Origin of the sequence: Pseudomonas sp. QD4, from assembly GCF_049199125.1 — a bacterium.
Lineage (GTDB): Bacteria > Pseudomonadota > Gammaproteobacteria > Pseudomonadales > Pseudomonadaceae > Aquipseudomonas.
The window spans coordinates 168585-258723 of sequence record NZ_JBLZOM010000006.1 but is presented as its reverse complement, the minus strand read 5'-3'; the positions used below and the strand labels follow the sequence as shown (position 1 = coordinate 258723).

The 90139-nt window shown below is 63.6% G+C and carries 81 protein-coding genes and 1 pseudogene (1 of these 82 running past the window's edge); 33 read left to right on the top strand and 49 right to left on the bottom strand.

Annotated elements, in window-relative coordinates:
- Positions 1-183: 183 nt before the first annotated feature.
- Both ACOZJV_RS28600 and ACOZJV_RS28595 read left to right on the top strand, forming a co-directional pair.
- The gene (locus ACOZJV_RS28600; protein ID WP_421549002.1) at positions 184-540 is read left to right on the top strand and encodes a hypothetical protein; all 357 of its coding nucleotides are present in this window, start codon (positions 184-186) and stop codon (positions 538-540) included.
- Between the two features lie 71 nt (positions 541-611).
- Positions 612-1106: a GreA/GreB family elongation factor gene (locus tag ACOZJV_RS28595; RefSeq protein WP_078471749.1), complete on the top strand. Its 495-nt coding sequence runs from the start codon at positions 612-614 to the stop codon at positions 1104-1106.
- Positions 1107-1112: 6 nt separating this feature from the next.
- Here ACOZJV_RS28595 and gdhA read toward each other — a convergent pair whose 3' ends face one another.
- Positions 1113-2450, bottom strand: coding sequence for an NADP-specific glutamate dehydrogenase (gene gdhA / locus ACOZJV_RS28590; protein WP_078471748.1), 1338 nt, complete (start codon positions 2448-2450; stop codon positions 1113-1115).
- A gap of 312 nt (positions 2451-2762) precedes the next feature.
- Positions 2763-4427 (bottom strand): energy-dependent translational throttle protein EttA, encoded by a 1665-nt coding sequence (gene ettA, locus ACOZJV_RS28585; RefSeq protein ID WP_020296430.1) that lies wholly within the window; start codon positions 4425-4427, stop codon positions 2763-2765.
- Between the two features lie 282 nt (positions 4428-4709).
- On the opposite strand from ettA, the gene ACOZJV_RS28580 reads away from it, so the two are divergent.
- The 5 genes from ACOZJV_RS28580 (at position 4710) to ACOZJV_RS28560 (ending at position 13154) form a co-directional block, all read left to right on the top strand.
- Positions 4710-8558 carry an EAL domain-containing protein gene (locus ACOZJV_RS28580; protein WP_421549001.1) on the top strand — a complete coding sequence of 1283 codons (3849 nt, stop codon included), beginning with the start codon at positions 4710-4712 and terminating at the stop codon, positions 8556-8558.
- Positions 8559-8730: 172 nt separating this feature from the next.
- Positions 8731-9984: a serine hydroxymethyltransferase gene (glyA, locus tag ACOZJV_RS28575; RefSeq protein ID WP_201128075.1), complete on the top strand. Its 1254-nt coding sequence runs from the start codon at positions 8731-8733 to the stop codon at positions 9982-9984.
- 325 nt (positions 9985-10309) lie between these two features.
- The gene (locus ACOZJV_RS28570; RefSeq protein WP_421549000.1) at positions 10310-11623 is read left to right on the top strand and encodes a C4-dicarboxylate transporter DctA; all 1314 of its coding nucleotides are present in this window, start codon (positions 10310-10312) and stop codon (positions 11621-11623) included.
- A gap of 81 nt (positions 11624-11704) precedes the next feature.
- Positions 11705-12409, top strand: coding sequence for a FadR/GntR family transcriptional regulator (locus ACOZJV_RS28565; RefSeq protein WP_078471744.1), 705 nt, complete (start codon positions 11705-11707; stop codon positions 12407-12409).
- A gap of 46 nt (positions 12410-12455) precedes the next feature.
- Complete coding sequence (locus ACOZJV_RS28560) at positions 12456-13154, top strand: GntR family transcriptional regulator (RefSeq protein WP_421548999.1); 699 nt, start codon at positions 12456-12458, stop codon at positions 13152-13154.
- 69 nt (positions 13155-13223) lie between these two features.
- On the opposite strand, the gene yjiA is transcribed toward ACOZJV_RS28560, so the two are convergent.
- From yjiA to ACOZJV_RS28545, 3 genes are all read right to left on the bottom strand, one after another.
- The gene (gene yjiA, locus ACOZJV_RS28555; protein WP_201128082.1) at positions 13224-14195 is read right to left on the bottom strand and encodes a GTPase; all 972 of its coding nucleotides are present in this window, start codon (positions 14193-14195) and stop codon (positions 13224-13226) included.
- Between the two features lie 116 nt (positions 14196-14311).
- Positions 14312-14509, bottom strand: coding sequence for a YbdD/YjiX family protein (locus ACOZJV_RS28550; protein ID WP_007895266.1), 198 nt, complete (start codon positions 14507-14509; stop codon positions 14312-14314).
- A 16-nt stretch (positions 14510-14525) separates the two neighbouring features.
- The gene (locus tag ACOZJV_RS28545; protein WP_020296423.1) at positions 14526-16592 is read right to left on the bottom strand and encodes a carbon starvation CstA family protein; all 2067 of its coding nucleotides are present in this window, start codon (positions 16590-16592) and stop codon (positions 14526-14528) included.
- Positions 16593-16810: 218 nt separating this feature from the next.
- Here ACOZJV_RS28545 and ACOZJV_RS28540 point away from each other — a divergent pair, with 218 nt between their 5' ends.
- Positions 16811-17272 (top strand): methyltransferase family protein, encoded by a 462-nt coding sequence (locus ACOZJV_RS28540; RefSeq protein WP_421548998.1) that lies wholly within the window; start codon positions 16811-16813, stop codon positions 17270-17272.
- A gap of 47 nt (positions 17273-17319) precedes the next feature.
- A complete protein-coding gene (locus ACOZJV_RS28535) occupies positions 17320-17688 on the top strand; it encodes a PilZ domain-containing protein (RefSeq protein ID WP_078471740.1) in 369 nt (122 codons plus the stop codon).
- A gap of 21 nt (positions 17689-17709) precedes the next feature.
- Here ACOZJV_RS28535 and ACOZJV_RS28530 read toward each other — a convergent pair whose 3' ends face one another.
- The 4 genes from ACOZJV_RS28530 to katB all read right to left on the bottom strand — a co-directional run bounded on the left by ACOZJV_RS28530 (position 17710) and on the right by katB (position 21998).
- Complete coding sequence (locus ACOZJV_RS28530; protein WP_421548997.1) at positions 17710-18441, bottom strand: hypothetical protein; 732 nt, start codon at positions 18439-18441, stop codon at positions 17710-17712.
- Positions 18442-18471: 30 nt separating this feature from the next.
- Positions 18472-19839 carry a DNA repair protein RadA gene (radA, locus tag ACOZJV_RS28525; RefSeq protein ID WP_078471738.1) on the bottom strand — a complete coding sequence of 456 codons (1368 nt, stop codon included), beginning with the start codon at positions 19837-19839 and terminating at the stop codon, positions 18472-18474.
- Positions 19840-19885: 46 nt separating this feature from the next.
- The gene (locus ACOZJV_RS28520; protein ID WP_201128088.1) at positions 19886-20440 is read right to left on the bottom strand and encodes an ankyrin repeat domain-containing protein; all 555 of its coding nucleotides are present in this window, start codon (positions 20438-20440) and stop codon (positions 19886-19888) included.
- A 70-nt stretch (positions 20441-20510) separates the two neighbouring features.
- Positions 20511-21998 (bottom strand): catalase KatB, encoded by a 1488-nt coding sequence (gene katB / locus ACOZJV_RS28515; RefSeq protein ID WP_421549034.1) that lies wholly within the window; start codon positions 21996-21998, stop codon positions 20511-20513.
- A 339-nt stretch (positions 21999-22337) separates the two neighbouring features.
- On the opposite strand from katB, the gene mscL reads away from it, so the two are divergent.
- The gene (gene mscL / locus ACOZJV_RS28510; protein WP_078471735.1) at positions 22338-22751 is read left to right on the top strand and encodes a large-conductance mechanosensitive channel protein MscL; all 414 of its coding nucleotides are present in this window, start codon (positions 22338-22340) and stop codon (positions 22749-22751) included.
- Positions 22752-22799: 48 nt separating this feature from the next.
- Here the strand turns inward: mscL and ACOZJV_RS28505 are convergent, their stop codons facing one another.
- Entirely contained in the window at positions 22800-23576 is a 777-nt protein-coding gene (locus ACOZJV_RS28505) for a ferredoxin--NADP reductase (RefSeq protein WP_078471734.1), read from the bottom strand.
- A gap of 227 nt (positions 23577-23803) precedes the next feature.
- On the opposite strand from ACOZJV_RS28505, the gene ACOZJV_RS28500 reads away from it, so the two are divergent.
- The gene (locus ACOZJV_RS28500) at positions 23804-24928 is read left to right on the top strand and encodes a methyltransferase (protein WP_421548996.1); all 1125 of its coding nucleotides are present in this window, start codon (positions 23804-23806) and stop codon (positions 24926-24928) included.
- Positions 24929-25012: 84 nt separating this feature from the next.
- Here the strand turns inward: ACOZJV_RS28500 and ACOZJV_RS28495 are convergent, their stop codons facing one another.
- From ACOZJV_RS28495 to ACOZJV_RS28485, 3 genes are all read right to left on the bottom strand, one after another.
- Complete coding sequence (locus ACOZJV_RS28495; protein WP_020296413.1) at positions 25013-25180, bottom strand: DUF2474 domain-containing protein; 168 nt, start codon at positions 25178-25180, stop codon at positions 25013-25015.
- Between the two features lie 64 nt (positions 25181-25244).
- Positions 25245-26252, bottom strand: a complete 1008-nt coding sequence (cydB, locus tag ACOZJV_RS28490; protein WP_078471732.1) for a cytochrome d ubiquinol oxidase subunit II — start codon at positions 26250-26252, stop codon at positions 25245-25247.
- A gap of 3 nt (positions 26253-26255) precedes the next feature.
- On the bottom strand, positions 26256-27695 hold the full coding sequence (locus ACOZJV_RS28485; protein ID WP_421548995.1) for a cytochrome ubiquinol oxidase subunit I: 1440 nt from the start codon (positions 27693-27695) through the stop codon (positions 26256-26258).
- Between the two features lie 446 nt (positions 27696-28141).
- On the opposite strand from ACOZJV_RS28485, the gene ACOZJV_RS28480 reads away from it, so the two are divergent.
- Positions 28142-29380 carry an MFS transporter gene (locus tag ACOZJV_RS28480; RefSeq protein WP_078471730.1) on the top strand — a complete coding sequence of 413 codons (1239 nt, stop codon included), beginning with the start codon at positions 28142-28144 and terminating at the stop codon, positions 29378-29380.
- On the opposite strand, the gene ACOZJV_RS28475 is transcribed toward ACOZJV_RS28480, so the two are convergent.
- The 5 genes from ACOZJV_RS28475 to ACOZJV_RS28455 all read right to left on the bottom strand — a co-directional run bounded on the left by ACOZJV_RS28475 (position 29377) and on the right by ACOZJV_RS28455 (position 34257).
- On the bottom strand, positions 29377-31578 hold the full coding sequence (locus tag ACOZJV_RS28475; protein WP_421548994.1) for a xanthine dehydrogenase family protein molybdopterin-binding subunit: 2202 nt from the start codon (positions 31576-31578) through the stop codon (positions 29377-29379). The genes ACOZJV_RS28480 and ACOZJV_RS28475 overlap by 4 nt on opposite strands.
- Positions 31575-32564: an FAD binding domain-containing protein gene (locus ACOZJV_RS28470; RefSeq protein ID WP_078471728.1), complete on the bottom strand. Its 990-nt coding sequence runs from the start codon at positions 32562-32564 to the stop codon at positions 31575-31577. The genes ACOZJV_RS28475 and ACOZJV_RS28470 overlap by 4 nt, the downstream gene beginning before the upstream one ends.
- A complete protein-coding gene (locus tag ACOZJV_RS28465) occupies positions 32561-33085 on the bottom strand; it encodes a (2Fe-2S)-binding protein (RefSeq protein ID WP_078471826.1) in 525 nt (174 codons plus the stop codon). The genes ACOZJV_RS28470 and ACOZJV_RS28465 overlap by 4 nt, the downstream gene beginning before the upstream one ends.
- A 122-nt stretch (positions 33086-33207) precedes the next feature.
- A complete protein-coding gene (locus tag ACOZJV_RS28460; RefSeq protein ID WP_078471727.1) occupies positions 33208-33759 on the bottom strand; it encodes a DJ-1 family glyoxalase III in 552 nt (183 codons plus the stop codon).
- A gap of 48 nt (positions 33760-33807) precedes the next feature.
- Positions 33808-34257 carry a DUF4879 domain-containing protein gene (locus tag ACOZJV_RS28455; protein ID WP_078471726.1) on the bottom strand — a complete coding sequence of 150 codons (450 nt, stop codon included), beginning with the start codon at positions 34255-34257 and terminating at the stop codon, positions 33808-33810.
- Positions 34258-34462: 205 nt separating this feature from the next.
- On the opposite strand from ACOZJV_RS28455, the gene ACOZJV_RS28450 reads away from it, so the two are divergent.
- Entirely contained in the window at positions 34463-35755 is a 1293-nt protein-coding gene (locus ACOZJV_RS28450; RefSeq protein ID WP_201128096.1) for an NCS2 family permease, read from the top strand.
- The gene (gene trmA, locus ACOZJV_RS28445) at positions 35752-36831 is read left to right on the top strand and encodes a tRNA (uridine(54)-C5)-methyltransferase TrmA (RefSeq protein WP_421548993.1); all 1080 of its coding nucleotides are present in this window, start codon (positions 35752-35754) and stop codon (positions 36829-36831) included. The genes ACOZJV_RS28450 and trmA overlap by 4 nt, the downstream gene beginning before the upstream one ends.
- 168 nt (positions 36832-36999) lie before the next feature.
- Here the strand turns inward: trmA and ACOZJV_RS28440 are convergent, their stop codons facing one another.
- The 7 genes from ACOZJV_RS28440 to ACOZJV_RS28410 all read right to left on the bottom strand — a co-directional run bounded on the left by ACOZJV_RS28440 (position 37000) and on the right by ACOZJV_RS28410 (position 46800).
- Positions 37000-38343 (bottom strand): TolC family outer membrane protein, encoded by a 1344-nt coding sequence (locus tag ACOZJV_RS28440; RefSeq protein ID WP_421548992.1) that lies wholly within the window; start codon positions 38341-38343, stop codon positions 37000-37002.
- Positions 38340-39689 carry an HlyD family type I secretion periplasmic adaptor subunit gene (locus ACOZJV_RS28435; protein WP_421548991.1) on the bottom strand — a complete coding sequence of 450 codons (1350 nt, stop codon included), beginning with the start codon at positions 39687-39689 and terminating at the stop codon, positions 38340-38342. Before ACOZJV_RS28435 ends, ACOZJV_RS28440 begins: the two co-directional genes overlap by 4 nt.
- Positions 39686-41455: a type I secretion system permease/ATPase gene (locus tag ACOZJV_RS28430; protein WP_421548990.1), complete on the bottom strand. Its 1770-nt coding sequence runs from the start codon at positions 41453-41455 to the stop codon at positions 39686-39688. Before ACOZJV_RS28430 ends, ACOZJV_RS28435 begins: the two co-directional genes overlap by 4 nt.
- A 218-nt stretch (positions 41456-41673) precedes the next feature.
- Positions 41674-42285, bottom strand: a complete 612-nt coding sequence (locus tag ACOZJV_RS28425; protein ID WP_078471720.1) for a heme acquisition protein HasA — start codon at positions 42283-42285, stop codon at positions 41674-41676.
- 81 nt (positions 42286-42366) lie between these two features.
- A complete protein-coding gene (locus tag ACOZJV_RS28420) occupies positions 42367-45066 on the bottom strand; it encodes a TonB-dependent receptor (protein ID WP_201128099.1) in 2700 nt (899 codons plus the stop codon).
- A gap of 132 nt (positions 45067-45198) precedes the next feature.
- Complete coding sequence (locus ACOZJV_RS28415; RefSeq protein WP_421548989.1) at positions 45199-46215, bottom strand: FecR family protein; 1017 nt, start codon at positions 46213-46215, stop codon at positions 45199-45201.
- 63 nt (positions 46216-46278) lie between these two features.
- Positions 46279-46800 carry an RNA polymerase sigma factor gene (locus tag ACOZJV_RS28410; RefSeq protein ID WP_020296957.1) on the bottom strand — a complete coding sequence of 174 codons (522 nt, stop codon included), beginning with the start codon at positions 46798-46800 and terminating at the stop codon, positions 46279-46281.
- 436 nt (positions 46801-47236) lie between these two features.
- Here ACOZJV_RS28410 and aroQ point away from each other — a divergent pair, with 436 nt between their 5' ends.
- Together aroQ and ACOZJV_RS28400 are read left to right on the top strand one after the other, a co-directional pair.
- Entirely contained in the window at positions 47237-47677 is a 441-nt protein-coding gene (aroQ, locus tag ACOZJV_RS28405) for a type II 3-dehydroquinate dehydratase (protein WP_421548988.1), read from the top strand.
- Positions 47678-47682: 5 nt separating this feature from the next.
- On the top strand, positions 47683-48537 hold the full coding sequence (locus ACOZJV_RS28400; protein ID WP_421548987.1) for a shikimate dehydrogenase: 855 nt from the start codon (positions 47683-47685) through the stop codon (positions 48535-48537).
- Between the two features lie 112 nt (positions 48538-48649).
- Here ACOZJV_RS28400 and ACOZJV_RS28395 read toward each other — a convergent pair whose 3' ends face one another.
- From ACOZJV_RS28395 to quiC, 3 genes are all read right to left on the bottom strand, one after another.
- Complete coding sequence (locus tag ACOZJV_RS28395) at positions 48650-48874, bottom strand: hypothetical protein (RefSeq protein WP_078471715.1); 225 nt, start codon at positions 48872-48874, stop codon at positions 48650-48652.
- Positions 48875-49025: 151 nt separating this feature from the next.
- On the bottom strand, positions 49026-49703 hold the full coding sequence (locus ACOZJV_RS28390; protein WP_078471714.1) for a TetR/AcrR family transcriptional regulator: 678 nt from the start codon (positions 49701-49703) through the stop codon (positions 49026-49028).
- A 103-nt stretch (positions 49704-49806) separates the two neighbouring features.
- Complete coding sequence (quiC, locus tag ACOZJV_RS28385; protein WP_421548986.1) at positions 49807-51717, bottom strand: 3-dehydroshikimate dehydratase QuiC; 1911 nt, start codon at positions 51715-51717, stop codon at positions 49807-49809.
- 681 nt (positions 51718-52398) lie between these two features.
- Here quiC and ACOZJV_RS28380 point away from each other — a divergent pair.
- The 3 genes and pseudogenes from ACOZJV_RS28380 (at position 52399) to ACOZJV_RS28370 (ending at position 55449) form a co-directional block, all read left to right on the top strand.
- A complete protein-coding gene (locus ACOZJV_RS28380; RefSeq protein ID WP_078471824.1) occupies positions 52399-53736 on the top strand; it encodes an MFS transporter in 1338 nt (445 codons plus the stop codon).
- A gap of 90 nt (positions 53737-53826) precedes the next feature.
- A pseudogene (locus ACOZJV_RS28375) lies at positions 53827-54594 on the top strand (MCP four helix bundle domain-containing protein); the annotation flags it as partial.
- Entirely contained in the window at positions 54586-55449 is an 864-nt protein-coding gene (locus ACOZJV_RS28370) for a methyl-accepting chemotaxis protein (protein ID WP_421549033.1), read from the top strand. The pseudogene ACOZJV_RS28375 and the gene ACOZJV_RS28370, both read left to right, overlap by 9 nt.
- 6 nt (positions 55450-55455) lie before the next feature.
- Here ACOZJV_RS28370 and ACOZJV_RS28365 read toward each other — a convergent pair whose 3' ends face one another.
- From ACOZJV_RS28365 to ACOZJV_RS28350, 4 genes are all read right to left on the bottom strand, one after another.
- Positions 55456-56334, bottom strand: coding sequence for a DMT family transporter (locus ACOZJV_RS28365; RefSeq protein ID WP_078471711.1), 879 nt, complete (start codon positions 56332-56334; stop codon positions 55456-55458).
- A gap of 112 nt (positions 56335-56446) precedes the next feature.
- Positions 56447-57262, bottom strand: coding sequence for a sugar phosphate isomerase/epimerase family protein (locus ACOZJV_RS28360; protein ID WP_201128109.1), 816 nt, complete (start codon positions 57260-57262; stop codon positions 56447-56449).
- A 5-nt stretch (positions 57263-57267) separates the two neighbouring features.
- Positions 57268-58320 (bottom strand): Gfo/Idh/MocA family protein, encoded by a 1053-nt coding sequence (locus tag ACOZJV_RS28355; protein WP_421548985.1) that lies wholly within the window; start codon positions 58318-58320, stop codon positions 57268-57270.
- Between the two features lie 272 nt (positions 58321-58592).
- Positions 58593-59369, bottom strand: coding sequence for an IclR family transcriptional regulator (locus tag ACOZJV_RS28350; RefSeq protein ID WP_421548984.1), 777 nt, complete (start codon positions 59367-59369; stop codon positions 58593-58595).
- 209 nt (positions 59370-59578) lie between these two features.
- Here ACOZJV_RS28350 and ACOZJV_RS28345 point away from each other — a divergent pair, with 209 nt between their 5' ends.
- Both ACOZJV_RS28345 and ACOZJV_RS28340 read left to right on the top strand, forming a co-directional pair.
- On the top strand, positions 59579-61303 hold the full coding sequence (locus ACOZJV_RS28345) for an FAD-dependent oxidoreductase (RefSeq protein ID WP_421548983.1): 1725 nt from the start codon (positions 59579-59581) through the stop codon (positions 61301-61303).
- A gap of 10 nt (positions 61304-61313) precedes the next feature.
- Positions 61314-62162 carry an aldo/keto reductase gene (locus ACOZJV_RS28340; protein ID WP_421548982.1) on the top strand — a complete coding sequence of 283 codons (849 nt, stop codon included), beginning with the start codon at positions 61314-61316 and terminating at the stop codon, positions 62160-62162.
- Positions 62163-62213: 51 nt separating this feature from the next.
- Here the strand turns inward: ACOZJV_RS28340 and pcaG are convergent, their stop codons facing one another.
- From pcaG to pcaQ, 3 genes are all read right to left on the bottom strand, one after another.
- Positions 62214-62819: a protocatechuate 3,4-dioxygenase subunit alpha gene (gene pcaG, locus ACOZJV_RS28335; RefSeq protein WP_078471705.1), complete on the bottom strand. Its 606-nt coding sequence runs from the start codon at positions 62817-62819 to the stop codon at positions 62214-62216.
- An 11-nt stretch (positions 62820-62830) separates the two neighbouring features.
- Positions 62831-63550 (bottom strand): protocatechuate 3,4-dioxygenase subunit beta, encoded by a 720-nt coding sequence (pcaH, locus tag ACOZJV_RS28330; RefSeq protein ID WP_020296942.1) that lies wholly within the window; start codon positions 63548-63550, stop codon positions 62831-62833.
- A gap of 101 nt (positions 63551-63651) precedes the next feature.
- Complete coding sequence (pcaQ, locus tag ACOZJV_RS28325) at positions 63652-64581, bottom strand: pca operon transcription factor PcaQ (RefSeq protein WP_201128116.1); 930 nt, start codon at positions 64579-64581, stop codon at positions 63652-63654.
- A 140-nt stretch (positions 64582-64721) separates the two neighbouring features.
- Between pcaQ and ACOZJV_RS28320 the strand changes: the two genes are divergently transcribed.
- On the top strand, positions 64722-65609 hold the full coding sequence (locus ACOZJV_RS28320) for a neutral zinc metallopeptidase (protein ID WP_020296940.1): 888 nt from the start codon (positions 64722-64724) through the stop codon (positions 65607-65609).
- Positions 65610-65611: 2 nt separating this feature from the next.
- Positions 65612-66583, top strand: coding sequence for a hypothetical protein (locus ACOZJV_RS28315; protein ID WP_078471702.1), 972 nt, complete (start codon positions 65612-65614; stop codon positions 66581-66583).
- Positions 66584-66709: 126 nt separating this feature from the next.
- Here the strand turns inward: ACOZJV_RS28315 and ACOZJV_RS28310 are convergent, their stop codons facing one another.
- The 3 genes from ACOZJV_RS28310 to ACOZJV_RS28300 all read right to left on the bottom strand — a co-directional run bounded on the left by ACOZJV_RS28310 (position 66710) and on the right by ACOZJV_RS28300 (position 68837).
- Positions 66710-67297 (bottom strand): HAD family hydrolase, encoded by a 588-nt coding sequence (locus tag ACOZJV_RS28310; protein WP_201128120.1) that lies wholly within the window; start codon positions 67295-67297, stop codon positions 66710-66712.
- The gene (tesB, locus tag ACOZJV_RS28305) at positions 67294-68163 is read right to left on the bottom strand and encodes an acyl-CoA thioesterase II (protein WP_078471700.1); all 870 of its coding nucleotides are present in this window, start codon (positions 68161-68163) and stop codon (positions 67294-67296) included. The genes ACOZJV_RS28310 and tesB overlap by 4 nt, the downstream gene beginning before the upstream one ends.
- Positions 68164-68267: 104 nt before the next feature.
- Positions 68268-68837, bottom strand: coding sequence for a GNAT family N-acetyltransferase (locus ACOZJV_RS28300; RefSeq protein WP_078471699.1), 570 nt, complete (start codon positions 68835-68837; stop codon positions 68268-68270).
- Between the two features lie 76 nt (positions 68838-68913).
- On the opposite strand from ACOZJV_RS28300, the gene ACOZJV_RS28295 reads away from it, so the two are divergent.
- Both ACOZJV_RS28295 and ACOZJV_RS28290 read left to right on the top strand, forming a co-directional pair.
- Positions 68914-69834 carry a histone deacetylase gene (locus ACOZJV_RS28295; protein WP_201128122.1) on the top strand — a complete coding sequence of 307 codons (921 nt, stop codon included), beginning with the start codon at positions 68914-68916 and terminating at the stop codon, positions 69832-69834.
- A 444-nt stretch (positions 69835-70278) separates the two neighbouring features.
- Positions 70279-71520 carry a TIGR03862 family flavoprotein gene (locus ACOZJV_RS28290; RefSeq protein WP_421548981.1) on the top strand — a complete coding sequence of 414 codons (1242 nt, stop codon included), beginning with the start codon at positions 70279-70281 and terminating at the stop codon, positions 71518-71520.
- A gap of 51 nt (positions 71521-71571) precedes the next feature.
- Here the strand turns inward: ACOZJV_RS28290 and ACOZJV_RS28285 are convergent, their stop codons facing one another.
- Positions 71572-72900 (bottom strand): DEAD/DEAH box helicase, encoded by a 1329-nt coding sequence (locus ACOZJV_RS28285; RefSeq protein WP_078471675.1) that lies wholly within the window; start codon positions 72898-72900, stop codon positions 71572-71574.
- 222 nt (positions 72901-73122) lie between these two features.
- Between ACOZJV_RS28285 and ACOZJV_RS28280 the strand changes: the two genes are divergently transcribed.
- Complete coding sequence (locus ACOZJV_RS28280) at positions 73123-73581, top strand: hypothetical protein (RefSeq protein ID WP_421548980.1); 459 nt, start codon at positions 73123-73125, stop codon at positions 73579-73581.
- A 119-nt stretch (positions 73582-73700) separates the two neighbouring features.
- Here ACOZJV_RS28280 and yedA read toward each other — a convergent pair whose 3' ends face one another.
- Positions 73701-74612 (bottom strand): drug/metabolite exporter YedA, encoded by a 912-nt coding sequence (gene yedA / locus ACOZJV_RS28275; protein WP_201128126.1) that lies wholly within the window; start codon positions 74610-74612, stop codon positions 73701-73703.
- A gap of 160 nt (positions 74613-74772) precedes the next feature.
- Here yedA and ACOZJV_RS28270 point away from each other — a divergent pair, with 160 nt between their 5' ends.
- Positions 74773-75225 (top strand): Lrp/AsnC family transcriptional regulator, encoded by a 453-nt coding sequence (locus ACOZJV_RS28270; RefSeq protein ID WP_020296929.1) that lies wholly within the window; start codon positions 74773-74775, stop codon positions 75223-75225.
- A 33-nt stretch (positions 75226-75258) separates the two neighbouring features.
- Here the strand turns inward: ACOZJV_RS28270 and ACOZJV_RS28265 are convergent, their stop codons facing one another.
- The 3 genes from ACOZJV_RS28265 to ACOZJV_RS28255 all read right to left on the bottom strand — a co-directional run bounded on the left by ACOZJV_RS28265 (position 75259) and on the right by ACOZJV_RS28255 (position 77303).
- Positions 75259-75870, bottom strand: a complete 612-nt coding sequence (locus tag ACOZJV_RS28265; RefSeq protein ID WP_421548979.1) for a PolC-type DNA polymerase III — start codon at positions 75868-75870, stop codon at positions 75259-75261.
- 27 nt (positions 75871-75897) lie between these two features.
- Entirely contained in the window at positions 75898-76377 is a 480-nt protein-coding gene (locus ACOZJV_RS28260; RefSeq protein ID WP_020296927.1) for an NYN domain-containing protein, read from the bottom strand.
- Between the two features lie 149 nt (positions 76378-76526).
- On the bottom strand, positions 76527-77303 hold the full coding sequence (locus ACOZJV_RS28255) for a DUF2076 domain-containing protein (RefSeq protein WP_078471671.1): 777 nt from the start codon (positions 77301-77303) through the stop codon (positions 76527-76529).
- A 203-nt stretch (positions 77304-77506) separates the two neighbouring features.
- Here ACOZJV_RS28255 and ACOZJV_RS28250 point away from each other — a divergent pair, with 203 nt between their 5' ends.
- Both ACOZJV_RS28250 and ACOZJV_RS28245 read left to right on the top strand, forming a co-directional pair.
- Positions 77507-78169 (top strand): YciC family protein, encoded by a 663-nt coding sequence (locus tag ACOZJV_RS28250; protein WP_078471670.1) that lies wholly within the window; start codon positions 77507-77509, stop codon positions 78167-78169.
- 88 nt (positions 78170-78257) lie between these two features.
- Positions 78258-79337, top strand: coding sequence for an endonuclease/exonuclease/phosphatase family protein (locus ACOZJV_RS28245; protein ID WP_421548978.1), 1080 nt, complete (start codon positions 78258-78260; stop codon positions 79335-79337).
- A 19-nt stretch (positions 79338-79356) separates the two neighbouring features.
- Here the strand turns inward: ACOZJV_RS28245 and hrpB are convergent, their stop codons facing one another.
- Positions 79357-81888 carry an ATP-dependent helicase HrpB gene (gene hrpB, locus ACOZJV_RS28240; RefSeq protein WP_421548977.1) on the bottom strand — a complete coding sequence of 844 codons (2532 nt, stop codon included), beginning with the start codon at positions 81886-81888 and terminating at the stop codon, positions 79357-79359.
- A gap of 119 nt (positions 81889-82007) precedes the next feature.
- Here hrpB and ACOZJV_RS28235 point away from each other — a divergent pair, with 119 nt between their 5' ends.
- Complete coding sequence (locus tag ACOZJV_RS28235; protein WP_020295310.1) at positions 82008-82427, top strand: hypothetical protein; 420 nt, start codon at positions 82008-82010, stop codon at positions 82425-82427.
- Positions 82428-82454: 27 nt separating this feature from the next.
- The gene (locus tag ACOZJV_RS28230; protein WP_421548976.1) at positions 82455-83351 is read left to right on the top strand and encodes a cation diffusion facilitator family transporter; all 897 of its coding nucleotides are present in this window, start codon (positions 82455-82457) and stop codon (positions 83349-83351) included.
- Here ACOZJV_RS28230 and ACOZJV_RS28225 read toward each other — a convergent pair.
- Positions 83345-84463, bottom strand: a complete 1119-nt coding sequence (locus tag ACOZJV_RS28225; protein WP_421548975.1) for a DUF6515 family protein — start codon at positions 84461-84463, stop codon at positions 83345-83347. The two genes, ACOZJV_RS28230 and ACOZJV_RS28225, sit on opposite strands and share 7 nt — an antisense overlap.
- Before the next feature lie 413 nt (positions 84464-84876).
- Here ACOZJV_RS28225 and ACOZJV_RS28220 point away from each other — a divergent pair, with 413 nt between their 5' ends.
- Positions 84877-85356 carry an Lrp/AsnC family transcriptional regulator gene (locus ACOZJV_RS28220; protein ID WP_020295307.1) on the top strand — a complete coding sequence of 160 codons (480 nt, stop codon included), beginning with the start codon at positions 84877-84879 and terminating at the stop codon, positions 85354-85356.
- Between the two features lie 120 nt (positions 85357-85476).
- The gene (locus ACOZJV_RS28215; protein ID WP_020295306.1) at positions 85477-85686 is read left to right on the top strand and encodes a DUF2788 domain-containing protein; all 210 of its coding nucleotides are present in this window, start codon (positions 85477-85479) and stop codon (positions 85684-85686) included.
- Here the strand turns inward: ACOZJV_RS28215 and ACOZJV_RS28210 are convergent.
- The 4 genes from ACOZJV_RS28210 to ACOZJV_RS28195 form a co-directional block, all read right to left on the bottom strand.
- Positions 85681-86247: a pseudouridine synthase gene (locus ACOZJV_RS28210; RefSeq protein ID WP_201132075.1), complete on the bottom strand. Its 567-nt coding sequence runs from the start codon at positions 86245-86247 to the stop codon at positions 85681-85683. The two genes, ACOZJV_RS28215 and ACOZJV_RS28210, sit on opposite strands and share 6 nt — an antisense overlap.
- A 149-nt stretch (positions 86248-86396) precedes the next feature.
- On the bottom strand, positions 86397-87869 hold the full coding sequence (gene amn, locus ACOZJV_RS28205) for an AMP nucleosidase (RefSeq protein ID WP_161955752.1): 1473 nt from the start codon (positions 87867-87869) through the stop codon (positions 86397-86399).
- 86 nt (positions 87870-87955) lie between these two features.
- The gene (locus ACOZJV_RS28200; RefSeq protein WP_421548974.1) at positions 87956-89605 is read right to left on the bottom strand and encodes an acyl-CoA dehydrogenase family protein; all 1650 of its coding nucleotides are present in this window, start codon (positions 89603-89605) and stop codon (positions 87956-87958) included.
- A gap of 72 nt (positions 89606-89677) precedes the next feature.
- Positions 89678-90139 carry the 3' portion of a hybrid sensor histidine kinase/response regulator gene (locus ACOZJV_RS28195; protein WP_421548973.1) on the bottom strand. Its footprint extends 1935 nt past the window's final position, so 462 of the gene's 2397 nt are visible here — the last part of the coding sequence; its start codon lies beyond the right edge, outside the window; the stop codon is at positions 89678-89680.

The following is a 90139-nucleotide window of genomic DNA, read 5'->3' as shown; positions in this document are numbered from 1 at the left end:
CGGCTACAGCTCCTCCTGTAACCGCTGCCGCCAGGCTGCGCTAGCATCAATCACGCCGATAACCTCCCTGACACTCCACAGCCCCTACCCACGGCACCCCCAAACAAACCGCTCACCTGTTTTTCACAAGGCCGCGACGAAAGCGCTTCTAAACTTCACTCATCAAGCGTCCAGGAGTCGCAGATGAAGCGTTTTGGTTGGGCAGCCGTCTTGTTGTTGCTGATCAGTGGGTGCGAGTCGACCCACGAGCATTTGCTGGCCCAGGGTTACCCACCGGCCTTCGCCGACGGTTTCGATGACGGGTGCATCAGCGGTCGCCAGGCCGCCGGGTCGATCAGTGGCGAGTTCCGCAAAAACGTCCCGCGCTATCTCAAGGACCCGCAATACGCCGAAGGCTGGAGCGATGGCTTCCGCCAATGCCAGGCCATGCTCGAAAACCAGGACCGCACCGATTACCGGGATCGCCATTGGGATGAGCGCGAGCGCGCCTGGCAGCAAGAGAAGGATCAAGGCGCGGCGCGGGCCTATCGTTCGCAATAGGTCGCTTTCGGACATTGCCCGAAACTAAAAGGCTGCGACCATGGCCCAACCTCCATCAAGGGAGAAATGCCATGAGCCGTGCCTTCGTCAATGAAGATCAGGCCGCCGCACAGGCCGACCAGCCGGTCGAACGCCTCGTCAGCGCCCAACCCAACTACGTCACCCCGACCGGCCTGGCCCAGTTGCAGGCCAAAGTCGCGCAGCTGCACAGCCAGCACAGCGAACAAGCGAGCCTGGGCGACCAGGCGGACCCACAGCGTCAAGCCGATATCGAACGTGACCTGCGGTATTTCCAGCAACGCCTGCAAAGCGCCCAGGTGGTGACTCAGGCCACTTCCACCACCAAGGTGCAGATCGGCAGCCGCGTGACTTTCGCCGATGAACAGGGCAGCGAGCAGCAGGTGCAACTGGTGGGGGAAGACCAGGCCGATGCCGCCCATGGCCTGGTCAACTGGGGCTCGCCCCTGGGTCGCGCGCTACTGGGCGCGCAACCGGGGGATGAGGTGCTGTGGCATCGGCCGGCAGGCGATCAGACGATCGAGATCATCCGCATCGAACCGGCCTGAAGCGCCTCAGACCACGCCCTGGGCCAACATGGCATCGGCAACCTTGACGAAGCCGGCAATGTTCGCGCCCTTGACGTAGTTGATCCGACCGTTCTCTTCGCCGTAATGCACGCAGGCATGGTGGATCGATTGCATGATGTTGTGCAGCTTGCTGTCCACTTCCCCAGCAGTCCACAGCAGGCGCATGGCGTTCTGCGACATCTCCAGCCCGCTCACCGCCACGCCTCCGGCGTTCGACGCCTTGCCCGGGGCGAACAGGATATTGGCGTCGATAAAGATATCCACAGCCTCCAGGGTGGTCGGCATGTTCGCGCCTTCGGCCACGCAGATGCAGCCCTGACGCAGCAGGGTGCGAGCAGCGTCGGCGTCCAGTTCGTTCTGGGTCGCGCAGGGCAATGCGATATCGCACGCCAGGGACCAAGGGCTCTGGCCAGCGCGGAACTCCAGGCCAAACTGCTCGGCCAACTCGCTGATGCGCCCGCGCTTGACGTTTTTCAGCTCCAGCACCGCCAGCCATTGCTCTTCGCTGAGGCCGGACTCGCAATACAGCGTGCCCTCGGAGTCGGACAGGGAAATCACCTTGCCCCCCAGGTCCATGACTTTGCGCGCCGCGTACTGCGCCACGTTGCCCGAACCGGATATCGCCACGCGCTTGCCTTCGACCCGGTCGCCACGGCGCTTGAGCATCTCTTCGGCAAAGTACACGCAACCGAAACCGGTGGCCTCAGGACGAATCAGGCTGCCGCCGTAGCTCATGCCCTTGCCGGTCAGGACCGAGGTGAACTGGTTGCTCAGGCGCTTGTACTGCCCGAACAGGAAACCGATTTCCCGGGCGCCGACGCCGATATCGCCCGCGGGCACATCCACGTCTGCACCGATATGACGATACAGCTCGCTCATGAACGCCTGGCAGAAGCGCATGACTTCAGCGTCGCTCTTGCCCTTGGGGTTGAAGTCCGAACCACCCTTGCCGCCGCCCATGGGCAGTGAGGTCAGGGAATTCTTGAAGGTCTGTTCGAAGGCGAGGAATTTAAGCACCCCCAGATTGACCGAAGGGTGGAAGCGCAAACCGCCCTTGTAGGGACCGATGGCGCTGTTCATCTGGATGCGGAAACCGCGGTTGACCCGGACCTTGCCCTGATCGTCGACCCACGACACACGGAACACCACCGCACGCTCCGGCTCGCAGATGCGTTCGAGAATACCCGAGGTCAGGTAATGGGGATTGGCTTCCAGAAAAGGCCACAGGCTGCGTAGTACCTCTTCCACCGCCTGGTGGAATTCAGGCTGGTCTGGATCGCGTTTTTTCAGGCGGGCAAGGAAGTCTTCGACGGATTCGATCATGGAAAAGTCTCGGCAAATTTATTGTCGTTAACGGAGATTTGCCCGGGACTTTAGCAATTCGATTCGCACCGCGACAGCGCAAAATGTCGCAGTTATGAATTTAAATGGTGCATTAGATATAAATCAGCCCCTGAAAAGCCGATTTTTGTGCACCGAAACGAGGATCAACATTAACCCGATCGCCCGATTCCGGTCACCTCTGAAACCGCTCGCCGATTGAGCAGTTCCCCTTGTTCAACTTCCCCTCTGGCAACAATCGCCAGGCAAAAAAAACGGAGCCCGAAGGCTCCGCTTTTGTTCCAACCGACCCGATCAGGCCAGTTTTTTGTGCCGTACGCGATGCGGCTGGGCAGCCGCTTCGCCAAGGCGCTTCTTGCGATCGGCTTCGTACTCGGTGTAGTTGCCTTCGAAGAACACCGCTTGCGAGTCGTCTTCGTACGCCAGGATGTGGGTCGCGACGCGGTCAAGGAACCACCGATCGTGAGAGATCACAATGGCGGCGCCCGGGAAGTCCAGCAGGGCTTCTTCCAGGGAACGCAGGGTTTCAACGTCGAGGTCGTTGGACGGTTCGTCGAGCAGCAGGACGTTGCCGCCCTCCTTCAGGGTCAGGGCCAGGTGCAAGCGACCGCGCTCACCACCGGACAGGTCCTTGACGAACTTCTGCTGATCGCCGCCCTTGAAGTTGAAACGACCGACGTAGGTACGGGACGGAATCTCGTAGTTGCCGATGCGGATCTGGTCGGAACCGTCGGAGATCTGCTGGAAAACAGTCTTGCTGCCATCCAGGTCGTCGCGGCTCTGATCCACGCAAGCCAGCTGCACGGTTTCGCCGACTTCGATGCTGCCCGAATCCGGTTGTTCCTTGCCCATCAGCATGCGGAACAGGGTGGATTTACCTGCACCGTTACCGCCGATCACGCCGACGATGGCACCTTTAGGCATGCTGAACGACAGGTTGTCGATCAGGACGCGATCGCCATAGCCCTTGGTGACGTTCTTGAATTCGATGACCTTGTCACCCAGGCGCGGACCGGCCGGGATGTAGATCTCGTTGGTCTCGCTGCGCTTCTGGAATTCCTGGGACTGCATTTCCTCGAAGCGTTGCAGACGAGCCTTGGATTTGGACTGGCGGGCCTTGGCGCCTTTGCGCACCCACTCCAGTTCTTCCTTCATGGCTTTTTCGTGAGCCGACTGCTGCTTGGATTCGGCAGCCAGACGGTCGGACTTGGCTTCGAGCCAACCCGAGTAGTTGCCTTCATAAGGAATGCCGGCGCCACGGTCGAGCTCCAGAATCCAGCCAGCAACGTTGTCCAAGAAGTAACGGTCGTGCGTAATCGCGACCACAGTGCCCGGGAAGTCGTGGAGGAAGTGTTCCAGCCAGGCGACGGAATCGGCGTCCAAGTGGTTGGTCGGTTCGTCGAGCAGCAGCATGTCCGGGGCCGACAGCAGCAGGCGGCACAGGGCCACACGACGCTTCTCGCCACCTGACAGGTGTTCGACCTTGGCGTCCCAGGCCGGCAGGCGCAGCGCATCGGCGGCGACTTCCAGCTGGCGCTCCAGGTTATGACCATCGCTGGCTTGGAGGATGGCTTCGAGCTTGGCCTGTTCGGCGGCCAGCTTGTCGAAGTCGGCATCCGGGTCGGCGTAGGCGGCATACACCTCGTCAAGGCGCGCCTGGGCGTCCTTGATCACGCTGACCGCTTCCTCGACCACTTCACGCACGGTCTTGGTCGGGTCCAGCTGTGGCTCTTGCGGCAGGTAGCCGATGTTCAGGTCTGGCATCGGGCGTGCTTCACCGTCGAACTCGGTGTCAACGCCGGCCATGATTTTCAACAGGGTGGATTTACCCGAACCGTTGAGGCCCAGTACGCCGATCTTGGCGCCGGGGAAGAATGACAGCGAAATGTTTTTGAGGATTTCCCGCTTCGGCGGAACAACTTTTCCCAGCCGATGCATGGTGAAGACGTATTGAGCCATGGTGAACCTAGCGTCAGTGACTGATGAATAGATCGGGCAGAGCCCGGGCCAGGCCATGCGCGGCACGGGCGTTGATCGTGATCAATACCCGCGAGCGGTAAATGCCTGATTGTCTGGAGCTGGAACGCTCCCGCGTAACCGGCAAAGCTACCTCAACGGATGACTAAGGTCCAGCCAGGCGGGGCTGGCACTTTGCCACAACTCAAGGCATGCTAGCCGCCCTTCGGGCGTCCGGCTTATAGTGCACGTCGCGCCAGTCCAGCCAAACCGCAGGATCACAGCTTGTCCAATGTCATTCCGCCATCTTCCGTGCGCGCAATCGCCTCTGCGCCCGGCTCTCCCCTGCGCGGCACCCTGAAGGGGGGATTGGCAACGCTGGTACTGCTGCTGCTCGCCCTGCTGTTTTGGCAGTTGCTCGACCAACTGCAGCAAACCCGTAAAGACCAGCACCAACATGCCATCGACTACAGCGCCGATCTGGCTGATCACCTCAGCCTGAACCTGGCGCTGAACGCGCAGATTGCCCTCAACCTGCTACCGATCGTCGAACAGCCCCACGACACCGAGCAACAGCAGCAACTGCTGAAAAGACTCCAGTTGTCCCTGCCGGATGTTCGCAGCGTCGCCCTGCTCGATGCCCAGGGCCAAGTGCTGAGTGACAGCGCCACCGACAGCCAGGATGCGGCCTGGCTGGCGAAACTGGTCGAGCGCAGCCACGCCCAGCGCTACTTCTTCGGCAACGGCCCGGAGGGTTCGGTGGTGTATCTGTTACTGCACCAGCCCAGCGGCGCGGTTAAGGGCTACTGGGTATTGCGGGTGGCCCCGAGCTTCTTCCAGACCCTGACCCGGCACAGCGATGAAAGCTTCCGCCCGGTGTGGGTGGTGCAAAACCGCCTGACCCAGCAAGTCATCAGCCGCGATGAAAGCAGCAGCGCCACACCCGGCCAGCTTTCGGCCGATGAAATGGCCAACACCGTGCTGGTCACGCCCCTGGGCAATAGCGATTGGCAATTGCGCGGCCTGTTCGATGAGCGCGCGGTCATCGAGCAACTGTTGCCGGCCTTTATCGGCAAATGCCTGCTGGGCCTGGCTTTCTCGTTGATTCCGGTGATCGCCCTGCTGAACATGCGCCGGCGCCAGCGCCAATTGCACGAAGGTCGGCGCCGCTACCAGGATATTTTCGAAGGCACCGGCGTGGCCTTGTGCGTGCTGGATATCTCCGGCCTCCCGATTCTGCTCGACAAGCTGCAACTGCGCACCAGCGAGCAGCTCAGGCACTGGCTGCAACAGAGCTCCGAGCAGCGCCTGCAACTGTTGCAGGAACTGCGCATTACCGAAGTCAACCAGGTCGCCCTGCGCCTGCTGAATGTCGACGCCTGCGAAAGCGCCTGGAAACTGCTGATCGACGGCTGCCCGCTCAACGGCAACGCCATCGGCATTCAACTGCTGGATGCCGTGCTCACCCGCCAAAAGCAGCTGGAGCTGGAAATCAAGCTCAGCGATGCCCAGGGCAAGGACCAGCATCTGTGGCTGGTGCTGCGCCTGCCGGAAGACCCGAGCGATTACCGCGCGGTGATCCTCAGCATCAGTGACATCACCAGCCGCAAGCTGATCGAACTGTCGCTGCTGGAGCGTGAAGGTTTCTGGTCGGACGTGGTGCGCACCGTGCCCGATCACCTGTATGTGCAGGACGTGATCAGCCAGCGCATGATTTTCAGCAACCATCACCTGGGGCAGACCCTGGGCTACAACAAGACCGAACTGCACCAGATGGGCGAGTACTTCTGGGAGATCCTGCTGCACCCGGAAGACGCCGACCTCTACCACCGCCTGCGCCAGGAGCAGCGGCATTCGGGTTATGCCCAGCTGTTGCAATGCCAACTGCGCTTTCGCCACCGCAGCGACCAATGGCGGCGTTTCGAGATCCGCGAACAGGCGCTGGCCCGGGATCGGCACGACCAGGTCACGCGGATCATCGGCGTGGCCAAGGACATCACCGACCAGATCGAGGCCAGCGAATCCCTGCGCGACAGCGAGCAACGCTACCGGATGCTCGCCGAAAGCATCAGCGACGTGATTTTCTCCACCGACAGCAAGCTGTCGTTGAACTACGTGAGCCCGTCGGTGCTGGCGGTGCTGGGTTATGGAGTGGACTGGATCTTCCAGAACGGCTGGCAATCGACCATCGCCAACCCGCAGCAACTGACCGGCATCTATGCCCTGATGGACCGGGTCAGCAAGGCCCTGGACAAACCCGAGCAACTGGCGCAGTTGCGCAGCCAGGTGCAGACCCAGTTGTTCCTGTTCGATTGCCTGCGCGCCGACGGCCGCAAGATTCCCATCGAGCTGCGCCTGGTGCTGGTGTGGGACGAGCACGGGGCGTTCGAAGGCGTGCTCGGCGTCGGCCGCGACATCAGCCAGCAACGCCGTGCGGAAAAAGACCTGCGCATGGCTGCCACGGTTTTCGAACACTCGACCTCGGCGATCCTGATCACCGACCCGGCCGGCTATATCGTGCAGGCCAACGAGGCCTTCAGCCGGGTCAGCGGTTACGCGGTGTCCCAGGTACTCGACCAGCTGCCGAACATGCTGACCGTCGACGAACAGCAGGAAGCCCACCTGCGCTATGTGCTCAAGCAACTGCACCAGCACAGTACCTGGGAAGGCGAAGTCTGGCTCAAGCGGCGCAATGGCGAGCATTATCCGGCCTGGGTCGGGATTACCGCGGTGCTGGATGACGAAGGCGACCTGGCCAGCTACGTGTGCTTCTTCAGTGACATCAGCGAGCGCAAGGCCAGCGAGCAGCGGATCCACCGCCTGGCCTACTACGACGCCCTGACCCACTTGCCCAACCGCACCCTGTTCCAGGACCGCCTGCACACCGCTCTGCAATCGGCGGAACGGCAGAAGTCCTGGGTGGTGCTGATGTTCCTCGACCTCGACCGCTTCAAGCCGATCAACGACTCCCTGGGTCATGCCGCAGGCGATCGCATGCTCAAGGAAATGGCCACGCGCCTGCTGGGCTGCGTCGACGATGACGACACCGTGGCGCGCATGGGCGGCGATGAGTTCACCCTGCTCCTGCAGCCTCGCGCCAGCCGTGAAATGGCGCTGAACCGGGCGATCCACGTCGCCGAGCAGATTCTCGCCAGCCTGGTCAAACCCTTTGTGCTCGAGGGCCGCGAGTTCTTTGTCACCGCCAGTATCGGCATCGCCCTGAGCCCGCAGGACGGTAATGAACTGAGCCAGTTGATGAAGAACGCCGACACCGCGATGTACCACGCCAAGGAACGCGGCAAGAACAACTTCCAGTTCTACCAGGCGGACATGAACGCCAGCGCCCTGGAGCGCCTGGAGCTGGAAAGCGACCTGCGCCACGCCCTGGAGCAGGAAGAATTCGTCCTTTACTACCAGCCGCAATTCAGCGGTGACGGCAAGCGCCTGACCGGGGCCGAGGCCCTGCTGCGCTGGCGGCATCCGCGGCGCGGGCTGGTGCCGCCGGGGGACTTCATCCCGGTACTCGAAGAACTCGGATTGGTGGTAGATGTCGGTGACTGGGTGATCAGCGAGGCCTGTCGCCAGCTCAAATCCTGGCACCAGGCCAAGGTCCGGGTGCCGAAAGTCTCGGTGAACATCTCGGCGCGGCAGTTCTCCGACGGCCAGCTGGGCACGCGGATCGCCACCATCCTCAAGGAAACCGGCCTGCCGCCGGCGTGCCTGGAGCTGGAACTGACCGAAAGTATCCTGATGCGCGAAGTCAGCGAGGCCATGCAGATTCTCGCCGGCCTGAAAAACCTGGGGCTGAGCATCGCCGTCGATGACTTCGGCACCGGCTACTCATCGCTGAACTACCTCAAGCAGTTCCCGATCGACGTGCTGAAAATCGACCGAACCTTCGTCGATGGCCTGCCGTCCGGCGAGCAGGACGCGCAAATCGCCCGCGCCATCATTGCCATGGCCCACAGCCTGAACCTGGCGGTGATCGCCGAGGGTGTGGAAACCCACGAACAGCTGGATTTCCTGCGTGAACACGGTTGCGACGAGGTCCAGGGCTATCTGTTCGGCCGCCCGATGCCGGCCAATCGCTTCGAAGCCCAGTTCAGCAACGACGCACTCTTCATGTTCGACTAGAAGCCGCGGCAAGCTTCAAGCGACAAGCTGCAAGAGAAAAACGACCCGTTTGCCGCTTGCAGCTCGTCACTTGAACGCTGCTTCTGTGCGACATGATGTCCTTTCATATGCCATCTAAAACCCATTGGGTTAGAATGCCTCCCTTTTCTGCCCCCGATCCTTGAGGACCGCCATGTTCAGCCGTGATTTGACTATTGCCAAGTACGACGCCGATCTCTTTGCCGCCATGGAGCAAGAAGCTCAGCGCCAGGAAGAGCACATTGAGCTGATCGCTTCGGAAAACTACACCAGCCCAGCGGTGATGGAAGCTCAAGGCTCGGTATTGACCAACAAATACGCCGAAGGCTACCCAGGCAAGCGTTACTACGGCGGCTGCGAATACGTCGACGTGGTTGAGCAACTGGCCATCGACCGCGCCAAAGAGCTGTTCGGCGCCGATTACGCCAACGTCCAGCCCCACGCCGGCTCCCAAGCCAACAGCGCGGTGTACCTGGCCCTGCTCTCGGCTGGCGATACCATCCTGGGCATGAGCCTGGCCCACGGCGGTCACCTGACCCACGGCGCCAGCGTTTCCTCCTCCGGCAAGCTGTACAACGCCATTCAATACGGCATCGACGCCAACGGCCTGATCGACTACGACGAAGTCGAGCGCCTGGCGGTCGAGCACAAGCCGAAAATGATCGTGGCCGGTTTCTCTGCCTACTCGCAGATCCTGGACTTCCCGCGCTTCCGCGAAATCGCCGACAAGGTCGGTGCGTACCTGTTCGTGGACATGGCTCACGTAGCCGGTCTGGTCGCCGCTGGCGTCTACCCGAACCCGGTGCCATTCGCCGATGTGGTCACCACCACGACCCACAAGACCCTGCGCGGTCCACGTGGCGGTCTGATCCTGGCTCGCGCCAACGCCGACATCGAGAAGAAGCTGAACTCCGCCGTATTCCCGGGCGCCCAGGGCGGCCCGCTGGAACACGTGATCGCCGCAAAGGCCATCTGCTTCAAGGAAGCCCTGCAGCCTGAGTTCAAGACCTACCAGGAACAAGTGATCAAGAACGCCAAGGCCATGGCCGGCGTGTTCATCGAGCGCGGTTTCGACGTGGTTTCCGGCGGTACTGAAAACCACCTGTTCCTGCTGTCGCTGATCAAGCAGGAAATCTCCGGTAAGGACGCTGACGCCGCTCTGGGCAAAGCCTTCATCACCGTGAACAAGAACTCGGTACCGAACGACCCACGTTCCCCGTTCGTCACTTCCGGCCTGCGCTTCGGCACTCCAGCCGTGACCACTCGCGGCTTCAAGGAAGCCGAGTGCAAGGAACTGGCTGGCTGGATCTGCGACATCCTGGCTGATCTGAATAACGAAGCGGTGATCGACGCCGTTCGCGAGAAGGTCAAGGCCATCTGCAAGAAGCTGCCGGTATACGGCGCTTAATAGCCCGCATAACGCAGTAGAAAAGCCCGGCCCTGGTGCCGGGCTTTTTTGTGCGTGGGGGTTTTGTGTGCCAGATAAAACCAGCGCAGGCCCTCCTCCCCACAAACACCCCAGGCACACCGTCCCCCTTAAAACCCCCGACTGTCTGAGTAACACCACTGGTCAGACCGGTCATGCCAATTTCCGACATCCCCCTTGTAAACCCATAAAATCCGAGCGTAGACTGCGCCTGCACTGGACATACCGGTAAGACCACAATAATTAAGTCCTGGATCCGCAAGCGCTCACGCGCACGGCAGACAGGACACCGATCAGGATCCTCCTCATGCTCAGATGGTGCTCGCGTTCAATTTTCCTCCAGGTTGTTCTCGGACTGATGCTCGGCGTCGTTTGCGGACTCACCCTTCCCGAATTCTCCTCACAACTCAAACCGCTGGGCGATGGCTTTATCAAGCTGATCAAGATGCTGATCGGCCTGATCGTGTTCTGCGTGGTGGTCAGCGGCATTTCCGGTGCCGGCGACCTGAAAAAGGTCGGGCGTATCGGCCTCAAATCAGTCATCTACTTCGAAATCCTCACCACCATTGCCCTGGTGATCGGCCTGGTCATGGCCTTCAGCACCGGCATTGGCAGCGGCGCCAACATCCATCTGGATCAGCTGTCCAGCGCCGACATGGGTGACATCGCCCAACGCGGCCAGCACATGCAGGGCACCGCGCAGTTCCTGATGAACCTGATCCCGACCTCGGTGATCGGTGCCTTCGCTGACAACAACATCCTCCAGGTCCTGCTGTTTTCCGTGCTCTTCGGCAGCGCCCTGAACCTGGTAGGTGAAGCCGCCTCCGGCATCTCGCGGCTGATCAACGAACTCAGCCACGTGATCTTCCGCATCATGGGCATGATCGTGCGCCTGGCGCCGATCGGCGTGTTTGGCGCCATCGCCTTCACCACCAGCAAGTACGGCGTGGATTCGCTGCAGCACCTGGGCAGCCTGGTGGGGCTGTTCTACCTAACCTGTTTCGCGTTCGTTGCGGTGATCCTGGGCCTGGTGATGCGCCTGTCGGGCCTGCGCATGCTGCCGTTTCTCAAGTACCTGCGTGAAGAACTGCTGATCGTGCTCGGCACCGCCTCATCCGACGCCGTGCTGCCGCAGATCATGCGCAAGCTCGAACACCTGGGGATCGGCAGCTCCACGGTGGGCCTGGTGATCCCCACCGGCTACTCGTTCAACCTCGATGGGTTTTCCATCTACCTGACCCTGGCCATCGTGTTTATCGCCAACGCCACGGGTACGCCGCTGTCGATGTCGGACTTGCTGACCATTCTCCTGGTGTCCCTGATCACCTCCAAAGGTGCCCACGGCATACCCGGCTCGGCGCTGGTGATTCTGGCCGCGACCCTGACTGCGATCCCGGCGATTCCGGTGGTCGGCCTGGTCCTGGTGTTGGCGGTGGACTGGTTCATGGGCATCGGTCGCGCCCTGACCAATCTGATCGGCAACTGCGTGGCTACCGTGGCCATCGCCCGCTGGGAAAAAGACATCGACCTGCAGCGCGCCAACAAGGTCTTGAGCGGCCAGCAGGGTTACGGCTTCCAGCCGCGTAAACCGGCAGCGTCCGCCCATCAGCAGGAGTTCTAGGCAACACTTGTGCCTGCCGACGGCAGGCACAACAATCAGCGCCCGCCGATGGCGGCGTTACCGATACCCATGGAGTGCACAGTGATCAGCTCGTCGACGGTGGTAAATTCAGTGGTGGAAAAACTGCGGGCAGCCTTGGCCCGTGGCCAATGGCGCTGCGGCGACATGCTGCCCGGGCAACGCGAGTTGGCCGAACAACTGGGCATCAGTCGTCCAAGCCTGCGCGAAGCGGTGATCGTCCTGGAAACCCTGGGGCTGGTGCGTTCCCTGCCCGGCAAGGGCGTGCTGGTGCTCGAAGCCACCCTCGGCGAATCATCGATCAGCACCAGCAGCGTCGCCGGCGCCAGCCTGGAAGACGTGCTGCAACTGCGCTACACCCTTGAGCCCTTTATCGTCGGCCTGGTGGCCCAGTCCATCAGCAGCAAGGAAGTCGGGCAATTGCGCCTGACCCTGATGGACATGCGCGAAGCCCTCGACGCCAATGACAGCGAAGCCGGGATGAACGCCTACATCGCCTTCCATGAAGAGCTGTTCGCCCTGACCTCCAACCCGATCTTCCAGAACGTGGTGCAACAGACCAGCAACGCGCTGAAACAGAGCGCGGACATCCTGCGCAACTCGCCGGAACACCTGGCCGAGCGCCTGCAGGAAAACGAAGCGGTGGTGCGGGCCATCCGCAACAAGAACAGCGCGCTGGCCAGCGCCGAGATGCGCAAGCATATCCTCCAGGAAGGCCAGCGCATGGGCATCGAACTGAACATCCCGGATGACAACCTGGGTCACTGACCCGATGTAGAACACTTCATATCGGCAACCGGACTGGAGACAGGCCATGGCCAGCTGCGCCTTGAACAATCATGCATTCATCCCCAGCGGCGCCCTGCCCCGCCTGGGCCGGGGCCAGAGAAAGCTGCTGGTCGACGATGTCTATCCACAGATTTTCGAAGCCATTCTCGAACAACGCATCACCCCCGGCAGCCGCGTCACCGAAGAAAACCTCGGTCTGGCCTTTGGGGTGAGCCGCAGCATCATTCGCCAGGTATTGGCCCGCCTGTCCCATCAACAGGTGATCATCCTGCGCCCCAACCACCGGCCACAGGTGGCGGCGCCGGACATCGAGCAGACCCGGCAGATCCTGCATGCCCGGCGCCTGACCGAAATCACCCTGGTGCGCCTGGCCTGCCAGCAACCACGCCCCCGGCACTTGCTGCCCCTGCGCCAACTGATTGCCCGCGAACGCGAGGCCATCGAACGGGATCAGCGCGGGCCGGCCATTCGCCTGTCCGGCGAGTTCCACCTGCAATTGGCCGAGGTGGCGGGCAACGGACCGCTGGCGCATTTTCTGGCCAGCCTGGTGCCGCTGACCTCCCTGGCCATCGCCCACCATGAGTCCCGGGCCTGCAACTACTGCGCCTGGCAGGAACACTCGGCGATCGTCGATGCCTTGGAAACCGGGGATGCCCAGGCAGCGGAGACTTTGATGAACCAGCACCTGGATCATCTGGAAACCAGGCTGCTGGGCGCACGTTAAGCCCGGCTCGGGCCGGCCGGCTGCCGCACGCCTGTGCGGTGGCCGGGCCTGTCCACAGAGGGGTGGGCCTTAGCTCGCAGCCACTCGTGCAAATCCTGCACGAATCTTTTCTTCCGGCAGGTCGTCGGCGATAAACACAATCACGCTTTCCCTGGCTTCGCCTTCGGCCCATTCGGTGTCCCAATCGAAGCCGTAGAGTTTGAGCACGCCCTGGAACACCATGCGCCGCGGTTCGCCGGCGATATTGAGCACGCCTTTGTAGCGCAGCAATTGCTTGCCGTGATCTTCCAGCAGCTCGTTCATGAACTCGCTGAGTTTTTCGATATCCAGCGGCTGGTCGGTGCGCAGCACCAGGCTGGAGATACGATCGATGGAAGGCGCCTTGCTCACCGGACGCAAGCTGACGCCGCCGCCCAGGTCGGCATTGAGGTTGAACCCGCGCACATCCAGCAGCTCGGCCAGGTCGATCTGGCCGTGCTCCACCACGCGAATCGGCGCCCGGCGGTTGATCCGGGTCAGGCGTTCGCTGAGGGCGTTGAAGGTTGCTTCATCCACCAGATCGCGCTTGCTCACCAGCAGCCGGTCGGCAAAGCCGATCTGGGCCTGGGCGATGGTCTGGGTCAGGTGGTGCTCGGCATGCGCGGCGTCCACCAGGGTGATGATGCCGTCGAGGATATAGCGCTCGCGCAGCTCTTCATCGATAAAAAAGGTCTGGGCCACGGGCGCCGGATCGGCCAGCCCGGTGCACTCGATCACCAGGCGGTCGAAGGCGATTTCACCGCTGTCCAGTCGCTCCAGCAGCAGGTACAGCGCCTTGGTCAGATCCGTGTGGATGGTGCAGCAGACGCAGCCGTTGGACAGGGTCATGACTTGCACCGGCTCGGCCCCCAACAGTTGGGTGTCGATACCGGCGTCGCTGAATTCGTTCTCGATCACGGCGATTTTCAGGCCGTGCTCGGCTTTGAGCAGGTGCCGCAGCAGCGTGGTCTTGCCCGCGCCAAGAAAGCCGCTGAGGACGGTGACGGGGATGGGTGCTGACAAAACGAAGATCTCCCTTGGGCTGAAAAAACTGTAGGAGCCCAGCCCGCCGGCGAGGTCAATTCAGACCTCGCCGACCGACCGGCTCCTACAGTGGGATGTTGCCTAGTCTCTGTGCTTCAACAGCACTTCGGACCGCCCTTGCCGCCGTAACGTGCTTCCTGACGTTCGCGAAAGAACATCTCGTAGCTCATCACCGGCTTGTCCGGGTGTTTGGTTTGCATATGCTCGACGTAGTTGTCGTAGTCGGGCATGCCGACCATCAGGCGCGCGGCCTGACCGAGGTATTTACCGAGGCGACTCAGGTCATTGAACATGTTTGCAATCCTCGGGTTACGCGTCCGGCAGGGCCTGGAAGGGCGATTCTTTATCCGTACGTTCCTTGGTGCCCCAGGCGGCGATGCCGACCTTGAGCGCATAGAACAGGATGCTGAACACCACCAGCAGGAACAGCGCGGTCAGCGTTGCGTTGGTGTAGGCGTTGAAGATCACGTGCTGCATCTGCTCGATGCTCTTGGCCGGAGCCAGGATCTGACCGCCTGCCAGGGCATCGCTGTACTTCTTGGCCAGGGACAGGAAGCCGATCGCCGGGTTGGCGTCGAACAGCTTGATGAAGCCCGCCGTGGTGGTGCAGATCAGCAGCCAGACAGCCGGCAGCATGGTCACCCAGATGTAGCGTTGGCGTTTCATTTTGATCAGGACCACGGTCGCCAGCATCAGCGCGATACCCGCCAGCATCTGGTTGGAGATACCGAACAGTGGCCACAAGGTGTTGATGCCACCCAGCGGATCGATCACCCCCTGGTACAGCAGGTAACCCCACATCGCCACGCAGCCGGCGGTGGCGATCAGGTTGGCGGTCCAGGATTCGGTGCGCTTGAGCGCCGGCACGAAGGATCCGAGCAGGTCCTGCAGCATGAAGCGTCCGGCACGGGTACCAGCATCGACTGCGGTCAGGATGAACAGGGCTTCGAACAGGATCGCGAAGTGGTACCAGAACGCCATGGTGTTTTCACCCGGCAGGACACTGTGCAGGATCTGCGCAATACCGACCGCCAGGGTCGGCGCACCACCGGCGCGAGCCAGGATGGTGGTCTCGCCGATGTCATGGGCCACCGCTTGCAGGGCTTCCGGGGTAATTGCAAAACCCCAACTGCTGACGGTTTGCGCCACGGCCACCACATCGCCGCCGACCACGGCCGCCGGGCTGTTCATGGCGAAGTACACGCCAGGCTCGATCACCGATGCGGCAACCATCGCCATGATGGCCACGAAGGACTCCATCAACATGCCGCCGTAACCGATGTAGCGGGCGTTGGTTTCGTTATCCAGCAGCTTGGGCGTGGTGCCCGAGGAGATCAGCGCATGGAAGCCCGATACCGCGCCACAGGCGATGGTGATGAACAGGAACGGGAACAGGCCGCCTTTCCACACCGGTCCGGTGCCGTCGATAAACTGGGTCAGGGCCGGCATTTTCAGCTCGGGCATGGTGACCAGGATGCCGATCGCCAGGGCGATGATGGTGCCGATCTTGAGGAAGGTGGACAGGTAGTCCCGGGGAGCCAGAATCAGCCAGACCGGCAGCACCGCCGCGACGAAGCCGTAGCCGATGAGCATCCAGGTGATCTGGATCCCGGTGAAACTGAAGGCTTTGGCCCAAACCGGATCAGCGGCAATCTGCCCGCCCAGCCAGATCGAACCCAGCAACAGCAATACGCCAATGACCGAGATTTCACCGATGCGGCCCGGGCGGATGTAGCGCATGTAAATGCCCATGAACATCGCGATCGGGATGGTCGCCATCACCGTGAAAATGCCCCACGGGCTTTCGGCCAGGGCCTTGACCACGATCAGCGCCAGCACCGCGAGGATGATGATCATGATCAGGAAGCAGCCAAACAGCGCGATGGTCCCGGGGATCCGGCCCATTTCCTCGCGCACCATATCGCCCAGGGAACGGCCGTTACGGCGAGTCGAGAGGAACAGCACCATGAAGTCCTGGACCGCACCCGCCAGTACCACACCGGCAATCAGCCAGAGTGTGCCGGGCAGATAGCCCATTTGCGCTGCCAGCACCGGACCGACCAGAGGGCCTGCACCGGCAATAGCCGCGAAGTGGTGACCGAAGAGAATGTGTTTGTTGGTGGGGACGTAGTCCAGACCGTCGTTGTTGAGCACAGCGGGGGTTGCCCGGCGTGCATCGAGTTGCATCACGTTGTTGGCGATGAACAGGCTGTAGTAACGGTACGCAACCAGATAAATGGCCACTGCCGCGACCACAATCCACAAGGCGTTGATTGCCTCGCCGCGACGCAATGCCACTACGCCGAGGGCGCACGCTCCTACGATTGCCAGCAGCAGCCAGGGTACATGGCGTAGCAGGCTATTATTATTTTTCATTTTTTTATTCCAGCCAGGGTGGACAGAAAGACAGCCAAACCGAGTTTAGCGCTACTGGCTTCAAAGACCACCCCCCACGTTGGTCTAGAGCCTTCTTTTAAGAAAATCCAGCCCTGTGGGGACGGCCGCTCGCCGCTTCTGCCCGCCCGCTCGAAAACACGCTGAACCACCGTGGCGAAAAAACAGTCGCAACTACAAGCCCCCCGTCAGGAGACCCCATGGCCAGGCCCGCTGAACCACCACTGCTACCGCCGCCGTTGTTGTATCTGCTGTTCATCACGTTGGCGCTGTTTCTTGCAGACTGGCTGCCCCTGCCCGTCCCTGCCAATGGCTGGACCCAGGCCCTGGCCGTGCTGCTGATCGTGGTTGGCCAGGGCCTGTCGTTCTGGGCAATGTGGCGTTTCCGCAAGCAGCACACCACCAACAGCAACTTCAACCAGCCCCGGCAACTGCTGCGCGACGGCCCGTTCGCCGTGTCCCGCAACCCGATCAACCTCGGCGACACCTGCGGCTATTGCGCCATCGCCCTGCTGCTCGGCAGTCTCTGGCCGTGGCTGTTGCTGGCGCCCTTGCTGTATCTGATGAACCGCAATGTCATCCACCCGGACGAAGTGCAGCTGCAAAGCCTGTTCGGCGACACCTACCGTGACTATTGCCGCAAGGTCCGCCGCTGGCTGTAGCGCAGAACAGGGGTCTATAGTCAGTGCACCACGCAGAGGGCCAGGCCATGAGCGAGCAACATTCCGATCGCCGACGTTTCAAGCGCATTGCTTTTGATGCCAGGACCGAACTCAGCCAGGGATCCCGACGCTGGCCCGTCCAACTGCTCGACCTGTCGCTCAAGGGCATGCTGATCCAGCGCCCCGAGCCCTGGCTGGGCGATGCCAGCCAGCCCTTTGAAGCCGACATTCATTTGAGTGCCGATGCCGAGGTGAAGATGGACGTGCAACTGGCCCACGATGACCATGGCCAGCTCGGGTTCGTCTGCCTGCATATCGGCCTGGAGTCGATCGAGCATCTACGGCGGCTGGTGGAGTTGAACCTGGGCGACCCCGAGGAGCTGGAGCGTGAGCTTGGGGCATTGATCGAAATCTGATCAGCGCCCCAAACCCGAACCTCAGGGAAACGCCGACGGCTGGGGAAACTCGCTCTCGTTTTCCCAGTAACCCGGCTGCTGGCGGGACGCTACTTGCCACTGCCCATCGACATAACGATAGGTCCGGTAGGTGGTCACAAAGTCCTCACCCTGGGGCGCGGGCGCTGATGACACCTGCTGGATGGACTCGGTGGCGCTATCGTTCGCCGGCACCACTTTCCAGGCCGCCTTGCCGGTCTCGGCCAGCACCAACGGACGTTTTTCACCGGTTTCCGCCAGGTAACGCAACGGGTCGAGCTGATTTTGTGCCGGCACCAGGACCTCCGTGGCCGGACCGCTGTAGCTGCCCATGGGCGCCGTCATGTCGATGGTCAGGAAGAACGCCGGCGCTGGCAGGCCGTTGATCGGGGCCTTCTCCACTGTCGCCAGCGGGTAGCCAAGGTCCTTTTGCGCCAGCACCTCGCCGGAATCGGCAATCAACCGGGCCTGCGCCTCCAGCAAGGGATGGTTTTCGAGATCCGCCGACGCATCGAACGAGTCCGCATCCAGCGCGCTGCCCCAACTGTCGGCGTGCATCTGCGGAGTGATGCGCAGGTCCTCCAGCACCTCCAGCACCGAGCCGTCGCCAACCAGCACCTGCTGCGCCACCCGATAGCCTTCCGGCACTTCGCCCTGTTCGGCATGGGCACTGGCGGCGCTGAACATCAGCGCCAAACCGAGGGCCCGGGTCCAGCCGCTTTTATTGACCATCATCTGCTTCCTTTCATAAGGCCCACGTGGCGGTTATTCGAAAAGTGCGTCCAATGCCTGTTCCAGGCGGGTGACAGCAATGATCTTGAGCCCCGGTGGCGACTCTTTCGGTGCGTTGCCCTTGGGCACAATGGCCCGCTTGAAGCCGTGCTTGGCGGCCTCTTTCAGGCGCTCCTGGCCGCTGGGCACCGGACGCACTTCGCCGGACAGCCCCACTTCGCCGAACACCAGCAAATCGTGGGGCAACGGGCGATTGCGCAGGCTGGACATGACCGCCGCCATCAGCGCCAGGTCGGAAGCGGTTTCCAGTACCTTGACCCCGCCCACCACGTTGAGGAACACATCCTGGTCGTGGGTCGGAATGCCGCCGTGGCGGTGCAACACCGCCAGCAGCATGGCCAGGCGGTTCTGATCCAGGCCCAGGGTGACCCGGCGCGGGTTGGCCAGGTGGCTGTCATCCACCAGCGCCTGGACTTCCACCAGCATTGGCCGCGTGCCTTCCCAGGTGGCCATCACCACGCTGCCCGGTACTTCTTCCTGGGCACGGGTGAGGAAAATCGCCGAAGGGTTGGAGACTTCTTTCAGCCCCTTGTCCGTCATGCCGAACACGCCGAGTTCATTGACCGCGCCGAAACGGTTTTTCACCGCTCGCAGCAAGCGCAGGCGCCCGTCGGACTCGCCTTCGAAATAGAGCACGGTGTCGACCATGTGCTCCAGCACCCGCGGCCCGGCCAGGGCGCCTTCCTTGGTCACGTGGCCGACCAGGAAGATCGCCGTGCCGCTCTGCTTGGCATAGCGCACCAGCAAGGCCGCGCTCTCGCGCACCTGGGACACGCCGCCCGGCGCCGATTGCAGTTGCTCGGTGAAGATGGTCTGGATCGAGTCGATCACCATGACCTTGGGTTTTTCCTGACGGGCGGTGGCGATGATGGTTTCGATGCAGGTTTCGGTCATGACCCGCAGCTTGTCCTGGGGCAGGCCCAGGCGGCGGGCACGCATGGCCACCTGTTGCTGCGACTCTTCGCCGGTCACATAGAGGGCTGGCATGCGCGTGGCGAGGTTGCACAAGGTTTGCAACAGAATGGTCGACTTGCCGATACCCGGGTCGCCGCCGATCAAGACCACCGAGCCGTCCACCAGGCCGCCACCGAGCACGCGGTCGAGTTCGCCGGAAGCGGTGGAGAAACGCGGGATTTCCTCGACGCTGACTTCAGCCAGGGTCTTGATCTGCGCCTGCTGCCCGGCCCAGCCGGTGCGTCCGCTGGGGGCCGCCGCGCCGCCGCTCTCGACCATGGTTTCGGTCAGGGTGTTCCAGGCCCCGCACTCACCGCACTGCCCGGCCCACTTGGGAAAGGTTGAGCCGCACTCGGTGCAGCCGTACATGCGTTTGGCCTTGGCCATCTGAACCCCCGGCAAAAACCGCGATGATAGCTCAGCTGGAGGGTGATCAGTGCGGCGCGGCGGTACGGATTTCACCGCTGGCCAGACGTGCGGCGCTATTGCCCAGCGGATCCTCGGCATTCAGGTCGGCGCCCTTGGCCGCCAGCGCATCCAGCAACTCCACGCGCTTGAACAGGCCGGCGTACATGGCAGCGGTCTGACCGGCGGCATTGCGCTGGTCCGGGCTGCAATCGGCGGCCAGCAGGCGCCGGGCAATCCCCAGTTCGCCCTTGAAGATCGCGCCCATCAGCGCGGTATTGCCCCGCTTATCCTGCACGCAGGCGTCGGCACCCGCGGCCAGCAGGCGTTCAACCGCCGGAGCCTGGCCGTGATAGGCGGCGAGGATCAGTGCGCTGTAGCCCTTTTCGTCCTGGGTATCGAGGGCATAGCCGGCCTCGATAAAGGTGTCGAGCATCTCGACATCACCGCGCCGAGCGGCATCGAAATAGTAGTCCTGCAACTGGGCCTTGATCGCTGCCGGCTCCGTGGCGGGCGGTTGCCCGGGAGCGGCGAGCGCGGTGAATGAACAACAGATTAAAAGTGCCGCGATATAGATAGGCATGGAGCACCTCCCTCAGGTCTACACAAAGCAGGAGCACGCGACACCCTGAGCGGGCGTCGCGCGCACGCCGTCAATCCGTCAGCTTGGCGGCCAGCGCCTTGACCCGCGCCAGGTCGCCCGTGGCCACCTGGGTCACGCCGCTGCCGTACTCGGGATCGGCCTTGTAGAGAAACGACAGCATGATGTGCTTGCTCTCGTCATCCGTGGTGGCCAGGGAGCCGCCGAAGTTGTTGATCAGGTCCTGGCGCTCCTGCTTGCTCAGCGAACGGTACAGCTCGCCGGCCTGCTTGAAGTTCTGCTCGCGCTGGATCTTTGCCTGCTGGGTGCTGCCGCTCAGCGGCTGTTGGCTGTAGCGGGCAGCTTGCGGTTCTTCGCGGGGCAACAGGCGACTCGGTTGGTAGTTGACCCCGGTGGAGCTGCTGGCGCTGTTCATCGCGCCGTCCTGGTTACCGTTGTTGACCGCGACTTTCGGCGCATTGATCGGCAACTGCAGGGCATTGGCCCCCAGGCGATACATCTGGGTATCGGCGTAGGAGAACACTCGGCCTTGCAGCAGGCGGTCTTCCGACGGCTCGATGCCCGGTACCAGGTTGGCCGGGGCCATGGCCACCTGCTCGGTTTCCTGGAACACATTGCCCGGGTTGCGGTTGAGCACCATCTGCCCGACCTTGCGCTCCGGCACCCCGGGCCAGATCTTGGTCGCATCCAGCGGATCAAAATCGAAGCCGGCCAGGTCCTGGGGCTTGAGCACCTGGACATACAGGTCCCATTTCGGGAAGTCGCCCTGGTTGATATGGCTCACTAGGTCATGGGTCATGTGGCTGTAGTCACGGCCCTGCACCTGGACCACCTGTTGCGGGTCCAGATTGCTGATGCCCTGCAGGCTCTTCCAGTGGAACTTCACGTAGTGCACTTCGCCCTTGGCGTTGACCAACTTGTAGGCGTGCACGCCATTGCCGTCCATTTCCCGGTAACTGGCCGGAGTACCGGAGTTGGAATACAACTCGGTCAAGGTGCGGGTGGCTTCCGGAACATGGGAGAAGAAATCGAAACGCCGCGAATCATCATCCAGGTTGGTGCGCGGGTCGGGTTTGAATGCATGCACCATGTCCGGGAACTTGATGGCATCACGAATAAAAAAGGTCGGGAAGTTATTGCCTACCAGGTCCCAGTTACCGTCGGCGGTATAGAACTTGGTAGCAAAACCCCGAGGGTCACGCAGGGTTTCAGGCGAGTGATTGCCATGGACCACCGCCGAAAAACGCACGAACACCGGCGTCACTTCGCCTGCGGCAAAGACCTTGGCTTTGCTCAGGTCGCTGAGGCTGTCGGTCACCGTGAACGTGCCGTGGGCACCGGTGCCACGGGCATGCACCACCCGCTCCGGAATGCGCTCGCGGTCGAAACGCTGGAGCTTCTGGATCAGTTGCACATCCTGCAACAGCACGGGGCCGGTCGCGCCGGCGGTTTGCGAATTCTGGTTGTCGCCCACTGCGGCGCCGTTATCGCGGGTCAAGGTGGCAGCCTGTATGGAAAGGGACAGCAGGCTGGCGGTCATGACGCCCAGCAGGCGCCGCTGGGAAAGAGTCCCAAGGCCAAGGGTGGTACTCATTGTTTTATTCCTCTGGTTAATCCAGCGCAGTCGAGTGCGCCTGTTAGAGGCTAGTGAGCAACGAGTTGAAAACTAAATTGAAAGGTCGCAAGCGACTGATTGAAAGAATGTTCTGGGCGATAGGCTCAAGTGCGGGTATTACGCGCGCGATTGCTGGCACTTTGTAAACTATTTGCCGCCAAGTCGGTCGATAACAGCGAACACTGTAAGCAGTTGTATCAAGCAGGAGCGCAATGGCTGATTTACACTGCGTTCACCAACCTCATCTGTAACAAGGAATAACCTATGGGCGTGCTAAGTGAGTTCAAGGCCTTCGCGGTCAAAGGTAATGTGGTCGATATGGCCGTCGGTATCATCATCGGTGCGGCGTTCGGCAAGATCGTCTCGTCCTTTGTCGGTGATGTGGTCATGCCACCTATCGGCCTGCTGATCGGCGGCGTCGACTTCAGTGACCTGGCCATTACCCTCAAGGCCGCTGTGGGCGATGCACCGGCCGTGGTGCTGGCCTACGGTAAATTCATCCAGAGCATGATCGACTTCGTCATCGTCGCCTTTGCCATCTTCATGGGCGTGAAAGCCATCAACCGCCTGAAGCGCGAAGAAGCCGTGGCCCCTACCCTGCCACCGGTACCGACCAAGGAAGAAGAACTGCTGGGCGAGATCCGCGATCTGCTCAAAGCGCAGAACAACAAACCCTGAAGTCGCCACACCCCTGGAAAAACGGCGCCCCTGAGGCGCCGTTTTTTTTTACCAGTAGGTTTCTACCGCCACCTGCCCGGGGCGTCGGCTCAGGCTCAGTTGCATATCGCGTTGCTTGAGCAGGGCCCGGGTGTCATCGACCATCTGCGGGTTGCCGCACAGCATCACCCGCGAATGCTCCGGGGTCAGTGGCACGCCGGCGGCGCGCTCCAGCTCGCCGTTTTCGATCAGGTGGGTAATGCGCCCGTTGAGGCTGCCCGGATGCTGTTCGCGGGTCACGGTGCTGATGAACTGCAACTTGTGGGCGACTTCCGCCAGGTAGTCGCGCTGCACCAGCTCGCGGATCAACTGTTGATAGGCCAGTTCCTTGGCTTCACGCACGCTGTAGACCAGGATGATGCGCTCGAATTTTTCCCAGACTTCAAAGTCCTGGAGGATCGACAGGAACGGCGCGATCCCGGTGCCGGTGGCCAGCAGCCACAGGTCACGGCCATCGACGAAGCGGTCCAGGGTCAGGTAGCCAAAGGCCTGGCGTTCCACCAGCAGGCTGTCGCCCACTTCGAGGCGACTCAGTTCACTGGTGAACTCGCCGCCGGGGACCACGATGGAGAAAAACTCGAGAAACTCGTCAAACGGCGACGACACCATGGAGTAGGCCCGCCACACCGTGCTGCCATCGGCCCGGGTAACGCCCAGGCGGGCAAACTGCCCGGCGCGAAAGCGAAAACCGACATCGCGGGTGGTGCGCAGGGTGAACAGGCTCGGGGTCAGGGGATGGACCTCAAGCAAGGTCTGGCGCGTGTACTTTTCTGCACTGGCAGTCATGGCAGGCTCCATTGGGCGAATGCCGCTAGTGTCCCGCAAAGCACGGGGCAGAAACACCGGTGGTTTGTAATGGCATAGATCGCGGGCAATCAGCGGCAAAAAAACGTACCATTTGCCCCCTCTTCGAGCAGGTGGCACGCGGCCTGCGTGCCACCTGCCCGAACGTTCCTGCCCGCAGACGCCCCGTCCATCGGCAGGACATTCGTCGATTATCCAGAGTCCGCCCCATGCCCCTGCTCGAAAGCCCCTTCGCCCAGCTCGACCTGATCCGCCAGCCCGAACAACCGAACGAGCCGTTGCAGGCCTTCGACGCGGCGGACGAGTACTTGCTCAACCACCTGGCTGAGCAGCAGCCGGATGCGCAGACCCGGGTGCTGATCCTCAACGACAGCTTCGGCGCCCTGGCCGCGAGCCTGGCGGGTCGGGTGCAGTTGACCAGCAGTGGCGACTCGTTTCTAGGCGCCCAGGCCCTGGAAAAGAACCTGGTGCGTAACGGTCGCGCCTTTGACGCGGTGTCGGTGGTGCCGGCCAGCGAGCCGTTGCACGGCCCGTTCGACCGGGTGCTGATTCGCGTACCCAAGACCCTGGCCCTGCTGGAAGAACAGTTGATCCGCCTGCAGGGCCAACTGGCTCCAGGCGCCCAGGTGGTGGCGGCGGCCATGGTCAAACACTTGCCGCGGGCGGCCGGGGACTTGCTGGAGCGCTACATCGGCCCGGTGCAGGCTTCGCTGGCGGTGAAAAAGGCGCGGTTGCTGATGGCCACGCCTGAAGCCAGGACCCCGGCCGTGTCGCCCTACCCCAGCCGCTATCAACTGGATGAGCCGGCCATCGAGCTGCTCAACCATGCCAACGTGTTCTGCCGCGAAGGGCTGGACATCGGCACCCGCGCCTTCCTCCCGCACCTGCCCCACAACCTGGGCCAGGCCCGGGTTGCCGATCTGGGCTGCGGCAACGGGGTACTGGCCATCGCCAGCGCCCTGCGCAATCCGGACGCCCACTACACCCTAGTGGATGAATCCTTCATGGCCGTGCAATCGGCCCGGGAGAACTGGCATGCGGCCCTCGGTGAACGCGAAGTGACCGTGCGCGCTGACGATGGCCTGGCCGGGCAGGAGCCGCAGTCGCTGGACGTGGTGCTGTGCAACCCGCCGTTCCACCAGCAACAGGTGGTCGGCGACTTTCTGGCCTGGCGCATGTTCCAGCAGGCCCGCGAAGCGCTGGTGGTGAGCGGCGCGCTGTACATCGTCGGCAACCGCCACCTGGGTTATCACAGCAAGCTGGCGCGCCTGTTCCGGGGCGTCGAGCAGGTGGCGGCGACACCGAAGTTCGTGATCCTCAAGGCCCGCAAATAATCCCGCACTAGCAGGTTGCAGACCAAAAAAAGCCCTCCATGAGAGGGCTGTAAAACCGTGCCGCAAGGCAACGGGATGGGATGATCAGTGGGTCGTCAGGCCCGCGGCATTCATGAACATGCGCATCAGGCTGGCGACGATAAACAGGGCCAGCACGCTGCCGACCCAGATTCCGGCCAGCCAGCCGAGACGTTGCCACAAGGGCTTTTTCTCGGCGGCTTCGATTTCCTGCAAAGAGTGTTTGTTGCTCATCGCTTGAACTCCTGATAACCCGCAGGCTGCGGTGTGCCCGGCACACCGCGCGCCCGGCGGCGCCCTAGTGGTAACCGTCTTCGTGGGTGACCTTGCCGCGGAACACGTAGTAGCTCCAGAAGGTGTACCCGAGGATGAACGGGATGATGAACAGCGTGCCCACCAGCATGAAGCCCTGGCTTTGCGGCGGCGCGGCGGCGTCCCAGATCGAGATCGACGGCGGCACGATGTTCGGCCACAGGCTGATGCCCAGGCCGCTGTAGCCGAGGAATATCAGCACCAGGGTCAGCAAGAACGGCGTGTAATGGGCGTTGCGCGCCACGGCGCGAACCAGGCCATACATGGTCACCAACACCAGGATCGGCACCGGCAGGAACCAGAACAGGTTCGGCAAGGTGAACCAGCGCGTGGCGATTTCCGGGTGCGCCAGCGGGGTCCAGATACTGACAATGCCGATCACCGCCAGCACCACAAAGGCCAGGGGCCGCGCCAGGTTGTGCATTTGCTCCTGAAGCTTGCCTTCGGTCTTCATGATCAGCCAGGTGCAGCCCAGCAGGGCATAAGCCACCACCAGCGCCGCGCCGCAGAACAGGGTGAAAGGCGTCAGCCAGTCCAGCGAACCGCCGGCGAACTGGCGATTGACCACCGGCAAGCCATCGATAAAGGCCCCCAGCGCCACGCCCTGGAAGAAGGTGGCGGTGATTGATCCGCCAATAAACGCCTTGTCCCATAGATGACGCTTGTCATCCTTGGCCTTGAAGCGGAACTCGAACGCCACGCCGCGAAAGATCAGGCCGATCAACATCAGGATCAGCGGCAGGTACAACGCCGAGAGCACCACCGAGTAAGCCAGCGGGAAGGCGCCGAACAGTGCCGCGCCCCCCAGCACCAGCCAGGTTTCATTGCCGTCCCAGACCGGGGCGACGGTGTTCATCATTACGTCACGGTCGGTCTTGCCCGGGATAAACGGGAAGAGAATCCCGATCCCCAGGTCGAAGCCGTCCATGACCACGTACATCATGATGCCGAAGATGATGATCACGGCCCAGATCAGCGGAAGATCGATACCCATGAGTCAATTCCCCTTGTTCAGGCGGTCGCTGTGGTCAGCTTCGGCGTCATCGTCGGCAGCGGAAAGCGGCCGGGCCGGCGTGCGTTTCTGCCCAGGCCCCCCGTGGCTGACTTCGGCGCCCTCATTGGTCACAGGGCCTTTGCGCACCAGGCGCATCATGTAGCCCAGGCCGGCACCAAACAGCGCGAAATAGACCACGACAAACAACACCAAGGTGATGCTCATCTGCATAAAGCTGTGGTTGGACGATGCATCTGCCGTGCGCATCAGCCCGTAGACCACCCACGGCTGACGGCCGATTTCGGTGGTGAACCAGCCGGCGAGAATCGCGATCAGACCCGACGGCCCCATCCACAGCGCCAGGTGCAGGAACAACCGGTTGTGGTAGATCCGCTCGCGGCGACGCAGCCACAGGCTCCACAGGCCGGTGAAGATCATCAGGAAGCCGAGGCCGACCATGACCCGGAACGACCAGAAGACGATGGTCGAATTTGGCCGGTCCTCAGGTGGAAAGTCCTTGAGCGCCGGCACTTGCTTGTCCAGCGAGTGGGTGAGAATCAGGCTGCCCAGGTAAGGGATTTCTACGGCGTACTTGGTTTTTTCAGCCTTCATGTCCGGCCAGCCGAAGAGGATCAGCGGGGTCGGCTCGTTGCCGATGTTTTCCCAGTGGCCTTCGATGGCGGCAATTTTCGCCGGCTGGTGCTTGAGGGTGTTGAGGCCATGGAAGTCACCGATCACCGCCTGTACTGGCGCCACGATCAGAGCCATCCACATCGCCATCGACAGCATGCGCCGGATCGCCGGGTTATCCCGCCCGCGCAGCAGGTGCCAGGCAGCCGAGGAGCCGACGAAGAACGCCGTGGCGACAAACGCGGCCGTGGCCATGTGCGCCAGGCGGTAGGGGAACGAAGGGTTGAAGACCACGGCGAACCAGTCCACCGGAATCACCCGGCCGTCGATGATTTCAAAGCCCTGAGGGGTCTGCATCCAGCTGTTGGACGAGAGGATCCAGAAGGTCGAAATCAGCGTGCCGATGGCCACCATCACCGTGGAGAAGAAGTGCAGGTTGCGCCCGACCTTGTTCCAGCCGAACAGCATGACCCCAAGGAAACCGGCCTCAAGGAAGAATGCCGTGAGTACTTCATAGGTCAGCAACGGGCCGGTGACAGCGCCGGCAAAATCCGAGAAGCGGCTCCAGTTGGTACCGAACTGGTAGGCCATGACCAGGCCGGAGACCACGCCCATGCCGAAGTTGACGGCAAAGATCTTGGACCAGAAGTGGTACAGGTCGCGGTAGGTGTCGTCGCGGGTCTTGAGCCACAAGCCTTCGAGTACCGCCAGGTAACTCGCCAGGCCGATGGTGATGGCCGGGAACAGAATGTGGAACGAGATGGTGAACGCGAATTGGATTCGGGCGAGATCAAGTGCCTCCAAACCGAACATAAGCTTTCCTCTGTCAGGTAATACCGGCTGAAGGCTTGCGGCCTGCACCCACTGCCCCCACGGATATGGAGTGTGGCGAATTCGGATTCGTTCTTTTTAAACCATCGCAACGTAGGGATTTCTGGCCATCTGGCCGCCAGATCGACCTTTGGAAAAGGTTTTGATCTGGATCAATCAACGTTGAAAGAGTAGTCCTAAATCCGCCATTGGTTTGTGTGGTCTTTTGTCGCGTGACAGCTTGCCTCACCAGCCTGAGTAGCCACGCGAGGCTGCGCTGGCCCTCCAGAACACCGGGATCAGCCAGGGATATCTTCGGCGCCCATCAGGGACAGCGCAGGCAGCGGCGACGAGATAGATGCGGGGCTAACGATTTTTCGGGCAGCGGCAACTATTGGTTACATGTTGATGATAACCTCGCCCTACCCCCCGCTCAGATATGCCCTCAGATGCCCAGCCCAGACCCGCTTCTGCTCCGTCATCACCGCCCTTTCATCGCGTTTTGGCTGGCCCGGATCTTCACCGCCAGCGGCTTTCAGATGCTCACCGTGGCCATTGGCTGGAACCTCTACCAACTGACCGGCAACGTGCTGGATCTGGGCCTGGTGGGCCTGGTCGAATTCGCGCCGCGGGTCCTGTTCATGCTGCACACCGGGCATGTGGCCGACCGCTATGACCGACGCCGGGTCGCGGCGATCTGCCAGTCGTTGCAGGCGTTGATCGCCCTGTCGCTGGCCATTGGCAGCGCCACCGACAGCGTCACCCGGGAAATGATCTTCATCCTCGCCTTCCTCCTCGGCGCCGCCCGTTCCTTCGAAATGCCGACCACCCAGGCCCTGCTGCCGAGTATCGTCCCCAGCGCGCTGTTCCCCCGCGCCGTGGCTGCCGCACAGTCGGCGCAACAATCGGCAACCATTGTCGCCCCGGCCCTGGGCGGCCTGCTCTATGCGTTTGGCAGCGTCTGGGTGTATGGCCCGACGGTGATCCTGTACGTCATCGCCTGCCTGCTGATGCTCAACCTGCCGGCACGGCAGACCCCGCTCAACAAAGGCAAGGCCACCCTGGATTCGCTGCTGGCCGGGATTCGCTTTATCCGCAGCCGGCCGGACATCCTCGGCGCCATTTCCCTGGACCTGTTCGCCGTCCTGCTGGGCGGCGCCACCGCACTGCTGCCGGTGTTCGCCAAAGACATCCTGCTCACCGGCCCCTGGGGCCTGGGCCTGTTGCGCTCGGCACCGGCGGTCGGCGCCCTGGGCATGTCCCTGTGGCTGGCGCGCTTCAGCGTCGACCGCAAGGTCGGTCGGGTGATGTTCACCGCCGTCGGTGTGTTCGGCGTGGCCACCATCGCCTTCGGCCTCTCGACCTCGTTCTGGTTTTCCCTGGCGGTGCTCGTGGTGCTGGGCGCGGCGGACATGATCAGCATGGTGATCCGCGCCTCCTTCGTGCAGTTGGAAACCCCGGACGAAATGCGCGGCCGGGTCAGCGCGGTCAATGGCTTGTTTATCGGCGCCTCGAACCAGCTCGGCGAGTTCGAATCCGGGCTCACCGCCCACTGGTTCGGCACCGTGCCGGCGGTGGTCATGGGCGGAGTCGGCACGCTGGTCGTGACCGGGGTCTGGATCAAACTGTTCCCGACCCTGGCCAACCGCGACCGGATGCATGTCCCGGTGGAAGAAGCCAAGGTCTAAAGCAGCTTGTCCAGGGTGATCGGGAAGTCCCGCACCCGCTTGCCGGTGGCGTGATAAATCGCATTGGCCACCGCCGCCGCCACGCCGACGATGCCGATTTCTCCCACACCCTTGGAGCCCAGGGCGTTGACGATCTCGTCGTGTTCCTCGACGAACAGCACATCGATCTGACCGATATCGGCATTCACCGGGATGTGGTACTCGGCCAGGCTGTGGTTCATGTGGCGTCCCAGGTTGTGGTCGGTCTGGGTTTCCTCGTGCAGGGCCATGCCGATGCCCCAGACCACGCCACCCAGAATCTGGCTGCGGGCCATTTTCGGATTGACCACGCGTCCGGCGGCAATCGCACTGACCACCCGGCTGACCTTGACCACCCCCAAGTCCTCGTCCACCCGCACCTCGACAAATACCGCCGAATGGGTGGCCGTGGCGTAGGCGTCGCGCTTTTTATCCGGCTCGGCATCCACTTGAACCTCCAGCGCCTGCTCCTCGGTATCGCGCAGCAGCTCGGCCAGGGCCAGGCCGTGTTCGCCGCACCACATCTGCCCATCGGCAAAGCGCACCTGGGCAGGCGTTGCCCCCTGAAAGGCCGGCGCTTGAGCGGCGGCGCGCTCCAGCAGTTTTTCGCGCAGGGCCGAGCAGGCCTGCTGCACCGCCGTACCCACTGAAGACACGGTGAACGAACCACCCTGCAAGGGCGCAGCGGGCAGGGAGGAATCCCCCAGTACAAAAACCACATCCTCAAGGGCCACACCGCAGGCTTGGGCGGCGATCTGCGCCATTACGGTGTAGGTGCCGGTGCCGATATCGGTGGTGGCGCTACTGACAGTCAGGCGCCCCTCGTGGTCAAGACGGGCCTTGGCGCTGGCCTTCTGCTGCAAGGCTTCCCAGACCCCACCGGCCATGCCCCAGCCAATCAGTTCACGGCCTTCGCGCATGCTGCGGGGCTCGGGGTTGCGTCGCGCCCAGCCAAAGCGCTCGGCGCCCTGGGCATAACAGGCACGCAGTTCCTTGCTCGAATAGGCCTTGTCCTGGTTCTGGTTGCGCTCGGAATAATTGATCAGCCGCAACTGCACCGGATCGATGGCCAGGGCGCAGGCCAATTCGTCCATGGCGCACTCCAGCCCGATCAGGCCCAGGGCGGCACCGGGAGCGCGCATGTCCAGGGGCGTGAACACATCCAGCGGCACCAACTGGTAGTCCAGTTGCACGTTGTCACAGTGATAAAGCATGCCGCTCCACTCCACCACGTGCTCGGTGAAGTCTTCGAAACGCGAAGTCTGGCCGATCGCCGCGTGCCCCAGCGCCAGCAGCCGGCCATTGGCCGCGGCGCCCAGTTGCAGGCGCTGCAAGGTCCGAGGCCGATAACCAAAGGTGAACATCTGCTGGCGGGTCAGGCTGACCCGCACCGAGCGTTTGAGGGCCAGCGCCGCCATCACCGCCAGCGGCAGCTGATATTGCGGACGCAGGCCGGAACCGAACGCACCACCGACATAGCCGGCGAAGATCCGCACCTGCTCGCGCCCCAAGCCGAAAACCTTCTGCACATACCGCTGGCAGTTTTGCGGCCCCTGGGTCTTGTCGTGAATGTGCAGGCTGCCGTCGGCCTGATACAGCACCGTGCTGGCGTGGGGCTCCATCGGGTTGTGGTGCTCGATCGGGGTGCTGTAGTGCAGGTCCAGTTGCAAGGCCGCGCCCGCCAGCTCCGCCTGGAAATTGCCACGGGGCCCGGGCACCTCGGCGGGCGCCGGATGGCCCTCGAATTGCGCGCTCAGCAGGTCAGTGGCGTGGGGCTCGGCCTGATACTCGATCACCAGCAAGGAACCGGCATGGCGCGCCAGCTCCAGGCTTTCGGCGACCACCAGGGCCACCGGCTGCCCGCTGTAGAGAATCCGCTCGTTATACAACGGACGAAAAGGCGACCCCTTGGCCGCGTCATCGTCCGCGTAGCTTTCGTCGTAACTGGCCAGGCGCGGGCGATTCAAGTGCTCAAGCACCATCACCACCCCAGGCAGGCTGAGGGCCGCCGAAGCGTCGATGCTGACAATCCGGCCACGGGCAATGCTGCTGGACACCACGCTGCCGTGAAGCAAGCCCGCCTCGGGAAACTCGCCGGCATAGCGCGCCTGGCCAGTGACCTTGAGCATGCCGTCGACCCGGTCCACCGGTTGCCCCATGGGTTTGGCAAAGGAATTCATCGGGCAGCCCCCTCCAGTGCGGCATCGCCCAGGGCACGAATCATCGCGCGGCGTGCCAGCTTGAGTTTGAAAGCGTTGTGCGCCAACGGTTCGGCGTCTTCGAGCAGCGTGTCGGCGGCCAGTGCAAACAGCTCGCGGCTCACCGGCTTGCCCACCAGCAGCCGCTCCACTGCCTTGTCGCGCCAGGGTTTGTGGGCCACACCGCCCAGCGCCAGGCGCGCCTCGCGGATCACCGGCCCGACCATTTCCAGCCCCACCGCCACCGAGACCAGGGCAAAGGCATAGGACGCGCGGTCACGGATCTTGAGGTAGTGGCTGTGCCGGGCAAAACCCGCCGCCGGCAGCTCAATGGCGGTGATCAGTTCGTCATCGGCCAGCAGGTTGTCCCGCTCCGGATGTTCGCCCGGCAAGCGATGAAAGTCGGCGAACTCGATAAGGCGCTTGCCGCCACCGCCCTGCACATGGACCACCGCCTCCAGGGCCGCCAGGGCCACGCACATGTCGGAGGGGTGCGTGGCCACGCATTCTTGACTGGCACCGAGGATCGCGTGGATCCGGTTCAAGCCTTCGCGGGCCGGGCAACCGCTGCCTGGCTGGCGTTTGTTGCAGGGCACGCTGGCGTCGTAGAAGTAATAACAACGGGTGCGTTGCAGCAGGTTGCCTCCGGTACTGGCCATGTTGCGCAACTGTGGCGAGGCACCGGCCAGGATCGCCTGGGACAGCAACGGGTAGCGCGCTTCCACCAGGGGGTGCCAGGCCAGGTCGGCATTGCTGACCAGGGCGCCGATCATCAGGCCGCCAGCGGCGGTTTCCCGAACGTCCCGCAGGGGCAAGCCGGTGATATCGATCAAGCGTTCGGGGCGAGTGATGTTCTCTTTCATCAAGTCCAGCAGGTTGGTGCCGCCGGCGATGAAGCGCGTGTTCGGCCCCGCGAGGTGCACGGCCTCCTGCACATCGAGCGGCTTGCTGTAATGGAACGGGTTCATGGGTTTTCCCCCTGCCGGCGGCAGGCGGGCAACGCCTCTTCGATGGCATCGCGGATATTGCTGTAGGCACCGCAGCGGCACAGATTGCCGCTCATCAGTTCCTGGATCTGCTCGCGGGTCTGGGCCCGTCCCTCGTTGACCAGGCCCTGGGCCGAGCAGATCTGCCCCGGCGTGCAGTAGCCGCATTGAAAGGCGTCGTGCTTGATAAAGGCCTGCTGCAGAGGATGCAATTGATCGCCACTGGCCAACCCTTCAATGGTGGTCAGCTCGGCGCCGTCGCACATTACCGCCAGGGTCAGGCAGGCGTTCACCCGCTTGCCATTGAGCAACACCGTGCAGGCACCGCACTGGCCGTGGTCGCAGCCTTTTTTACTGCCGGTCAGGTCCAGTTGCTCGCGCAGCAGGTCCAGCAGGGTGGTCCAGGGCAGCACGTCGAGTTGCCGAGGTTGCTGGTTCAAGGTCAGGCGTATCGGGTGGCGGGCAAAGGTCTGCGCCGCAGCGCCGGTAGTGGTCGCGCTCATAAACACCTCACGGTTGTCGTGCATGCGCGGCGTTTTGATAAACCGCCGTCTTAGGGGTACGACTTCGCTGCGGGATGAGCGTTCAGGGCAATTGATGGGCGTACCGGGGCCGTTGATCGGCTTTAAACCAGCAACTGCGCCGCCACCGCAGCCCGCCGCGCCTTGCCGCACATTTGCTCCACCAGGGTCAGTGCAAACAGCAGGGCCGCGCCCGAGCCCTGGGCAGTGATGCAGTTGCCGTCGACCACCACCGGCTGGTCGATAAAGTTACACCCCGAGAGTTGCTGGCTGACGCTGGGCAGGCAGGTCATGCGCCGCTGGCGCAGCACGCCAAAGGCTTGCAGGGCCAGGGCCGGAGCCTCGGCGATAGCGGCAAACAGGCGCCCGGCGGCCGCCTGGTCCTTGACCCGTTGCAGCAACGGTTGATGGGCGCCGAGGTGTTGCGCGCCGACCGCGCCCCCCGGCAGGACGATAAGGTCGAAGTCTTGTGCCAGCACATCCACCAGCATGCCGTCGGCAGTCAGGCGGGTGCCGCGGGCGCAGGTCAGCATGCGCCGCGACTCGATGCTGGCCACCAGCACTTCGACCTCGGCGCGGCGCAGGACATCGATCAGGGTCACGCTTTGCAGGTCGTCGATGCCTTCGGCGACGGTGATCAGGGCTCTAAAGGTCATGGCGCACGTCCACAGATGGGTCTTTAGAGCGTAGTCGGCCTTGATCGCCTACTTGATGTAGATCTGCGTGCTCATGGTATTGCCGGGGGCATTGAGCGAGGAATTGCTGAAACTGAAGGTGCCTTCCTGCTTGCCGGCCAGGTCGAAGATGTAGATATAGCCGACGGTGATCCCGGAATTGCCGCAGGGCACCAGGCTCGAGCCGTTTTCGCAGACCGCCGAGCGGGTGCCGTTCACTTCAAAGCCGTCGAGGGTCACATGGGGTTGGCGGCCGTAGCCGATTTCCAGGACATAGACCTTGATGTTGGGGCCACTGTGATCGCAACGGGTCTGGCTGCGACCATCGGACACATCCTCGAAACCACAGGCCGGCGACTCGACCTTGAGGATCTCCAACTGGCTCAACGGCGGCGCGGAACGGGCCATGGCCGCTGTGGCCCCCAGACCAAAGGCCGCTGCCACCAGGCCCAGGGCCATCGCTTTTATCGTGCTGTGCATAAATCCCCCCCGAAACGTCGGCGCAGTATGCCCCACTCGCCCGGCAGGCAAAACATCGCCGACGATCGCAGCCATTAGCCCACGCTGCTGGTATGATGCGCGGCTTTTTCCGACCCACTGAAATTCCTCAGGCGCCTCCGGCGGTCTGTGCTTTGCTGTTTAGGTCGATACATTCACGGCGCCCGGCGCGCCACGGGGAGCAGACATGCTGGAAAGGCTGTTTCAACTCAAGGCACACAACACCAACGTACGCACCGAGATCCTGGCGGGCATCACCACCTTCCTGGCCATGGCCTACATCCTGTTCGTCAACCCGAGCATTCTCGGCGAGACCGGCATGGACAAGGGTGCGATCTTCGTTGCCACCTGCCTGGCGGCGGCCATCGGCTCCACCATCATGGGCCTGATCGCCAACTACCCGATCGCCCTGGCACCGGGCATGGGCCTGAACGCCTTCTTTACCTACACCGTGGTCCTGCACATGGGCCACACCTGGCAAGTGGCGCTGGGGGCGGTGTTCATCTCGGCGGTGCTGTTCTTCATCCTGTCGATCTTTCGTATCCGCGAATGGATCATCAACAGCATCCCGCTGCCGCTGCGTTCGGCAATTGCGGCCGGTATCGGCCTGTTCCTGGCGTTGATCGCCCTGCATAACGCCGAGATCGTGGTCGGCAACTCGTCGACCCTGGTGGGCCTGGGCGACCTGACAAAACCGGCGCCGATCCTCGCGTCCCTGGGCTTCGCCCTGATCGTGGCCCTGGAGGCCCTGAAAGTGCGCGGTGCGGTGCTGATCGGCATTTTGGTGGTGACCATCGTTTCGATTCTGCTGGGCGTCACCGCGTTCGGTGGCGTGACGTCCATGCCGCCATCCCTGGCCCCGACCTTCCTGCAGCTGGACATCAAGGGCGCGCTGGACATCGGCCTGATCAGCGTGATTTTCGCCTTCCTGTTCGTCGACCTGTTCGACAACTCCGGGACCCTGATCGGCGTCGCCAAGCGCGCCGGGCTGATGGGCAAGGACGGCCACATGCCGAAAATGGGCCGTGCGCTGATTGCCGACAGCACAGCGGCCATGGCCGGCTCGCTGCTGGGCACCTCGACCACCACCAGCTACATCGAGTCCGCTGCCGGCGTCAGTGCTGGCGGCCGTACCGGCTTGACCGCCATCGTGGTGGCGATCCTGTTCCTGCTGGCGCTGTTTTTCTCGCCACTGGCCGCCAGCGTGCCGCCTTTCGCCACCGCTCCGGCGCTGCTGTTCGTGGCGGTGCTGATGACGTCGGGCCTGGCCGAAATCGACTGGGACGACATCACCGTCGCCGCGCCAGTGGTGGTCACCGCCCTGGCGATGCCGTTCACCTACTCCATCGCCAACGGCATCGCCTTCGGCTTTATTTCCTGGACCGTGATCAAGCTGCTGTCGGGCCGCGCCCGTGAGCTGAACCCGGCCCTGGTGATCCTGTCGATTCTGTTTGTGATCAAGCTGGGCTACCCCGCATGACTTTTGACGCCGCCTCCTACGCCGTACAACTGCAAGACAAGGTCACGCGCCTGCGTGACCTGCTGGCCCCCTTCGATGCGCCCGAGCCGCAGGTTTTCGACTCGCCGCTGCAGAACTTCCGCCTGCGCGCCGAGTTCCGCCTGTGGCGCGAAGCCGGTGAGCGGCACTACGCGATGTTTTCCCAGGAAGACAAACGCACGCCGATCCTGATCGAAGAGTTCCCCATCGCCAGCCTGCGCATCAATCAGTTGATGCCGCAGCTCAAGGCGGCCTGGAAGGCCAGCGCCGCCCTGAGCCACAAGCTGTTCCAGGTGGAGTTCCTCACTACCCTGGCCGGCGACGCGATGATTACCCTGTGCTATCACCGTCCGCTGGACGAGCACTGGCACGCGGCGGCGAGCACGCTCGCGGCCGAGTTGCAGGTCAGCGTGATCGGCCGCTCCAAGGGCAAGCGTGAAGTGATCGGCCGCGATTACGTGGTGGAGCAGCTCGACGTCGGCGGCCGCACCTTCAGCTACCGCCAACCCGAAGGCGCCTTCACCCAGCCCAACGGCACCGTGAACCAGAAGATGCTCAACTGGGCCTACGATGCCCTGGGCGAGCGCCCGGACGACCTGCTGGAGCTGTACTGCGGCAACGGCAACTTCACCCTGCCCCTGGCCACCCGGGTGCGCAAAGTGCTGGCCACGGAAATCAGCAAGACCTCGGTGAATGCGGCGTTGAGCAACCTCAGCGAAAACGCGGTGGATAACGTCACCCTGGTGCGTCTGTCTGCCGAAGAGTTGACCGAAGCCCTGAACGAAGTGCGCCCGTTCCGCCGCTTGCAGGGCGTGGACCTGAAAAGCTACGAATTCGGCAGCGTGTTCGTCGACCCGCCGCGTGCAGGCATGGACCCGGACACCTGCGAACTGACCCGGCGCTTCGACAACATCCTGTACATCTCGTGCAACCCGCAAACCCTGGCGGACAACATCGCCCAGCTGCACGACACCCACCGCATCACCCGCTGCGCGCTGTTCGACCAATTCCCGTGGACCCACCATATGGAATCCGGGGTGTTGCTGACCCGGCGCTGATCCGCCCCGCTCGCGCCAACGGCCGTCCTCGAGACGGCCGTTTTCATTCTGCGTCCTCTGTAGGAGCCGGCTTGCCGGCGAGGCGGTCTTGGATCTTTCGCTGGGTTGGAAATCGCCATCGCTGGCAAGCCAGCGCCTACAGGGGTGGGTTGGTGCCGGGGGGCGGTGTCAGCCCAGGGGGTGGAAGTAGCCGGCCAACTGCTGCAAATCCTGTTCGTTGAGCAGCCCGGCGTAGTACTTGAGCTGGATACGCGCCAGCAGGTAGGCGTGGCGGGCATCGGCCAGGTCGCGGCGGGCGCTGAACAGTTGTTGTTCGGCGTCCAGCACATCGAGGTTGACCCGTTCCCCGCCATGCACGCTTTTCTGCGTGGCCAGCACCAGGGCTTCGGCCGAGCTGACGGCCATTTCATAGGCCCGGACCTTGGCCGCGCCACTGCTGTTGAGGTTGAACTGCTTGCGCAGCTCGATCAGGGTGCTGGCAGTTTGCGCGTCCAGCTCGTACTGGGCCTGGGACAGCTGGCTGGCGGCCTGACGGGTCGACGCCGAGACCGAGCCACCGGCAAACAACGGCACGCTGACCTGGATACCAACGGTGTTGGTGTCGTACTTCTGGTTGTAACTGCTTTCCGAATCGGAGCTGGTCTGGCGGCTGCTGGCGTACAGGCTGACCTTGGGCAAGTGCCCCGCGCGCTTGCGCTCCACCTCATATTCCGCGGCACGCAGGGCGTGATGCTGGGAGGCCAGTTCCGGGTTATTGGCCAGGGCCAGGTCGCGCCAGGTGTCGAAGCGGTTGGGTTGCAGCGGCTGAATTTCAAAGCGCCGGACCAGGGGTTCCAGCTCATCGATCTGCAACGGCTGGCCGACGATCGCCTCCAACTCCCGCAGGGCGGTGTCCTGCAGGTCCCGGGATTCGATCTCGTCGGCCAGGGCCAGGGAGAGCCGGGCCTGGGTTTCCAGGACATCGGTGCGGGTGCCCTCGCCGCCTTGCAGCAGGCGCTGGTTGAGTTGCAAGCGCTCGGCGTAGGTGCGCCGTTGCGCCTGACTCAACTCAATGCGCTCCTGGGCCAGCAAGGCCTGGCTGTAGGCCCCCAGCAAGCGCACCGCCAACTCCTGGCTCTTGCTGCGAAAGCGCTCATCGGCAAACAGCGCCTGGGCCGCCCCCTGGCGATAACGCGCATAGGCTTCGTAATCGAGCAGGGGTTGTTGCAGGGTCAGGGTCGCGGCGTAGCTGCGGTAATCGCGGTCGGTGGTGACATCACCCTGGGGCAGGGTCTGGGTCACCTCGGATTCATTGCGCGAGTTGTTGTAGCTCCAGGACAGATTGGGCAGCAGCGCGGAGCGGCCGATGACGCGGTTTTCTTCACCGGCGTCGCGTTCCTTGAGTGCCGCATGGAAGGTCGGGTCGTTGAGCACCGCCAGGTCGTAGGCCTGGAGCAAACCCAGGGCCTGGGCCGCCGGAGCACACAAAAACGCCAGCCCTAGCAGGGCCAGTTGCAGGGGACGCGGCTTCATTCTTCCACCAAGGCCATGTGGGTGCGGTCCAGCAGGGGCTTGAACAGGTAATTGAGCATCGAACGCTCACCGGTACGGACAAACGCCTCCACCGGCATTCCCGGACGGATCTGCAAACCTTGCAGTTGCTGCATGCCCTCGGCGCTGACCTGGGCACGCAAGGTGTAATAAGGCTCGTCGGTGCGCTCGTCGACCTGGCGATCGGCAGACACCAGGGTCACCTCCCCCGCCACCCGGGGCGTGGTGCTCTGGCTGAAGGCCGAGAACATCAGTTCCACCGGCAGCCCGGGGTGCACCTTGTCGACCATCTGCACCGGCACCCGCGCCTCCACCAGCAAAGGCTCGCCCTGGGGCACGATTTCCATCAGCGCTTCGCCGGGCTTGATCACCCCGCCCTCGGTAAACACCTGCAGCCCCACGACCACCCCGGCGGCCGGTGCCCGGACCTGACTGTTGGCCAGTTCGAACTCGGCCGAAGCCAGGCGATTGCGCAGGTCTTCGCTGCGCGGGCGGGTGTCGGCCAGTTGGCTGCGCACTTCCTTCTGGAACTCTTCGGACAGTTGCCGAATACGCAGGCGCAATTCGAGGATCTGGCGCTGCAACTGGCCAATGCGCCCGAAGTCTTCGGCGATCGAACCGTCGATCTGCGCGTACAGCCGCTCACTGTCGAGCAACCGGTTACGCGGGATGTAGCCGTCCCGCGCCAGCTCGCGCAGGCCCTGCAATTGCTCGCTCAAGGCCTTGCGCTGCTGCTGTTTGCTGGCCTGGGAGTCACGGGTGCCCGAGAGTTGCGCCTGGGTGCCGGCGATGGTTTCGCCAATGCCCTGCTGCTCCATGGCCAGGGCCTCGCGCCGGCTGCTGAACAGCTGGCGTTGCAGGGCCATGGTCGCGGCCACCTCGGGCTCGGCGGCCAGGGCCAGCAGTTCGGGGCTGAATTCAATGCGGGTGGCGCCTTCACGCTCGGCATTCAGCCGCGCCTCGCTGGCCAGGGAACCGAGATACTGCGCACGCAAGGACTGCATCTGGGTGCGCAACGGGGTTTCCTTGAGGCGCAGCAGCACCTGCCCGGCACTCACCAACTGGCCGTCGCCCACCTCGATATGCTCGACAATCCCGCCACTGGGGTGCTGCACCGCCTTGCGGTGGCCCGAAACCATGACCTTGCCGGACACCGCCACGCCCTTGTCCAGGGGCGCCCACGCCGCCCAGCCCAGAAAGGCGGCAAAGCCGCCGAGCACCAGCAGCCAACCCAGGCGTGAATGGTGTTTGTGGTCCAGGGGCAGCACATTGCTCGGGGCCTCGGCGGTAGGCAGCGGCGGCGCCGCGCTGGCGTGGGACTGGCTCATGCTTTTTTCCCTTCAGGGCTGGGCGCTACGCCCAGCCGGTAATTCATGTTCAACGCGGTCACCGGGGGCGCTGGCGGGGCCTTGGCTTTCTGGCTGGCCTCCAGCACCCGCGCCGTCGGGCCGAAGGCCTGCAGCTGACCGTCGCGCAGGATCATCAACTGGTCGGTGAGGGTCAGGACGTTGGGCTTGTGGGTAATCAGGACCAGCGTGCGCTGCTGTTGCTTGAGCTGGGTGATGGCCTGGAGCAGGGCCTGCTCGCCGGCTTCATCGAGGTTGGAGTTGGGCTCATCGAGCACGATCAGCGCCGGCAGGTCATACAGGGCACGGGCCAGGCCGATGCGCTGCTTCTGCCCGCCGGACAACCCGGCGCCACCCTCCCCCAACTGCGTGTCATAGCCTTGGGGCAATTGCAGGATCAACGAGTGCACCCCGGCCATCTGCGCCGCCGCCAGCACCTTGGCCGAGTCCACCGGCCCCAGGCGGGCAATGTTCTCGGCAATGCTGCCGGCAAACAGTTGCACGTCCTGGGGCAGGTAGCCGATATGCGGGCCCAGTTGCTGGCGATCCCATTGCCCAAGGTCGGCGCCGTCGAGGCGGACCTTGCCGGTCAGCGGCGTCCAGGCCCCGACCAGCAGCCGAGCCAGGGTCGACTTGCCGCAACCGGACGGGCCGATCACCCCCAACACGTTGCCCGCCGGCAGGCTGAACCCGAGGTTGCTCAAGGCCGGCCGCCGGCTGCCCGGGGCGCAGGCACTCAGGGCTTGTACCTGCAACTCGCCACGCGGCGCAGGCAGGCTCATGCGTTGCGGGCGCGCCGGGTGGGCCTGGAGCAAAGCCGACAGGCGCTCATAGGCCAGTCGCGCCGAACTCCATTGTTTCCACACCGCAATCAGTTGGTCGATCGGGCTCAGCACCCGGCCCATGAGGATCGAACCGGCAATCATCATCCCCGGGGTGATTTCACCCTGCACCGCCAGCAAGGCGCCGAGGCCCAGCACCAACGATTGCAGGGCCAGACGCACGCCCTTGGACCAGGCGCTGACGGTGGCAGTCTTTTCGCTGGCCAGGTTCTGCTGGGCCAGAAACGCCTGATGCCCGGCAAACCAGCGCCCGCGCAGGGCACCCAGCATGCCCATGGCTTCGATCACATCGGCATTGCGCAAGTTGGCCGTGGCCTGCTGGCTGGTGCTGATGGACAGTTGGCTGGCCGCGCTCAACGGCGCCTGGCAGATGTGCTGGTTGACCCAGGCCAGCACCACCAGCAATACCGCGCCGCCCAGGGCCAGCAGGCCGAGCCAGGGGTGAAACAGAAAGATCACCAGCAGGTACACCGGGAACCACGGCGCATCAAAAAACGCGAACAGCGCATTGCCGGTGGCGAACTGGCGCAGCGCGGTCAGGTCGTTCAGGGCCTGGCCGGCGGCCTGGGGGCTGCCCTTGAGCTGGGCTTCGAACGCGGCGTCGTACACCCGCTGGTTCAACCGCATGTCCATCTGCGTGCCGAGGCGGATCACCACCTGGCTGCGCACCCACTCCAACGCGCCCATCAGGCCGAACAGGCCGAGGATCATCAGCGTCAGCATCAACAGGGTCATCTGATTGCCCGAGGCCAGCACCCGGTCATACACCTGCAACATGTACAGGGCCGGAGCCAGCATCAGCAGGTTGATCACCGCCGAAAACAGGCCGATGTTGAAGAAGCCGCTTTTATAGGCCGCCAGGGCCGCCAGCGTCTCGGAACCGGCAAGTGAATTCGGCCTGCTCATCAAGGTGTCCTGTTGGATGTCGAGGGATAGAGCGCCATCCGTTCTTGCAGAACGGATCGGCAAGAGGCGCGCCACGTGCATTGACAGGCACCACGGCGCTCCCCAGAATTTGCCACCGCCGCCGCCCTGGCCTTCGAAAACTCGGGCGACGGAGGTGATTCAAGCGAGCGAATGCGGGAGCGATCCGGCATTCGCTTTTTTATGCCTCAAACCGGCACTCAGGCCGCCAGGGCCCAGTCCTGAGGCACGTCCTGCACACCCACCAGGCCGACGTCGGCAGCAGCCGGGTTGGCGTGGGCGATACCGGCAGCCGCCAGGTCGTCGAACGTCGAGTTCACCGACAGGCTTGGGTCGATGGCTTTGAGCAGAGCGTCGATTTCGCCAGCCAGGGCCGAGCTGTCGCCGCTCATCAGGCCGTAGATGACTTTGTGCACGTCGCCTTCACGGCCTTCGGTTTTCAGGCTCTCGAGGCCCAGGTTGGTGAAGCTGACTTCCTGGCTGACCAGGTTGTACGGGTTGGCGGTGGTGCCGCCGGCCAGGGTGTCACCCAGGGAGATGGTGTCCAGCGAACCCCAGACGGTGTGGCTCGGCGCGCTGAACAGGGTGTAGTGCAATTCACCATCGGCCACGAACGCGGCGTCGCTGTTGGTGCTCTTCAGCGCGTATTGGGTGCCGTCGAACGGGCCCGGGTTGAAGCCGCCGGTGTTGGTGCCGTCGACCACCTGGCCCGGACGATGGTTGACGTCGCCAAAGTAGGCCGACCAGTCAGTCAGGTAGTTCGCAACGCTGACGCCGCCGTAGGTAGCGCTGTAGGAAATTGAAATGCTCATGCAAAACTCCAATACATAGGTTGGTCACTCCGAAGCCGACTCCTGCCGGCTCCGGTTTTGCCCGTCATTGGGCAAAAGGGGTCAGAACTGATATTCCACGGTGCCCTGCAAGGTGCGGCCACGGCCGAGGGTGAAGGCCAGCACGTCGCCCAGGGGCACCAGGTAGGCGCGGTCGGTGACGTTTTCCATGGCCAGGCGCAGGGTCAGTTCATCGGTGGCGCGGTAGCTGCCATAGAGGTCGTAGACGGTGTAGGGCTTCCAGTCCGCCGGGTAGACGCCGCTCTGGGACACGGTGGTGGTGGCGGTGCCTTCTACCGCATACCCGGCGCTGTAACGGGCGCGGGCACCGATATCCAGCTTGCGTTCGAAGAAGCGTGCGCCCAGGGTCAGCGCGCCACGGTCCATCGGCATGTGCTCGGCCGAGCCGAGGATCGCGCTGCATTGGGTGGCGGCGTTGGCCGCATCATCGGGGCGCATGCCGACCACGATGGCCCCACGCCCCGAGCCTTGCTTGACGGCTTGGGTCACCCCACCCAGCCACGCGGTCTTGGCGCAGAAGTCGTTGCTGCCGATCATGTGGGTGTAGGACAGCTGGCCGTAGGCGCTTCCGGCGTCGTAGTCCAACTGGTACTCGACGCCACGGAAGTGGGTTTCTTCCAGGTTGTTGACGTAGGCGCTGTTGCCGATGCCGGCCATGCCATAACCCGGCGGCTGCACGCCCATGTTCATGTAGATGAAGTCGTCGACCCGGGTGTCGAAGTAGGCAACCTTGATCCCCAGCCGGTCTTCGCTGAAAAACAGGTTCTCCTTGAGCACATTGACCCCCACCTCCCAGGCCGTGGAACGCTCCGGCTTGAGGAACGGGTTGGGGTACATGCTCTCGGCCCCGCCACCGTGGGGGCGCCCGGAAATCATGGTTTCGGTGACGGCCGGCGGACGCCAGCCCTTGCCGTAGGTGGCGAACAGTTGCAGCCAGTCCACCCCCGGCTTGACCGACAGGCCGAATGTCGGCGACAGGCGGCCCTCCTGATTGTCCACGTCATAGGTCACCGGCACGGTGATCTGCCGGGGTGTGGCGCCAATCACGAAGGTCCGGGTATTGAGCCCGGTCTCGCCGCGCAGGCGGTAACGGTCATAGCGCAGCCCGGCGTTCATGTTCAGCCAGCCGTCATAGTCGTAATCCAGGCGTGCGAACAGACTGCCCAGGGCCCGGTCGCCCTCGGGGGTCATGGCCTCCGCCGCCGAAGCATTCACCGCCGACCCGCTGGCCACCGCCTGGCTGGAGTCCGGCCGGACCTTGTCATAGAAGAACTCCAGGCCGTAGTTGGCCTTGAGCGTGGACAGCTCGCCCAGGGCGAAGGTCGAAGTGTTCTGCGCCTGGGCGCCGTAGGTATCGGTCTGGTATGTGATGGAGTAACCCGGGCTCGAACGGACGCGGACCGTGCTCTGATCGTTGCGGTTGTCGACGTAGTAGAGCTTGGCCTTGAAGTCGATCAGCGGGTTGTCCGGGGTGTAGCTGTAATCGAGTGCGAAGTTCTGTGCCCGGACCTTGCTGCTGCCGAGCTTTTCCCACAGTTGCCCGTTCTCGACGTTCATCATGTTCGCGTCGTCGTAGGACACTTCAGTCGTCAGGTAGCTCAGTTGCAGGCGCTGGTCCGCCGGCAGGTTGACCCCGAGCTTGAGCAGGCGCGACCGCATCACCGAGGCGGTGTAGTCCACGGTGGAGTTTTTCACCCGGTCGGTGGCGGTGGGGTCCATCGCCGCGCCGGTGCGCAGCTCGCCGATACTGCCCCGGGTGCCCGGGTTGTAATCCCCCAGGTGCCGCTCGCTGGCGGCCAGCAGCATGTCCCAGGCCTCGGTGCCGATGGCGAAGGCGGAACTGCCGATAAAATGCGTACCGTTACTGCGCCCGCCCAGCCCGGTGGTCAGGCGGATGCGCCCGCCGATTTCCTTGCCCGGCTTGAGCAGGTCGCTGGCTTCGACGGTGCGAAAGTTGGCGATCCCGCCAATCACTCCCGCACCGCCCATGCCGGAGGTCGCGCCCTTTTCGATGACCACCTCGGAAAGCAATTCCGGATCGACATACAGGGTGCCGTTGCGTTGCTGGTGGCCGCTCTGCTGGTAGTTCTGGCGCATGCCGTCGATCGACATGTTGACCCGGCCGTAGTCCTGGATCCCGCGGATATTCACGGAAAGGCCCGGGTCCTGCTGGTTGACCGCCGAGTACACGCCCGAGGTTTCTTCCAGCATGTCCGCCGCATGCCGCGGCGGGTTGCGGTCCAGTTGCTCGCGACCGATCACGCTCACCGAACGCGGATCACCATAGACCCAGTCGCCTTTCTTGCCTTCGCGGTTGCCGGTGACAGTCGTGGTGGCCAGCGCCAGGGCGCCATCATGGCCGCCGGCGACCCGGCTCAGGGTCACCTGGCGCTCACCGGTGAAGCGGTACTCCACTGGGGCATTGCCCAGCAGCCGCGCCAGGCCTTCCTGCACGCTGTAGCGACCATTGAGCGCCGAGCTTTGCAGCCCTTGCAGGCGCTGGCTGTCGAACAACACTTGCAGCCCGGCCTGTTCGGCAAAGGCCAGGACCGCCGCCCCCAGGGGTTGTGCGGGGATTTCGAAGTTCAACAGGTACTGCTGATCGGCACTCGGCTGGCTGACGCCAACCGGCTCGGCGGCGTGCAACAGGCCAACGCCCGCCAACCAGCCTGCGACTCCCAGGTGAACAGCAAGGGCCAACCGGCGACCGGTACTGGCTTCCTTGCGACTGCTTCCCCTCATTGTTGTTATCCCCACGCTGGCCATCTTGTGTGTATGCGAATGCATCTCACTAGCAAGACGTGCCAGGGGCGAAAACTCAGTAAGTTTTTTTCAGGTTTTTTTATCGCAATCGAAAAAGCCCCGGGACAGGGCTCAATAAATCAGGCTGACACCGGCCAGGTCAAAGCGCTGCACCTGCAATTCCCGAGTCAGGGTGGACAGGGCCGTGTCCAGCATATCCAGGCGGAACACGCCACTGACCTGGCGCTCGGCCAACTCGCTGCTGGTCAGCACCACGCGCCCCGGGCGATAGCGGTTGAGCTGCTCGACCACATTGGCCAGGGGCAGGCGATCAAACACCAGCACCCCACGGCGCCAACTGGTGGCGCGCTGCAGGTCGAAGTCCTGCAGCGCGACCACGCCGGTCTGCGGGTTGTAGCGCGCGCTTTGCCCTTCTTCCAGGACTCGTTTGCCCGGCCCCTGCTGCGCCGGGGATTGCAGGCTGACAGCGACACTGTGCTGCAGCACGCCGACCCAGGCCTGCTGGCTGCTTTCACGCCCGACCACAAACCGGGTGCCCAGTGCGCGGGTCTGGCCGCCCGCGCTTTCCACCACAAAAGGGCGGGTTTCTCCGGGCCCCATGGGCGCCACATCGAACACCGCCGAACCTGCCAGCAGCCGTACCTGGCGCTGCTGATCGGTGAAATCGAGACTGATGGCGCTGCCTGAATCAAGCTCCACCTGACTCCCGTCGGCCAGTTGCACCGTACGCACCTCACCCTTGGCGGTCAGGTAATCGGACTGCATGCGCAACAGGGCTTGCGGCCCCTGCCACCAGCCGACACAGACCGCCAGGGTCAGCGCCGCCACACTGGCTGCCAGGCGCCCAGTGCGTCGCCGGCGTGCTGCAGGTCGTGCGGGCTCGGCGGCAGGCGCCGAAGCCCGGCGTGCCGGCGTCAGCCGGGCACTGTCCGGTTCCAGGTGCAGTTCGCCCAGGGCCGCCCAAGTCTGCTCGGCAAAACGCAAGGCCGGGCCATGCCGGCTATCGCGGGCCTGCCATTGCTCAAGCTCGACCTGCTCGGCCGCACTCAAGTGACCGGCGTGCAAACGCACCGCCCAGTCGGCGGCCGCCTCAGTGATACTGCGCTCTTGCGGACCCTGGCTATTCACGTGTGAATCTCGATTTCTCGTTATATATAAGCAGTGACGTCTAACCCCGACATTTACCGTAATTCATTCGTCGGCGGGCCGCTCATCGGTGCCTTGCAGGCGTTGCATGACATAGGCCAACGCCCGGGAAAGATGCTTTTGCACCGAACTGTCGGAAATGTTCAAGTGCCGGGCCACCTCGGCATGGGTCATGCCCTCGATCCGGTTCAGGCGAAAAATCTCCTGGGTCCGTTGTGGCAGTTCCGCCATCGCCTGCTTCAATGCCATCCGTTGTTGCTGCGCCATCGCCTGCGCCTCCAACCCGGCCAGTTCATCTTCGATTTCAGCCAGCGCTTCATGGGACACGGTGTCAGTCTTGCGCCGTGCCTCCTGACGAACATGGTCGATCAGCAGATTCCTGGCCGTTCGGTAGAGATACCCCTGTGAATTGTCGATGCGTTCGCCACGGGTCTGCTCGGCCAGGCGCAGGAAACTCTCCTGCACCAGGTCGGCAGCCAACTGCGGGTCCCGTACCTTGCGCGCCAGATACCCACGCAAGGTAGCGGCATGCTTGAGAAACAGGCCCTTGAGATCCACGTCCGACAAACCGACTCCCTGGAACTTGAAGGAAATTGGCGGGCATCTTACGGCTTGTCGAGAATCATTTTCAATTGATATCAGCACCCATCTACCACCGCACGGGTGCAACAACCTCGGTAAGGCATCAGGGCGCGCCGCGGCCCACCCTGCACGAACGGCCGCCTGTTTTTCCGTTGAAACGGGTTGCCCGGGCCTTGCCCTCGCGGTCCTGACGTCCAGCGCGCGCCGCTACCAGCACTACGGCCAGCAAGTGCTCAGCCATTCCGGCGACTCGGGTTTGTAGTTCAGGGCACGGGAAGTTGTTCGATAAACGAACACTTAATGCCGCGTGGCCTCCTCCGTCGACACCCTGCAATTGACCTAATTAACCAGTTAGTACAATTTATCCGCACAAGCGGGCCTCGCACGCCACGCCAACAATAACAACGGAGATTCACCCCCTATGCCCCCTATCGTCCTGGTGCTCAACGGCCCCAACCTGAACCTGCTCGGCACCCGCGAACCCGCGACCTACGGCCATGAAACCCTGGCGGATATTTCTGCCCTGTGCGGCCGCGCCGCCGAAGAGTTCGGGCTGGCGGTGGAGTTTCGCCAGACCAACCACGAAGGTGAACTGCTGGACTGGATTCATGCCGCCCGTGGCCGCTGCGCCGGCATCGTGATCAACCCCGCCGCCTGGACCCACACCTCGGTGGCCATCCGCGATGCGCTGGTGGCCAGTGAATTGCCGGTGATCGAAGTGCACCTGTCCAACGTCCATGCCCGCGAGCCGTTCCGTCACCATTCGTTCGTGTCCTCGATCGCCGAGGCTGTGATGTGCGGTTTCGGCAGCAATGGTTATCGTCTGGCACTGGAACATTTCAGCCAGCGTTTGAAGGGGTGAATCGCATGAGCAAAACCAACGCCATTCTCGCCGGCCTGATCGGCGCCGGCATCCAGGCCTCGCGCACCCCGGCCCTGCACGAACATGAGGGCGATGCCCAGGGCCTGCGCTACCTGTACCGCCTGATCGACCTCGACCCGTTGCAACTCGACAGCAGCGCGCTGGCCGACCTGCTGCTGGCCGCCGAACGCATGAGTTTCACCGGCCTCAACGTGACCTTCCCCTGCAAGCAAAGCATCATCCCGCTGCTCGATGAGCTGTCCCCCGAAGCCCGTGGCATCGGCGCGGTGAACACCGTGGTGCTCAAGGACGGCAAGCGCATCGGCCACAACACCGACTGCCTGGGTTTTGCCGAAGGCTTCCGTCGCGGCCTGCAGGGTGTGGCCCTGGACCAGGTGGTGCAGATGGGGGCTGGCGGGGCCGGTGCGGCGGTGGCCCATGCCCTGCTTAGCGAGGGTGTGCAGCTGCTGAGTATTTTCGATGTGGAAGCGAGCCGTGCCCAGGCCCTGGCCGACAACCTGAACCAGCACTTCGGTGCCGGTCGCGCCAAGGCCGGTGTCGACCTGAGCAGCACCCTCGCAAGGGCCTCGGGCCTGGTCAACACCACGCCGATGGGCATGGCCAAGCTGCCGGGCATGCCGGTGCCGGCCGCCTTGCTGCGGCCTGCGCTGTGGGTCGCGGAAATCGTCTACTTCCCGCTGGAAACCGAACTGCTGCGCAACGCCCGGGCCCTGGGCTGCCGGACCCTGGACGGCGGCAACATGGCGGTGTTCCAGGCGGTGAAGGCCTTTGAACTGTTCAGCGGCGTGACCCCGGACGCCCAGCGCATGCTGGAGCATTTTCAGAGCATGAACGGCTGAGTCTATAGCCGCGCCCTGAACAGATGCCGCGGCGCCCCTGGAGAAACGCAGTGCTGCAAATGGCCAGCGCAGCCTGGCGGCAGCGGCTACAGAGGGCCCATGGAGCGCCGGCTTATTCGGGCTTGAGTTGCAAGCGCGAGAGCAAGGCCACCAGCAGGATGTTGAACAGGATCATCAACACGCTGCTGAAGATGCCGATCACGCTGATCAGGGCGCTGGGCATCCAGTCGAACAGGCTGGTGCTCAGCAGGCCGAGCAAGCGTTCGGCGAGCCAGAACGAGTCGACCACAATCATCAGGATCAGGATGACTTTCAGGGTTGGGACGGGATTGCCCATGATGCATTCCTTGGCGTTGAGGGAGGGAAGCGCGGAGCTTAGCTGAACCGCCAGAGGTTGTATGCGACCCGCCCGCCCCATGACGTAAAAAGCCCGCCGCCTGCGGTCACACGCAGGGGCGGGCTTTTTTGTCGACGCTCGAGGGACCGCTTCAGGCCTGCAGGTAGCGCAGCACCGATTCGCAGATCATTTCCCGGTGGCGTTGCTTGATGCTTTCGTCCGGCAGGTCGATCTGGAAGATCTCGCCAAAGGTATGGCGGTTGGAGACACGGTAGAAACAGAACGAACTGATCAGCAAATGCACGTCCAGCGGGTCCAGCCCACTGCGGAATACCCCCGCCTCGAGGCCGCGTGTGAGGATCTCGCCCAGGGCATGAAGGATGGTGTTGTTCATCGCCTTGATCGCGCTGGACTGCTTGACGTACTCGGCGTTGTGGATGTTTTCGATGCTGACGATACGCACGAAATCGACATTGCGATCATGGTGATCGAAGGTGAATTCCACCAGGCGCCGGATCGCTTCACGCGGTTCCAGCTCCGCCAGGTGCAGGCGGCTCTCGGTACTGCGGATGTCACCGTAGAGCTTTTCCAGGACCTCGACGTAGAGCTGTTCCTTACTGCCGAAGTAGTAATAGATCATGCGCTTGGAGGTATGGATGCGCTCGGCGATGGCATCCACGCGGGCGCCGGAAAGGCCCTGCTGCACGAACTCGACAATGGCTTCTTGAAGGATGTTCTCGCGGGTCTTTTCCGGGTTGTTCTTGCGACTCTTGCGCGGCTCCACCAGCGGTTGCTCGGGGGCTACGGAGAGTTCTGGGGTCATTGTCATTCTGGGCTCACGGCCAACGCTGCACACGCGGGCGATTATGGGCCGCGTCTGCCAGCGAAAGAAAGCACCGGGGCGGCCTGGACCGCCTCGCGTTACCAAACTCCTACAACTTGGCCTGGCGCACCGCACCGCTGCGCGACTTGGCCATGGCCGCCAGGCGTACCGCGACGTTCGCCGCGCCGTATCCGACGTAGTCATTCTTGCGCTGGATGACCTCGAAGAAGAACCGCCCTTCGAACGGCTCGGTGTACACGTGGAACAGCTCGCCGCCCTGGGCATCGCGGTCGTAGAGCACGTTGTAATAGGCCAGTTCGCTGAGGAACTCATCGTCGAAATCGAAGCGCGCCGCCAGGTCGTCGTAGTAGTTGAGGGGGATGTCCAGCAACGGCACCCCAGCCTCTTTGGCGCGGCTGACTTCGGCGAAGATATCCGCACAATCGAAGGCGATGTGGTGCACACCGGACCCCCGATAGCTCGACAGCGCGTGGGAGATGGCAGTGTTGCGGTTTTCCGAGATATTGAGCGGCAGGCGGATCGAGCTGCAGCGGCTGCGCAAGGCGCGGCTTTTCACCAGGCCGTAAGGGTCGGGCAACACCACCTCGTCGTCGGCGGCAAAATCCAGCAGGCTCTTGTAGAACAGCACCCAGCTGTCGAGGGTGTCGGCCGGCAGCGCCATGGCCATGTGGTCGATGCGCTGCAGGCCGCCCTTGGCGACCACGCCGGGCAGCATGTTGAAGTCGGTGTCGTACAGGTGCTGGCCGCCGTTTTCCTGGTCCACCAGGTAGATCAGGCTGCCATCGGGCTCGCGCACGGCGGCCAGTTCCAGCTCGTTCGGCCCGACCAGCCCACGATAAGGCTGGCCTTTATAGGCCACCGCCCGCTCCAGCGCCTTGGCGCTGTCCTTGACCCGGATCGCCGTGGCACAGACCGAAGGCCCATGGGCCTCGAAGAAACTGTGGGCGAAAGAGTAAGGCTCGGAATTGAGGATCAGGTTGATATCGCCCTGGCGCAGCAGGCTGACGCTTTTCGAGCGATGCTGGCCGGCCTTGGCAAAACCCAGGCGTTCCAGCCAGCCACTGAGCTTGGCGCCCAGGGCTTCGTCCACGGCGAATTCAAGAAACTCGGTGCCGCCGTACTCGCTGGCCGGCGGCGGTGCGAACAACTGGTCGAGGTTGGCCACCGGTTGCCCTTCCTGCAGCAGGCGGTCGCGGGTTTTCTCTTCCAGGTACAGCAGCGAGCGCAGGCCGTCGGCGGCATTGGCCCGTGGCGGTGCGGCACGAAAGCCGTCGTTGAATATTTCCAGGGACAAGGGCCCGGTGTAGCCGCTCTTGATGATCGGCGCGAGAAAACCCGGCAGATCGAATTCGCCCTGCCCCGGGAAGCAGCGGAAATGCCGGCTCCACTCCAGCACGTCCATGGCCAGGATCGGCGCATCGGCCATTTGCACGAAGAAGATCTTGTCCCCGGGGATCTGCGCAATCGCCGCCGGGTCGCCCTTGAGCGACAGGGTATGGAAGCTGTCCAGCAACACCCCGAGGCTTGGGTGGTCGGCCTGGCGCACGATGTCCCAGACCTGTTGATACGTATTGACGTGACGGCCCCAGGCCAGCGCCTCGTAACCGATGCGCAAGCCCCGGGCTCCGGCGCGCTCGGCCAGCAGGTGCAGGTCGTCGATCAGGATCTGTTGCTCGCCGACGCTGTCGGCCGAGGCGTTGCTGCAGACCAGCACCAGGTCGGTACCCAACTCCTGCATCAGGTCGAATTTGCGTTCCGCGCGCTCCAGGTTGCGCGCCAGCCGGTCGCGGCGGCAGCCTTCAAAGTCACGGAAGGGTTGAAACAGGGTGATGGCAATGCCCAGGTCGGCGCACATCTGTTTGATTTCGCGCGGGCTGCCGTCGTAGTACAAAAGATCGTTTTCGAAGATCTCCACCCCGTCAAAACCGGCGGCGGCAATAGCTTCGAGTTTTTCCGGCAGGGTACCGCTCAAGGATACGGTGGCAATGGAACGCTGCATGTTTCAACTCCCGGTGATGACTGCTCTGTAGCCGCACAGGCGGCGATCGGTACCGGCCGCAGCGGGCCTGGCGGGCGCGGTGCAGGCCATCTGCTCGGCCGCATCGCTCATCAGGCAGCCCTTGCGCGCTACGCGTACGATCACGACGTACGGCGGCTACACGAGGTCCGCGTCTTTTATTAGGTGAGCGAATTATTCAGCGAGCCCATCTATACAGCAATTCAAAGTGTACGAACCAGTTAGTTTTTAGGGCGATTATCGAACACAATGGCCATTGGTGAATTGACGATTTTTCGTCCACTGCGCACCATCCACCCCACATTGAGTCGGCAGCAAACCCCCGGCCTCAATCACCCTAGACCCAGAACACACCATAAAAATTTCAAAAATCGGGTAGACCCTCATGCTTGCACTCAACGCCCCGCTTTCCTGCTTTCCCCTCCGGTTCTCGCCTGGCCTAGACGCTATTGGCACTCTGCATACGGACGCTCTACGCCCCCTGGGCTGAATCGTACCCAGCGGATCAGACCGCTTTCGCCCCCTTCCCCCCCGGGAGCCGACGAAAGCCTTCAGCCGATCAATCTTCGAGTTCACCTGCGGCCGGCCCGCACTCCTGAATTGATCAAGCGACCTTGAGTCCCGACGAGTCGACGCTCGTCAGTCATTGAACGGATGGCCAACATGATTCCTTCGCAAAGCTCTTCCATGGCCTCGCGCCTCGGGGCCGCCAACGGCGGTATAGGCGACAAGATCCGCGGCGCCATGGCGGTCGGCAAGACCCGCTGGGGCATGCTCGCACTGGTGTTTTTCGCCACCACCCTGAACTACATCGACCGCGCCGCACTGGGCGTGATGCAGCCGATCCTGGCCAAGGAGATGAGCTGGACGGCGATGGACTACGCCAACATCAACTTCTGGTTCCAGGTCGGTTACGCCATCGGCTTCGTGCTGCAGGGACGCCTGATCGACCGTATCGGCGTCAAGCGCGTGTTCTTCTGCGCCGTGCTGCTGTGGAGCCTGGCCACCGGCGCCCACGGCCTGGCCACCTCGGCCCTGGGCTTTATGGTCTGCCGCTTTATCCTCGGGCTGACCGAGGCCGCCAACTACCCGGCCTGCGTGAAAACCACGCGCCTGTGGTTCCCGGCCGGCGAACGCGCCGTGGCCACCGGCATCTTCAACGCCGGGACCAACGTCGGCGCCATGTTCACCCCGATGTTGCTGCCGTTGATCCTGCACGTCTGGGGCTGGCAGGCAGCGTTCCTGTGCATGGCTGCACTGGGCGGGATCTGGCTGCTGTTCTGGGGCCTGAAGTACTACAACCCGGAAGATCACCCGACGGTGAAACAGGCTGAACTGGAGTACATCCAGAAAGAAGTCGAACCCGAGCAAACCCGCGTGCCCTTCTCGCGCATCCTGCGCATGCGTGGCACCTGGGCCTTCGCCCTGGCCTACTCGATCACCGCGCCGGTGTTCTGGTTCTACCTGTACTGGCTGCCGCCGTTCCTCAACCAGCAATACAACCTGGGCATCAGCGTGACCCAGATGGGTATCCCGCTGATCATCATCTACCTGACCGCCGACTTCGGCAGTGTCGGCGGCGGCATTCTCTCGTCGTTCCTGATCGGCCGCGGGATCAACCCGATCAAGGCTCGGCTGATGTCGATGTTCCTGTTCGCCTGCTGCATCATCGGCGTGATCATGGCGGCCGGCACGGCCAACCTGTGGCTGGCGGTCTTCGCCATCTCCCTGGGCATCGGTGCCCACCAGGCCTGGACCGCCAACATCTGGAGCCTGGTGATGGACTACACGCCCAAGCACATGATGAGTACGGTGTTCGGTTTCGGCGGCATGTGCGCTGCGGTCGGCGGCATGTTCATGACCCAGCTGGTGGGCCATATCCTGACCGTGACCAATAACAACTACACCGTGCTGTTCACCCTGATCCCGGCGATGTACTTCATTGCCCTGATCTGGCTGTACTTCATGGCCCCGCGCAAAATTCCGAAAATCGAAGACTGACGCTCCCTTCGCGCAGGCCCGGTTCCACGGGCCTGCGCTTTTTTTCTCGACGCCCTCTTTTTTTTTTCTTCCCGCTACGCAGGCCCTCCCATGCCCCTGGTTAACCTGAGCATCGCCCAACGTGCCGTGATCAGCTTTGGCGTCATCGCCTTGCTGGTTTTGCTCCAGGGCCTGTTCGCCCTGAAACAGATGGCCGAAGTCCGCGCCACCGGCCAGCACACGGAAACCGTGTCCCTGCCCAGCACCCGCTACCTGGGAGAAATCCGCGACTACGTCCTGAGCATCCGCGTGCTCAGCCTGCGCATGGCCCTCAACCGCGACCCCAAGGTGCTGGAGCCCACCATCGCCCGCCTGCATCAGGTTGAAGGTTGGCTGGACCAGGCCCTGGAAAAATTCGCACCGCTGGTGGGTGACTACAACCGGCAGCAGTACCAACAGTTCGTGGCCACCGTGAGCACTTACCGCCAGGCCCTGGACCAGTACGAGGCGCTGTCCCAGGCCAACCGCAGCGTGGAAATGAACGCGCTGCTCAACGGCCAGATCCAGGATTACTCGACCCGCACCGGCGACCAGTTCGCCGAGTTGATGAACCTGACCGCCGCCGAAGTCAGCCAGTCGGCGCAGCATGCCGACACCTTGTACAACCAGGTCAAATTCACCGTGATCGGCGCCCTGCTCGCTGTCGCCCTGCTGACCCTGGCCCTGGCCTGGCTATTGACCCGCAGTATCGTCGGGCCGATCCGCCAGGCGGTGGGCGTGGCTGAGCAAGTGGCGGCCGGCGACCTGAGCCAGACCATCGAGAGCCGCGGCAAAGACGAAACCGCGCGCCTGTTGCGAGCCCTGGCCAGCATGCAGGGCAGCCTGCGCGACACCTTGCAATCCATCAGCGGCACCTCGACCCAACTGACCGCCGCCGCGCAGCAGATGAGCCACAGCACCCTTGAGGATTCCAGCCGCCTGCAACGCCAGCACAATGAGATCGAACAGGCGGCGACGGCGGTCAACGAGATGACCAGCGCCGTTGAAGAGGTGGCGCGCAACGCCGTGTCGACATCCGACACCACGCGCCTGTCCAGTGATGAGGCCACTCAGGGCCGGGCACGGGTGAACCAGACCCTGGACTCGATCCAGGCCATGAGCGGCGACGTCGGCAATGCCCTGCAACAGGTGCAGACCCTGGCCGAGCAATCCCGGGAGATCGGCAAGGTGCTGGACGTGATCCGCGCGATTGCCGAGCAGACCAACCTGCTGGCCTTGAATGCCGCTATCGAAGCGGCGCGGGCCGGGGAAGCCGGACGCGGGTTTGCCGTGGTCGCCGATGAAGTGCGAGCCCTGGCCCACCGCACCCAGCAATCGACGCAGGAGATCGAGCAGATGATTGCCCGGGTCCAGGGCGATACCGACGGCGTGCTGCATTCGATGCAGGGCAACAGTCAGCGCGTGGCCCAGACCTTGTCCTTGGCCGAACAGGCTGGGCTGGCGCTGGCGCAGATCACCCGGGCCATGGAGCAGATCCACGAGCGCAATCTGGTGATCGCCAGCGCCTCGGAAGAACAGGCCCAGGTCGCCCGCGAGGTGGATCGCAACCTGCTGAACATTCGCGACCTGTCACTGGAAAGCGCCGACGCCTCGACCCGCACCAACGCCACCAGCCAGGAGCTTGCGCAACTGGCCACCGGGTTGCAGAACCTGGTGCTGCGCTTTCGCTTCTAGGCCGGCTCAGCGACGCCGTTGTTGCCAGGCCGCGGCCAGGCCGCTGAGGCAAATCACCGCGATGCCGACCTGGGTGATCAGGTCCGGCGTGTGGCTGAACAGCAGCCAGCCCAGCAGCCCGGCAAACACGATCTGGCAGTAACCGAACGGCGCCAGCAAGGCCGGCGCCGCCAGACGAAAGGCCTGGGTCAGGAACAGGTGGGCGGTCATGCCGCAGGTCCCGAGCGCCAGCATCAAGATGCCGTGGGTCAGGGTCGGCACTTGCCAGAAAAACGGCACCAGCGCGCTCATCACCAGGGTGTTGCACAGCCCGGCAAAAAAATTACTGGTGGTCGGGCTGTCGTACTCCGCGAGTTTGCGGGTCAGCAGTTGGTAAAAGCAGAAACACAGGGCCGAGCAAAACGGCAGCAGCACCGCCGGGGTAAACAGCTCGCCACCGGGGTGAATGATGATAATGACCCCGATAAAACCGCAGATCACCGCCAGCCACTGCCCCCGGGAAACATGCTCGCCCAGCAGCGGCACCGACAAGGCCGTGACCAGCACCGGAGCCAGGAAGTTGACCGCCGTGGCTTCCGCCAGGGGAATGAACAATAACGCCGAGGTGAACAGCAGGCTGGTGCCCAGCAGGCACAGGGCCCGCGCCAGTTGCCACAGCGGGCGCTTGGTGCGCAGTACCCGCAGGCCCGATTGCGGCAGGAAGATCCCGGCCATCAGCAGCGTGTGCACCAGGTACCGGGCCCAGACCACCATGATGATCGGGTAGAAACCGGAGAGGTATTTGGACAACGCGTCGTGACTGGAAAACAGGAAGGTCGCGAGGACAACCAGCAGGATGCCTTTCAAAGGCTGGTTGACACCGGAAAGGGGTGTGCTGATGGTCATTGGAGGTCCTTGTTTTAATCCTGGTTCAGGCCGTATCGCCGCCAATCCGGCTCCTGCAAGGTCACGACATCTTGTAGGAACCCGCTGTCCGGCGATAGGTTCATCTGCCGCTCTAGATCCTCGCCAACAGCGCCCGGGTCTTGTCCAGGGCCATTTGCGCCCGTTGCAAGGCACTCACGCCCTGCTCCATCAAGCGCACAGCCGGGATCTCCAGGCTCAGTGGCAAGCCGGCCGGCAGACAATGCAAGAGCCCCGCCAAGTCGCAGTCGCCATCACCGGGGAAACGCCGTTCATTGCGCGCCTGGCGCAGGATCTCTTGCATATCGTCCGGCCGCGGGCCCGCCACATCGCACAGCTGGGCATAGCGCAGCCGTGCCGGCGCGACCTTGGCCAGGTCATCGAGGGACGATGCCGAGCGATCAAAATGAAAGGCATCCACCAGCACGCAGCCGTTGGCGCGCCCGGCATTCTCCACCACCCGCACCGCCTGTTCGAGGTTGCGTGCATCGGTCCAGGGCATGAACTCCAGATGGGGGTGCAAGCCGTAGGGCCCGGCCAGGTCGCAGAGCGCGGCGAAGTTGTCGGTCAGGCGCGCCTCATCGGGATCGTTGCCGGCCAGCAGCAATTCGCTGGCACCGAACTCGGCACCCACCGCGAGGATCGCTTCGAAGTCGGCGACCCGGGTCTCGGGCTTGAGCCGCAGGATTTCCACATCCAGCACGCCGATCCCGGTATCGCGCAGGCGCGCCAGGGTCTGGCGGCGCAAGTCGGCGTCGGCCACCAGCGGGAAATGATGTTCTTCCGGGGTGGCCGGCACCAGGCGCAGGCCGACGTGACTGTAGCCGGCGCGCGCCGCGACCTCGACCATTTGCGGCGGCGACAGCTCGAGCACGGTGAGGCTGGCCAGGGAAAAGATTCGTGGGGTCATGGGCTTCACTCAATCAGCGCCGGGGCACAGGCCCGGCCGGTTTCGGCGGCTTCGCGGATCGCCTCGATCAGGGCCAGGGTGCGCGCGGCATCGGCGACGCTGACCAGGGGCTCGACTTCACGCCGTGCGACTTTGACGAAATGCTGCAATTGCAGGCGCAAGGCCTCATCTTCACTGAAGCTTTCCTGCACCACCTGCAACGCTTGATGCCAGCCGCCGCTGCTCTCGGCGTATTGCCAGCGCTTGAGCTGCGGGATGCTCAGGGCGCCGCCGGTGCCGGCCAGCAGGTAGCAGGGCTGATCGGCCTGGCGCGGGTACACCGGGTTCTCGCCGGAATCCAGTTCCCAGCTCCAGGGCGCCGCCACCGCGTCGGAACCGGTCAGGCTGCCCAGGGCACCATTGTCGAATTGCAGCAGCACGGCCGCGCAATCCTCATTGGCAAAACCGCGCACGGCGTTGCTGGTCATCGCCTGAACCTGGTGCACTTCGCCACACAGGTGACGCAGCAGGTCCAGGTCGTGGATCAGGTTGGTCAGCAACATCCCGGCCCCGGCTTCACGACGCCAGGGGATCTCGAAATAGCTGTCGGGTTTACGCAATTGCCACAGCGCGGTGACCGTGGTCAGCCGCCCGAGGGCGCCGCCGTGCACCAACTCATGGGCCCGCACGATCAGTGGATTGTGCCGGCGATGATGCCCCACCAGCACCGGCACTCCGCTGGTACTGGAGGCCGCCACCAACTGGCGCACTTCATCCATCTGCACACCCACCGGTTTCTCCAGCAGCACCGGCACGCCGGCAGCCAGGCAATCGAGGGCGGTGCTGACATGCAGGTTGTTGGGGTTGGCGACAATCACCCCGTCGGGCCGGGACTCGGCCAGCATCTGCCGGTGGTCGGCGTAATGCGGCACCTGCCATTGCGCAGCGACTTCGGCCGCCTGGGGACCAGGGTCGGCCACTGCGCAAAGCCGGGCTTCGGCAAGCGTCTTGAGGTGGTGGTAATGCTGCTGGCCCATGTTGCCGGCGCCGATCAGGGCGATACGCAGTGGCGAACTCAATGCGCGATCCTCTTGTGATTGTTATCGGGAAGCTCAATTCAAATTATTTAGAACTCAGTTCCACTTTCACACAAGCACAAAACAAAATACTGTCCGATCAGCGCACAACTTTCCAAACCCATTACAAGCAAGCCGTGCTGCAACCCCCTAGCCGCTGCCGAGGCACGAGGCTGCTCTGGCCGATGCGGACGCCGTGGTGGCGTCAGATGTATGAGTGTCGAGGCGCAGGGCCAGCGCAGCCTGGCGGCAGCGGCTACAGGGCGAAGCTGTTGTCAGTTGAAGAGTTCGGAGGCTTGGCTTGCGGCGCTGAGTTCGGCAGCGAAGCTCAGCAGCAGCGGCGCCAGTTCGTGCAGGCGGGCCAGGGGCAGGCGGGCGCTGGGGCCGGCGATGCTGAGGACCCCCACCACCCGCTGATCCATCGGATGACGCACCACCGCGGCGATGGCCGAAGTGCCCACCGCCGAGCTTTCCTCGACCCAGGCATAGCCCTGCTCCCGCGCCAGGCGCAGGCGTTCGAGCAATTCAATGTTCGAGCGCGGCGCATTCGGCCCCAGCTCATCCGGCACCCCGGCGCCCTGACGCTCCACCAGGGCCAGGGCCTCGGCGTCGCTCAGGTAGGCCAGCCAGGCATGCCCGGAAGCGGTGTAGAACAGCGGCGCCTCGCGCCCCATGTCCGGGTCGTAACGCAGGCCGGAACGAGCGCCCTGGGACTTGGCGATCCAGGTCTGGCGCTCGCCCTCGATCACCCCCAGGCGCACCAGTTCACCACTTTCCTGGGCCAGCCGATCGAGCACCGGCTGCACGATATCGGCGCCACTGCTGGCCAGGTAGCGAAAGCCCATGGCCACCAGCTTGGTCGACAATTGATAGCGCAGGTTGTCCGGATTCTGCCGCACGTACCCCAGGCGAATCAGCTCCGCCAGCAGACGATGGGTGGCGCTTTTCGGGATCTCGAGTTGCTCGGCCAGGGCTTGCATCGGCACGCCCCGGGGGTCACTGGTAAGACTTTCCAGAACGCTGAACACGCGTTCGATTTGACTGCCGGCCATGGTGGGGGTCCAGACGAAATTTGGCCGATTCTAGAGACAACCGGCGCAATGGGAAATACACCGCGGCATCGTTCGATAACCGCACAAAAAAAGCATCGGCACGGCTCCACTCGCTCAGCGTGCCTTGCTGTGCGCTATTCGACTCCGTATATTTTTTGGAATCAAGTTCCAAAAAATAATAAATCCCCTGCTCCGGAGTTTTTTCGCCCATGTCTGCCGCACCCAGCCTGCATCACCCCGATATCGACTGCGATGTGCTGATTGTCGGCTCCGGCGCGGCCGGGCTTTCAGCCGCCGTCACCGCCGCCTGGCACGGCTTGAAGGTGATAGTGGTGGAAAAGGACCCGGTGTTCGGCGGCGCCACGGCCTGGTCCGGCGGCTGGGCCTGGGTACCCTGCAACCCGCTGGCCCAGCGCGCGGGGATTATCGAAGACGTCGAGCTGCCGCGCACCTACCTCAAGCATGAACTGGGCGCGCGTTACCAACCGGCGCTGATCGATGCCTTTCTTGAAGCCGGGCCGCGCATGGTGGCGTTTTTCGAGCGCCACACCGCCCTGCAATTTGCCGACGGCAATGGGATTGCCGATATCCACGGTGACAGCCCCGGGGCCGGCACCGGTGGTCGCTCGGTAATCGCCGCGCCCTACGACGCACGCCAGGTCGGTAAGCTGCTCAAGCGCTTGCGCAGAACCCTGCGCGAAACCTCGTTCATGGGCATGCCGATCATGGCCGGCGCCGACCTCTCGGCCTTCCTCAACCTGACCCGTTCGCTGCCCGCCGCCTGGCACGTGACCCGGCGCTTCAGCCGCCACCTGCTGGACCTCGCCGTCCATGGCCGGGCCATGCAACTGGTAAACGGCGTAGCCCTGGTGGCGCGCCTGGCCAAGTCCGCCGAAGACCTGGGCGTGCTGCTCTGGGAGTCGGCGCCGGTGACCGAGTTACTGCAGGACAACGGCGCCGTCACCGGCGCAGTGGTCAGCACCGCGCGCGGGCAGATCCGCATCAATGCGGCCAAGGCGGTAGTACTCGCCGCCGGAGGCTTCCCCAACGATATCGAACGCCGCAAGGCGTTGTTCCCGCGTACCCCCAGTGGCCACGAACACCTGGCCTTGCCGCCCCTCGGCGCCAGCGGCGATGGCCTGCGCCTGGGGGAAAGCGTGGGCGCCCAGGTCGACAGCGACATGGAGTCGCCGGTGGCCTGGGCCCCGGTGTCCGCCGTGCCGTACAAGGACGGCAGCGTCGGCCACTTCCCGCACATCATCGAGCGCGGCAAACCGGGGATCATCGGCGTGCTGAGCAATGGCCGGCGCTTCGTCAACGAAGCCGACGGTTACTACGATTACGTCCGGGCCATGGTCGCGGCTGCGCCGGAAGGCGAGGAAGTGGCGTCCTGGCTGATCTGCAGCCATGGCTTCCAGCGCCGCTACGGCCTGGGCATCTCCCGCCCCTTCCCGTTGCCGGTGGCGCCCTTTATCCACAGCGGCTACCTGAAAAGCGCCCCCACCATCGAAGCCCTGGCCCAGGCCTGCGGCATAGATGTGAACGGTTTGCGCGAGACCCTGTCGCACTACAACCGGCACGCGCATCAGGGCCAGGACCCGGAGTTCGGCCGCGGCTCGACCCCCTACAACCGCAAACAGGGCGACCCGCTGCACCAGCCCAACCCTTGCGTGGCGCCCATCGAGCACGGCCCGTTCTACGCGGTGAAGGTACAACCGGGCTGCTTCGGCACCTTTGCCGGGCTCAAGGTCAACCAGCACGCCCAGGTGCTCGACGGCCAAGGCCAGGCGATTGCCGGGCTGTACGCAGCGGGCACCGACATGGCCAGCATCATGGGCGGCCACTACCCCGCCGGCGGCATCAATCTCGGCCCGGCCCTGACGTTCGGCTACATTGCCGGACGCCACATCGCCGGGGCCATCGCTTACGAATAGGAGATCGACCATGCAGCACTCAGCCAACAGCCCCATCCTGACCCAACATGGCCTGCACATGCCCAAGCTGGGCCTGGGTACCTGGCCGATGCTGGGCGAGGAATGCACCCGCGCCGTGGAACAGGCGTTGAGCCTCGGTTACCGGCACATCGACACGGCCCAGGCCTACAACAACGAAGAGGCGGTCGGCCAGGCGCTGAGCAACACCGACGTGCCCCGGGAGCAGATCCACGTCACCACCAAGGTCTGGTGGGACCAACTGCAACCCGATGCCATGTGCCACTCCATGGAGCGCAGCCTCAAGGCGCTGCAGACCGATTACGTCGACCTGTTCCACATCCACTGGCCAACCCCCGACATGGACTTGCAACGCACCCTGGAAACCCTGGCGTCGTTCAAGGAACAAGGCCTGGCCCGCCATATAGGCGTGGCCAACTTCCCGCTGGCGCTGCTGCGCCGGGCGGTCGAAGAACTGGGTACGCCGTTGTCGGCCATCCAGGTGGAGTACCACGTGCTGCTGGGCCAGAGCGGCTTGCTGGACTATGCACGCCAGCACGACATGGTGCTGACCGCCTATACGCCGCTGGCCCGCAACAAGGTTTCGCAGATCCCGCGGATCCAGCAGATCGCCGCCAAACACGGGGTGCTGCCGACCCAGGTGGCATTGAAGTGGTTGCTGGATCAGGACAACGTCGCGGCCATTCCCAAAGCCAGCAGCCAGGCCAACCAGTTGGCCAATCTTGGGGCCTTGCAGGTGCAGTTGGACGATGAGGATCGGGCGTTGATTGCGGACTTGCCGAAGGACCAGCGCCAGGTCAGCCCGGATTTCGCGCCACAGTGGGACGTGTTTGATCGTTGAGCTGAGGGGGGCATCAGGCGCCATTGGCAGTCCAATGGCGCCGGGCTGTAGCTAGAAGTCGAAGAACACGGTTTCGCCTTCACCCTGGATGCGAATATCAAAGCGATAGGCGCGTTGGCCGTCGACTTCGCAGGGATGGGCCAGCAGGGTTTCACGACGTTGCGGCTGTTCGATCAGGTTCAGCACCGGGCAGCGCGCGTTGGCCTCCGACTCGTCGGCAAAGTACAGCCGGGTGTGCAGGTGGATGTTGATGCCCCGGGCAAACAGCGACAGGTTGATGTGCGGCGCCATGGCCACCCCCGCCGCGTTCTGCACCACACCGGGCTTGATGGTGTTCAGCGTCCACTCGCCGGCGTCGAAGGTAGTGGCGGTACGCCCGAAGCTATTGAAGGTTTTTTCCGAATCGAAGACCGGGTCATAGACCCCCTCGTGGTTGGCTTGCCAGAACTCCAGGAACGAGTCGCGCACCAGATGGCCATTGCCGTCGTAGACGTGGCCGATCAGCAGGATCTGTTCGCCGGCCGCGTCAGGCTTGGCCATCTGGTTCCAGATTTCATCGCTGCGGGTCGGGTTGCCGGCAGCGGCCAGGGCCAGGCCAATGTGCACATAAGGGCCGGCCGTTTGCGAAGGGGTTTCGGGCAGCAGTTCGATGGGCATGGGCAAGCTCCTCAGCAGTTCTCGAAATGGGTCTTGCGCTGGCCGCGCAACACGATGTCGAAGCGATAGGCCAGGCAGTCCATGGGGTTGGCGTTGCCCATGTCGAGGCGCGCGATCAGGCTCTGCACCGCATCCGGGTTGGCAATCGACTTGACGATCGGGCACAGCGGGATCAACGGATCGCCTTCGAAATACAACTGGGTGATCAGGCGCGTGGCGATGGACGGACCGCTGATGGAGAAGTGGATGTGCGCCGGGCGCCAGTCGTTGGGGCCGTTGCGCCAGGGGTACGGCCCGGGCTTGATGGTGCGAAAGCTGTAGTAGCCGTCACGGTCGGTCAGGGCCCGGCCGACGCCGCCGAAGTTCGGGTCAAGGGGCGCCAGGTAGCGGTCGTTCTTGTGCCGGTAGCGGCCGCCGGCGTTGGCCTGCCACATCTCCACCAGGGTATGGGGGATCGGCTTGCCGTACTGATCGCAGACCCGCCCGGAAACGATGATGCGCTCGCCCACCGGCAAGCCGCCGTTGTTGAAGTTGAGCAGCAGGTCGTTGTCGAAACGGCCGGTCTTGAGGTGGGAGAAATCCGGGCCGCTGGTTTCACTCACCGATTGCGGGATGCTGACCAGCGCCTGGCGCGGGGAGCGGGCGACGGACGTCTTGTAGTCGGGGGTCAAGGCCTTGGGGTGCCAATTACGGTCACGAATCACGAAGCGACTGCTGTCTGCATCAGACATGTCGATCTCCTGTTGTTGGATTTATGGAGCTGCCCTCGCAGTCTCACCCAACAACAGGAAGCGGAAAATTGAAAAGCCGCCCGTCAACCATAACCAAATGGTTATGGATAAAGCCCTTCACGGTAGGCGCTGCCCACTTCCCGCAGAACGTCGACGCACCATTGCCCGGCCAGCGACAGCGGCAGGCTGGCGTTGCTCGAAATCCCCACCGAGCCCCCGGGCTCGCGCAACCCCAGGTCGATCTCGCACAACTCACCGTTGGCCAGGTCCAGGCGCACCGCGTCCAGCGGGGCGATCCACAGCGCATCAGTGGATAACGCATAACGCCGGCTCAAGGTCACCGACAGGGTTTCCAGGCGCTGCCGGGATTGGCCGATGCCGCACTGCACAAACAGGCTGTCGGCGAACTTGCGGATGGTAGTGCCCGCCAGCGGCAGCACCAGGGGAAAGCGCTCCACGGCGTCACGATCGAGAGGTCCGGCGAGCAAGGGATGCTCCGGGCGCGCCACCAGGGTCATCGACTCGCTGTACAGGTGCTCGAAGCTCAGGCCCTGGATCTCCGGGCTCTCGGTCATGCGCCCTACCACCAGGTCGACATCCCCGACCCGCAGCTGCGACAAAAGGTAGGCGCTGGGGCCGGTGACCACACTCACCGCCAGTGCCGAGTGGCGCTGGTGCAGGCGCCGCACCACTTCCGGCAGCAGCAGGCTTTCAGCGGTAGACAGCACCCCGAGGCGCACCACCCCGGCCGCATATTCACCGCCACGCAGGGTATCCACACCCTCGCGCAGGGCCTGCACCGAAGGCCCGGCATAACGCAGGAAGGCCCGGCCGGCCTCGGTCAGGCTGAGCCCGGCCTTGCTGCGCAGGAACAGGCTGGCATCGAGCAGTTGCTCCAGTTCCTTGAGGGTTTTCGACATCGCCGGCTGGCTCACGGCAAGCACATCGGCGGCACGCGCGAGGCTGCCCTGGCGAGCCATTTCAAGAAAACACACCAGGTGACGGAATTTGATGCGGGTATCGATGTTCAATAGTGAGCCCCGAATAGGTCTGGACAGCAGCGATGCGGCCGCGGGCAATGGTAACGTGCGCGCAAATGCCTGACGACCGGACTGGCGTCGGCACCACTCACCAGCAACACTCACAGCCAACGATAACGAGGATTCACCCCATGCTTTGGAAAAAAGGGCGGCGCAGCGACAACGTGGTGGATGCTCGTGATGACAGCGGTGGCGGTGGCGGCGGCATGCGTTTCGGCGGCGGCAAGGGCCTGAGCCTGACGGCCATCCTGCTGATCGTCGGCATCGGCTGGATCACCGGCCAGGACCCGATGCAGATCCTCGGGCAACTGGCCGGGCAGATGGAGCAATCGGCACCGGCCACGACCCAGACGCGCCAGGCACCACCGGCCAATGATCAACAGGCCGAGTTCGTGCGCGCCATCCTCGGCGACACCGAAGACACCTGGGGCCAGATCTTCCAGGAGGCCGGGCGCCAGTACCAGCAACCCAAACTGATTCTGTTCCGCGGTCGGGTGAACTCCGCCTGCGGCGCCGCTACCTCGGCCACCGGCCCCTTCTACTGCCCTGCCGACCAGCAGGTGTACCTGGACATGGACTTCTTCCGCGAAATGTCCCAGCGCTTTTCCGCCGCCGGCGACTTCGCCCAGGCCTATGTGATCGCCCACGAAGTCGGGCACCACGTGCAGACCCTGCTCGGGGTCTCGGCCAAGATCCAGGCCGCACGCCAGCAAGGCCGGCAAATGCAAGGCGATGGCGGGCTGCTGGTGCGCCAGGAACTGCAAGCCGACTGCCTGGCCGGGGTCTGGGCCAACCATGCGCAAAAACGCCTGAACTGGCTGGAGCCCGGGGATATCGAAGAAGCCCTGAACGCCGCCAATGCCATCGGCGATGACCGTTTGCAGCAACAAGGTCAGGGGCGTGTGGTGCCGGACTCCTTCACCCACGGCACCTCGGCGCAGCGCGTGCGCTGGTTCAAGACCGGCTTCAGCCAGGGCCAGATCGGCCAGTGCGACACCTTCGCCGCGAAGAGCCTTTAAAAATGCGCGTACTGACGCTGGTTGCGCTGTGGATCGCCTGTGCCAGCGCACAGGCGGCGGAACATGGGGTCAAGGACATCAGCCCCGAGCGCCTGGCGCTGGACGGCGGTGAATTGGCCGTGGGCCTGAGCCAGGATTGGCGACAGCCGCTGCCGCAGATCCAGCGCGCACTGATCATCGTCCATGGCCGCCTGCGCAATGCCCAGACCTACCTGCACAGCGCCGAACAGGCCGCCAGCCAGGCCGGGCAAGGCGCGAACACCCTGGTGATCGCGCCGCAGTTTCTCAATGAGTCCGACGTGCAGCGCAACCACCTGGACCGCCAGGTACTGCGCTGGAAGGGCAACGACTGGATGGCGGGCGAGGCATCCATCGGCCCGGGCCAGGTCAGCTCCTATGGCGCCCTCGACCAGATCATCAAACACCTGGGCAACCACACGCTGTTTCCGGCGCTGAAGGAAATCGTGGTCGCCGGCCATTCCGGCGGTGGCCAAGTGGTGCAGCGTTTCGCTCTGATCGGCCACGATCACCCGACCCTGCAACGCGAAGGCATCAGCCTGCGCTTTGTGGTGGCCAACCCATCGTCCTATGCGTACTTCAGCCCGCAGCGGCCGGTGCGGTTCGATGCAGCCGATTGCCCGGGCTTCGACAACTGGAAATACGGCCTGCAGCAGCTGCCGGACTACGCCCGGGGTCAGAGTGCGGAGCAGTTGGAGCAGGCGTACGTGTCACGCACTATCACCTACCTGCTGGGCCAGCAGGACACCGATCCGAACCATCCGGCACTGGATAAAAGTTGTGAAGCCGAGGCCCAGGGCGCCTATCGCCTGATTCGCGGGCACAACTATTTCGACTACCTCAAGCAGCGCCACCCGCAGTTGAGCCATCGGTTGGTGGAGGTGCCGGGGGTGGGGCACAACGGAGATGGGATGTTGACCTCGCCTGAGGGGCAGAAGGCATTGTTCGCCCGCTGAGGGGGCGGACTTTATTGGGGGGCGCTACGCGCCCCAGCGGGAGCAAGCTCCCTCGCCACTAGAAGCCATCTGTAGCCGCTGCCGAAGACTCGGGCCGCAGCGGCTCCAAGGGAACAAACGCCCTCGCTAGATCATTTTCTGCAACGCGCCGCAGTCTGCCGCGTGCCAATCCGCCAGCTCCGGCCATGGGTTCTCCGGCAGGTTGACCAACACCGTGCGCGTGCCTGCGGCGCGGCCGCAGTCGAGGTCGAAGCGGTAGTCGCCCACCATCACCATGGCGCCGGGCGTCACCTCCCAGGCCTCGGCCAACTTCAGCAAGCCACCCGGGTGCGGTTTGGGCGGCGCATCATCGCGGCCCAGCACGTCGTCGATGGCAAAGCAGTCCGCCAGACCGATGGCCTCCAGGGTGATATGGGCCAGCTCCCGCGCGTTGCGGGTCAGGATGCCCAGGCGATAGCCGCGCTGCGCCAGGTCGCGCACCAGCTCCACCGCCCCCGGCGCCGGGCGTGAGCCCAGGGCCAGTTCACGCTCATGCTCCAGCAGCCAGGCATGTTTGGCCGCGGCTTCTGCGGCGGGCAAGGCCGCGAGATGGGTCAGAATGTCGTCTTCCGGGGGGATATCCAGGGCCTGGCGAATGGCGGCGAAATCATGCACTGCAATCGTCAGGGTGCCGTCCATATCGAACACCCAATGGCGTATGTCCGAAAGGCTCATGCCCAGTCCTTGCGATGACGGATCAGACCTTCCTGGGTAACCGACGCCACCAGTTGCCCGGCGCGGTTGAACACGCTGCCACGGGAGAAACCACGGGAATTGCCGGCCCATGGGCTGTCCATGGCGTACAGCAACCAGTCGTCGGCGCGCAGATCGGCATGGAACCACAGCGCGTGGTCGAGGCTGGCGACCTGCATGTCCTTCTGCCACACCGATTTGCCGTGGGGCAGCATCGAAGTGGTCAGCAGGCCGAAGTCGGAGGCATAGGCCAGCAGGTACTTGTGCAAGGCCGGGATATCGGCCAAGGCGCCGTCGGCGCGGAACCACACGTACTTCACCGGGTCCATCGGCTGCGGGTTGTACGGGTCTTTTTCGGTGACCGGGCGCACTTCGATGGGTTTCGGGCACAGCAGTTTTTCACGCATGTGCTCAGGGATCAGGTGCGCGCGCTGCTGGGTGATTTCCAGCTCCGAGGGCAGGTTTTCCGGGCCCACCACTTGCGGCATCTGGTTCTGGTGTTCGAAGCCCTGCTCGTCGTACTGGAAGGAGGCGCTGCAGGTGAAGATCGGGTTGCCCTTCTGGATCGCGGTCACCCGGCGCGTACTGAAGCTGCCGCCATCACGCACCCGGTCCACCTGGTAGACCACCGGCAAACCGGCATCGCCCGGACGCAGGAAGTAACCGTGCATGGAGTGCACATGGCGTGCTTCTTCCACGGTCTGACTGGCTGCGGACAAGGACTGGCCCAGCACCTGGCCGCCGAACAGCTGGCGGAAGCCCAGGTCCTGGCTGCGACCGCGAAACAGGTTTTCTTCGATCGGTTCCAGGGTCAACAGGTCGACCAGATCTTCCAACACGTGGCTCATTCAGGATCTCCTCACACAGAGCAATACCGCGCAGTCTTGGCTGCGGCGGGCAATTCAATCAGGGGGCATCCTGATAATCGGCACATTCTAAACGCCCTGCTGCCCTATCCATGCAAGGTTTCCAACCATTGTTCGCGGTTGATGCGATACAGCACATGGGCGCGCAACGGGTGATCGCCGGCCAGCGCGGGGTGCTCGAAGTCGTCGCTGGGGGCATGGTGCATGCCGATGGCTTGCATGACTTTCTGCGACGGCTGATTGCTGGCTGTGGTGAACGCCACCACCTCTTTCAGCGATAAGCGGTCAAAACCGCAGCGCAGAGCGGTCCAGGCCGCTTCGCTGGCATAGCCCAGGCCCCAGTGTTCACGGGCCAGGCGCCAGCCGATTTCCACCGCTGGGGTAAAGGGCGCTTCGAAACCCACTACGCCCAAGCCGGTAAAGCCGATAAAGGCGCCGCTGTCCTTGCGCTCCAGCGCCCACAAACCAAAGCCATGTTCGGCAAAATGACCGCGTATTCGCCCGATCAATGCCGCACTTTCCAGTCGGCTCAAGGGCGCAGGGAAGTACCGCATGACCTGTGGGTCGGCGCACATTGCCGCAAACGCCGGCAAATCTTCATCGCTCCACTGGCGCATCAACAGCCGCGCGCTTTCCAGTTGCAATATCGGCTCCATCGGGGCCCTCCATAATCCATGGGAGCAAGTCTACATCGCTGGTAGGATCCTTCACGGGTTCCTATCAGAAATTGCCATGCCATTGCCGTTGATTTATCACGATGACTACAGCCCCGAGTTTCCTGCGGAACACCGCTTTCCCATGGACAAATTTCGCCTGCTGCGCGACCACCTGGTGGACAGCGGCCTGACCCGGGATGCCGACCTGCTGCGCCCGCAGCTCTGCCCGCCAGAGATCCTGGCCCTGGCCCATGACCCTGGCTATATCGAACGCTATATGAGCGGCGAGTTGTCCCGGGAAGACCAGCGGCGCCTGGGCCTGCCCTGGAACGAAGCCCTGGCGCGACGGACCGTGCGCGCGGTCGGCGGCTCGCTGCTGGCGGCCGAGCTGGCCCTGGAACATGGCCTGGCCTGTCACCTGGCCGGGGGCACCCATCATGCCCATTACGACTACCCGGCCGGTTTCTGCATCTTCAACGACCTGGCGATCATCAGTCATTACCTGCTGGCGGCCGGTCGGGTCAGCCGGGTGCTGATCTTTGATTGCGACGTGCACCAGGGCGATGGCACCGCTCGGATTCTCGAACATACCCCGGACGCGGTGACCGTCTCGTTGCACTGCGAAAAGAACTTCCCGGCGCGCAAGGCCACCAGCGACTGGGACATTCCCCTGGCCATGGGCATGGGCGACAGCGAGTACCTGCAGGTGGTCGATGACGCCCTCAACTACCTGCTGCCGCTCTACCAACCGGACCTGGTGCTGTACGACGCCGGGGTCGACGTGCACAAGGACGACGCCCTGGGCTACCTGAAACTGACCGACGCCGGGGTCGCCGAGCGCGATGAGCGTGTCATGCGCCATTGCCTGGGCCGCGACATCCCGGTGGTCGGGGTGATTGGCGGCGGCTACAGCAAAGACCGCCAGGCCCTGGCCCGGCGCCACGGCATCCTGCACCACAGTGCGCAGCGGGTCTGGACGTCATCAGGTTGTCACTGAGTTGTGGGCGCATTACCCACAGTCTCTGTGCAACTGCCTGTGTATAACCTGAGCAAAACCCGCTGCAGCCCAGGTTCTGCAACGCCTGCAGGAAGCCGCCTATTTTTTGATCAACTGCCCGTTCAGGCAAGCCCGCCAGGATCGCGGGCCTTGGCTTGAGCAACAGCAGATCGCGCCAAACCCGCCCCGAGGTGGCAACAGGCCCGTCATCAAGGCGTCACACAAACCTGAAGCATTACCCACATTCTCTGTGCAGCTGCTTGTGGATAACCTGGGCAAAACCCGCTACAGGGCTTACTGAACAAGGCTTGCAGGGCACCGCCTATTTTTTGATCAGCTGCATGGGGCAGCCACTGAGGGCCGCGGCGAAGTGCTGCGGTTTTCGGCAGCGACGGTAAAAGTCCGTAGAATGGCCGGCTTCTTTCGCCAACATCGCCCCTCGCCATGACCCAACCCCATACCGCCCTGCCCCACCACGTCGCCATCATCGGCGGCGGCCCTGCCGGCCTGATGGCGGCCGAAGTGCTGAGCCAGGGGGATATCCGTGTCGACCTGTACGACGGCATGCCCTCGGTCGGTCGCAAGTTTCTGCTGGCCGGGGTCGGCGGCATGAACATCACTCATTCCGAGGCCTACCCGGCGTTTGTGTCGCGTTATGCCGAGCGCGCGCCGCACATTGCGCCGCTGCTGCGCGAGTTCGGCGCCGAGGCGCTGTGTGAATGGATTCATGGCCTGGGCATCGAGACCTTTGTCGGCAGTTCCGGCCGGGTCTTCCCCACCGACATGAAAGCCGCGCCGCTGTTGCGTGCCTGGCTCAAGCGCCTGCGCGATGCCGGTGTAGTTATCCACACCCGCCACCGCTGGCTGGGCTGGAATGCCGATAACAGCCTGAAAATCCATAACCCGGAAGGCGAAATTGCGGTACAGGCCGACGCCGTGCTGCTGGCCCTGGGCGGCGGCAGTTGGGCCCGGCTGGGATCGGACGGTGCCTGGCTGCCGTTGCTGGAACAGCGCGGCATCCCGCTGGCGCCGCTGGAGCCCAGCAACTGCGGGTTTGACGTGGCGGGCTGGAGCCCCTTGCTGCGCGAGAAGTTCGCCGGCGCGCCGCTGAAAAACGTGGCCATCGGCCTCAACGACGATAAACCGCGACTGGGTGAATGCGTGATCACCGCCAGTGGCATCGAAGGCAGCCTGATCTATGCCTTGTCGGCACCGATTCGCCGGGCCATCCAGCAGCAAGGCGTGGCCACCGTGCATATCGACTTGCTACCGGGCAAGGCTGCGGACAAAGTCCTGGCAGCGCTGAGCAAGCCACGGGGTTCGCGCTCCATGGCCAAGCACCTGCACAGCCAGTTGGGCATCGATGGACTCAAGGCCGCCCTGCTGCGCGAACTGACCGACGCCCAATGCTTCGCCGATCCAGCTTCGCTGGCCCAGGCCATCAAGGCCTTGCCCCTGAATCTGGTAAAAACCCGACCGCTGGACGAAGCCATCAGCAGTGCTGGCGGCGTGCCCTTTGAAGCGCTGGATGAACGACTGATGCTCAAGGCCCTGCCGGGGTTGTTCTGCGCCGGCGAAATGCTCGACTGGGAAGCCCCCACCGGCGGCTACCTGCTCACCGCCTGCTTTGCCGGCGGGAGAGCTGCAGGAATGGGCATCAAGGGCTGGCTAAACGACAAGACCTAAGCCGCAAGCTTCAAAACTTGCAGCTTGCCCCTAGAAGCTTGCCGCTGCCCCTCAAGGCTTCCTTTTGCGCGGCCCCGTGTTGAAGACCGGCACTTTACGCACCGGTTTTACTGCAGGGGCTTCGGCCACTTCACCGCTTTCCACCCACTTGCCGAGGTTGCGCTTGCCACCGGAGGTCTTGGGTTTTTTCGGCTTTTTCGGTTTTTTCACCACTTGGCCGCTGGCGTCGGTTTCCGGCACCCGGTGCTCGGGCACAAAATCCGGCTCGTCATGGCGCTTGAGGGTCTGGCGGGTCAGGGTCTCGATCGCCGACAGCAGGTTCACCTCATCAGCGCACACCAGGGAGATCGCCTCGCCGGTGGCACCGGCACGCCCGGTACGGCCAATGCGGTGGATATAGTCTTCGGCGACGATCGGCAAATCGAAGTTGACCACCAGCGGCAGGTCTTCGATGTCGAGGCCGCGGGCGGCGACGTCGGTGGCCACCAGGATCTGCGTCTCGCTGGCCTTGAACCGATCCAGCGCACGCTGGCGGGTGGCCTGGGGTTTGTCGCCGTGAATACCATCGGCGTTGACGCCCATGCCCTGAAGTTTTTCCACCAGGGCATCGACCCCGTTACGGGTTTTGGCGAACACCAGCACCTGCTTCCACTTGCCTTTGCGCATCAGGTGCACAAACAGCTCCGGTTTGCGCTTCTTGTCCACCGTCACCACCCATTGCTTGACCGTGTTGGCAGCAACGTTGCGCGGGCTGACTTCGATGCTCAGCGGGTCGTTGAGCATCTGCCCGGCCAGCAGGCGGATTTCGTCGGAGAAGGTGGCGGAAAACAGCAGGGTCTGACGCTTTTTCGGCAGCACGCGGTAGATGTTCGACAGCTCTTCCGAGAAGCCCAGGTCGAGCATCCGGTCGGCTTCGTCCAGCACCAGGGTTTGCAGTTGGTTGAACTTCAGCGCGTTCTGGCGGAACAGATCAAGCAACCGACCCGGGGTGGCGACCAGCAGGTCGACGCCCTTGCGCAGCTTCATCATCTGCGGGTTGATGCTGACGCCGCCGTACACCGCGTAGGTGCTCAGGGGCAGGTTTTCGGCGTATTGGCGCACGCTTTCGTGCACTTGTTCGGCCAGCTCGCGGGTGGGCACCAGGATCAGCGCGCGGACTGAGTTGGCGGTGACTTTCGGCCCTTCCATGGCCAACAGTTGCAACAGCGGCACGGCAAAACCGGCGGTCTTGCCAGTGCCGGTCTGGGCGGCTGCCATCAGGTCGCGACCGGCCAGTACGGCTGGAATAGCTTGCGCCTGCACCGGGGTCGGGGTCTGGTAGCCAAGCGTTTCGAGAGCACGCAGCAAGGGTTCGATCAGGCCAAGAGTGGCGAATGTCATGGGGGTACCGTAGGAAAAATGTCAGCACAGGGTGCAATGCGCGGCAGTTTACCCTAATTCAGGGGCGTTCTCCTGAGTCGAAACCCAGGCTCGGCGGACAATCGCCGAGGTGGACGCTCGGCCGCCAGCCGAGCAGAATTGCCCTGCGCGGGCGGATCGATGCGCCCCGGTGCCCGTCCTATCGCGCCCCCAATGCCTTGCACCTCAGGAGCCACTGCCCCCATGGACAACGAAAACCCCTTCCAGGCCCCCGCGGCCGAACTGCTCGCCGACAAGACCCCCGCCCACAATCAGCGCCTCTACAGTGTGGCCGCCGTCGGCCTGGGCACCTTCTTCGGCACCTCGGTGGCGGGCGCCTACTTTATCGTCCAGAACCTCAAGGCACTGGGCCGTGAGTCCGAGGCCAACACCGTCTGGGCAATCGGCATCGGACTTTTTGTCGCCATGACCCTGGCCGGGTTTTTCCTGCCGGATAACATCCCCGCCGTGGTCTTCGTCCTGCCGCCTCTGTTTGCGATGAACGCTTATGCGCGTCAACTGTTCGGGCCGCTGTTGCTGGAGCACAAGGCGAGCAACGGTCCGTTCTACTCGCTATGGCGCGTCGCGGGTATTGGCCTGCTGTTTTCAGCGGCGGTGGTGGGCCTGATGGTCGCCGTGCTGATGCTGACGGGCTATGCCTGACCCCTGCGCGCTGAAAACCACAACGCCGGGCAATGCCCGGCGTTTTTTATGGGGCCCGGCATCAGCACGGGCACCGGCCAAGTCCAGCTGTCGCCAACCCTCACAAACGGCGGCCTGCTTCAGGCCGCGGTCTGCTCTTCCACCACCGGCTTGGACCGGCGCCACTGCGGCAGGCCGATCAGCACCACGGCGCTGATGATCACCACCATTGCCAGGGCCTCCTCGGTGCCGATGGTCTCGCCGACAAACACGATCCCCAACAGCACGGCCACGGCCGGGTTGACGTAGGCGTAGCTGGTGGCCGCGGCCGGGCGCACGTGCTTGAGCAGGTACATATAGGCGTTGAAAGCGATGATCGAGCCAAAACCCACCAGGTAGGCCAGGGCGAGCCAGCCTTCCAGTGGCGGCACGCTCTCCAGCTGTTCGCCGCTCAGGGCACTGCCGATCAGCAACACCACGCCACCCACCAGCATCTCTGCGGCACTGGCCATGGCGCCCTGGGGCAGCGGCAAGTGCTTGCTCCATACCGAACCAAAGGCCCAGGCCGCTGCGGCGAACACCAACAGGCCCGCACCCAGTGGGCTGGCTTGCAGGTTGGAACCGAGGTTGAGCATGCCGATGCCGATCAGGCCAAGGACGATGCCGGCCCATTCCAGCCGCGTATTACGCGCGCCCCAGAAATAACCGCAGAGCAAGGTGAACAGCGGCACGGTGGCCACTGCCAGCGCCGCCACACCCGAGGCCACGCCGGTGTGTTCGGCCACGCTGACCGCGCCGTTGCCGCAGCTGAGCAGCAGAATGCCGATCATCCCCGCCGCCTTCCACTGCGCCCAGGTAGGTGCCGGCACGCCGCGCCAGCGCAGGAAGCCATACATCAGGCTGCCGGCCAGCACAAACCGAATCCCGGCCAACAACAGCGGCGGCCAGTATTCGATGCCGATGCGAATCACCAGGTAGGTCGAACCCCAGATCACATACAAGGCAAAAAAGGCGGCAATCAACGGCAAGGGAAAACGGCGAAGGCCAGGCATAAGCAGCTCGGTAGGCAGGCAATGGGAAGGCTATTTTAGAAAGCCGGAGCAGGGAAATTAAGTTACAAAACCTGTTTATAAGGCCCATACACTTTCCAAAATAGGGAGATTGCGGCTATAAGCCATGCTTTCGAAAGCCCGGGCCTTTGGGAGCCTTATCATGGACAAATATGACCGCATGCTCCTCGCTGCACTGATCGAAAACGGCCGGGCGACCTATGCCGAGTTGGCGCGCAAGGTGAATCTGTCAGCCCCCGCCGTGGCCGAGCGCGTGGCCAAGCTTGAGTCCAGCGGGGTGATCACCGGTTACCAGGCCAACGTCGACATGGCCAAGCTCGGGCTGCCGATCCAGTGCGTGATCGAACTGCGCCTGGCCCAGCACGGCAACCAGAAGGCCTATGACGAACTGGCCCGGATCCCGCAGTTGACCGAGTGCTACCGGGTCACCGGCGACCCCTGCATGATCATGCGCGCCGCCGTGGCGTCGATGCCGGAGCTGGAAGACCTGATCAACCGGGTGGCGCAGTTCGGCTCCAGCAAGACTTCGATCGTGCTCTCCAGCGCCATCGAACGGCGGGTGCCCCTGGGTCAGTTGGAACACAACGGCAAGTAAGCGGGTTTCACTGACGGCGCCGAACGAACAGCCCTAGAACCCGCGATGGCGCTTGAGGTGGTCGGGAATTTTCGCCGCCGGGACTTTCTGCAATTTGCACAGGAAGTCATGGGACAGCTCGCGCAGGCCGTGGGTGCGGCGCAGTTCCTCGGCCAGGTGCGTGGTGAGGTTGGCCGCCATCTCGGCATCGGCCATGGCCCGGTGAGCCTGGCCGGTATGGGGCAGGCCGGCAAACTGGGTCAGGGTCCCGAGCTTGTGGTTGGGCGCTGCCGGCATCAGGCGCCGCGCCAGCAACAGGGAACAGGCGAAGTTCTGCAAGCGGGTGCGCTTGATCCGTCCCAGCTCGAAATCCCAGAACTTCTGGTCAAAGGCGGCGTTGTGCGCCAGCAGCGGCGTGGTACCGACGAACTCGTTGACCTCGTTCATCACTTGCTCCGCCGAAGGCGCGGTGCGCAGCATGGCGTTGCTGATGCCGGTCAGTTGCTCGATAAAGCCCGGCACCCGCACGCCGGCATTCATCAGGCTCTGGTAACGCTCGACGATGCGCCCCTGCTGCAGGATCACCACGGCAATTTCCGTGGCCCGGCAACTGCTGCTCGGGGAGATCCCGGTGGTTTCAAAGTCGATGACTGCAATGCGTTCCAAACCTGTCCAGCTCCGTACAAAAAATAATCAGTTCTTCAGCAGCAACGCGCCTTCGATCGGCACGTAGCGCGAGGCGGCGCGAATCAGCGAATTGGCGGTGAGCCCCGGCACGCCATAGGCGACGGCCTGGACCCCATGCTTGTGGATGATGCGTTCGAGCAGCATGTCGAAGTCACCATCGCCGGAGGCCAGCACCACCTCATCGACGTGAGCCGCGGCGTCCATGATGTCGATGGTGATGCCCACGTCCCAGTCGCCCTTGGCCGAGCCGTCGCTGCGCTGGATATAGGGTTTGAGTTTTACCGTGAAGCCCAGGTTGCGCAGGATCTGCTGGAACTGCTGCTGCTTGCTGTCACCGCGATCGATGGCATAGGCATAGGCTTCGACGATCTGCCCCTGTTTGCTGATGTCAGCCCACAGGGCGGCGTAGTTGAAGTGGCAACCATAGGCCTGGCGCACGGTGTAATAGAGGTTCTGGACGTCGGCGAACACAGCGATTTTTTTCACCGCTAATCCTCATGGCGCTGGAGCGCGCAGGCTGGATCGGGACTCAAACCCCGAAAAGTCGCCCAGTATGCCAGCCATGGGGAATGTTCCGCGAATAATCGGTCCGGGGGGCCGTGCCTCCCGGACCGAACGCAGATCAGGCGAAGGGATCAGACGAAGGAATCGTCGTCAGAGAACGAACTGTCGTCGCTGCCGTAATCGGCATCGTCCAGGCCGCCCTGGTCATTGCTGCCCCAGGAATCGTTATTGGCCAGGCGTTGGTCGTCATTGCCCCAGCCACTGCCGCTATCGCTTACCGGAGCCGGCTCTTCCTTGATCACTTCCACCACTTCTTGGGGTTGCTGGTTGCTGTGGAACAGGCTGCTGATGCCTTGCGCCAGCATCACACCACCCGCCACCCCGGCTGCGGTTTTCAACGCCCCACCGAGAAACCCGCTGCCCGCCGGTGCGGCTGGCTGCCCGTAGTTTTGCGGCGGCGCCGCATAATTTTGCGGTGCCGCACCAAAATTCTGCTGCGGCTGGGCATTGAAGGACGGCCGCGCCGGTTCACGCCAGCCACCGCTGGACGCCGGCGCAGCACTTTGCGTCGGGGCTGGCTGCGCGTCGCGGGAGCCACCAAAGATGCTCGACAGGAATCCCCCGCCGGTGCTCGGCGCCGGGGCGGCGGCCTGGGCCCTGGCTTGCTGCAGTTCGTTTTGCAATTGCTGGATTTGCTGGGTCAGCTGCTTGTTCTGCTCATCAAGGCTCTTGAGTGCGGCCTCCTGCACCAGAATCGCCTGGGTCATGAAATAGCCCGCGGCGGGCTGGCGGGTCAGATGCTCCTTGATCCGCGCCTCGGCCTGGGCGTCGCGTGGGGCTGAATCCGTTTCGGCTTGCTGCAACCGTGAAAACAGTCCATCGATCAGGGCTTGCTCTTCGCTGTTCATGGCGACCTCTTTAGATTGCCGGTAGAAAACTGGCCCTTGTCCGTTGTGGATAAAGGGTTTGACCAGGAAACGGGCTGATGCCCGGATCAGTAATGGGGCTGTTGCCCGGGCTTTCAATAGGCTTTACCGAACGTTTACGTTTGCTTGCCCGGGGCCCGCATCGGTTAAAGTGGCAAACCGCTCTGCCACTGCGATACCAACCGATGAATCCGTTAGACGTGCTCCGCGACTCCTTGTTCTTCTTCCGGCGCAACCTGGGACAGATCGTGCCCTTGTGCCTGCCGCTGGTGGTACTCGAAGCGCTGTTGCAGCAAGTCGTCGATAACGCCCTGGGCCCCGATGCCTTCCCCGGCTACAGCGTGCTGGTGGGGCTGCTGGTCTACCCGCTGTACACCGGCGCCCTGATTCTGTTTCTCGATGCCCGCAGCCGTGGCGAATCACCTCGCACCCGTGACCTGCTGGCCATGTCCCTGACGCTGTGGCCGCGCTTTGCCCTGCTGACCGCCACCAGCACCCTGCTGATTCTGCTCGGGCTGTCGATGTACTTCCTGCCCGGGCTGTGCGTGATGGTGATGCTGGCATTCGCCGAATACCTGCTGGTGCTCAAGGGCCTGCAACCGCTGGCGGCGATCAAGGAAAGCCTGCGCCTGACCCGTGGTCATTTCCTGCGTATCCTGGTGTGCATCCTCTGTGTGATGACCCCGTTGTGGCTGCTCAAGGGCGCCAGCAGTGCGGCCTACCCGGACCCGCAGAACGCCTTCCTGGGGTTGGTGATCGACAGTGCCTACAGCTTCCTGCAGTTGTTCACCAGCGTGGTGCTGTTCCGCCTGTTCATGCTGATCAGCGATCTGCCCGACAAACGCTGAAACCGACACCGGCCGCTCTGCCCCTTGGGCCGCGGCCCTGCTCTCGGTTATGCTCGCGCTCAATCCTGCAACGCCATAAGCCGAGCCGATGACCCGTCTACTTCGCTTCACCCTGCTGGGCCTGCTCCTGCTGGCCGGACTGTTTGCAAGCCTGGTCTACAGCCTGACGTGGCGCCCGGATGCCAAGGAGTCGCTGCCCGTCAGTTGCGCGGCCAAGGCCCCGATCCTGATGCCCGGCCAGGCGCTGAAGGTGATGACCTGGAACGTCCAGTACCTGGCCGGCAAGCGCTATGTGTTCTGGAATGACCAGGCCCAGGGCCCGGATGAAAGCCCCACCACCGAGGACATGGCCTTCAGCCTCGACGAGGTGGCACGGGTTATCCGCGACGAGCAACCCGACATCGTCTTGCTGCAGGAACTGGACAACGGCGCCAAGGCCAGCGCTTACCAGGACCAGCTCAAGCTTTTGCAGGAGCGGGTCACCGACCTCTACCCCTGCAGCACCCAGGCCTACGACTGGAAGGCCGACTTCATTCCCTCACCGCATATCTTCGGCAGCGTCGGCCGGCAGCTGGCCACCCTGAGCCGCTACCAGATCGAGCACGCCGAACGCCTGCAACTGCCGATCGCCTCCGCCAATCTGCTGAGCCGTCAGTACCAGCCCAGGAACGCCCTGCTGGTGAGCTACCTGCCCCTGACCGACGGCGGGCAGATGGCCATTCTCAACACCCACCTGGAACGGGCGAAACAGGCCGACGAGACCTTGCCCAACCAGGTCACGGCCATCGCCAAGGTGCTCGACACGTTCGAAGGACGCGGCACGCCCTGGCTGATCGGTGGCGACTTCAACCTGCTGCCCCTGGGCCAGTACCAGCGCCTGGCGCCGGAACAGCGCGCGCCCTACGCCGCCGACAGCGCGCTGCACCTGCTGTGGGATAAATATCCGATGGTGCCGACCAATACCCAGGCCGGCGGCATTGACCGCGAAAACTGGCTGACCCACTACCCCAACGACCCGAGCCTCAGCGGCCCCGACCGCACGGTCGACTACCTGTTCTACAGCCCGCGCATCAAGCGGGTCGAGGCCCGGGTCAGGCAGGACGACACCTTGCGCATCTCCGACCATTTACCGGTGATCGCCCGCTTCCTGCTGCCTGCCGCGCAATAACCCGCGTTTATTGACCGGGCTATTTGCGCGGCTTGGCCCGCGCGGTCGCTTCGGCCACCAGCGGGTCGTCCGGCCAATAGTGTTTCGGGTAGCGGCCCTTCAAGTCCTTCTTCACTTCGGCGTAGGTGCTGCGCCAAAAGTTGGCCAGGTCCTGGGTCACCTGCACCGGGCGCCGGGCCGGTGACAACAGGTGCAACTTGACCACTTGCCGGCCGCCAGCGATACGCGGTGTCTCAGCCAGGCCGAACAGCTCTTGCAGGCGCACCGCGAGAATCGGCGGCTGCTCGCTGTAGTCCAGGCGAATCGACGAACCCGAGGGCACGCTCAAATGCTGCGGCGCCAGCTCGTCGAGGCGTTGCGGCAGCGGCCAGGGCAACTGATTGCGGACGATGCTCGACAGGTCCAGTTGGGCGAAATGACTGAGCCGCGAGACTTTGCCCAGGTACGGCAGCAACCAGTGCTCCAGGCCCTTGAGCAAAGCGCCGTCACTGACATCGGGCCACTCGCTGTCTGACTTGGCGGCAAGGTCCAGTTGCCGCAGCAAGGCCACTCGTGCCTGCCACTGGCGCAACTCCGGGGTCCAGGGCAACAGCTCCAGCCCCTTGCGCCGCACCAGGTTGACCAGCGCCTGGCTGCGCGCCGCCTCGTCCAGCCCGGTCAGGGGTTCGCGACTGAGCACCAGTTCGCCAACCTTGCGCTGGCGCTCGGCTCGCAGCACACCTTCGCGCTCGTCCCAGTCCAGTTGATCGACGGTGCGAACCTGCTCGGCCAAGACCGAATCGAACAGTGCCGGATCGAAATCGGTCGCCAGGTAAATCCGCTCCTCGCGCTGCCCCTGGCGGCTGCCCAGATCGGCAATCACCAGCCAGGCTTGCTTCATCAGGCTGTCGGCCTCGCTGAACAGCGCCGCACGCCCGTTGGCCAGGCGATACTCAGCCCCCCCGGGACGCCGCTGCTGAGCCACGCGATCCGGATAGGCCAGGGCCAGCAAAGCCCCCAGCCAGCGCGGATGCTCGGGGTCCGGCACCGCGGCGCTGGCGTTGCCCCGCAGGTAGCCGCGGTACTGTCGCGCCAATTGCCGTGCCCGCTGCACCCCACCCTGGGCACCGCGCGCCGCGCGGGCTTCGCCCGACAACAACACCAGGCGGCTGTGCAAGTCGGCACCGGCACCGCGCAGGATGTCCCGTTCGCCAAGCAGCGCGGCCACATCGCAGGCCATGTCCGCCAGCCCCAGGGCCTGGCCGCGCAGCAGCAAATGGGCGATGCGTGGATGGGCCGGCAATTGCGCCATGGCCTGGCCGTGGCGCGATAACGTAGCCTCTTCACCGGCCTTGGCTTCCAGGGCACCGAGGCGCTCCAGCAAGTCCCGGGCCTGGGTGTAAGCCGCAGTGGGCGGCCCATCCAGCCACACCAATTGCCCCGGAGCGACGCCCCAGCGGGCCAGTTGCAGAGCCAGCCCGGCCAGATCCGCCTGGAGGATTTCCGCACTGGCATAGGCCGCCAGTTGCTCATGCTGATCCTCGGACCACAGGCGATAACACACCCCGGGCTCCAGGCGCCCCGCACGGCCGGCACGTTGTGTGGCGCTGGCGCGAGAGATGCGCTGGGTATCGAGACGGGTCATGCCGCTGCCCGGGTCGAAGCGCGGCACCCGCGCCAGCCCGGCATCGATTACCACGCGCACGCCGTCGATGGTCAGGCTGGTTTCCGCGATGTTGGTGGCCAGCACCACTTTGCGCTGGCCGGCCGGCGCCGGGTCGATGGCCGCACGCTGGGCTGCAAGATCCAGCTCGCCGTGCAGTGGGCACAGCAGGATCTCGCGACGGTCTCCCAGGGCCTCGGCCAGTTGCTGATGTACCCGGCGGATCTCTGCCTGTCCCGGCAGGAACACCAGCAGGCTGCCGGGCTCATCGTTGAGAGCCTCAAGAACGGTCTGCACCACCCGTGGCTCGATAAACTCGCCAGGCTGATAAGGCCGCCCCCAACGCTGGGTCACCGGGAACATGCGCCCTTCGCTGCGCAGGATCGGCGCATCGTCGAGCAGTTGCGACAGGCGCTCGCCTTCCAGGGTGGCCGACATCAGCAGGATCTTCAGCGGTTGCTCATCACGAAACAGCTCGCGGCCATTCAGGCTCAGGGCCAGGGCCAGGTCGGCGTCGAGGCTGCGCTCGTGGTACTCATCGAAAATCAGCAAACCCACGCCATCCAGCGCCGGGTCGTCCTGCAGGCGGCGGGTCAGGATGCCTTCGGTGACCACTTCGATACGGGTGTTGGGGCCGACCTTGCTGTCCAGGCGGATACGGTAGCCCACGGTTTCACCGACTTTCTCCCCCAGCTCGCTGGCCAGGCGCTCGGCCGCCGCGCGGGCTGCCAGGCGCCGTGGTTCGAGCATCAGGATGGTCTGTCCGGCCAGCCACGCTTCATTCAACAGGGCTAAAGGCACGCGGGTGGTCTTGCCGGCACCCGGCGGTGCTTCGAGCACCGCCTCATTGCGTGTCGCCAGGGCGGCGCGCAGTGCAGGCAAAACTTCATCAATTGGCAAAGAATTCATGCTGGCTCCAAAACAGAGGCGCGAGTATAACGGCGAACTGCCTGGCGTTAATCACGGTCTGAACTCAAACCGACAACGCTTCACCCCCTTTGGCTTCACGCTTTGCTCAGGAGATTTCCATGCGTATTCCCTTCCGTTTGATTGGCGGTGTGCTGGTCGCCACCCTGCTGACCCAGGTCACCGCCTGCGGCTCGATTTTCTTCCCGGATCGACGCGGCCAGATCGAAGGCAAGATCGACCCCCTGGTGGCTGTGCTCGATGCAGTGGGGCTGCTGTTTTACGTGATCCCCGGATTGATCGCCTTCGGCGTCGACTTCGCCACCGGCGCCATCTACCTGGAGCCCGGAAAAACCGCGCAGATCGCCCCGGAAAAACTCCAGCAAGCCATAGGCGCCGACGGCAAAGTCGATAACCGCAAACTGCAGGCGATTCTCGAAAGCGAACTGGGCGGCAGCTTTCCGCTGGATGATCCACGCCTGATCCAGCACAAAGGCAGCGTGCAACAGTTGGCGCTGTACGGCCTGCAGCCTGCGGCCTGAAGCGGCCTCTGAAGGAATTCGCCTCGTATGAGCACTAGTCCGGAACACGCGCGCCTGCTGCGCCTGGCCACCCGCGCATCATTGGCGGTGGCCAGCATCCTGATCGTGGCCAAGGCAGTCGCCTGGTGGCTCAGCGGCTCGGTGAGCCTGCTGGCGGGCCTGACCGATTCGTTGCTCGATGGTGCGGCGTCCTTCCTCAATCTGCTGGCGGTGCATTACGCCCTGCGCCCGGCCGATGACGACCACCGGTATGGCCACGGCAAGGCCGAGTCGCTGTCAGGCATGGCCCAGGCGGTGTTCGTCGCCGCCAGTGCGGTGCTGATCGCGATCCAGGCCATCGAACGCCTGAAAAACCCCGAGCCGCTGGGCGCGCCCTGGGTCGGTATCGGCGTGATGCTGCTGTCCCTGGCCCTGACCGTGGCCTTGCTGATGGTGCAGAGCCGGGTCATCCGCGAAACCGGTTCCACGGCGGTACGGGCAGACTCCCTGCATTACCGTTCGGACTTGCTGCTCAACGCCAGCATCCTGATGGCCCTGGTGCTCGCCAGTTTCGGCTGGCACCAGCTGGACGCCTGGTTTGGCCTGGCGATCGCCGTCTACATCCTGTGGAGTGCGCTGCAGATAGCCCGCGAGAGCGTGGCCGTGCTGATGGACGAAGAATTGCCGCCGGATGTCAGCCAGCACATGCTCGAACTGGCCTGCGCCGTTCCAGGGGTGCTGGGTGCCCATGACTTGCGCACGCGGATCTCCGGCAGTCACTGGTTCGTGCAATTGCACCTGGAACTGCCGGGGGACTTGAGCCTGTCAGTGGCCCATGGCATCAGCGACCAGGCCGCCGATGCGATCCATGCCGCCTACCCGAGGGCCGAAGTGCTGGTGCACGCCGACCCACAGGAAGTGGTGCTGGCTGCCAGGGGTCAGTAAGTCACCTGATAACCGCGCGAGCTCAGGCAACTGCCCTGGGCCTGGCGGTAGGTCTGCACCACTTCGGGCGCAGGCGGATAGGTGGCCACTGCCGGATCGAAGCCACTTTGCTGCACGGCCCAGCGATAGCAGTCGTAACGGTCCTGATCGATCTGCTGCGGCGATTGCCCGCTGACCGGGTAAGCCACCACGTCATAACCATTGCCCGCCTGTTGCGGCGGCGGGCTGGCCACCGGCGGCTGCACCACCACGTAGTCCTGGGTGTTGGCTTCGTAGGTGTAGTAGGCGCCCGCCGCGAGAAAGAACAGCGCGCTGCCGATCCAGACTTCCCGGGCGTAATCCGGCAGATAACCCACGCGAATGCCATAGGGCGGCGTCACCACGACGTAGCGCGGGCCTTGCGGGCGATACCAATAGCCACCGGAGAAGAAGTAGTCCTGGCCCCGATAAGGCACGCGGTAATTGCGATCCGGAAAACGGTCGATCACATACCCCGGGCGATACTGCGGGCCTGGCCCCCAGCCGTTGCCATGCCCATCCGGGCGCCCCGGCCAGCGATGATCGTCGGCATGTCCGCCGCCCGGACGGGAGCCCGGCCCGCCCGCCTGCCAGTGCTGGTTGTAATCATTGCGTCGCGGCGTGTCCTGGTAGTAGCCGCGCTGCGGCTCCTGGGTCTGGCGCACGGTGTCGGGACGCCCCTGGATCGGCAGGTTGTTCTGCGGACGGGTTGCCGGCTGCACGGCAGGCTGCTGCACCGGACGGCCCTGGCCGTTTGGATCGTGCTGGGGACGGTTCTGCCATTGTCCGCCCGGGTTCTGGCTTCCCGGGTTCTGGCCGTTATGTTCGAACTGGCGGCTGTTATCGCCGCGAATAATCTCATTCTGTGGCCGGGGCTGATTATTCTGAGGACGGTTCTGGTTGTTTTCCGGACGCGGCTGGGCAGGTGCCGGACGCGCCTCTGGCGCATGTTCGCGCTGGCCGCCGCCATTGCCACCACCGGCGCCATGCTGAGGACGTTGTTGTGCCTCATCCCGCTCGTCGGCCAGCGACTGCCCGCTGACACTGATACACAGCAAACCAACACCTGCCAAACGCCAGATGCGCGACTTCATGCTATTCCTCACTGCGGATTAGGGCCTATAGATAAGACTGGAAAAGCACAGGCCGGTTCTGCAACAGGTTATCAGTCACGAGACTTATTTAGGGGCAATAAAAAAGGGGGACCCGTCGGTCCCCCCTTGAGATTTTCGTCCGTGCTCGGCGCTTGTGGCCCCGGCTCACCTCACTCCGTCTTCTGGACAGTGTGTAGCCCGGGGGCCGACTCAACCCTGTGGGGGTGGCGACCGCGGCTGGCCTGATTCGGCGGGCCGCACTGGACTCTATGTCCGGGCAGTGATTCTGGTGTTAAGAATAGGCCTGGAGCGTCGACACAGGATTGCGAAGATTGCTCAAATAAACATAGCTTGCGCAATTTTTAACTCAGGATAGATAATCTGGCGCAATAGTTATGACAAAGGCCTGTTCCATGAGCAAACTCGACCGTTACGACCTGAGCATTTTGGCTGAATTGCAACGCGACGCCCGCATCTCCAACCAGGAGCTGGCCGAGCGTATTGGCCTGTCACCCTCGCCCTGCTCGCGCCGGGTCAAGCAATTGGAAGACGACGGCTACATCTCGCGCCAGGTCGCCCTGCTCGATCGCAAGATGCTCGGCCTGAGCCTGACCGCCTACGTGCTGATCGGCATGGACCGGCACACCCCCGAGCGCTTCGAGAACTTTGAAGCGGCGATCCGCAACCTGCCTCAGGTCCTGGAATGCAGCCTGGTGACCGGCATGGACGCCGACTACCAGCTCAAGGTCGTGGTGCCCGACATGGACCACTATCAGAAACTGCTGCTGGGCCACCTGACCCGCATCGAAGGCGTCACCAGCGTGCGTTCGAGCTTCGTCCTCAACCAGGTACTCAACAGCACCGAACTGCCACTTACCCACCTGCGCGGCTGATTACGCCGCGCCAGCGAGCCTGCCTGTGGCGACGTAACGCACGCAGATCAATGCCCTGCCCATACCCCTTGGCGTATACTCGGCCGGCCTTTTTTGCCCTGCCTGCGCTGGAGATGTTCGATGGATCCTGCAGTTTTCGAAGAATGGATGATGACGGTCCTGGTCAGCATCCTGATCATTTTCATGGCGTTTATCGTCTGGGATCTGGCGAAGAAGTCCAAGGCCGGGCGCTTCGGCTCGTTCATCCTGTTCTTCGTCCTGGGCCTGGGCGTGGCCGCCTTCATTATCAAGAGCGTGGTCATCGGCCTCATCGAGTCCGGGGTTCTATAAACGCGCCGGGACTTCCTTCCACTGCCCCTGATCCAGCCCGTCCAACGTCCAGTCGCCAATCCTGACCCGCACCAGGCGCAGGGTCGGCAGGCCAACCGCAGCGGTCATGCGCCGGACCTGACGGTTGCGTCCCTCGCGAATCACCAACTCCAGCCAACTGGTGGGCACGCTCTTGCGAAAGCGCACCGGCGGATTGCGCGGCCACAGCTCGGGCTCATCAAGGGCTCGGGCCTCGGCGGGCAGGGTTGGGCCGTCATTTAGCTGCACCCCATCGCGCAGTTGCTGCAATTGCTCGGCGCTGGGCACGCCCTCGACTTGTACCCAATAGGTCTTGGCCAACTTGTGCCTGGGGTCGGCGATGCGCGCCTGAAGCTGGCCATCGTTGGTCAGCAGCAACAGGCCCTCGCTGTCACGGTCCAGGCGACCGGCCGGGTAGACGCCCGGTACGGCGATGAAATCCTTGAGGGTCGCTCGCCCTTGCTCATCATTGAATTGGGTCAGCACATCGAAGGGTTTGTTGAACAGAATCAGTTTCGGCTCGGTCGGCGGCGCCTTGGCGATACGGCGCGGCGCCTGGCCGGAAGACGGGCTGTTGCTGCCTGGACGGCGGGAAACGGGACGAGGGGGACGGGGCATGGTGAAAAGGACATTCAGCGATCAGGACCGACAATGCTAGTGGCCTGATCGCCAAATGACCATTCAATAAACACTCAGCGGAATGGCGGCTCGTCGAAGCTGCGCAGTTTGCGCGAGTGCAGCGAGTTGAGGTCGGTGCGCAGCAGGTCCACCGCTGCGATGCCGATCTTCAGGTGCTGGCTGACCGCTCGCTCATAAAAAGCGTTGGCCGAACCCGGCAGTTTGATTTCGCTGTGCAGCGGTTTGTCCGAGACACAGAGCAAGGTGCCGTACGGCACTCGCAGGCGATAGCCCTGGGCGGCAATGGTGCCGCTTTCCATGTCCACGGCCACGGCCCGGGACAGGTTGATCAGCGGCCGCTCCTGAGCCCAGCGCAACTCCCAGTTGCGGTCGTCGTAGGTCAGCACGGTGCCGGTGCGCAGGCGCTTTTTCAGGTCGTCGCCCTTCTCCCCGGTGACATTGGCCGCGGCTTGCTGCAAGGCCATCTGCACTTCGGCCAGGGCCGGAATCGGAATATTGGGCGGCACCACCCGGTCCAGAATCCCATCGCGGCGCATATAGGCGTGAGCCAGCACATAGTCACCAATGGTCTGCGACTGCCGCAGGCCACCGCAGTGGCCGATCATCAGCCAGCAATGCGGACGCAGTACCGCCAGGTGATCAGTGATGTTCTTGGCGTTGGACGGGCCGACGCCGATATTCACCAGGGTCACGCCATGGCCATCGGAGGCCTGCAGGTGATAGGCCGGCATCTGGTAGCGGTGCCAGACCACCCCGGCGGCAATCGCCGAGGCTTCGCCGTGGTCCATGGTTTTTTCGATGACTACGTTGCCCGGCAACACCATGCGTACAAAACGCGGATCGCTGCGCAGTTGCTCCAGGCCGTGGGTAATGAACTGGTCGACGTAACGGTGGTAGTTGGTCAGCAGGATCCAGGGCTGCACGTGGCGCCAGTCGCTGCCGGTGTAATGCACCAGGCGCCGCAGGGAAAAGTCCACCCGTGCGGCGTCGAACAGTGCCAGGGGCAAGGGGTCGGTGTTTTCCCAGTCATACAGGCCGTCGGCAATGCCGTCGGTGGCGGCGGACAGGTCGGTGCTGGGGAAAACCCGCGCCAGTACGGCGGCGGTCACGCCGGAACCGGCCAGCTCATCGCCCTGTTCGACCACATAGGGATACGGAATATTCTGCTCGCTGACGCCCACTTCCACGGTCACGGTGAAGTCGTGCATCAACGGCACCAGTTGCTCCAGCAGGTACTTACGGAACGCCGCCGGATGGGTGACCGTGACACTGTAGGTGCCCGGCAGCTGGACCTTGGCATAAGCCCGGGTGGTTTGTGGGACTTCGCCCTGGCAGAGGTAGGTCAAACGTAATTCGGGGTAGCGAAACTGCGCCCGTTGCTCGGCGGTGGGTTCGACGCGATCCTTGAGATAGCGCTTGAGCGCCTGGCTCAAGGCGGAGGTGGCCCGCTCATGCAGTTGAGCAAGCCGATCCACGGCTTGCTCGGCGGTTTGAACGACAATAAAAGCTTCGGTCACGATAAGCATCCTGTGTTCTGATCTTGCAGGCGTTCATCTTGCCTGCATCGCCGCCTCACGGGAACCGCCCAATCGCTACCAGCGCCCAAGGTTGATCAAAAGGCCTGGGGTGTGCAGCGTGCCACTATCGCCGCGACATCCAGGCCCCGCGGCAAAGTGCCGTAGGCGCGCCCGGCATTGCCCAGGCGACTGGCGATAAAGGCATCACTGACGGCCGCATTGCCCGCCTCCAGCAACAGCTTGGCCTGCAACCCGAGCGCAATGTCTTCAGTGAGCTGCCGCGCGCGGTACTGGATATCGTCGGTGTCCTTGAACGCCTGTTGCAGCGTGGTGATATGAGCGGCCAGGCGTTTATCGCCATGACCATCGCCAAGCTCGGCGAACAACACATCCAGCACCCCAGGCTCTTTCGACAGGGCACGCAGCACATCGAGGCACTGCACATTGCCCGAGCCTTCCCAGGTCGAGTTGACCGGCGCCTCGCGGTACAGCCGCGGCAGGATGCTTTCTTCCACGTACCCGGCGCCGCCCATGCACTCGGCGGCCTCGTTGATCATGGCCGGCGCCCGCTTGCAGATCCAATACTTGCCCACTGCCGTCACCAGCCGCGAGAACTTGGCCTCCTGGCCATCATCCAGGTGATCCAAGGCCCGTCCCATGCGCAGGCTCAAGGCCAGGGCCGCTTCGCTTTCCAGGGCCAGATCGGCGAGGACGTTCTGCATCAGCGGCTGCTCGGCGAGCACCCGGCCACCCACCAGCCGATGGGCGCAATGATGGCTGGCCTGGGTCAGCGCCTGGCGCATCAGCGAGCTGGAGCCGACCATGCAATCGAAACGGGTCATGGCCACCATCTCGATGATGGTCGGCACCCCGCGACCTTCCTCGCCCACCATCCATGCCAGGGCGCCGCGGAACTCCACTTCGCTAGAAGCATTGGAGCAGTTGCCGAGCTTGTTTTTCAGGCGCTGGATATAGAACTGATTGCGGCTGTCATCAGGGCGATGCCGGGGCAGCAGGAAACAGGTCAGGCCCTTTTCGGTCTGGGCCAGGGTCAGGAAGGCATCGCACATCGGCGCCGAACAGAACCACTTGTGCCCTACCAGCTCATAGGCCTGCCCGGGACCACCCGCTCCCACCGGATAAGCCCTGGTGGTGTTGGCCCGCACATCGGTGCCACCCTGTTTCTCGGTCATCGCCATGCCGATGGTCACACCGGCCTTGTGCGCCATGCCGACGTTGCGCGGGTCGTACTCGGTGGTCAGCACCTTGGGCAGCCATTGCTCGGCCAGGTCGGGCTGCAACTTCAGCGCCGGGACGCAGGCAAAGGTCATGGTCAGGGGGCAACCGCTGCCGGCCTCGGCCTGGCTGTGCAGGTAAGTCATCGCGGCGCGAGCCACGTGGGCGCCGGGCTGGGCGTCGGTCCAGGGCAGCGACGGCAAGCCATGTTCGACGGCAGTACGCATCAACTGGTGATAGGCCGGATGAAACTCCACCAGGTCCAGGCGATGCCCAAAACGATCATGGCTGACAAACACCGGCTTGTTCTGATTGGCCAGGAAACCCGCTTCCATCAGCGGGCCACCGGCCAGCGCCCCATAGGCATCGATCCGCGGCTCGGCCCAGGCGCCGCCAAAACGCCGGGTCCACTCTTGCAGGGGCAGGTCGATGCGATACAGGTTGATGCCATCCAGAGACGGCGGCTGGTTGGTGACTTCGTGGGTTTCAGCGAACTGGTGCAGGTTCATGACGGGGCTCCTGAAGGCGTGACTGGCCTCAGTTAAGCACCCCACCCCCGGGGTTCAAAGTGTCATATACGCCTAAATATCGGCACTTTCACCCTGCTCAGGACAGAGCACACGCTTGAACAGCACCACCTGCAACTCCTCGAATTTCACCGGCCGGGCCACGTGCTCGATCCAGCCATAAGCCGTGCAATGTTCGCGCTCGGCTGCATGGGTGCACGCCAGCGCCACCAGCACCGGCAACCTGGCGCAACCGGGCAAGGCCTGCACCTGGGCGCTGAACGCCGTGGCGTCCTGGGCGCTGATCTGGCAATCAAGCAGCACCCCATCCACCTTCTCCACCCGCAGCTGCTCCAAAGCCTGCGCGGTGCTGTCGACGCTGAGCACCCGATAACCGAGCTTGAGCAACATGCCACGCACCACCAACTGATTGATGCTGTTGTCATTCACCAGCAGCATCGTGCAATCCTCCGGCACCCGCCGGCACACCGAGCGCGCCTGGAACACCGAAGGGATGTGCAGAGCGGGACTGACGTC

Excerpts from the sequence above, each read along its gene's own strand:
- ACOZJV_RS28560 (WP_421548999.1), top strand. The coding sequence starts at position 12,456 with ATGGCCAGCTGCGCCTTGAACAATCATGCATTCATCCCCAGCGGCGCC.
- ACOZJV_RS28420 (WP_201128099.1), bottom strand. The coding sequence starts at position 45,066 with ATGAGGGGAAGCAGTCGCAAGGAAGCCAGTACCGGTCGCCGGTTGGCC.
- ACOZJV_RS28255 (WP_078471671.1), bottom strand. The coding sequence starts at position 77,303 with ATGAACAGCGAAGAGCAAGCCCTGATCGATGGACTGTTTTCACGGTTG.
- ACOZJV_RS28465 (WP_078471826.1), bottom strand. The coding sequence starts at position 33,085 with ATGAGCGCGACCACTACCGGCGCTGCGGCGCAGACCTTTGCCCGCCAC.
- mscL (WP_078471735.1), top strand. The coding sequence starts at position 22,338 with ATGGGCGTGCTAAGTGAGTTCAAGGCCTTCGCGGTCAAAGGTAATGTG.
- trmA (WP_421548993.1), top strand. The coding sequence starts at position 35,752 with ATGACTTTTGACGCCGCCTCCTACGCCGTACAACTGCAAGACAAGGTC.
- ACOZJV_RS28380 (WP_078471824.1), top strand. The coding sequence starts at position 52,399 with ATGATTCCTTCGCAAAGCTCTTCCATGGCCTCGCGCCTCGGGGCCGCC.
- gdhA (WP_078471748.1), bottom strand. The coding sequence starts at position 2,450 with ATGATCGAATCCGTCGAAGACTTCCTTGCCCGCCTGAAAAAACGCGAT.
- ACOZJV_RS28495 (WP_020296413.1), bottom strand. The coding sequence starts at position 25,180 with ATGAGCAACAAACACTCTTTGCAGGAAATCGAAGCCGCCGAGAAAAAG.
- ACOZJV_RS28270 (WP_020296929.1), top strand. The coding sequence starts at position 74,773 with ATGGACAAATATGACCGCATGCTCCTCGCTGCACTGATCGAAAACGGC.
- ACOZJV_RS28450 (WP_201128096.1), top strand. The coding sequence starts at position 34,463 with ATGCTGGAAAGGCTGTTTCAACTCAAGGCACACAACACCAACGTACGC.
- ACOZJV_RS28520 (WP_201128088.1), bottom strand. The coding sequence starts at position 20,440 with ATGCCTATCTATATCGCGGCACTTTTAATCTGTTGTTCATTCACCGCG.
- ACOZJV_RS28540 (WP_421548998.1), top strand. The coding sequence starts at position 16,811 with ATGGCCAGGCCCGCTGAACCACCACTGCTACCGCCGCCGTTGTTGTAT.
- ACOZJV_RS28435 (WP_421548991.1), bottom strand. The coding sequence starts at position 39,689 with ATGAGCCAGTCCCACGCCAGCGCGGCGCCGCCGCTGCCTACCGCCGAG.
- ACOZJV_RS28545 (WP_020296423.1), bottom strand. The coding sequence starts at position 16,592 with ATGAAAAATAATAATAGCCTGCTACGCCATGTACCCTGGCTGCTGCTG.
- amn (WP_161955752.1), bottom strand. The coding sequence starts at position 87,869 with ATGCTTATCGTGACCGAAGCTTTTATTGTCGTTCAAACCGCCGAGCAA.
- ACOZJV_RS28440 (WP_421548992.1), bottom strand. The coding sequence starts at position 38,343 with ATGAAGCCGCGTCCCCTGCAACTGGCCCTGCTAGGGCTGGCGTTTTTG.
- ettA (WP_020296430.1), bottom strand. The coding sequence starts at position 4,427 with ATGGCTCAATACGTCTTCACCATGCATCGGCTGGGAAAAGTTGTTCCG.
- pcaG (WP_078471705.1), bottom strand. The coding sequence starts at position 62,819 with ATGCCCATCGAACTGCTGCCCGAAACCCCTTCGCAAACGGCCGGCCCT.
- glyA (WP_201128075.1), top strand. The coding sequence starts at position 8,731 with ATGTTCAGCCGTGATTTGACTATTGCCAAGTACGACGCCGATCTCTTT.
- ACOZJV_RS28500 (WP_421548996.1), top strand. The coding sequence starts at position 23,804 with ATGCCCCTGCTCGAAAGCCCCTTCGCCCAGCTCGACCTGATCCGCCAG.
- ACOZJV_RS28470 (WP_078471728.1), bottom strand. The coding sequence starts at position 32,564 with ATGAACCCGTTCCATTACAGCAAGCCGCTCGATGTGCAGGAGGCCGTG.
- tesB (WP_078471700.1), bottom strand. The coding sequence starts at position 68,163 with ATGAGCCACGTGTTGGAAGATCTGGTCGACCTGTTGACCCTGGAACCG.
- ACOZJV_RS28295 (WP_201128122.1), top strand. The coding sequence starts at position 68,914 with ATGCCATTGCCGTTGATTTATCACGATGACTACAGCCCCGAGTTTCCT.
- ACOZJV_RS28320 (WP_020296940.1), top strand. The coding sequence starts at position 64,722 with ATGCTTTGGAAAAAAGGGCGGCGCAGCGACAACGTGGTGGATGCTCGT.
- ACOZJV_RS28395 (WP_078471715.1), bottom strand. The coding sequence starts at position 48,874 with ATGGGCAATCCCGTCCCAACCCTGAAAGTCATCCTGATCCTGATGATT.
- ACOZJV_RS28230 (WP_421548976.1), top strand. The coding sequence starts at position 82,455 with ATGAGCACTAGTCCGGAACACGCGCGCCTGCTGCGCCTGGCCACCCGC.
- ACOZJV_RS28425 (WP_078471720.1), bottom strand. The coding sequence starts at position 42,285 with ATGAGCATTTCAATTTCCTACAGCGCTACCTACGGCGGCGTCAGCGTT.
- ACOZJV_RS28480 (WP_078471730.1), top strand. The coding sequence starts at position 28,142 with ATGCCCAGCCCAGACCCGCTTCTGCTCCGTCATCACCGCCCTTTCATC.
- cydB (WP_078471732.1), bottom strand. The coding sequence starts at position 26,252 with ATGGGTATCGATCTTCCGCTGATCTGGGCCGTGATCATCATCTTCGGC.
- ACOZJV_RS28225 (WP_421548975.1), bottom strand. The coding sequence starts at position 84,463 with ATGAAGTCGCGCATCTGGCGTTTGGCAGGTGTTGGTTTGCTGTGTATC.
- ACOZJV_RS28460 (WP_078471727.1), bottom strand. The coding sequence starts at position 33,759 with ATGACCTTTAGAGCCCTGATCACCGTCGCCGAAGGCATCGACGACCTG.
- ACOZJV_RS28505 (WP_078471734.1), bottom strand. The coding sequence starts at position 23,576 with ATGACTGCCAGTGCAGAAAAGTACACGCGCCAGACCTTGCTTGAGGTC.
- ACOZJV_RS28430 (WP_421548990.1), bottom strand. The coding sequence starts at position 41,455 with ATGAGCAGGCCGAATTCACTTGCCGGTTCCGAGACGCTGGCGGCCCTG.
- ACOZJV_RS28570 (WP_421549000.1), top strand. The coding sequence starts at position 10,310 with ATGCTCAGATGGTGCTCGCGTTCAATTTTCCTCCAGGTTGTTCTCGGA.
- ACOZJV_RS28315 (WP_078471702.1), top strand. The coding sequence starts at position 65,612 with ATGCGCGTACTGACGCTGGTTGCGCTGTGGATCGCCTGTGCCAGCGCA.
- ACOZJV_RS28290 (WP_421548981.1), top strand. The coding sequence starts at position 70,279 with ATGACCCAACCCCATACCGCCCTGCCCCACCACGTCGCCATCATCGGC.
- ACOZJV_RS28345 (WP_421548983.1), top strand. The coding sequence starts at position 59,579 with ATGTCTGCCGCACCCAGCCTGCATCACCCCGATATCGACTGCGATGTG.
- ACOZJV_RS28365 (WP_078471711.1), bottom strand. The coding sequence starts at position 56,334 with ATGACCATCAGCACACCCCTTTCCGGTGTCAACCAGCCTTTGAAAGGC.
- ACOZJV_RS28485 (WP_421548995.1), bottom strand. The coding sequence starts at position 27,695 with ATGTTCGGTTTGGAGGCACTTGATCTCGCCCGAATCCAATTCGCGTTC.
- ACOZJV_RS28250 (WP_078471670.1), top strand. The coding sequence starts at position 77,507 with ATGAATCCGTTAGACGTGCTCCGCGACTCCTTGTTCTTCTTCCGGCGC.
- ACOZJV_RS28200 (WP_421548974.1), bottom strand. The coding sequence starts at position 89,605 with ATGAACCTGCACCAGTTCGCTGAAACCCACGAAGTCACCAACCAGCCG.
- quiC (WP_421548986.1), bottom strand. The coding sequence starts at position 51,717 with ATGCAGCGTTCCATTGCCACCGTATCCTTGAGCGGTACCCTGCCGGAA.
- hrpB (WP_421548977.1), bottom strand. The coding sequence starts at position 81,888 with ATGAATTCTTTGCCAATTGATGAAGTTTTGCCTGCACTGCGCGCCGCC.
- ACOZJV_RS28370 (WP_421549033.1), top strand. The coding sequence starts at position 54,586 with ATGCAGGGCAGCCTGCGCGACACCTTGCAATCCATCAGCGGCACCTCG.
- ACOZJV_RS28595 (WP_078471749.1), top strand. The coding sequence starts at position 612 with ATGAGCCGTGCCTTCGTCAATGAAGATCAGGCCGCCGCACAGGCCGAC.
- ACOZJV_RS28245 (WP_421548978.1), top strand. The coding sequence starts at position 78,258 with ATGACCCGTCTACTTCGCTTCACCCTGCTGGGCCTGCTCCTGCTGGCC.
- ACOZJV_RS28600 (WP_421549002.1), top strand. The coding sequence starts at position 184 with ATGAAGCGTTTTGGTTGGGCAGCCGTCTTGTTGTTGCTGATCAGTGGG.
- ACOZJV_RS28550 (WP_007895266.1), bottom strand. The coding sequence starts at position 14,509 with ATGTTCAATGACCTGAGTCGCCTCGGTAAATACCTCGGTCAGGCCGCG.
- katB (WP_421549034.1), bottom strand. The coding sequence starts at position 21,998 with ATGACCGCCAGCCTGCTGTCCCTTTCCATACAGGCTGCCACCTTGACC.
- ACOZJV_RS28535 (WP_078471740.1), top strand. The coding sequence starts at position 17,320 with ATGAGCGAGCAACATTCCGATCGCCGACGTTTCAAGCGCATTGCTTTT.
- ACOZJV_RS28310 (WP_201128120.1), bottom strand. The coding sequence starts at position 67,297 with ATGAGCCTTTCGGACATACGCCATTGGGTGTTCGATATGGACGGCACC.
- ACOZJV_RS28350 (WP_421548984.1), bottom strand. The coding sequence starts at position 59,369 with ATGGCCGGCAGTCAAATCGAACGCGTGTTCAGCGTTCTGGAAAGTCTT.
- ACOZJV_RS28220 (WP_020295307.1), top strand. The coding sequence starts at position 84,877 with ATGAGCAAACTCGACCGTTACGACCTGAGCATTTTGGCTGAATTGCAA.
- yedA (WP_201128126.1), bottom strand. The coding sequence starts at position 74,612 with ATGCCTGGCCTTCGCCGTTTTCCCTTGCCGTTGATTGCCGCCTTTTTT.
- ACOZJV_RS28300 (WP_078471699.1), bottom strand. The coding sequence starts at position 68,837 with ATGGAGCCGATATTGCAACTGGAAAGCGCGCGGCTGTTGATGCGCCAG.
- ACOZJV_RS28280 (WP_421548980.1), top strand. The coding sequence starts at position 73,123 with ATGGACAACGAAAACCCCTTCCAGGCCCCCGCGGCCGAACTGCTCGCC.
- pcaH (WP_020296942.1), bottom strand. The coding sequence starts at position 63,550 with ATGTCTGATGCAGACAGCAGTCGCTTCGTGATTCGTGACCGTAATTGG.
- ACOZJV_RS28340 (WP_421548982.1), top strand. The coding sequence starts at position 61,314 with ATGCAGCACTCAGCCAACAGCCCCATCCTGACCCAACATGGCCTGCAC.
- ACOZJV_RS28390 (WP_078471714.1), bottom strand. The coding sequence starts at position 49,703 with ATGACAATGACCCCAGAACTCTCCGTAGCCCCCGAGCAACCGCTGGTG.
- ACOZJV_RS28235 (WP_020295310.1), top strand. The coding sequence starts at position 82,008 with ATGCGTATTCCCTTCCGTTTGATTGGCGGTGTGCTGGTCGCCACCCTG.
- ACOZJV_RS28215 (WP_020295306.1), top strand. The coding sequence starts at position 85,477 with ATGGATCCTGCAGTTTTCGAAGAATGGATGATGACGGTCCTGGTCAGC.
- ACOZJV_RS28400 (WP_421548987.1), top strand. The coding sequence starts at position 47,683 with ATGAGCAAAACCAACGCCATTCTCGCCGGCCTGATCGGCGCCGGCATC.
- ACOZJV_RS28530 (WP_421548997.1), bottom strand. The coding sequence starts at position 18,441 with ATGATGGTCAATAAAAGCGGCTGGACCCGGGCCCTCGGTTTGGCGCTG.
- ACOZJV_RS28455 (WP_078471726.1), bottom strand. The coding sequence starts at position 34,257 with ATGCACAGCACGATAAAAGCGATGGCCCTGGGCCTGGTGGCAGCGGCC.
- ACOZJV_RS28285 (WP_078471675.1), bottom strand. The coding sequence starts at position 72,900 with ATGACATTCGCCACTCTTGGCCTGATCGAACCCTTGCTGCGTGCTCTC.
- ACOZJV_RS28360 (WP_201128109.1), bottom strand. The coding sequence starts at position 57,262 with ATGACCCCACGAATCTTTTCCCTGGCCAGCCTCACCGTGCTCGAGCTG.
- ACOZJV_RS28475 (WP_421548994.1), bottom strand. The coding sequence starts at position 31,578 with ATGAATTCCTTTGCCAAACCCATGGGGCAACCGGTGGACCGGGTCGAC.
- aroQ (WP_421548988.1), top strand. The coding sequence starts at position 47,237 with ATGCCCCCTATCGTCCTGGTGCTCAACGGCCCCAACCTGAACCTGCTC.
- radA (WP_078471738.1), bottom strand. The coding sequence starts at position 19,839 with ATGGCCAAGGCCAAACGCATGTACGGCTGCACCGAGTGCGGCTCAACC.